This window comes from Clostridium frigidicarnis (genome assembly GCF_900111985.1).
Taxonomy (GTDB): Bacteria; Bacillota; Clostridia; order Clostridiales; family Clostridiaceae; genus Clostridium_Z; species Clostridium_Z frigidicarnis.
On sequence record NZ_FOKI01000007.1, the window covers coordinates 1 to 115,343 of the forward strand.

Sequence of the window (115,343 nt, forward strand, 5' to 3'; positions counted from 1 at the left end):
TAACAAAACATTTAAAGCGTGGTATAAAGCTAAAAAAGGCTTTAATTCTTTTGAAAAAGCAAATAATTTAATATACTTATTTGTATTTCACTATAACTTTATTAGACCACATGGTTCATTAAATAACTGTACTCCAGCAGAAGTTGCTGGCTTCGCTAGCGATAGCTCAGATAAAAACTCTTGGTTTTCAGCGGCTTAATATAAAATTAATATCTTTGATTAACCTGCAAAAATTACGTTTATTGCAGGTTTGTTTACCATACAATAAACTATCCAAACTTATATAATTTTCAAAGAACGAGCAATTCTATGAAATATTAAGCTATTTTTTCATATCAGCTTAACAGATTCTATAAATACTTAATATTGTCTTTTGTTAATCTTTTGATTTCTTCACTTATATGAATTATGCTCTTTTATTTAATATGCATTTATTTCCTTCTTCATCAACATAGCACTTTCCACAAGAAACACATCTTGGTTTATAGCTATTATCATTTTCATATTTCTTTATTAAATCATCCTCGCATATAATAGGCCTAGCCAATGACATATATTCAATATTGCTACTATTTAAGATATTAGTCATATTTTCAATTGTCCTATTCAATGCCACCAATGCTACTGAACACTTCACATTTTCTGAAATTTTACTAGCTTCTTCCTTATACACACTTTCTTTTCCTCTAAATTTAGACTCATAGAAATCTCCTCCGCTGATTTCAATAAAGTCTATCCCTAATTTATCAACAGCTATACAAGCATCATAACAATCTTGAAATTTTGCACCTTGCTCTTCTTTATCACAGCAATTTATCTTCATTCCAATTACATAGTCGTATCCTACAACTTTTCTTACACTTTCATAAACTTCTGTTATAAGTCTATATCTTTTTTCTCCATATTCATCAGTTCTCTTATTATACAAGGGACTTAATGTTCTACTTAAAAAATATCCATGAGCACAATGTAATTGCACCCCATCAAATCCAGCTTTTTTTACTCTTAAAGCTGCCCTAGTAAAAGAATCTATAATATCCTCTATATATTCTCTTTTATAATCATCTGTAAAGTCATAACTTGAAAATTTGTCTTTCTTATTTACATATTCTTTTCCTAAAACTATTTGACAGACAGCTTTGCTTCCATTTTTATGAATTATATCTGTAACTTTTTTATACTCTTCTATAAAAGAATCGTCATATATACCACTTATGTTATTTGATGGTTTATCATAAGAAAATATAGTGGAGTATCCAAGTATTATAAGCCCTATACCACCCCTTGATATTTTGTCATATAGCTCTAAATAGTTATTATGGATATGTCCTTCTGAATCTGCTATTCCTTCCCAAACAGCTGACCTTATAAACCTGTTTTTCAATTCAACATTTTTAATATTAGTTTTATTAAACAAACTTTTCATATATACCCTCCCATTTAAACCAGCTATAACTAAATAGCTTATTTTTAGATATAGTATCTATGCTTAATATAATACTAAACTCTTTCTTAAACTTATATAGAAATTTATAAAAGACTAAACTTCTTTACATTATTCATTAAATTTCCACTTAGTTTTTTGTTGATATAAAACTAATCCAGTAATTTGATTTAAAACATAAAAAATAGGTGACTTTACTTATCCACCTATTTCTTTAAATATATACTCAGTTTAATAACTACATAATATTCAGTTATGCTTTACATTTGAGCTTTATCCCTTATTACTCATTAAACCTCCATAAAAAATACTTCTAAACTCCAGATGGAATAATATATTTCTTCAAGAAAACTTAAAATAAATTTGATTACTCTTTACTTAATCTTATATAAACTAATTAAATAACAATATTATATATTGTTGTGGTTATAAAACATACAATAAAAGCCACTATAGTAGGCAATATAAACGCTACTGCTGTCCATTTTCTGCTTCCTGTCTCTCTCTTTATAGTCCAAAGGGTAGTTGAACATGGCCAATGTAATAAACTAAAAAGCATTGTGTTTAAAGCTGTTAGCATTGTCCAATTATTTTCAACAAGTATTGTTCTAAGAGATTCTATACTTGAAAAATCAGTTAGAGTTCCTGTTGCTAAATACCCCATTAATAATACTGGCAAAACAATTTCATTAGCCGGTAGTCCAACTATAAATGCCATTAATATAAAACCATCTAAACCTATAGCTGAAGCCAAAGGTTGTAAAAATGTAGCTATATGGGCTATTATACTAGCATCTCCAATATAGATATTGGCAAGAATCCATGTGACAGCACCTGCTGGAGCTGCTACAACAGCTGCTCTTTTTAATACAAATAGTGTTCTATCTATAATTGAAGTATAGATAACTCGTCCAATTTGAGGAATTCTATAGGGTGGAAGTTCTAATGTGAATGTTGAAGGTACACCTTTTAAAAGTGTTTTAGAAAGTATATATGAAACTAGTAGCGTTATTGCTATTCCTATAACAACCATTATGGATATTGATATTGCTGGTAGAATAGAATTGGCAGCTGAACTAGATGTTGTTGCAAAAAATACAGTTGAGATAGCTATTAATGTAGGAAATCTTCCATTACATGGAACAAAATTGTTAGTTACTATTGCTATTAATCTTTCTCTCGGTGATTCAATTATTCTGCATCCCACTATACCTGCAGCATTACACCCAAATCCCATACACATAGATAAACATTGCTTTCCATGTGCACATGCCTTTTTAAATAAATGATCTAAATTAAATGCAACCCTTGGTAAATATCCTAAGTCTTCAAGTAATGTGAATAGTGGGAAAAATATAGCCATTGGTGGTAACATTACAGCAACTACCCATGCTAGTGTTCTGTATAACCCTAAAACTAAAACTCCATGAAGCCAACTAGGCGCCCCTATTGCATTGAACCATTTAGTTAGAACATCTTGAAATCCAAATAAAACATTTGCTAAAAGTTCTGAAGGATAGTTTGCTCCTTCTATAGTAATCCAAAAAATCATTCCAAGTAACAATAGCATTAGTGGTATTCCCCATATTCTAGATGTTACAATATCGTCTATTTTACTATCCCTATTAAGTTTCTTCTTATCCTCAGTTATATATTTATCTTTTAAAGTTTTAGCCTTTTCATAATTTAATTCCAAAATTCTTTCTCTGATATAGTTGTTATCTATATTTTTTCCTATGTTTTCTTTAATTTTTTTAGCAACCTCTGTATTAAAGTCCTCACCTAAATCATCTAACTTTTTAAACACTTCATAGTTACTATCTATTAATCTTAATGAAACCCATCTCTTATTAAGAATATTATAACCCTCTAGTTTAGGGTAAATAGTGTTAGCCATATCTTCAATATCTTCATCATATTTAATAATTTTAGGGTTTACTTTTATTTTATTTAATGATACTTTTTCTATTAATTTCTTTAACTCCTCCATTCCAATGCCCTCTCTTGCTGCAGTTAAAGCTATTGGCACACCTAATTCTTCTTCTAATCCTTCTTTATCTATGATAATATTTTTCTTTTTTGCCTCATCTATGAGATTTACACATGTTATGACCTTATCTGTTAATTCCATGATCTGAAATACCAAATTTAAATTACGCTCTATACACGTAGCATCTGTAACAACTACTACAGCATCATAATTTCCATAACATATAAAATCTCTTGCCACTTCTTCATCTATTGATGACGACAATAAAGAATATGTTCCTGGTAAATCTACTACAACATATTCATTACCATTGAATTCAAATTCTCCTCTTGCATTTACAACTGTTTTTCCTGGCCAGTTCCCTGTGTGTTGATGAAGTTTAGTTAAATAATTAAAAACTGTACTTTTTCCTGTATTGGGATTTCCTGCAAGAGCAATTACAAACTGCCCATCTTTTCTTTCAATATTAAAAACATCTTTCATGGCATCTGTTGTTGTTGACTGTAATGTTAATCCCATAAATTTAAATACCTCCCCTTATTTTCTTTCATCTCATTTTTAACAAATACGATACCATCTTTTTTATAATATAGTTTCATAGTATTAAAAACTAATCCTATGTAATTACTTTACAAACCTAAGTAGCTTAATATATTTTACTTAAAATTCTATATAACACATTATTTTGCATTAAATTTTAAAAATTAAAGGAGGTAATTCTACTTACTCTCCTCTTTATATGCCCTTTAAATAACTAAGGATACATTAATTAAACTAGCTTCCTCACTTCTTAGAGCAATCATAGCTCCCCTAATTCTATATACTGTTAAATTATTCTTAGGACCTTTTCTCAAAACTTCTATATATGCTCCATTTGTAATTCCTAAGGATAATAGTCTTTCTTTTAATGGATTTTTAGCATTATTCTCTGAAACTACAACTAAATTTCCTATATTAACATCTGATAATATACTCATCACTTTCTCCTCCTGTAAGTTTTAAAATATCACTAATTTCTCATTGTTACCTTAGGCTAACTTTTATATACAATATATATTATTCATAAAACTAAATATTGTTTCTTATTACTTTTATTAAATTAATATTTATTAAATACAATCTGGTATGTGAAATTAAGTTTTAGTATAAAAAGAGGCTACTCCATTTTTTAAATTAACAATTAAGATTTGACAATTGACAATGATGGCTCACAAACCATAGGTTTTTTTATTAATAAAAGTTGAGAGTTGAAGGTGGAAAGTTGAAAGTTCAGGTTGAAAACCACCGGTTTTCTTTAATTATACTTTTTTAATCTTAAAATCTTCCTAAGAAGATTTATCCTTCACTCTCCACTTTCAACATTCAATTTTCAACTTAATATCATTCCATATGTTTCAATTACTCAATAAAGTTATCCACAGATTAAAAATCTATAATATCTTAGAGATTAAAAAAACAATAGCAGTAGTATTTTTATACTACTGCTATTACCTTAATGCCTTCTTGCAAAATCTACAAAAACAAATTTATCTGGTCTATGTCTTGATTCTGTATATTGAAATAAACTTGTATCATCTAAATACGTATAGCTTTTTACAACTACTATCATATCAAAGTTCTTCATATCCAAATATTTTTTATCCTCTTCTGTTGCCATCTGCACGGTTATTTCTTTTTTAGAATATGCTATCTTTAATCCTAATTCATTTTCTATATAATTATATAATGAATCCTTACATATTTCTTCGGTAAGATTTTCTACAAACTTTTGTGCTACATAATCCTTATCCAATATAATCTTTTCTTTATCCAAAGTTCTTGCTCTAATTACTTCCCATACCTTATCTTCTGGGTTTAATTCCAAACTTTTTGCCATAGATGTTCTTGGAAATATACATTTTAAACTTTCTACTTTAGTTTCTGAATCTTTTCCAATTTTATCAGTAAGTTCTTTAAAACTTACTACTCCTGATACTGGAAAGTTAAACTTATTTATATCTAGAACAAAGGAACCTTTTCCTTTTGTCTTTTGTATATATCCATTTTGTTCCAATATGTTCAATGCTTTTCTTATAGTATCTCTTGATACATTGTATTCTTTCATCAAAATATGTTCTGATGGCAACTTATCATTTATCTCATAAATTCCATTCTCAATCTTTCCTACTATATCATTATATATGCTTAAGTATTTAGTATTCATATTATCACCGTAAACATTTTAACATGTTTGTATTTATTTCTCAATATTATTTTATATAAATATCATAATTTAGAATAACATAATAATATTAAAAATAAAACTACTTATTAACATAAAAAAATTTATCTCTAACGGCTACCAACTGTAGCACCTCCATCCTCTTAGTTGCTACGAGATTAATTCATCTAACCTTCAGATGGTGGAAAAAAACACCATCCGAAGGAAGATTCGTTCTATAAATTAGTAAAACTCCAAAGTTTTATACAGTGGAGTTTTATTACTATTTAAAATTTACTTTTCAATATAATAAACTATTGATTCATATGGTCTAAGCACTATCTTTTCCTTTAAGTCATCACTAGATAAATAATTAGTTATTAATGTAACAACCTTTTTATGATTTTCTAATAAAAGTGCAGGTATTTCAATTTCTGTTTCCTTTTCATAAAAATTATTTAGTACTAATAACATTTGATTCTTGTATTCTCTTGTGTATCCAAACACTTCTTTACTTTCTTCTAATATCATTTTAAAGTCACCTTGAGAAATTATAGGATATTTTTTTCTTAATGCTATTAATTTTTTATAATGATAAAATACTGAATCATTATCCTTAAGTGCCTCTTCAGCATTTATTTTTTTATAAGATTTCCCTATAGATATCCATGGAGTACCACTTGTAAATCCTGCATTTTTTTCTTGATTCCATTGCATTGGAGTTCTTGAATTATCTCTTGATTTTGATTTTAATATCTCTAAAATTTTATCTTCATGTACACCTTTATTTTTTAAAATATTATAATAATTTATTGATTCTATATCTCTATAATCTTCTATTTTATCAAAATATGGATTTGGCATTCCAAATTCTTCTCCTTGATATATATAAGGTGTACCTCTCATCATGTGTATAGTTGTAGCTAACATTTTAGAGCTTTCTTTATGGTATTTTTTATCGTTTCCTATCCTAGATACAATTCTTGGCTGATCATGATTACACCAAAAAACAGCACTCCATCCATCACCTTTTTCCATGCCTTCTTGCCATTTTTCAAATAAATTTTTAAGCATCTTAAAGTCAAAGTCCATCAAAGTCCATTTATTACCATTTTCATAATCTACCTTTAAATGGTGAAAATTAAATACCATTGATAATTCGTTTTCTTGAGGATTTGAATAGTGTATACAATTGTCAACAGTTGTAGATGACATTTCTCCTACTGTAATTACTTCTTTAAACTTACCAAAAGTTTTTAAATTAAGTTCTTTTAAATATTCATGTATATTAGGTCCATCTGTATAAAATTTTCTTCCATCTCCATTTTCATCATCTTGAAAAACTTCTGGCTTAGAAATAAGATTTATTACATCAAATCTAAATCCCTTAACCCCTTTTTCTAACCAAAATTTAACTACTTTATATATTTCATTTCTTACCTCTTCATTATCCCAGTTCAAATCAGCCTGAGTTACATCAAATAAATGAAGGTAGTATTCATTAAACTCTTCTACATATTCCCAAGCTGACCCTCCAAATTTTGATTTCCAATTAGTAGGGGCTTTCTCTTTCTTTCCTTCTTTAAAAATATAAAAGTTTTTATACTTTTCCTCTCCTTTTAATGCATTTTTGAACCATTGATGTTTTGTCGATGTATGATTAAAAACCATATCTAGCATTATCCCAATGCTTCTCTTTTCTGCTTCTTTTATAAGGTTTTGAAAATCTTCCATTGTTCCAAACATTGGTTCTATATTATAGTAATCTGCTACATCATATCCATTATCTTTTTGAGGTGAAATATAGAAGGGAGTTAACCATATATAATCTATTCCTAATTCTTTTAGATAATCTAATTTTTCTATTACTCCATTTAAATCCCCTATACCATCTCCGTTTGAATCATTAAATGATTTAGGATATATCTGATAAACTACGCTACTTTTAAAATCCTTCATAATATTTCTCTCCTTATTTGGGTTCTATTACAAAATAAAGTGGCTACGCCACTTTCTAATTGACAATTATGATTGAAAGTCATAGACTTCCTGAATATAAAGTTGAGAATTGAGAGTGGAAAGTTGAAAGTTATGGTTGAAAAACACAGGTTTTCTTAAAAATATTTTTATTTTAGAAATCTTCATAAAAAGATTTCATCCTTCACTTTCAACTCTCACCTTTCAATTTTCAACTATAAAAGGTTCTCCATATTCCAAATCTATATGTTTCCAAGTTTCTTCTTTCCTAAAATTACAGTTAACACAAATGGCACTACTATTGCTACAACCATTGCCACTGTAAACATTAGCATACTACTAGGCTTGATTGATAATATTCCAGGGATTCCACCTATTCCTATAGAATTAGCCATTACATTGCTTGCAACTGATATTATGGCTGCAATTGATGAACCTATCATTCCTGATATGAATGGAAAACCATATTTTAAATTAATACCAAACAAAGCTGGCTCCGTAACCCCTAAATAGGCTGAAATACATGCTGGTATTGATACCTGCTTTTCTTCTTCATTTTTTCTGTTTAAATATACCATTGCTAATACTGCTGATCCTTGAGCTATATTTGATAATGCAATCATTGGCCATAAAGATGTTCCTCCAAATTCAGCCATAAGTTGAAGATCTATTGCATTTGTCATATGATGTAATCCAGTAATAACTAATGGTGCATATGCAAATCCAAATACTCCTGCAAATAGCCATCCAAAAGTTGATGTTAATCCCATATAAACTACTTTTGATATCCATGAACCTATTACCCAACCTACTGGCCCTAATACAACATGTGCTAAAATTACTGTTGGTATTAATGCAAAGAAGGGTACCATTATCATTGAAATTGATGGTGGTGATATTTTTCTTGCTAATCTTTCAAGATAAACTAGCACAAATCCTGCTAATATTGCTGGTATAACCTGTGCTTGATATCCAATCATATTAATCTTTGCAAAACCGAAATCCCATACAGGAGCAACATCTCCACCAGCTACTGAATAAGCATTTAATAATTGAGGTGAAACTAATGTAATACCTAAAACTATACCTAATATTTGAGTAGTCCCCATTTTTCTAGTCACAGCCCATGTAATTCCTACAGGTAAGAAGTGAAATATAGCTTCTCCTATTAACCATAGAAAACTGTGTGTACCTGCCCAAAACTGAGATACTTCTATTAAAGACTTTGTTCCATCTTCAAAAAACTTTATATCTCCAATAATATTTCTAAAACCTAATATTAATCCTCCAACTATTATAGCTGGTATAAGTGGTGCAAATATCTCTGCTAAGTTAGCCATAACTCTTTGAATAAATGTCATGTTAGATTTTGCTGCATCTTTTGCACTATCCTTACTCACTCCATCTACTCCTGTGACTTGTACAAAATCATTATAAAAATCCGAAACATTATTTCCCACAATTACTTGGAATTGTCCCGCTTGAGTAAACGTTCCCTTTACTATCTTTATTTTTTCTATGTTATCTTTATTAGCTAATAAATCATCTTTTAACACAAATCTCATACGAGTTGCACAGTGAGAAACTGCTTTTACATTTTCTTTTCCTCCTATGAACTCTAAAAGTTCTTTTGCTTCCTTAATATATTTCGCCACTTTATGTTCCTCCCTTTGTTTTATCTTGTACGTACAGCTTGTTCTATATTTACATATTAACCTGTACGTACATCATTGTCAAGAAGAAATGTTATGGTTTTCAAAAAAATAGCCATGTCTAAAATTTATATTATTTTGACATGGCTTAATAACTTATATATTTATCTTACTACTTTCCTAACTAAAGTTCCTATACCAATTCCCATCATAACAACGCCAACAACAACCTCTACATTTTCTAAAATATAACTCATTGATGTAGGTTCAGAACTACTCCATCCAACCCCACCAAATACTCCTACGCTCAAATTTATTCCATCTCCTAGATCCTTTATAAAATTACCAAATGGTATACTTTTAAATGTACCTAATGTATACTTAACTAGTTCTCCTTCAACATTAAGTCCTGTAAATAAATATGCTATCCCAAATAGCATTACAAACACCAATGAAGAAATAAGGGCATACCATGGGCGTTCACCATATCCACAAGTAAACCAATATAAATATGATTCTATTCTAGGAAGTAATTTTAAAGTTTTGCTTTGCACAGTTTTACATATGTAATAATATTCTCCAAAATTATTATTAAGATTATTCTCCTTAAATTTATCTGCCAAGTTTTCATAAATCGTATATATTCCTTCATATTCATCTCTAGTTTTCTTTCTTATTACTAATTTATCAAAAAAACTTTTTTCATCTAATTTACTTTTTTGTTTATCTCTAAATTCTAAATCTTCAATGTATGTATTTAAAACCTTTATTCCGCTTAAATTAGAATCAATAATTGTGGTCCTATTTAACTCACTATGTATTATTATTATGCTGCTCATATCACTTTGCTCAAATGAAGATGTATTAAATACACTCTCTTCAAAAATTATAAAACCTGCATTACATCCTAGTATTTTTACATAAAGATTACACTTAGTAAAATAACATGAAAAATTATCCTTCTTATTTAGGGATGGTTTTATGCTACTATCTTCCTTTAAAAAGCTACAATTTTCAAATAAAACTCCACCTCCGCCAAATTCACATTTATCAAATATACATCCTATAAACTTACAATCCTTAAATTTTACATTGTTAAACTTACATTGTATAAATCTACAACATACTATATCTTTATTTTTTATCTCTAAAAATTCATTTTCATTTTCAATTCCCTTTTTCCCCAAAAGTTCATTGCAAATAGTCTTATAACTATATTGGTTATCTGCATTAAACTCATTTGAACACTCCTTATTTTTTATCATATTTTTTGATATTTCATGATTATTTTCTTTTCTTTTTTTAAGTTGTTCCTTTGCAGCTGCTCTTTCTTCCTTAAAATTTATGTAACTCATATTTTTTTCCACCCTCACTTTCTAAAAAACACGTATATATATCTTGTGTAATATTTATAACTTTATCCTAATACTATCATCACTAGCACACATGCTTTTTAAGTGGAAGATAAACACTAATACACGCCTAGCTAAGCTTTTCTAATCTTTAATTGTGTGAATATTCCTTTTTACAAAACCCCATCTAAAAGTAAGAATCACTTGATTACCTTTACTATCATTTACTAAACTATTAGAAAATATTTTATTTTTACTTTTAATAATAAGCTTATACAGAACAAAAGTGGCTACGCCACGTTATAATTGAGAATTGACAATTGTAAATTCTCAATTCAAAAGCTCTTTAACCATAGGTTTTATCAGCATTTTAGGATTAAATTTTTCTATAATTTCATATACGTAAAAAAGAGCTGTATTAGAATAATTATTTAAATCATTCTGACATACAGCCCATTTTTATATTTATGTTATTTGCTTTCTTTTATTAAAAAACTTTCTAAAGCTTTTAGGAATTTATCCATATGTTCTTTCTTATGTTCTGTACTTAAGAACATACTTTCATATTGTGATGGTGGTAAATTAAATCCTTCTTTTAGCATGTGTACAAAATATCTCTTAAATAAGTCTTCATCACAAGTTCTAACATCTTTGTATTGTTCTACTTTTAAAGCTGAAGTAAAGAACATAGTCATCATTCCACCAACTCTATTTACTCTTATTGAAACATTATATTTTTCACTTAAAACTTCAATACCTTTTTGTAGATATGCTCCAACTTCTTCTATATGGTCATAGTATTTAGGATTTCCGTGCATTTCTTTTAATGTAGCTACACCTGCTGCCATAACAACTGGATTTCCTGACATGGTTCCTGCCTGGTATACTGGTCCTAAAGGTGAAAGTTTTTCCATTATTTCTTTCTTACCGCCATAAGCTCCACATGGTAATCCTCCACCCATAATTTTTGCATAAGTTACTAAATCAGGCTCTACTCCATATAAAGATGCTGCACCCTTATATGCTACTCTAAATCCACTCATAACCTCATCTAATATTAAAAGAGTACCATATTCAGTACATAACTCTCTAAGTCTTTGTAAAAACTCTTTATTAGATGGTACAACCCCCATATTACCTGCTATAGGTTCTATAATTACAGCTGCAATATCCTTACCATGAGCTTTAAATACTTCTTCTATACTTTCTATAGAATTATATACAGCTACTAAAGTATTCTCTATACTACTTTCTGGCACTCCTGCACTTCCTGGTATACCTGCAGTAAGAACCCCAGAACCTGCTTGAACTAAGAATCCATCAAAATGTCCATGGTAACATCCGCCGAACTTCACAATTTTATTTCTATTTGTATATCCTCTTGCAAGTTTTACAGCACTCATAGTAGCTTCTGTACCTGAGTTTACCATTCTTATCATATCTACATAATCTAATGTTTCACACATTATCTTACTTAATTCTAATTCCAATTTAGTCGGTGCACCAAAAGCTAATGCCTCTCTTGACACTTCTTCTATAGCTTTAACTACCTTGTCATTACAATGTCCAAGTATCATAGGACCCCAAGCTAATACGAAGTCTATGTATTCATTTCCTTCTTCATCCCATATAGAAACACCTTTACCTTTTTTTATTATAGGAGGATTAGCATCTATTCCATTAAAAACTCTAACTGGTGAATTTACACCACCTGGCATATATTTTTTAGATTCATTTAAAATGTCTAAGTTATTCATAAATTTACCCCTTTTCTAAATAATAAATATTATCTATTTAAATTTTTATAATTTAAGACTGTTGAAAATTCAAAAATACTTTTTCTAATATTCTCTCACATTGACCTATATCCCCTGTGAGTTTTTCTTCTTTTAGCACATCTATTGCTCTATTTATAAAATAGTCCGCTGTACTCTTTATCATTTTTTCACCTATTTGCTTGTAATTTTCTTCTGTACTTTTATTATTAAAACTAATTATTCTATCTTCACTTACATTATGTCCGCATTTTTTTAGCTTTTGTATAGTCGGAGATAACTCTTTAACACTCTTCCAAACCTCAAATTCTTCTAAATGTTTATCTATTACCCACTTATATTCATCCATTCTCTTTTTTCTCATTTTTTTATTTTCATCATCTAAAAGAGTCAAATCATCTATATTGTATAAATCTATACCTTGATAATGTGCTATGGTATCATCTACATCTCTAGGAATAGCTAAATCAAATATAAGACAATTGTAATCCTTATCTATATCATCAATTCTTATTACAGTATGAGGTGCTGATGTACAACTTATTATACATTCAACATCATTTAATTTTTTATTCTTCTCCTCAAAGGGTACAACTTCAACTCTTTTATCCTCAAAGTCATGAACTTTCAATGAATTTCTTACTACAATATATAGTTTATCTATATTATGAGATAAGATATATTTGGTTGCTAAACTCCCAACATCTCCATATCCGATAACCATAAATCTTTTTGCACCCTTACTTAATGCCTGATTTACAGAAATAGATGCTGACGATACTGGAATTTCATAAAGCTTAGCTAAAGTTCTAAATTCCTTTCCACAAGTTATTGCTACTTGAAAAATTCTTTGAAGAGGCCCCCTCTTAGTATTAACTTTTATTGATTCTTCGTAAGCATTTTTTATTTGTCCAAGTATTTGATCTTCTCCAAGTATTTTAGAATGAAAACCACTAGCAAGTTCTACAATATGCTCTTTAGCTCTTTTTCCACCAATGTGAAATACGTGTTTTTTCAAATCTAAATCCCATTCTAATGCTGCAAATACCTTATTTAAAGTACAATTATTTATTTCATTATTTGTAAAATAAATCTCTGTTCTGTTACATGTACTTATAATGACAGCCTCTTCAAAAAATTCTAAAAGCCCTTTTATTTTTCTCTCATAATCATTTTGTCTTATAGAGAAATTTTCTCTAATATCCAAACTGATATTCTTTGATATCCCCACTAATTGAATCATCATTTCACCTCTAGTTACTCTTTATCCACTGTAGAACTTTCCTATTTATTATAAACTTTCTCAAATTTTTTAACAAGTAAAATTCCTTATTATCGGTAAATTTATGACTTTTATTGACATAAATTTTAAGATTAACAAAGTATTTATATTTGTAATATTTTATATTTACGCATAATCATTTTTTAATAAGTATTTTTATATTAAAATACCAAACAACTATTTGTATATTTTCTGTATTTTAACATTAAATGGTTGAAAATAAAAGTAATACTTGTTATAGTATATATATAACAGTTTTAAAGGAAAGGTAAGGTATTTATATGAAACGAGTTAATATATTTCTTATTATTACATTTATAATAACTTGGAGTATGTGTTTTATACTAATGTATATTGGACCAGAATCTAGTCGATATACTCACTTAATATTTGTTGGGTGTATGTTTATACCTGCCACTTCTGTATTTGTTACACGTGGCATTACTAAGGAAGGATTTAAAGACTTAAGAATAAAACCAAACTTTAAAGGTAATATAAAATATTATTTAATAGCTTGGTTAGCTCCTATTATAGCTATATCTTTTGGTGTTGTTCTTTACTTTCTACTAAATCCATCTAATTTTGATAGTAATATGACATTCACTATTAATGCTACAAAAGAGCAATTAGCTTCTATGGGAAAAATTGTGCCAAATGATGCTCAGTTACGTAGTCTTTTATTAACTCAAATTGTTACAGCCATATTTCTCTCTCCAATATTAAATCTTATTCCTTGTCTTGGAGAAGAATTAGGGTGGAGAGGATATTTATTACCTAAACTATGTGAAAAGTATACACCTTTTGTATCAACTATAATAACAGGAGTAATATGGGGAATATGGCATGCTCCTATGATTGCCATGGGTCATAATTATGGTTTAGATTATAAGTTTGCACCTTTTGGTGGAATCTTTGCAATGATATTATTTTGCATAATCGTTTGTGCCTTTTTATCTTATATTTCTTTGAAAACCAAAAGTGCTTTACCTTCAGCAATTGGACATGGTGCACTAAATGGTTTTGCATCTGTAGGACTTTTCTTTATGAATAAAACTCCTAATGAATTTATAGGTCCTGCTCCTACAGGAATAATTGGTGGATTAGGCCTTCTAATATTAGGAATAATATTCCTTGTTATATTAAGAAAACAACCAAAAGTTACTGAAACTACTTCAATTCCTTCTAACTAATTAAAACCTTATATATTTCATTGTACCTAAAATGCTACATATTTATATTATGTAGCATTTTTTATATAAAATATTTATATTCATTTATTGTTATTCTCACATAATCTTATTTTAAAAATATTCATTATATATATTCTAAGGATTTACAACTTATTATTTTATTTAGGCACATTCCCAAAAATAACAAGTCAGTATGCTGGTATATTTGACTTGTTATTTTCTTTCATGTGCCTTATATATTAAACATGTAAAATATATGCAACTAAAAGACTTATAAGTAATTAATTGTAAATTACCTCCTATTATTTCTTATATTATACATAAAAGGATGACCATTTCCACTAAATATGTTATAATATTTACATAACACCTAAGGAGGTTGATGCATATGGGGGAGCTTCACCTTTAGCTCTATAGCAAGGTTGATTAGTCCTAATATGTAGCGTCTTAACTACTGTAGAGCTTAATAACTCTAATTTTAAAAATAAGTGAGGTATTTAGTATGACACAATTAGCATTTAAAATAAATAAACGTTCATTAAATAATAAAGCAAGGTTTTTAAGAAAAACTGGACAAGTTCCCGGTATTATTTATGGAGAGTTTCTTGACAAATCTATACCTGTTCAAATTGATAATGGAAAGTTAACAAAATTGTTAACATCTAATTCAAAAGGTTCAATAATTCCATTAAATGTTGATGATGAACTTAGAAACTGTGTAGTAAAAGATATTCAACAAAATCATTGTGGTGAAATAATACATATTGATTTTCAATATGTAAAAGACAATGAAGTAATAAAAATGAAAATTCCAGTAAAATATTTAGGTCAAGAAAATTTAGAACTTAAAAGATTAGTTTTAGAAAATTATACTCCAAGCCTTGAATTCCAAGGAGAAGTAGAAAAAATACCAGAATATATTGAAATTAACGTTTCTCAAATGAATTTTGAAGATAAAATATTAGCTAAAGATATCAGTATACCTGATGGTATAACTCTTATAACTGAACCTGAAACTCTTTTAGCTATTGTTAACGCTTAATAATAAGAAAATCATCACACTTAAAAGTGAGTGGGCATAAGCAACACAAACTAGCTAGCTGCACATATCATTCTAAGTTATAAAAAAACACTGATGGCTAAATTCCAATAACTCACCAAGCTCAAACAATTGGAATTCTTAACGCCATCAATGTTTTTTTATAACAAGAATGATTAATGTTCGCTATATAGTTTGTTAATGCTTATGCCCACTCACTTTTCTTTAGATAATTATTTTTAAAAGTTTACTAACACTTATCATTCCATCTTCATTAGAAAATTTTATACTTAATACATTTAAACATGCTATTTAGCACAATCCTATTAATATTTTTTCAAGAGTGTATTGTCTTACTTCATCATAAAGTTTAAACGTTTCTGTTGCTCTTTCTTGATTATTATATACTTTCCAGTACCCACACATTATACATTTTTTATTGCTACACTCCATAAAATCTATTACATCATCTAGTGGGTATCCTAAGAATACTCCTAATTCATGTGGACAATTATAAATATTATATCTTTCTTGCAGCTTATTTAATGCTTGTTCTAGACTACAATTAGTATTGTATCCTATCTTCTCCAAAAACATCAAGTTATCTATCTTATTTAAATATGTGGAAAGTACTTGTCTATTATATATAAGTACTACTATAGAATTTTCACTTTTTCTAAGCAAAACATAATCTAAATCTTCATTGTTAAGAAAATTTTCTCCGTAAACAAGCCATAATTTATATAGATTTCTGTTTTCCTTTGTTAAGTTAACAGTAGCTGATGGTTTAATTTTGGAAGTAACAAGTGATAAATTATATAACATAAAGTTCTCAAAATACTCCTTGTCCTCTAATTCATTCAATATATTAAAAAAGTATACACACTTGTCCTTCATCAGCTACTCCTCCTAAATCTAAATATTAATTGATGCTATTTCTTTTCCATAACTTATACATTTATCTACATCATCACCCTCTGGTGCATTATTAACTATTAATGGTTCTAAGATAACTTTTGCTCCATTATCACTCATTCTCTCTTCCCAATTTCTCATCCATTCACCATCGCCCCATCCATAAGAGCCAAATAAAGCTACTGTTTTACCTTTTAAACTTCCCTCAATTGACTCTATAAAAGGTTCAAATTCACATTCTTCTAGTACTTCACTTCCCATAGATGGGCAACCTAATATTAAAATTTTTTCATCCTTTAATGTTTCAACATTAGTATCCCCAACTTTAAGTATTTCTACTCCTTTTCCTACTTCTTTTATTCCCTTTTCTATAAGGTTTGCCATTTCCTCTGTGTTACCTGTACCACTCCAATAAATTAATTTCATTATTACTTCCCCCTTAATTGATATTGATTATCATTTATATTTGATTAGATATTATCATTTACCAAAACTAATGTCAATAGTTTTGAAAGATAAAATTTCTTTTTTATGTAATTATTCTTTTAAATTAGGTTCTATTGGATCTATAACCCAAAAACAGGTAGTTCACTTTAGAACTACCTGTTTATCTATACTATGTTAATTATGAAATCATTAATAAACCCTATTTTATAATATTTTCAATATATACTACCAAAGGTTCTATTGTTTTTATATCCGTAAAGTCAACCTTGTCTCCATATGTGGCTAACATCATTTTATCATCTTCAGACAATTCCTCTGTTTTTTTCTTGGACACCATTGTTTTAAGCATAGCCATCATTGCTTTATGCAAAAAGCTTAATCTTTTGTAATCAATTCCACCACGCATATGAAAAAATTGTATCTTTCTACGCATTTCTTCTGTACAATTTTTTTCAATAATTGTTTTAAAAACATCTTTGTCATCAGTTGAAGCAAGTCCTACTGTGAAAACAATAATATTTTTATTTTTTAGAATTTCAAAGTTTTTAGTAATAAACTCTATACCATTAATGCCACTTGCATAAAGCCCACCACCAAAAACTATGGTGTCATAATTTGATATTTTTTCAATTTCTGAACATTCAAACAAGTCTGCATTCACTTCATTTGCTATCCACTCTGCATACTTTTTTGTGCTACCATATTTTGATTTATATATAACCGATACTACTTTGTTCATAAATCCCCCTCCATAAAATACAGATAAATTCTTTATAAATCACATCATGTCATAAACTGATACAATTAAATAATTTACTTTATTTTCACATCAGCTACTAATGGATAATGATCTGATGGATATCTACCATCTATATTATAATTAACTATTTCTACATTTTCTATTTCTATATCTTCTGATACGAATATATAATCTATATGAGCTCCATTCTCATTTCCCTTAAAATTGCTCATTGTTGACTTACTATACAAATTTTTATTAAAACCCTGTACAGCCATAAATCTCTTATTATTTATTTTATTTGTTGAAAAATCTTTTATTAATTTAGTATTAGGTTGAGCATTAAAATCCCCCATTACTATAATTGGTATGTTTTCTTTTTCATCTTGTATTTTTATAAATTCTCCAATTTTCTTTAACTCATATTCTCTTGCTTTTGCAAAAAAACAATCCAAATGGGTATTATAAATTCTTATTTTTTTTTTATTTTCTAGTTCAACTAAAGCTGTAGTACATATTCTCGGAAAAATAGAGTACCATATTGACCTACCTTGTTTATCAGGATTTCCAGATAACCAAAATGTTTTATCTTCTATAATCTTATGCTTTTTATTTATAAGTATATCTGTTCTTTCCTCAAATAATTTTTTACTTCTTGATTTACCAATAATATTATATTGATCAAAATTCTCTGAAAGATCTTTAAACATGTCATTTGTAACTTCTTGGGTTCCTATTACATCACAGTTATAATCATTAATTATTTTGTACACAATATCTTTTCTTTTGTACCATCTATTGTTAAAATCTAAAATTAAATCACATCTTAAATTAAATGTCATAATTCTCATAATTAAACCAACCTCTAAACTATAAAATATTACTAGCTTCCATATTAAATCCTAAAACCAGCTTATTTGCTCTTTCTCATATCCTCTTTTGTAAGAATTGATAATATCACTCATCTTATATAAGATACCATATTTTTCACACTCTTTTTCAAACAACCCTCTAAGCTTTTTTGAATTTATAGAAGGATATTCATATCTTTCACCGTAAGTTTCAATATATTTTTTTACAAGTTTTTTTTCAGGGAATATTTTCATTATGTTTTCATAATAATATTCTCTTTGATTCTGTCTCAATGTAACCCCCATACCATATGAAAATATAAATTTTGCTCCACATTCATGTGCTTTTCTTACTATATTTCTTATATTATCTTCATTATCATTTATAAATGGTAATATTGGCATAAGTAGTATTCCTGTATATATTCCATTGTCGGTTAATTTCTTAATTGCTTTAAAGCGCTCACTTGAAGCAGCTACATTAGTCTCTATTTTTTTGCACAAATCATCATCAAATGTTGTAATAGTGATTTTAACTAATGTTGGTGAATGAGTATTTATTTTTTTTAATATATCTATATCTCTAGTTATTAAAGGGCTTTTTGTAGCGATAGAAATTCCAAAATTAAAAAGATTCACCTGTTCTAAAGCTTTTCTAGTCAATCTTAATTGTTTTTCTAGTGGATTATAAGGATCACTCATTGCTCCAGTACCTATAACCCCCTTTCTTCTTTTCTTTCTTAGTTCTTTAGCTATTATATCAATTGCATTATCCTTTGCCCTTACTCTATCAAAATCTATTATTCCATAACACTGGCTTCTTGAGTCACAATAAATACAACCATGGCAACAACCTTTATATATATTCATGTTATAGTTAAGCCCGAACCATGAGTTATTTTCAATATATTGTGAAACTATTGTTTTTGCCTGTATATATTCCATATTCTATCTAATCCTTCATATTTTTTTATTTTTATACAAGATGAATATAATAAAAATCTACTAATATACATAGTGAACTTCTACTATCTTTTGTCTATATATTTTTATTTTTTTTCCATTGAGCATATCTATTAAAATATATTTTTATTAACCCAGCTATTGGCATAGATAAAATCATACCTAAAGCTCCAAAATAACTTCCTCCAATCAATACCACTATCAATATCCATACTGGAGTAAGACCTATTTTATCTCCAACTATTTTAGGTTGAACAAAATTCCCATCAACTTGTTGATATAAAAGTAATAACACTGCTCCTGTTATTCCTAAACTCCAACTGCTAAACATGCCTAAACCCAATGCCAATGCTGCTCCAATTAATGGACCTATATATGGGATTATATTAGCAAAACCTGCTACACATCCTATTAAAATAGCAAATGGATGATTTATAAGTAAAAGCAATATTGTAGACACTATTCCTACTATGATAGAATCTAATATTTCTGCCACTAAAAATTTCCCTACAATTTCATCTAAATCTTTTAAAAATATAGTTATTGCTTTTCCAACTTTTCCTGGCATAACTACATCTCTAAAACCTCTAAAGTTATGAAAAAGACTTTCCTTATCTTTAAGAAAATAGAATGTTAGTATAACAGTTAAAACAAAATCTAGAACAAATGAGCTTATTTGAGATATGCTTGTTGCAATAAAGCTCAATACACTATTACTTATTAAAGATAGATTATTTATTATTGTTGAAGTTAAGTTCCCTGTATTTGATATATCAATATTGTTTTCATTTAATTTTTCTACTATATCTTCAACCCACGTGGATATCTGATTATTAAACTCTGGCAATCTACTAAGAAGGATTTCAATATTCTCAACTATTGGCGGTACAATAAAATTAATCGTTATTACTGCAACATATATTATTACTGCAAAGATTGATACTATACTAATTATTCTAAATCCGTTTTCTATATTTTCTGACGCCGCTCTTTTACTTATCTTAGTATAAATACTCCCCAACACACTTTGTATAAATACAACAGGTCTAAACAATAAGTAAGATACTATAAACCCATAAAACACTGGAGCTATTATTCTAAAAAATCTCCCTACATATTTACCAATAGAACTTAAAATTAATTCTCCATTATTTATAATCCTATAACCTAAAAATAACAATAACCCAACTATTACTACATATAATCCATATCTTATGTACTTTTTATCCAATTTTACTCTTTCTATCAATTTTTCACATCCTCTTTTGTTAACCTATATAATTATTTTTTATTATAACTAATTTAATAGTATTTTAAGCCTTTTGTTTATTTACACAAATACTAAATAAACTATACTCATGATATTTATCATTAATTTGCTTTTTGCTATGGTAAAAAGTTCTTCCTTTTATATTTATAAGCCCAACATCTTTCAATAAGTCTTGTAAGTCTTTAATTTCAAATCCATTATACCCATTAAAATCTTCATCTAAACTATGAAATGTTCCATCATCCTTTGATAATTCAACTATTATTAACTTACCATTAGGTTTTAATAATTTACTTAATTTATATAAAACATCTTTTAAATTTAATATGTGATGCAAAACCATAGATGTGTAAATAACATCGTATTTGTTTTCACCTTCTATATCTAGTACATCTTTTACTAATGTTTTCATATTTTTTATATTTTGGTTTTTTATCTTCTTTTTTGTTTCTTCAATCATACCTTTAGATAAATCTATCAATAGAATTTCTTCAAATTCCTCCTGTAAATTAAAGGATATTAATCCTGTTCCACACCCAAATTCCATTGCTCTACTTATATTATTTCCATCTAAATATGAACTTATTTCTTCCGCTATTTTTTTAGCTCTATTAATTCTATAATTAGTATCCCATTCAGCAGCTTCCTTATCAAAACACATATAAACTCCCCCTAAAGCTAGTAAAACCATACACTAAATTTTAGTGTATGGTTTTATTATTTTTATTTATTATATCATATCTTATATAGAACCAAAATAATGATTAAAACTAAGCTACCACAGTTTTTTCTTCCTCTTTATTATCAGTAGTACTACTTACAAGTAATGCTACTACTGATGATCCTGTAACGTTAGTCATTGTTCTAATCATATCTATTATTGCATCTACACCCAAAACCATTGCCATTCCTTCTATGGGTAGGCCTAGGCTAGTTAAAACTACTGTTGTTGATATTGTAGCTGCCCCTGGAACTCCTGCAATACCTATAGATCCTATTATTGTAGTTATTACTAGTAGTACATAATGAGCAAAAGTAAGTTCTATTCCAAAAATATTTGCTACAAATATTGATACAATTGCTGGATATATTCCCCCACATCCATTCATACCAATTGTTGATCCCATTGATGCAACAAATGTTGCTATGCTGTTAGGGATTTTTGCATTCTCAACTAGACTTTTAATTGTTACAGGTAATGCTCCATAACTACTTTGAGTTGTAAAAGCTACTACTTGTGCTGGGTAGATTTCTTTAAAGAACTTAATAGGATTTCTTTTACCTATTGTAGCTATTAGTGTAGTATAAACTCCTAATATTTGTATTAAACATGCTATATACACTGCTAATATAAATGTTCCAAGAGGTATTAAAGTACTTATTCCATTGTTTGCTGATACAGATGCCATTAATGCAAAAACACCATAAGGAGTAAATCTTAATATGATTTTTGTTACTCTAATAAGTACAGTATTTAATCCATTAACTAAATCTTTTATTGGTTTTATTCTCTCAGGATTTCTTTTCTCTTCTATTAACATTGCAACTGATATAAATAATGCAAAGATAGTAACTGGTATTACTTTACCTTCTGCCATTGCTGATATTGGATTTGTTGGCAGCATGTCCATAAACACCTTACTAAAGGTTGGTATTTCTCTTGCCTTAAATCCTTCACTAGCTACAAATGTCATTCCATTTCCAACATTAAATACATTTCCTATTATTATTCCTATTATCGCTGCTATTCCTGTAGTTATTAATAATAATGAAATTGCCTTTATTCCTATAGTTTTTAACTGTTTCGTATCTTGTAAATTTGTTATACTTGCAATTAATGATATCATAACTAGTGGTATAACAAGCATTTTAATGAAAGCTACATACGCTTTACCTAGAGGTTCTATTATTAACGCATCTTTTCCAAAAATTATTCCTAATAATATTCCTAGACCTAAACCTGCCAAAACTCTTAATGAAAAATTAAACTCTTTTTCTTCTAAAAAGTATATAACTCCTATAAAAAATATTGATATGACTATTGGTAAAATTATATTTAAACTTATATTCATTTTTATTCCTCCATTTTTGTTTAGTAAAATTTATAATATAGTAAAACTATGCTTGTATGATTACATCTATATATTTAATAGTTTGGATTTTTACAATAAGTTTTTATTCCCGGCCAGGAAAAACAAAAAAACCTTCTGCCTCTGAAATTTTTCAGAGGCAGAAGGTTAAACTTCCGCGGTTCCACTCTAATTAAGTATATGAATATACTCATCTTTTTTAGGTACAATATACCCTATCTCTATAACGGGAGATCCCGTAAAAACCTACTAAGATAGTTCGGCTTTTCCACTCATAGGAGCACTTCAATTATCTTTTTCACAGGCTCTCTCAGCAATGAACCTTTCTCTGTAATGAATACAATAATTTACTTTCCCTACTCAATGTGTTTTATTCTTATAATTCCTATCAACTTACTATGATATAAATGATTATATATATTTATAATACTTTTGTCAACTTTTTTATATTTTTTGAATTTGAATTTATTTTCTACGATAAATTACACATTTAAAAGTTTTTCTGTTTCGTCTGAATAAAGGTTTGTTCTATAATTATATCAAAATAATCTACTTTTAATAAGTAGAATATAGATGCTATTATTCCATTTTATTGAAACCAATCCTACCTTTATTCATAACTTAGGCACATGAAAGAAAATAAAAAGTCAAAGATGCCATGTATATTTTGTGTCAGACAAGGAAGTGATATTAGTTCATATCATAGACTATGGGCTTATATCCTATAATATCACACATTACATATATGTTTTATCCTAGGGAGTAATATTTATAATAATATATTGTTGCTATAAATGTTAAAATCCATAATCTTAAACATAGAAACTTATAATGGCTTTTAAATATCAATACTTATAATTAGTATTAATTGCAATAATATGATATTATTAATTGATTTTAAAAATAAACATGAATAACGAAAGGTAATAAACAATGAATTTTAAAGAATTAGGAATTAGCCAAGATATAGTAAATATATTAAAAAAATCTAGTATAACTAGCCCAACCCCTATACAAGAACAAAGTATTTTATCTATTAAACAAGGTAAAGATGTTATAGCTGAAGCACAAACTGGTACTGGAAAGACCCTTGCCTTTTTGCTTCCTATGTTTGAAAATATATCACCAAATATAAATTCAGTTCAAGGATTAATTATATCCCCTACAAGAGAACTTGCTATTCAAATAACTGAAGAAGCTATGAAACTTAAAGAAGCTAAGGATATAAATATATTAGCTGCATACGGTGGTAAAGATATAGGATCTCAGTTAAAAAAATTAAAAGGAAATATTCATTTAATAATTGCAACTCCTGGTAGACTTTTAGATCATATTGATAGAAAAACAATAGATCTTTCTAAGCTAAAAACTTTAGTATTAGATGAAGCAGATCAAATGTTATTAATGGGATTTAAAAATGAGGTTGAAACTATACTAAAATCAACATGCAAAAAACGACAGACCCTATGTTTTTCTGCAACTATGAATCCACAAGTAAAAAAATTAGCTTATAGATATATGGTTGATCCTTTAATGGTTACAGTAAAAAAACAAGAGGTTACCCTTGAAAATATTAGACAGGAAGTTGTAGAAACTACTGATAGACGTAAACAAGATTCTTTATGTGCTGTTTTAGATAAAGATAATCCATTTATGGCTATTATATTCTGTAGAACTAAAAGAAGAGCCGATAATCTTGAAGTTGCTCTACACCAGCGTGGATATAATTGTCAAAAACTTCATAGTGATGTTCTTCAATCAAAACGTGAAAGAATAATGAAGTCATTTAGAAATGCTGATATTCAGTATTTGATAGCTACAGATGTTGCCTCTAGAGGATTAGATGTAAGTGGCGTTGGTCATATATATAACTACGATATTCCCGAAAGTGTAGAAGCTTACATACATCGTATTGGTAGAACTGGTAGAGCTGGAGAAGAAGGATACACTTGTTTATTTGTAGATCCAAAAGATTCAAAACTTCTAGATGAAATAGAAAAAACTATAAAATTTAAAATACCTAGAAGAGATTTAAATTTATAAATAAATTCACCTAACCCGAAAAGAGAGGTCTAAGCACCACAAACTCACTGGCTACACATATCATTCTAAGTTATAAAAAATCATTGATGACTAAATTCCAATAACTTGCTTCGCTTCGAACAGATTGGAATTCTTTACGCCCTCAATGTTTTTTATAACAAGAATGATTAATGTTCGCCAGATAGTTTGTTAATGCTTAGACCTCTCTTTTCTTTAGGTAATCTCTTATATAAAAATATAAAATTTAATTTCAATCTTTTTTGAATAAAGTGAAGAAAACATCACTAACTTGTCACTTTTTACTTTCAACTTGTAACTAAATACTATCTAACGCTTATCATTTTATTTTCATTAGATAATTTTATTATTATAAGAATGTTCATCCAACAATAACAATTCATATAAAGTATAAAAAACTTTATATGACTAAATTCCAATAACTTGCTTCGCTTCGAACAGATTGGAATTCTTTACGCTCTCAATGTTTTTTATAACAAGAATGATTAATGTTCGCCAGATAGTTTGTTAATGCTTAGACCTCTCTTTTCTTTAGGTAATCCCTTATTATAAAAATATAAAATTTAATTTCAATCTTTTTTGAATAAAGTAAAGAAAACATCACTAACTTGTTACTAAATACTATCTAACGCTTATCATTACATTTTCATTAGATAATTTTATTATTATGAGAATGTTTATCTAATAATAGCAATTCATATAAAGTGAGGTTCCAACAACATAAATTAGCTAACTGTACAAAGTATTGTAAAGTATAAAAAACTTTATATGGTTAAATTCCAATATAAAAAGGATTCATCTTAAAAGTAATTTATTGCAATTTAAGATGAATCCTTTTATAACTTAAACGAATTTAATATTTATTTAAGCTTATTTTTTTATCTTTGATAAGATTAAATTTATATAACCAAGAATAATGTTGATACATATAGCTAGTAAAAAGAAATAATATGACTTTAAATTAAAATCATCAAATGTAAATACTGTACCAATAACGCCTAAAATCATTATCATTAATACACTTATCTTTTTATATTTTCTATTCTTATACAATAAAAGAATTAACCCTGTTACTATAGATGCAATAAATATAAGTTTTAAGAAATTTACATTTAACATTCCCTGGATCTTTATATTCTTAGCTATAACATATCTATGAACTCCCATCTTGGTTTTAGACAATTTTTCCAGGACTACTGGAGTCACTAATAATATTAAATTTAATATATAAATAATTATATTTAAAATTCTCTTCATTTTTTCCCCTACTTAGGCTCTCCCTTTTCTATAGGATTAGAAGGATCAGCTATCCATTCATACCATCCACCATCATATAATGAAACTTTTTTAAGTCCCATTGCCTCTGAATACCATAAAACTTCAGCTGCTCTCCAACCTGTTCCACAGTAGAAAGCTAGATTTTTATCTGGTGTTATACCCTGCTCTTTCCACATATTTAGTATATCATTAGCATTTTTCATAGTGTCATCTACATTTCTGTAGTCATCAAGATTTTGAGTGTTTGTACCTGCTTTTCCCCATAATGCTTTTGGTGGTCTTCCAGCTATATCTATATCTTTATAGCCTGGAGTTTCTCCTATATATTCTTCCCAAGTTCTTATATCTACTAATGTGTCTTTTGAATCATTTGCTAAATATTCCTTAGCCTTATCTATATCAATTATATAATCTTTATTAACTGGAACAGTTGCTTTAAATGATTCAACTGGTTGTTTTTCATTTTTTTTAGTTTCTGCTTTAAATCCAGCATTCTTCCAAGCATTATATCCACCATTAAGAACTCTTATATCCTTAACTCCCATATATTTCAATATAGCAGCTGCTCTATATGAAGCCATTGGATTTTCTCCATAAAGTATTATAGTTGTATTTACATCTATACCATAATCCATTGCCATTTTTTCTAAATCTGCATCAGATTTTCTATTCCATATAGGTGCTGATTCAAGATCATCCGTATTCATATGTACTGCACCCGGTATATGACCTTCATTATATGATGGTGAATCCTCACCCCAGCTTACTTCTATTACCTTAAAATTATTGTTAGTGTAAGTTTCTGGCTTTTTATCGTTTATAACATCATTTATCCACCAAGCTGGAACTATCATTTCATAATTTTCATAACTCTCCATTGGTAGGCTTTCATCCTTTGCCCAATCAGCTACATTGTAAGTATATAAATTTTTATATCCTTGCTTATCCAAATATGCTGCAACCTTTTTTGCATTTTCTTCATTAGAATCATATAAAACTATATTTTTGTCTTTTTCAAATCCTTTTTCCTTAAGGGCCTTTTCTAATCTTTCTTCTTTATTTTCAGCCTGAGCATTTAACCAATTATAAGAAAAATCTGTAGCTCCCTTTATGTGTCCACCTCTATATTCTTCTTTGGACCATCCATTATACTCATCATTACTTCTAGTATCTACAACCATCCAATCTGCTTTTCCAATATTATCACTTAATTCAGTTGTTGATATAGTTTTAGTCTCTATAGTGGGTAATTTTTCTGCTTCCTTTTCTGGTGATTTAGTCCCACAGCCTGCAAATATAACAGCTGATACTAGCACTAAACCCAAAATATGTTTTAGCTTCATAACTGGAGTTCCTCCTCTGTATATTTAATGTTATTTTTTAACTTAAAGTGTCCAAATATTTAGTTTTTTGTAAACATTTTTACTTTATTCATGTTATCATATAATGTTTTTAATGTCCATAATACCTTATTAATGCAAGCTATTGATTATTTATATATGTTTTGTGTTTACTATTTGATTTTCCAATGATAATGATTACATGATTTTTAGGATTTATTTAAAATATATTATTTAACTTCTAAACTTGCTCTTACATTAATTTAATCAAATTTATAATTATTATGCTGTCTAAAATATATTATTGACTTTTACAACATGATTTGATATAAATAATAATTATATCAAAAATTTTATATTTTAGAGTTTTATAGGGTTCCGTAATTATTTACTTAATTAGTCTGGTCCAAGATAAAGCCCACAGTTTTTACTGTGTACACGGAAGGACAAAAGCCTGGGAGATATTTCATTATATTTCTTAGGCTTTTTTTGCTTTCCTATCATTTAAAGCTCTTAAAGACCTAAAGTATTAAATTTTCTACTACAAACCATAATACTTATTAGACAAGATATAAAAAGGAGTGAAAAAATATGAAATGGTTATTTTTAGTTATTGCAGGCCTTTTAGAGGTATGTTGGGCAATTGGTATAAAGTTTTCAGAAGGATTCACTAAATTTATTCCAAGCATATTTACCATAATAGGTATGATTGCAAGTTTCTACTTCTTATCCTTATCTTTAAAGGAACTTCCTTTAGGAACTGCTTATGCAATTTGGACTGGCATTGGTACTGTAGGTACAGTTATTTTAGGGGTAATTCTTTTTAAAGAGCCAATAGATTTAATCAGATTAATTTGTATTGGATTTATAGTAATAGGCATTATCGGATTAAAACTGGTATCTCCTCACTAAAAACACTTTAAACTCTTTTGTAATTGCCAAAATTACAGCACTTGTTATTACTTGTTTTATAACAAGTGCTATAATTTCAATAATAGAAGCCTATAGTCCTCTATTAAGGCACATTCAAAAAAAAACAAGTCGGTATGCTAGTCTATTTTCTTTTATGTGCCTAAAATAATTTTTCATAACAATAAAATGGTGATTCTTTTCCTAGAAACTTAATTTCACCAACAAAGTTAAATCCACATTTTTTAAATAATGAGTTCATTTTTATATTTACGGAATTAGTATCAGTTTTTAAAAAGTTTATATTATTACTTTGTGATAGTCTTTCTGCAAATTCCATTAACTTTTTACCTATACCCTTATTTCTAACCTTTTTACTAACAGCCATCCTATGTATTACCATAAAGTTTTTCTCTGATGACCACTCTAAATCTTTGTATTCAACTGGTTCTATATAATTAACACATACAAAACCTTGTATTTCTCCCTTTGAGTCATGAACATACAACTCTTCATTTTCTATGTCTAGTATAAAATCTTCAACTTTAGGATAACTTTCATCCCATTGATTATTATTATAGGACTTCATTTCTTCTACTGTTTCCTTAATAATTTCCATTATATTATCTAAGTCACTATACGTTGCTTTTCTTATCATATAATTTTTTCCTCCTATAGATTTAAAGTATTTAAGTTTTATATACTATAAAATAATAAAAACTAATAAAACATGAAGTCTTATTAGTTTTTAAAAGTTATTAAATATTACTTAAGAGTTTCAAAAACTTTTTTCACCTTAGGAACAACATAGTGGCTACCACCTTTTTCTTTAGCATCCTCTACCATTGCTACTACCAATAAATTATTCTCATTTCTATTAGTTGTCATTGCTGTAAACCATCCTAATTCTGTACCCTTAGTATCATCTTGAGTAAGTTTTATTTCAGCTGTACCAGTTTTTCCTGCTATACTTAATCCATCAATATGTGCTCCATGTCCTGTCCCATTAGGATTATCTACAACTTGAATCAAATCATTTAAAACAATATCAGCTGATTTCTTTGAAATTACATTATTTTTCCAAATACTTGGTTCAACTTTTTCTTTATATTCAAGAGATGGTTTTAACATATTTCCATCGTTTAAAAACAATGTATACATAGATGCTAACTGAAGAGGATTAAGTAATATTTCTCCTTGTCCATATCCACTATCAGCCAATTGTATATCTGTTTTTATTTCTCCATCTATAGCAAATTGTGATTTTGACATACCATATTCAAATGGAATACTTTCTCCTAATCCTAATTTTTTTAAGTTATCTGCAAAAACATCTTTCCCTATATTAACAGCAGATTGAGCAAAATAAATATTATCAGAATAAATTAAAGCATTTAGTAAATTAGTATTTAAACCATAATCCTTTACTCTTGTTACAAAATATCCTCCCCAACTACTATCCTTTTGCCACTTAAGACCACTTATATTTTTATTCTCATCTGGATCAATTGAATTAACATCTAATCCTATAGCCGCTGTAAATGGTTTAAATACAGAACCCGGACATAAATTACTTTGAAATCTATTATATAAAGGTTTTTTACTATCCTCATTTAAACTTTTCCACTTATCTTCTGACATTCCCATAATAAAATCATTAGGATTATATGATGGACTACTGACAAGAGCTAATACTTCACCAGTGTTAGGATTCATCGCCACAGAGGCTCCTGCATCATTTAATAGTTCAGTATATACTAAACTCTGCATTTCACTATCTATTGTCAATTGTATATCCTTACCATTCTTAACTTCCTTTGATAATAAGGTAACCTTTTTCTTATCATTCTTATCAACTATATATATTTCAAATCCATCTATTCCTCTAAGTTGTTCTTCATATATTTTTTCTAGTCCTGATTTTCCAATAACGCTATCGCTACGATATTCATCATCTTTATATTTTTCTAGTTCTTCCATACTTATGTTTTGGACATAACCAGTTAAATGCCCTGCCCCTTCTCCTAATGGATATACCCTTGCAGCCTTGTCATTTATCATAACACCTTGCATTTTTAAAAGTCTATTTACTCTCTCATCCTTTTGAGCTATAACCTTTAGAGGTATAAACATATCATCTCTAACATAAGATGCGCTTAACTTCTTATTTATATCATCAATTGACATCTCCAGTATATCTGATATTTCCTTTAATATCTGATCTTTACCTTGTCCCAATTTACCAGGTATAACACCAACCTCAGAATTGTTTCCATCTATAGCTAATGCAACACCATTTCTATCTAATATATCTCCTCTTTTAGCCTTGTCTTTACTTACTTTTACTTTATCTTCTTCACCTAGTTCTGGAAAGATAGCTTGTGAATTCCATACTAGACTATATTTCTTTTCCCCCTCGTTTTTTCTCATATTTATACTATTAGAAAACTTTAATTCTCCGGATAACGTATCCATAGTTGTATCAAAGTTTAATATTTTCTCATCGCCTTCTTTTGATATGTTGTTAATTTCTACTTTAATGTTGCTGGCTTCAATTCCATTATAAATATTTTTATTTCTTAAAATAAAGTCATCCTTAGAATATTTTTCTTTGCTTTCATTACTAATCATTTCATACATAGCTTCATAATCTTTTTTATTTAATAACTCTATGTATTCATTGAGTCCATCTTTTGCCTGTGACGAGTTTTTATTAACATAAACTATTACCATCCATGCAATACCTATAATTAAAATTATAGACACACACATATATATAATTTTTTTATTCACAATATAATACCACCTTTTTAAATTTACTATATAATATTGAACTTATGCTATCTTATTTATATAATAAGTGCAATTTGCACCTGTAAATTAAATATTCATTATCCATATATTTTTTGAAGCATAAAAACATATGCTTATGCCTATATCTTTATGCCTCATACTAATTATAAATTTCTAAAAAAGTATACTCATAATAACTGTATTCAGGTATTCACCATTTACATAATTATCTTTTTTCAATATACAATCTACTTCAAATCCAAATTTTTTATACAATTCAATTGCTACAGTATTCTCTTCGTTAGTAACAAGACTTATTTTTTTAGTAACACCATTGGATTTTGACCAATCCATAAGGTAATCCATAAGTTTTACACCTAGTCCTAGCCCACAATATTTTTTAGATACAACAATACCAAAAGTTCCAACATGTTTAGTCCTAGCCTTTTGTCCTGAAGTAATTGATGCTATACTTATTATTTCATCATTAACTGTTGCTACAACTACTATTGAGTTGTCAACTTTTTTAGTAACTTCTAAAAACTTCTCATATTCATTTAATGACATGCTAAATTCATTTTTCCCAAAGGAAAGAAAATTTGTTTCTCCTCCCACAACATTATAGAAATCTATCATCTGTTGTGCATCTTCTTTTTGGGGTAATCTTATAATAACTTCTTGTCCATTTTTCAAACATGTTTTTATCATTTTTTCATCACCTTTAGTTAAATTTTTTTTAATATAAAATTAAATACTATGTTGCATAGTTTAATATTAACTTCATTTTATATTATTATATTAAAAATTCAAAGTATTTTTTTAGAATATTCTATATATTTTCTTTAATTACAAATATATACTTTATTAACTTGTGGTAAGTATTACTTATTTTACATTATATAAATATTGTATTACAAAATATGAAATACTAAAATATGAGGAGTGATATTATGTTTAAAGAATTTAAAGAGTTTGCTATAAAGGGTAACGTATTAGACTTAGCAGTTGGAGTTGTTATTGGTGGAGCATTTGGTAAAATTGTAACATCCTTAGTAAGTGATATTATAATGCCTATAACAGGAATTTTGACTGGAGGTATAAACTTCAAAGACTTAAAATTTGTGTTAAGGGAATCTAAAGGCACGCTTACTCCTATTACCTTAAATTATGGTCAGTTTATACAAAATATAGTTGACTTTTTAATAATAGCTTTTTCAATATTTCTTTTTATCAAAGGAATAAATAAACTTAAACAAGAAAAAGAGACAATTGAAGAAATTGATAACGAAATTAAATTAAATCATCAAGAGGAGTTGCTTACAGAAATCCGTGATCTACTCAAAGGTTTACCATCTGAAAAATAATTAAAGGTGTTGCAACCTAGCAACACCTTTAATTGTTTTTAATTGAATTCAATTTTTATTTTACTCTTTTTTAATTATATGATCATATATAATTTTAATAGTTATCTATAAAATTCTTGAGTTGCATAAACAGTGTTTCCTACTTTATACACTCCAACTCCAATACTTGAAAAGTTATTTGATAAAATGTTTTGTCTATGTCCTGGAGAGTTCATCCAGTTAGTCATAAATTGGTTTGCTAAAGCATTAGCATCAGATACTCCACCTATGTATGCTATATTTTCTCCCCATGAGTTATACTTTACTCCGTCTTTTTCCATTTTAACTGTTATAAGGTTTCCTTCTGGATCTTTATGGTCAAAATATTTTCTATCACCCATATCTTGAGATTTGATTCTAGCATAATTTTCCATAGTACTATTATATGTTAGTGCTGCTACTCCAGCTTTTGCTCTTTCCTCATTTACTTTTTGAAATATCATAGACTCTACTTGAGCCATAAACTTATCGTTATCACCTGGTTCTTGTACTGGAGGAGTTACCTCTTCTACAGGTGGAGTTTCCTCTACTACAGGAGGTGTCTCAACAGTTGGTGGTGTTTCCTCCACTACAGGTGGTGTCTCCACATCTTGATCATTATTTTCTGTTCCACAATTGTTTCCTTGATTGCAATCTGGTTTATTTTCATTTTCTCCAGCATTACATTGATTATTATTTGTGCAATCTCCCAAATTAGTGCCATTTACCATTCCTTCAACACATTGATTGAAGTTAAGTAATTGATCTTTAATATTCATATTGCAATTATTTTTAAATAATCCCAACTTTTGTAATGCTTCTTGCATTGATTGACATGTGTTTTGATTATTACTGTTTATACCTAAAGTTCCATAAGGCTTGTCCCCATTTATTTGAGAACATATGTTTTGTTTGTTAGTACAATTACTATTACTTGGGCTTTCTGCAGCAAATGCTGTAACACCTATGCCCCCTATTAATGTAGTCGTTAATACCATGGCAATAAATTTGTTTTTCATTTGTACCACTCCTTTTTATTTTTTTGAACTCATTTATTAAGTTCAATATCTTATTAGTTTTGATACCCAGTAAAAAATATTTGATTATGTACTGAAAATAAATACAAAAACAAATTACTTTTTTAGTTATCTAAGTACTTTTTTTAACTTTCTGACACTGCCAACTTATTTATAACATACTTCCCCCCCTATTATCATGTGGAATTCTTTCCATAGCTTCATATATAGTCATATAAAAGAATTATTATCCTAAGATAAAAAGCTTAATTTTTTAGCTCTTTTAAGTCTACGTCTTAATTTCAATAGGTTTTTCCATTAAATTCATTACCTATATTTACTAGGTATATTTTTAGATTAAACAGTTTTTCATACCACTTTTTATGTTTAAGCCCATCACTTTAACCATTAATTACAAAGCTTTCTACATAAAGCAAAAATCACAGTATAGATAAAAACTCTATACTGTGATTTATTACATAATGTATTAGTTTGTAATTCAACGTCTTTTTTTCTAAATGACTAAAATTCAAAAGTATATACTTAAGTTTAATATAGTTTTTTATATATTTTTATCATATCTTCCTTGTTCATCTCCACGTAATTATTGTTTAATAGCCTCTGTTGAGATTTAATAACCTTTTCGCTAAAACTATATATTTCTTCTTCTTTCATTCCATATTCCCTTAAAGGCTTAATATGTATTAAATTGTTTAATACATTATAAAGCTCATTATATACCTCTTCTTTTTTACACTCTAATATATTACTTAAAACTTCATTTAATCTATTAATCTTTCCATTTGGATTCTTTTCATTATAAAATTTAAATACTTCTATTAAAAACTCATAATTAGCCTCTCCATGAGGTACATGATAGCTTCCACCTAAAGGATAAGATAATGCATGAACTGCTCCAACACCTGCATTTCCAAAGGCTATTCCTGCATAATTACTTGCTATTAAAAATTGTTCCATTAGTTTTAGCCTATACTCTTTACCATTTTTAATAATATCTTTATATCCATTTAAAATCATCTTTATGGCTTCTATGCTAAATACTTCGGTATAATAATTTGCTTTTGGAGATACAAATGACTCTATTGCATGAATCAATGCATCTATTGAACTATATACAAAAAATTTATATGGTACACTATTACATAAATCTGGTATTAGCACTGCATGATCTGCATAAAGTTCATCTACTGCTAAGCCCATTTTAGTCTTTTTAGACTTTATCTCTGTTATTGATATATTAGTTACCTCACTCCCTGTTCCACAAGTTGTAGGTACTATTATTAATTCCTTATCTTTCTCTATTTTAATTTCTTTATTAAATAGTGCCTCAGTATTACTTACATCTTTTAATGCAAGTAATTTTCCAATATCTACTATAGATCCTCCTCCTATAGCAATGACTCTTTTAAAATTCATAAACTTTAAATCTTTTAACATTGAATCTATTACTTCATCATTGGGTTCATTAAAGTTATAATTGTCCTTAAATATATAATTACAATTTAAGTTTAAACCTTTTAAAAAGTCATTATATATTCTTTTATTGGTAAATATTAAATCTTCTTTTGTAATTCTAAATTCTTCTACGAACTCCAAACAGCTATTGAATTTATGTATTTCCGGTTTTATTTCTAATAATTTCATGTTTTTACTCCTTCTTTGGTAAATAAAATAATTAATTATTTTATTTTAAAATTAAATTTATATATTCTTCATGATTATCTTTATATAAAACTTCTAATGCTTCAGTTTCTTATATGTTTTATTATAACCTTCAGATATACATATTTAACATCACAAGAGAATTATTGTCAATGAATTCAAAAGTTCCTAGAAGTTTTTTATTTTAAATGATAACGTTTTTATATATTTTTCTTCATTATATGTTAATCTTAATATATTAATATGTATAAAAAATAGCTAAGCCATTTTTAAGTTACAAGTTGAGGTTGAAAATAGTCTTTATTTAAGAAGCTTTCCTAAGAAGATTTCATACTTAATTTGTAACTTACAACTTGCAATTTGTCAGTGATTAAAGATATATTTAATCCTAAGTTTTATTAGCATTTTAGGATTTAAAGACTCTATAAATCCTTATAAAAGAACAAAGGGATGTTACAAAATTATTTTTATAAACATCCCTGTATTATTTATATAATTAGTGGTTTCCTCCATTAACTTGTTCAACCCATGATGCTCCTGAAGGAGCTGGATTTACTGGTGTTGGTAAATGAGCCTTTGCAACTCTTAAAACTGTTAAAAAGTCATATCTATAGGATATAGTATTATCTCCCCAATGACTTGATAAAACATTAAATGCATTATGAACATCTTTTACCATTTCATCCCACTCTGCATCTGTAGGAGTTCCATTCTTATAGAACAATCTTAATTCTTTCAAATAATTATCTACCTCATCCAAAGTTAGTTTTTCATCATAAATATTTTCAGTTTCATTATCCATTTGTGTTATTATATTTCTAATAGTCTCAATATGATTTGCAAATCCTGAAAGTTCAAAGTCCTTATTTAAATCCGTTGAATTCATAGCTTTTTCCCTATTAGTAGTAAATAAATTTCTTTGAAGAAGTCCATATACTCCTCTATTATAAGCATTGTCTACTAAAACGTATTCAGCCCAAGGGTCTTTAGCTCCTTTTATAAAGTTATCAAAATCATTTTTAGGAATTGCATAAAGAAATTCTCTAGTTAAGGTTATTGAAATGGCTGATGATATAGCCGATGAAACATAACTAGAATCATCAGTCTCGCCAGTTTTTAATGTTACATATGATGAGTGCTCTGCATCACATGGTAAATAATCCATATATTGTTTTTTAACCTCATTAAAATTTCCTTTTTCCTGTTGAAACGGACCATCTGGATGTTTCTTTTGTATTGGCCAAGACCATTTTTGCCCATCAATAGTTACTATATTTTCCGTATATCCTGATTCTATAGGAGCTAGTCCACAAGTAAAGTTTTCCTTTATAGATAGCCCTACCATGAAATTAAGATTTATCCTGAACAACTCTTGTGAAGTTCCAATACCCATTGCTAAATATTTAGATGGCATCCAAATCCTTAATCCATTTACTCCATTTACAGGCATTGGCATCTTTTTAGGTAGTCCCATTATTAATTGTGTTTTACTATTTTGATTTAAAGCTATAAGTTTATTCCCAGTATTTGATTTGACTGTAGCATTATAATATTCCTTAGGATTATATATTAAATCAGAAGCATTTAAATCTTTTTTCCCTTTTATAAATGTACTAGGTAATCCTTCATATTCTGGATAATCTATGCTTCCTCTAAATTGATTTGGCATTATATTTTTAGGAGAAACTTCATTTCCTTGCTTTTCTACCTTAACTGTAAAAACTCTAGTAGTATTTAATCCAAGTAATTGTTCATCTTGCTTTAAATTTATAGTAACTTTCTGTCCATCTTGATTAAAAGAACCAGCATTTTCTACGGATAATATTTTAGCAGTTGTATCAAAGCTTACTCCCCAAGTTGAAAAGTCATTACCAGCCCATATATAGTTTTTGTTTGGATTGGCAACATACACTGCCCAGGTAACATTAGTATCATCCTCTGAAATAACTTTGTATCCTACTGCTGGTTTACCTATGGCCTTGTCTGGTAAATCTATATCTATTTTAGTTTCATTCTTAGTTACTTTATGAGTAACTGTTTCATCTATAACTGTTATACCAAATTTATTTATTAATTCTGCTCTATAAGTGTATTCACCATTAGGTTTATCCTTAAATATCTTCTCAGCTTTTTGTGGGTTAGGAGAATTGTTAACTAATTTCTCATCTACTATCAACTTATCATTTTCATAAAGTCTCCATCTATCTGCATTGTTACCATACCAGATATTCATAGAAATAGTATAATCTGTTTCACCACTCCACTTATCTTTTGTTAAAATTCCTTTAGCTGGCACTCCTGTAGCATTATCTACTACTTCAAATGTAGTATTTTTATTCATATCTTTTGTTTGTGCCATTGCTGGAACTGGTACTGAAAAAACTTGAAAAGTAATAATAGTAATAGTCACTAATTTTGCAATTATCCTAGCACTCTTACTCATGATTTTCCCCCTTAAAATATTTTTGGACCTATTACTATCTATTCATTGAAGTATATAAATATGTAATATACTAAACTTAATCAAAACTTAACTCCATTTTTATAAGTTTACCTTCAAATTTGATATCACTACTTTAAATAAATGAAGCTATCTCAAAATAACATTGAGATAGCTTCAAATTCAAATTGTATACTTGTTTTTATTACAACCCTTATAATACTCTGCTATAGAATTGGCGGCTTTCATTCCACTATTTACAGCTCCTTGTATCCATGCGTGTACTGGCGAAGCATGTTCACCAGCAAAGTACACCCTATTTTCATATTCTGGTTTTACTATTGCATGTGAGAAAAGCCTTTGCTGTTGAGGCATAAAATAGCAAAATCCTCCATAAAATCCTTGTTCTTTATCCCACTGAACAGTTTTAAAATCTTCAACTATGGGGTCAAGATATCCACGTGAAAGCCCTTGAACCTCTTCTACCTGTCTTTTTATTGTATTAATACGTGGTCTACTGTCTATATTTCCTAAACGTACAGCATCTTGACCTAAATTGTAAGATGCCAAAAGAACTCCATAATTATCATATGAATCCTTTTTATTTTTCATATTTGCATTATCACTATTTTTATATCCTGGATACCATATAGTTGAAATTGGTAAATCCGTGTATGAACCCCCCTCTACTATTTTACCTTTCGCTCCTTTTTCCCAGAAACGTTTATTACACATAAAAAGCGTCTTTTGAGATGAGGTATAGCTAACTTCTCTTATTGCTTGCATTTTTTCAGTACTAAACATAGGATCTACCTTCACATTACGAAGGCTAGAAAAAGGAATTGTACAAATTGCAAAATCAAAGGTTTCACATAAGGATTTTGAATGTTTTTTATCAGTATATTCAATTATAACTTTATCATTGTATCCTTTATATATACTAGTTACTGTTTTTCCATTTTTCCATTCTACTGTTCCTAAATACTTTTCAGGAATATTAGGATAGTCCTTTGGGTTTTTAGATGTTAAAGATTTATAAAAAGCTAGTGGTAAGTTAACTGATCCCCCCTCTATTTTATATCTATAATATGCATCTACAGTATATTCTTGCTGCAAAATTTCAAAATAACTATTGTAGTATAAAGCTCCTATAATAGGATAAACATTTGAAATTAGTTCTATTGCTCCATTGCTTAACCCCATATCTTCTAGTACTTTTCTTATACTTAAGCTATCTAAATACTCAATTTGTGGTGAATACTGCTCTTTTATTTGTAAAAGTTCTTTTCTTATATTTGGGTCTAGCTTTAATAAGGCAGGTCTTAATGCATATTCCATAAGATTTTGCCAAGATACATTTCTTTCCCACGGAGCTAAATTAAATTCTGGATAAATTTTTTCCATTACACTTTTTCCTTGGGCATCATTTTGTGCACGTTTATTCCTTACATACACAAATGTATCTTCACTTGTTTGAATAAATGGACTTGTTTTAATATCAAATAGATTAATATAATGCCATGTTGTTTCATGACTTACAGGTATACGCATAGCTCCAATCTCACCATAAAGTTTTTTATCTTTATCGAAATAATAAGTATAAATTCTCCCCCCAATACGTTTTTCCTGCATTTCAAATATAGTAGTATCAAAACCAAGTTTTCTAAGTTCAAAGGCTGAAGACATGCCTGCAAGTCCTCCTCCTATTATCCCTACTTTAACTCCTTTACCTTCTCCAAGGGAACCAATTGTTGTAATATCTTTTGGTGGTCCAAGCAACTCTATTATATTTTCAAAGTCTTCAACATGATTCGCTTCTTCTAATGCACGTCTTATCATTTCATGTCTTTCCTCATCAGTTGGATTGTTGGGCTGTATATGTTTAGTGTCTGTAGACAAATAATTTCAACTCCTTTTAATATTAAATAATTATACTTTGATTACTATTTAATTCTTTATAAATATATTTTTATAGTTATAAAAAAAGACCAGTATACTTCTCATCTTATTTGCCAAACACTTCCCAACTTCTATTAATTTTTGATACTGTTACTAAATGTGTGCAAAAATTCTTAATGTGATTAAGCTATTAGCTCTTTATCATACAATTTCAAAATTTTCATCTCATAATTAAGTGCTGTATTGCTCCCAAATTATAACCATAGTTTTTTCTAATAAAAGAACTATAAAAAAAGCATGAAACTATTAAATGTTTCATGCTTTTTTGTAAAATTCTCTTTTTTATACGTTGTGTCTATATTCATAAGGAAGCATCTTCATTTCCCCAAATTCCTTCATTTCTACTACTAACTGTAGGGAATCTTTTAGTATTGCTGTTTGCATTTCTATATTGTTTGGCTCTCCAGCATTTGATCCTATTGGAACGTGTGCTGCAGCTATACGAGGTGCTCCTTGTTGTTTAGCAATTGGAGGCAATGCAGCAACTATTATTGTGGACATTCCAGCTGCTTCTATTGATCTTTGAACTATTGTTGCAGATCTATGACAAGTTCCACAACCTCCCGTTAAAAGAACTATATCTACTCCTGCATCTTTGAATATTTTAGCAATGGTTGGTCCAGTTTCATTTTTAAACTTTTCAACATTTCCACCACCACCCATGAATCCAATAAGTACTGGAGATAGGCTTCCTATGAACCCTTCTTTAACTAGTTCATGTAGTCTGTCTATAGGGAGCATTGAGTTTACGTCTTTATTAATGTCGCTATTGTCAAATCCGCCATGTGTAACCATTAATTCTGAAGATGGCGTATTTATAGGAATTTCTCTAAATGTGTAGTCTCCAGCTGTATGGAAAGGTTTTTGTGTTTTTATATGAATTCCTCCAGCTGTTGCAAATCCAACTTTACAATCCTTTAGTTGTTTTGTAAGTGGTGTCCAAACTTCAGGTGGTGTTGTTGGAGCAAAAATTTCTGATTTCATACCTTCTGCAGTTGTTAATTTCATCTTATAATCTCCTCCTGTTAATATTCATTATAATACTTTCGCATAACTTACATATATTTCTACTTCATCATCAATTTCTAATTTCTTATCTGTGAAAACAGATCGAAGTGGTAAATGAAGAATCCCCATTTTGCCCTTAAGTTCTATCTTCGCACTCATTTCTGTTATTTCTACGATTTTACCAGTTAATAGCTTAGGTTCTATTTGTACATCCATTGTCGTTTACCTTTCTTCAGTAGCTATTTTTTGGTTTGCATCTATTACTTCTTGGCTCCATTTACGCTCTGCTGGCTCTATTTTAACTCCTGCTATTTTATTTTTAAGCATAAGCACTGCACGTTTCGCATCATTAGATGTTATTGTGTTTTCTCCAAGAATTTCTGATTCAAATCCACCTTTATCTTTGTTTACTTCAATCATTGCATCCATGTATTTATTTCCAACAACTAGTTGTCCTTGGTAAGCTGCATAAGTCATACCTACAACATTAATACCACGTTTTCCGATTTCTTCTATGTTATATGAGAAGTCTATATGATTGTTTCCAAATCCTTCTGTAGTTACTATAGCTCCGTCCAACTTCATAGTATCTGCTAATGCACCTAATCTCTTTGATACAAATGCTTTTTCATCATTTACTTGAGGACTTCCTATAAATACAACTCCTACTAAATCCAATTCTTCATCTGCTGCAAGTGCCTCTAGAACTGGCTCTCTAAAGTAATGCCTTGTATCTTCTTTTGATGCAGGTCCTATGCATGTAAGTGCATGTATTCCCCCATCTCTTACCTCATTTACAGAGAACGTAACTGGTACATTTCCAAGGTCAACGTTTTGTCTTCCACCAGGTACTCCTGCAGGCTCAGTAGGTAGCATTACATTATCATGCATTGCACCTTGTCCCATTATTTCTTTAACAAGAAGAACACGAGGTCTGCCATTTCTTTTCACTTGATCACAGATTTTTTCTTTTACTGCTTCTGAAGCTGGAATTTCTTTTAATATTTTTCTTATTTCTTGAATTATTACATCGCAAGCTTTATGTGCTGCATGAGGCCCTCTTCTTTCCATTCCTGTTTTTTCTTGAATTGTAGCGTGAACTCTTACTATAATATCATTTTCATCTGGACATCCTGGTTTTCCATAATCTATTTTTTCATCAAGGTATCCTTCACAAGAACCAAATTCATGTACCTGTACACCTGCTTCATCTACCCCTGTAAGCATGAATACCATGTCATTTAATATATGAGTAGTTCCTTCTCCTAGCTGTCCTTCTACCTTTGTAGCTACTGGAATAACATCCATTATTGTATTAGAATATACATGTCTATTATCAGGAGTTATTATATCCATTTCTATTTTTTTAACTAAAGGATCTGCCTTTAAAGCATCTTTACAAAGATCTTCTCTAATAACTAGAATTCCATCTTTAAATGAAGTTTCACTTCCAAGTTTTACTTCTTTAACCCCAAATTCTCTTTTCACAAGTGTTCCAACTACTTCATTTTCTATCTTTTCTACTTTTGTAGGTTGTACTGGCAATATATTTCCCAATGTTCCAAGTGGAAGTTTTAGACTGAGTCCACTCATTTGCTCTACTTCTATATGTAAAACTCCGTCATTTACATAAACTTCTTTATTCACTTTATTACCTCCATCATGATTTTTTTTAACGTCTTTGGTTTTTTTTAATGTTCCTTCTAATAAATCTGCTGTAAGAGAAGTTAATCCGTCAATATCTTTAACAAGCTTTGCCCCAAGTACTTCTCCTATTGTCAATGTATCTTCTGTTATACTTATAAGTCCAGATTCCTCCATATCTTTAAATATACTTGGATCCTCTAGGTCCCCTGGGCTTATAACTGTACCCTTTGTTGTTCGACAGCATACTATTGCTGGAGAGTCTTTAAATTCATGTGCAAGTTCTCTTGTAATAGACATAATTTTCCTCCTTTTAAATTTTAATATATTATAACCTTTAAACTATATATTAAGGTTTCTTTGATAAAAAACACCTTATATAACAAAATTATTTTAATCTTCTTATCAATGAATGATTAACTGTTCTCATCACATGGTCTGTACAATGATATACAGGCATTTTCAATTTTGGAGCTACACACATTACTGTATTTGTACAGTCACTGCAATTACTTATTAGAACTACTTCTGCACCCCTCTTTTTTAAAGATAAAATTTTTTCAGCCTGCCCTGGACAATTTCCTGGGTTTTTACACTTTAATGTTCCCTTTGACTCAATAGCTTGTTTACATTTTTCTACTCCAACTACCTTTGCATTCATTTTTCCTGCTATTTCTCTAAGTCTATCTTCATTTCCACCACAGGCACAAACAAGAAGTCCCATATTTCGTTTTTCATTCATAAACTCCATAGTCACTATTATTGCTCCACTAGTCTTTGTTATAACATCATCTAATTCGACACTATGTCCGGTAAAAGGTCCGCCCATTATTATTTCGCCATAATTTCCATCTATTCCACCGGCTCTTTCCAAAAGTTCTTTTACTGTTGTGCCTAAAGGCACATCCATGAAAACATGTGCTTGTTTTTCATCTTTTAACTTTCCAACCACAGTGATATTTTTTGATATTACTGGTTTTCCCAATTCAACTGCCTGTGTTATTCTGCCGAGTGTTTCTGCATTTAATACTACTGCTCCTGCCTCTAAAGGAAGCTGATCTGTTTCTAATAACACTCCCAGCGTTTCCCTTATAACAGCTCTCTCTTCTCCCATAGGATATATATCTTCTAGTTCTATTATTTTTATATTATGTTCACTTTCTATAACTTTTTTAAAAGCTTCTATTGCATCCTTATTTTTTTTCTTTATTGCAAGTATTCCTTTGTTTGCATTAGTTGCTTTCATTGCGTAAAGCATTCCTCTATATATAGACTGTGGATCTTTTATTATTTGTTTTATATTGTGTTCTAGGAGAGGCTCACATTCCACTGCATTTGCTATTACTGTTCCACCCTTTAAATCCGTATCTAGTTTTATATGTGTAGGAAATCCTGCTCCACCCATTCCTATGATTCCAGCTGATTTAACAATTTCTACTATGTTATCAAGCTCTTTAATAGTTTCAAAATCTCTGCCTTGTATTGCATCCGCATCTATTATAATAAAGCTATCTGTTATTTCTGTGATTTTTCCACTAACACTAGAGTGAAGATCCGCTCCAAGACCATTCGCCTTAGCTATTAAGGTTCCCTTTTTAACTCTCTGACCAACACTCACTATTGGATTGTCTACAATCCCTATATTTTGTTTCAGCAAAATCTTATAGATTTTTCTCAAAGTTATTCCTCCCAATAAGATTATAGTTTTGATAAACTTTTAACTTTTTCTTATACACTATATTAGCAATTTGAATGCCAAACTTTATAAAAATTATTTAAAGTAATTGAATTAGCTCCTAGATTCTTTATATATACACATTCTCATGAATAATTTTTTTATTTATTTCATAAACTTATAGTGAACGTACTTTTTTAAATTCAAAAAATGCTATTTTCAATAAGAAAACTGTCCATATTTATACACCTCTCTATAAAAACTCATAGCTATTGCATTGAATACCTTATTATTGGTTTTAATTTAGAGAACAAAGTGCCCAAAATAATACAATGTATTATTTTGGGCACTTTATTTTATATTCATCTATCTTATGATATAGAGTTCCTCTAGGTATATTCAATAGCTTAGCTGCTTTTGATTTATTATTTTTACTGATTTTTAAAGCCTTTTTTATATTCTCAGTTTCTAATTTCTTAATGGCTTTTGTTAAATCCAAAGGATATTCTTTAAAAGATTCGCTTTTTTTCGCTTGTGAAAGTATATACTCAGGTATAGAGTTTTTTTGTATCATTCCATTTTTGTTTGTAACAATAATGTGTTCTATAACATTCATTAGTTCTCTAATATTTCCTGGCCATTTATATTCATTTAAAATATTCAATACGTCTCTCTGGGTTCCTATTATTTTTTTGGAATTTCTCGTTGAAAATTCTTTAATAAAATAATCTATAAATATTGGAATATCCTCTTTTCGCTCTCGTAATGAAGGAAGATTAATCTCAACTACATTGAGTCTATAATATAAGTCCTCTCTAAATTTGCTTTCCCTCACCATTTCTTGCAAACATTTATTTGTTGCTGCCAACACTCTCAAATCTAATTTAATATTTTTTTCTCCACCTAATCTTACAATTTCTCTTTCCTGTAAAACTCTAAGTAATTTTGCTTGCATATGTAAGGGCATGTCTCCTATTTCATCAAGAAATATAGTTCCTTCATCAGCCAATTCAAATATACCCATTTTCCCCTTTTTATTGGCTCCAGTGAAAGCTCCTGCACAATATCCGAAAAACTCACTTTCAAAAAGTTCTGAAGGAATTGCACTACAATTCACCGGAACAAACAGACCTTTTCTTCCACTTAATTCATGAATTCCTCTTGCAAAAACTTCTTTTCCAGTTCCACTTTCCCCTGTGATCATGACGCTAGCATGTGTTGGTGCAATCTGCCTTGCCATGTCAATTTTTTTTACAATATTAGGACTCTTTCCAATTATGTTTCCGAAAACACCAGAAATCTTTTTAACTTCATTTTCCAGAAAAATTAGTTTTGAATTTGCATTTTCTAGTTCAAAGTAAAGTTTGATAAGCTCTGCAAAATCTCTATCTGTAGAAACTGCCCCTTTAAAAACCTTCTCTATGTATAAAGGCATTGAATTTGCCAAAATATAAGAGTTTTCCCTAGGAGAATGATATTTATTTTCAACGGATACACCTGTTTTTCTAACATTATTTACAATTGCATCTGGAAAAATATCCTCTATATTTTCACCTATAATATCTTTATAAGCTATATTATATAATTTTTCTGCACCTTTGTTCCAAACAATTACAATGCCATTTTCGTCTATAACACAAACAGCTTCATAGATACAATCAACAATAGATTTTAATATCCTATAGTCTATATTGTGAAATCCTTCTCCAATACATAATTGTTTTTGCCTCGCATCCATATTTTCCTCCTTATTCTTGTAAACATTGTTAAAAAAAAATACGTTCCTATATTTATTTATATTACTGTAAATGTAAATAAATTTCAATTAAAGTACTATTGTTTTTTCTTATACTCCAAAGGTTACCAATCAGTATGGTTTAATATAAGAATTTTTGTTGAATATAAAAAACAAACTTTAAACAAAAAAGATGACTAATGCTTCTCTGCAATAATCATCTTTTTCATATAAGTTATTCTGCACTTGTAAAAAACTTAATTCATTACGTATTTTGAATGACCTAACATACATGAAAAATAAATCTACTTACACTTTTATATCTCTAACTTATATTTAGAATAACAACTATAAAACTTTATAAAACTATTTCTTTACCGTTTTTCTTTCCACTAAATATGGAGTTAAATTGATTATTAAGTCCTCATCAATTTCATCTTTTATTGATTTCATTAATAACTCAAAAGCTTTTTCTCCCATATTATATATAGGCTGAGCTATTGTTGTTAATTCAGGTTCTATAAAAGAACTTATTCCTATATTGTCATATCCTAATATACTTATATCTTCTGGTATTTTGTATCCGTTTCTCAATAAGTATTTCATTCCACCAATAGCCATAACATCACTACTATAAAAAATTGCATCTATGTTTATTTTTTTATTAATCAAGCTATCTGTAGCTTCTATTCCGCCTTCCATAGAAAAATTCTCTGTTTCTATAAGATCTTTGTTGAAAATTTCATACTTTTTAGCTATTTCCTTAAAATATTCTAATCTTGTATTAGAGATACCCTTTTGGTTTCCAGCTACAAAAGCTATATTTTTATGTCCTTTTTTTATTAAGTACTCTACTCCTAGCTTAATTCCATTCTCATTATCACAAAATACTCCATTTATGCCATCTTTGCCATACACCATTCTATCTGCAAGAACAAATGGCACTTTATTACTTTTTAAAAGTTCTATTCCTTTATTATTTTCTCCACTTGGGACCATTATAACCCCGTCTACTAATTTACTTATCAATAAGGTTATATACTCTTGTTCCTTTTTACCACTATTAAAGCTATTACATAATATCATACTATATCCATACTTTTCTGCTTCTATTTCTATTGCTTTTGCCATTTCTGAAAAGAATGGATTTTGTATATCTGGGATTATAAAACCTATGGTATAACTTTTCTTAGTACTTAAGCTTCTTGCCAAAGAGTTTGGTATATAGTTTAAGTCTTGTGCTGCTTTGAATATTTTACTTTTTGTTTCATCTGAAACATTTATAGGTTTACTGTTTAAAACCATTGATACTGTTGTTTTTGATAAATTTACTGCTTTAGCTATATCTAATAATGTTACCTTACCCATTTAGTGCACCTCTCAATTAATACTACTAAAGTAATATTACCATAGATTACTACTATACTTAACCTTATCTACTTATTATCTTTAAGTCTGCAGCTATTTCTTTTTCTACTGTTTCACCATTATATATTTTCTCTGCTAATCCAACTCCTAATTCTCCAATTAAATCTGGTTGTTGTGCTACAGTTGCTTTCATCTCACCTTTTTCTACAGCTTCTATTGCATCAGCATTTCCATCAAAACCTATTACTATTGCGTTTATGTTGCTAGTTTTTATAGCTTTTGCTGCTCCAAGTGCCATTTCATCATTATGAGCAAATACCACCTGTATATCTGAATTACCTTGTATTATATTTTCTGTAACCTGTAAACCCTTTTGTCTATCAAAATCAGCTGCTTGACTTGATATAAATTTTATATTTTCTTTTCCATCTAATATGCTATGAAATCCTGCACCTCTATCTCTTGTAGCTGAAGCCCCTGGTATCCCTTGTAACTCAACTACATTTATTTTTCCTTCACCACTTAATTGTTCTAAAACAAATTCTCCTGCCATAGCTCCACCTTTTATATTATCTGAAGATATATGGCTTGTTATTTCTCCTCCATTAGCTTGTCTATCTAATGTGATTACTGGTACACTTTTCTTATTTGCTACTTCTATTGATTTAACCACCGCATCACTATCCGTTGGATTAATTAATAATGCTACAACCCCTAATTGTATCAAATCTTCTACATTCGCCCTCTCTTTTGCAGGATCATCTTGAGAATCTAAAACTATTAATTCATACCCTAATTGCTTTGCCTTCTCCTCTGCTCCATTTTTCATACTTACAAAGAATGGATTATTTAAAGTAGATACAACCATACCTATCTTTTTATCTTTATTTATTTTTGAGCACCCTACAAATGAACCCAGGGTAATAAGGGTTACCAAACCCATTGCTAATATCTTTTTACTAAATTTCATGATATTGCCTCCCTATAAGTAATTCTGTGAATTATCACGCTAATTTTTCATCTAAACTTACTGATTCTAAAACTCTTATTTCTTATTTCTTTTCTTATCTAATAATACTGCTATTAATATAACTAAACCCTTTACAATTGATTGATAGAATGGTGATACATTCATTAAGTTTAGTCCGTTATTTAACACTCCTATAATAAGAGCACCTATTATTGTTCCTGTTATTCTACCTTCTCCACCTGCTAATGAGGTTCCACCAATAACTACTGCTGCTATAGCATCTAGTTCAAATCCTGTTCCTGCATTTGGTGAAGCTGATCCTATTCTACTTGTAATAATAACTCCTGCCACTGATGCGGAAAAACCTGAAATTACATATGCTAGTGTTTTTATTTTAGTTGTATTTATACCTGATAATCTTGCTGAATCTTCATTTCCACCTAATGCATATAGATATCTTCCAAATCTAGTTTGAGATAATGCATATGCACCTATTAAGAAAACTATTATAGTTATTATAACTGGGATTGGCATAAATCCTATTTTTCCATTACCTATTTTTACAAATTCTTCTGGTAATTTTGATATGGGTGTTCCATTGGTAAATACTAATGTTACTCCTCTAAAGATTGTCATTGTGGCTAATGTTGCTATAAAAGCTTGTAATTTTCCCTTCGATATTAAAAGACCATTAATTAAACCTATTCCTATTCCAACAAGTGCTGATACTATAACTGCTAATGTTATATTTCCTGTTGACTTAACTATAGATGCTCCCAGAGCTCCACTTATTGCCAAAGTCGAACCTACTGATAAATCTATTCCACCAGTTAATATAACAAATGTCATTCCAACTGCAATTATTGCATTAACAGATACCTGTGTAAAAACATTTGTTATATTTGATAGTGTTAAAAACTTAGGTGCTACAATCGTTATCACTAGGCATAATAAAACCAATCCTATAAGAGATTTATATTTATCTAAGTTTTGATTAACTTTTACTTTCATTTTAAATTCCCTCCTATACTGATTATGCTAAAGCTAATTTCATAATATTTTCTTGAGATGCTTCTTTTCTTGATAATTCTCCTGATATCTTTCCTTCACTCATAACTAATATCCTATCACTAATTCCTAATACTTCTGGTAAATCTGAGGATATCATTACTATTGCTTTACCCATTGATTTAAGCTCATTTAATAAGTCATATATCTCTTTCTTAGCTCCTACATCTATACCTCTAGTGGGCTCATCTATTATTAAAACTTCTGGTGATAACATTAGCCATTTAGCTAATATTACTTTCTGTTGATTTCCGCCACTTAGATTCTTTATTAACTGTTCTCTATTTGGAGTTTTAATATTTATCTTATTAATATAATAATCTATATCCTGATTTTCCTTATTTCTATCTATCTTTCTTAAAGAATTTTGGTATTTTTTAAGATTACAAAGAGACATATTTTCTCCTACTGATAATCCTAATACACATCCTTCTTTTTTTCTGTCCTCTGATAAATAGCAAATTCCTTGACTTATAGCATCTTCGATATTTTTAATATTTACTTCTTTTCCATTAATCTTTATTGATCCTGAAGTTTTCTTATATTCTCCGAAGACTGTTTTTGCAAGTTCTGTTCTCCCTGCTCCCATAAGACCTGCAATTCCGAGAATTTCTCCTTTTCTTACTTCAAAGCTAGCATTATTAACCCCTTCATTACAGCTTAAATTTGAAACTTCTAAAAGCTTATCCCCTTTTTTAGCTTCTTTATAAGGGAATTGTTCTTCTATTTTTCTTCCCACCATCATAGAAATTAATTTATCATTATCTATATCCTTTATTAAGGCATTTCCTGCATACTTACCATCTCTTAAAACTTCAACCCTATCACATATTGTAAAAATTTCTTCCATTCTATGAGATATATATATTATTGCAATTCCCTTTTTCTTTAGGTTTTCTATAACTTTAAAAAGATTTGTTGTCTCTATATCTGTTAATGCTGTAGTAGGCTCATCCATTATTATGATTCTCGCATTCTTTGTTAATGCTTTTGCTATCTCGATCATTTGTTTTTCCCCAACATTTATGTTAGCTACTAACTCATTAGGATCAAGATTGCAACCTATTTGCTCTAAAAACATTTTACTTCTTTCTATCTGTTCCTTCTTATTTATCCTTCTGGAAAACTTACAGCATTTCTCATTTCCTAAAAACAAATTTTCTGCTACTGTAAGATTATTTAATGTACTTAACTCTTGATGAATTATTGTAACCCCATACTCTTCAGCTGATTTTATTCCTTTTATATGAGCTTCTTTTCCTTCTATAAATATTTTTCCCTCATCCTTTTGATAAACTCCACTAAGTATTTTCATTAAGGTTGATTTACCAGCTCCATTTTCTCCCATCAAAGCTGTTACTTCCCCACCATATGCTTCTATGTTAACTTTATCTAAAGCTTTAACTCCAGGGAAAATTTTCGATACATTCTCCATTTTAAGCATTGGTTTCTTACCATTCATTTTTAAAGCCTCCTTTTAATTAAAATACAACTCCTGCTTTTAAAATTATATTTGCATAAGGTGTTTGTTCACCTGTTCTTACTACGGCTTTACATTGCTTTAAATTTTTCTTTAATTCTTCATGAGAAATAAATGTTATCTTAACTTGTCCTATAATTTCTTTTATTTCTTCATATAATTTAGGACTTATATCCCTAGTTTCAGTTGCTATAAGCACCTCTTCTATTTGTAGTTCTTTAAGCGTTACCCTTAATGTGTCTATAAATGTTGGTACTCCCTTCATTAATGCTATATCTATTCTTTCTGTTTCATTTGGGATTGGCAATCCACAATCCCCTATTGCTAACATGTCAGTGTGGCCCATTTTTGAAATTACAGATCCTATATTGCTATTTAATAATGTAGTTTTTCTCATAACACTTATTCCTCTCCGTAAACATCTATTATTTCTTTTAAATATGGTATTGATGGTTGAGCGCCTTTTCTTTGAACTGATATTGATGATACCTTGTTTCCAAAAGTAACAGCATCTATTAGAGTATTCTTATTTATATTTTCAACATTTAATCTTGAGCTTAACCCTCCAATAAAACTATCTCCTGCTGCTGTAGTATCTATTGCATTTACCTTATAAGCCGAAACTAATTCACAGAAATCTTTTCCTATTATTGCTGCTCCTTTAGAACCTAAAGTTATTACTACAAATTTTACTCCTTTTTCTAAAAAGTCTCTTCCTGCTTTTTCAGCATCTTCAATGCTCTCTACCTTAATTCCTGTTAAAACCTCTGCTTCTGTTTCATTTGGAACTATTATATCTGTTACCCTTAAAAGATCTAAGCTTATCTTTTTAGCTGGTGCTGGGTTTAGAATTGTTATTTTTCCTAACTCCTTGGCTTTTTTAAAAGCTTTTAATGTCATTTCTTCAGGAGTCTCAAATTGTGATATTAATATGTCATTGTTTTTTATTGTCTCAACTGATTTATCTATATCTTCTTCATTAATTGTCATATTCGAGCCTGAAACAACAACTATTGAATTATTACCATTTTTGTTTACCATAATAATAGCCATTCCTGTTGCTTCTTTTTCATCCTCAAAAACAAATTTTACATCTATATCATCTTTAATTAATTCACTTTTTAATATTTTACCATTATCATCTTGTCCAATTTTAGATATCATAGATACCTCTGCACCACTTCTTTTAGCTGCTACCGCTTGATTAGCACCTTTTCCTCCTGGTATCTTTTCAAAGGATTTTGATAAAATTGTTTCCCCAACTTGAGGTAAATTATCAATCTTTAAAACTAAATCCATATTCATACTTCCAAGTATACAAACTTTATTCATAAACTCATCTCCTTGTAGTGAATCGGTTTACTAAACCGGTTAATTATATAATACACTGTCTGTAAACGTTATTCAAGTGTTTTTTATTTTTAATAATGATAATAAATAAGGAAAATCTATATGTTTCTTATTACATCAACTTTATTAGTTTTTTAGTTCATTAAATTATTTTTACACTGACAAAACTATATATCCTATATTTCTAAAATGTAATTTAATTTTTTGTTAGGTTCCTGAATAACTAATTTAATATAAATTTTTACAAGCTTCAATATAATTTATACTTCTTTAAAACAAACTAATATATTCGAAATAATTATTTATTTTAAAATACAATATATTCCAAAAATAATCTTGACTTTTACATTATGCTATTTTATAATTTACATATATTGGTAATTGCCTTTATATTTATTACAATTATGAAAGGGGGAATAACAATGAAATTATATGGTAAAAACAAAAAATCAAAAAAGGAATTAATTCCAACATACATCTATTATGCAGGAGATTGCCTATAAAACTTAAAATTTAATAACTGGAAAACACCTTAGTAATTATTACTTTGGTGTTTTCATTTATTAAAACACTATTAAAGAATATTATTTTGGAGGTTTACCTTTGTGACAAATTTAAGTGATACTAATATTGTTTTTTCAGAATATGTAAAGTTTATAAAAAATGATGACAATACAATTATTATTAATGGATTATCAGGTGTTTGGGGATTAATTGATGCTCCTATGTTAGATAAAGTTAATTATTGTATAGATAATAAACTTGCTCCTATCTCATACATAAATAGTCTTAAAGATGACTCTTCTAAAAAACAACTAACTGAAGTTTTTAAAGCATTGATAGATGAAGACATGCTAAAAAATTTAAATAATAAAGACTTTGAAATCTCTATTAAAAATGTTGAATTCAAATTAACAAACAAATGTAATTTAAATTGCATTCACTGTGCTGCTTCTTCAAAAATAAGTAATCCTGATATATTAAACACCCAACAAATACTATCAATTCTAGATAAAATATTTAAATTAAATATTGATGAATTACTTTTAACTGGTGGTGAACCTTTAATTAGAAAAGATATAAAAGAAATTCTTGGATATATCAAAAAAAATTTCAATGGCACAGTAAACTTAATAACAAATGGTACTTTACTTGATAAAGAAATGGCCCATATCTTAAAGGAAAGTGTGCAAAGTGTTTCAATCAGCATTGATGGTTATGATGAATCCTCTACTGAATTTGTAAGAGGTAAAGGGGTTTATACTAAAATACTTCAAGCAGTAAACAACCTTAAAGAAGCTGGGTTTCATAAAGATACCATTCTTCTTAGTATGACATGTACCGATCAAAATTTTAATCATAGAGATGATTTTGATAAACTATGTGAAAACTTGAATGTTACTGGCTTTGTGAGACAGTTTTCAGCGCTTGGTAGAGGCCTGGATAATTATAAAGATTTAGGATTAAAAGACTATCTTTTACTTACTCAAAATTCTAACACTGACTTGGAGACAATTAGAGAAAATATAGAATGTAAAATCTTTTGTAAAGCTGGGCTTGTTAAACTTATGATTGATGACTTAGGAGATTTATATCCTTGCCTTATCTTAGATGACAAAAAATATAGATTAGGAAATATTCTCACTGAAAACTTTAACGATATATTTAATTCAGAAAAATATGCTCACTTTATTAAATCCCAATTAAAGACAAGTGTTGTAGATAATTTATCCAAATGCAAAAACTGTAATGTGAGATATTTTTGTATGGATCGTTGTTTAGGCATGACTAACTCCTATTTTGACAATGATCACATCTGCGAAGAAAGATGCAAGCAAATAAAACCTTATTTAACTAAAGTTTTGTGGAGTTAATAAAATAGAGTTCATTTTATTGCAGCTAGGATTAATAGCCTAATTAATTTTAAAATCTAACTATATTAAAATTAATTTTTTCTTTTTAAATTAATTAAAGGTAATAGCATAGATACTGCTATTACCTTTAGTAATGTTTCTGAATTTAGACTTACATCAAAGACTATATAAAATTTTCTTCATAGCAATCTACATCTTCTCTAGTATTTATTGCTAAAATATCATCCTGCCGTGAGTTTTATTTATGGATACGATTCTATAAATCCCGTTCTATATTCCATAACTTCTAATTTACATCTATTTTTATTATTATAAAGTAAAAAAATAAGCTATCTTAAAAATCATTTTAAGATAGCTTATTTATGAAAATATTAATTATCTTCTATTGTTTTGCTCTTTTTTTGCTCTTCTACAAGCTGCACATCTAGTTGGCTCGTTATCGAATCCTTTTTCTTTGTAGAATTCTTGCTCACCTTCAGTGAATATGAATTCTTGACCACAATCTCTACATACTATTGTCTTATCTGCCATTATTATTTTCCTCCTTAAAATTAAAGACTCTATTTGATTAATGTATTCTCTAATTAGGAGAAATTACTCATCTATATCAAATCTTTATTTTATTTTTTATTTTGTGGTAAATATTTATTTACCTTACTCATTTATTATAACACATCCATACATTAATGCAAGTGTTTTTACTATTTTATTTTAAAACATTATTAAATAAACTTTTTATACCATTTAAATTCCACACTTCTCATAAATAACTATACCATCCTTATCAACTTGTTCTATAAAAAATCTATCTTGTATTGTATTCATATGTGAGTAATCATATTCTAATAGAGTTTTAGTTTTTGTCTCTACAGCCTCTATAAATTTTGCTAATGGTTTTTCTGAATATACTGCTAAATCAATATCACTTTTTAAGTTATTATCGCCTCTTGCTCTAGATCCAAAAAGAATTACTTTATCTATATATTCATGTTTTTCACATATTTCTATTATGTGTTTAATTATCTCTTTATCTAAATTCAAATCCATCATTCCTCTAAAATAACAATTTTTCAAATTAATGCATCTATTAGCAAACAACTACATCCATCACAACTTAAGATGTATTTATATCATATAGTAATGTATTCTAGTAATATTGTTCCAGTGCATTGGCTTACATATCTGTCTATATAATTATTATACCCTAAACTAACATTCTTTAACAGTTTAAAACAGCCCAATTATAGATGTACAAAAATATCTGTAATTATAGAAATAATAAAGGTAGATAGTAACCTATCTACCCCTAAATTATTACTTTATTGCCTTTGAAACTTCTGTAAAGATTACACCTAATCCATATGCTCCTGCATCTGGATGTCCTAAGCTTCTATCCCCAACTGTTCCTGCTCGTCCCATACGTGCTACGATTTCTTCAGTTTTCTTAGCACCCTCAACAGCTGCTTTAGCTCCTTTTTCAAAAGCTTCTTTAAAATTATCATTTGCTTTTGCACAATCTGTCCAGGTATCAGCACATGGCACTAATGCATCTATTAAGGTCTTATCTCCAACTACAGCTCCTCTGCCAAAAGAACGTTCTCCTGTAGCTTGGATTCCTCTAACTGCTGCTTGCATCATTTCTGCAAATTCTGAAACTGTTAACTCAACCTTTTCTCCCACTTGCTTTCCTGCTGTTCTAAAAGCCGATCCCCATATTGGACCTGACGCTCCTCCGCAGTATTCCATTATTACTAATGAACATGCATTTAAGAATTCACCAATGCTCATATGTTCTTCTAAAAGAATCTCTTTCCATTCTCTCTTTAACTGCTTAAATCCTTTAGCTATACTCATACCAAAGTCACCATCTCCAGCATGAGAGTCTAATTCACAGAATGGTACTTCGTTTTTAATAATAACCTGGCTCATATTATCAACAATATAAATCATATTATCTAAACTTAATTTTTCATTATTAATACATGAAAAACTTTCACATATTTCTACATCAAAAGACACATCCTCTTCTGTACAACAACAAGTTTCTAAGCTAACATATTCAACAGCTTCTACTGGACCTGAAACCTTAAATGCTGGAGTATCACTTTCTTCTGATAATAGCTCCTTAAGTTGTGCATCCAACTTCATTATAGATACAGAAGCACCTTCCATATCTATACTTGTCATATAATTTCCTACAAAAGTTCTACATATCTTAATATTTCTCTTTGCTAACTCTGCAGTAACAGAGTTATTGAATAAGTATAGTTCTTGTAGTGGAGTTCCTCCAAAGCCATTTATCAAAAGTGCAACCTCTTCATGATTTGTACCATCAATTTTCATATCCTTTAAAATAGAATCTACAATTCTTTCAGCTAATTCATCAGCTGTAGCCATTTTTTCTCTTTTAATCCCAGGTTCACCATGAATTCCAACTCCAAATTCCATTTCATCCTCTGCTATTTTAAAAGTTGGAGATCCCTTAGCTGGTACAGTACATGATGAAAATGCAAATCCTAAACTTCTAACATTTGAATTGGCCTTTTCAGCTATTTCTTTAACTTCTTCTAATGACAATCCTAACTCTGCTGCAGCACCTGCCATCTTGTGTACTAATACAGTTCCAGCAACTCCACGACGTCCTACAGTATATAGACTGTCTTTAACAGCAATATCATCATCTACCTTAACATAATCAACTTTAATTCCGTCTTCATTTGCTAGATAAGCCGCATTCTTAAAGTTCATCATATCTCCACTATAATTTTTTATAATTAATAATGTTCCTTTTTCACTAGCAGTTGCTTTTATGGCTTGATAAACTTGAATTTGAGATGGTGATGCAAATACATCTCCACATACAGCTGCATCTAACATACCTTTTCCTATAAATCCTGCATGAGCTGGTTCGTGTCCACTTCCACCACCACTTATTAAGCTAACTTTATTAGGATTGATATTTTTCTTTTTCATAACTTTATATTTTCTTACGAATTCTAATTCTGGATGTGCCATGGCTATACCATTGCACATCTCCATTACTACAGTTTCTGGTCTATTTATTATCTTTTTCATTAGTTATACTCCTCTATTTGCCTTGTAATCTTTCCCTATCTTATCTGCCGTAATAATTGCTGCTGCTACTGCTTCAATAGTTATTGGGAATGGCATAGAATGAACTGATTCTTCTTTAATACATGACTTTTTAGCAACTTCCATAAGTTCATCTTCTGTAATGGTGTCTACCCCAATGTCTGATAAACAAACTGGCAGTCCAACTTCTAAACAAAAATCTAATACTTGATTTAATTCTTCTTTAGGTGCATTTTCTAATACTAGTTGTGCAATAGTACCAAATGCAACTTTTTCACCATGGAAATACTTATGAGTTCCTTCTAATATAGTTAATCCATCGTGAATTGCATGAGCTCCAGCTAATCCACCACTTTCAAAACCAATACCTGATAAAAGGATATTTGCTTCTATAACATTTTCTAATGATTGTGTAACTAAGTTACAGTCTGAGGATACTTTTGCCGTTGCTCCATCATTAATAAGAGTTTCATAACATAACTTTGCAAGTGCTAATGCTGTATTAGTTCCCTTAGCTTCACCGCATAATCCTTCTCTATATCCACAAGGTAACCCTGCATTTACGTTGGAATATGAATTTGAAGTTGCTCTTGCTTCAAAGTATGTTGATAATGCATCTCCCATTCCTGAAACTAAAAAACGAGTTGGTGCTTTTGCAATTACTGTAGTATCTATTAAAACCACGCTTGGACTTTGCTTAAAGTAAGCATAATCATCAAATGCTCCTTCTGGTGTATAAAGTACAGCTGAATGGCTTGTTGGTGCATCTGTAGCAGCTATAGTTGGAACTATAATTACTGCTTCTCCTTCTGCAACACATTTAGCAGTATCAATTGCTTTACCTCCACCAAGACCTACTGTACAATCACATTTATTTTCTGCAGCAATTTTTTGTAATCTTTCCACTTCTTCTCTAGAACATTCTCCTGTGAATCCGCTTTCAACAAAAGTAATTCCAAATTTTTCACAAGTTTTATCTAATTTATCTTTAACACGTGCAACATCATCTTTATGTGCTATTAATAGAGCTGATTTCCCAAAACTCTTAACAAAATAGCCCAAATTTAATAGTTCATCCTCACCCTGTACATATTTAGTTGGGCAAATAAATGCTTTTCTCATAATAATCTCTCCTCCATATCTAAAAAATCTTTTTGTTTTTAACTTGTCTTTATTATAATATCGTTTACGAAGAAATACATTAGACTGAAATGACAAAAAATTACGATTCCAGACCGTAATTTCTTGTCATGAAACCGATTTATTGTAATTTTATTATTTTTCGAATATTCAACAAGTACTTTAAATAGATAAAAAAAGTTGTTTAAAAATGATATGACTCATTCTTAAACAACTTATTAATACTTACTTTCTTTTACAATACTTCCTATAAAGAAGTGGCGTTATCCCTTCATACCGTTTAAATATTTTTATAAAGTAACCTGATTCACTAAATCCAAGTTCATCACTAATTTCATTAATATGCATATCTGTTTCTTCTAATATGCTCTTTGCCCATTCAATCTTTAGCTTGGATACGTATGTTGAAAATTTTTCTCCAGCTTCCTTTATAAAAAGCCTACTAAAATAGCTTGAACTAATATGACAAATCTTAGCCGCCTTTTCCGCCGTAACGTTTTCACTTTTATGTTTATAAATATATTCTATTGCGGGTTTTAAAGTGTTACTTACTGTAATCATATCCTCATTACTAGAAGGTTTTTCTCCAATATACGCATTTATTATAGCATTAGACATTTCCTTTTTTGCATGTTCAATATTTTTTATTGTGTAACCTGTTAAGATATTTGAATCTATTTCAGATTGATTTTTTATGGTATTTCGATACATCTCTGAAATCAAGTTTTTATCTAGCGCCTCTTCTACTAGATAGTTACACAAAGAAAATAACATATTTGCTATTTCCTTTACTTCTTCATAAGATAAAATAGGCAATTCATCATAATAATTTTTAAAGTCCTCTAAAGCTTTTTTAACTATGAAGTTATTAGATGTACCTACTATTTGCTCTAGTATATCTGAAGCATTAGTATCTGATAATTTTACTTGCCCTGCCATAACCGCTCCAATATATTTGCCATCAATTATTATTGGAATAGCTATATCTACTATATTATAATGACATAAATATATGTATGGTTCATTTAAACGAACTGCCTCAAGCCCACCTCTTGAATCGCACTTTTGACAATACTTCACAAGCTCTGGATTAGCTCTTACTGCTTTACAAAATCTATGACATCCACTATGCTTAGTAACTGGATTACCCTTATAGTCAACAATTATTATTGCTACCTTTGTAACTACTGCAAGAGATTCTTGTAAATTGACCCATTTTTCTAAATCTATAACCTTGTTTAAATTTAAATTATCTTTTATCAATTTTTACTACTCCCTTACCCTTATTCATATGTATATATTTATGTCTTATTTTATCATATTATTTGAATTGTTATATATATTTTTGTAATAGAATCTAATTTTGTAGGTGCAATTTGGATTGTAGTATTAATTTTAATTTTGGGTAGTTTATTAAGCTACTTAATCAATAGGTTTGGTAAAAATAAATAATATATTAAATATATTAAAGGTTAAAGCAAAAAAATATTTTCACTTTAACCTTTTTTGCTATACTCTTATAATCTAAAACATGTTATTAATATTAATTATACGTATATAATAAATATCTCTTTATTTTCTACATATATTTTTTCATATTTATATTCTTTATTTTTATTGAAATTATATATCACTAGATACCCTTTATTCATAGAATGAATATTTAAATAATCACATAATTGCTTAATACCATCTTTGTGATATTCTTCTCCATGCCATATTTTAAGTTCTGATATATATTTATGTTTATTATAAGTTACAACTACATCTAATCTTTTTTCTTGAGATACCTGCACTTCTTTAAAATCAAATCCTATTCCATTTATGATTGGTTTTATAAATGCTAAAAATAATAATCTCCCATGATGCTCTATAAATTTTTCATCCTTATTACTATACTGTTCCTTCATAAATCTTTGATAATTCAAAAGAATTTTTTCAAAGTCTAATCCATTATCAGAAGTTAAAAACTTTTCTCTAAAGTTGTAACTAGAAATATTCTCACTTTCTCTTGCCTTTATAGCAGTTAGATGGTTGTATATATATTGTTCAAAAATTCTATTATGAATTTTACATCTATTATTTTTTTGTTTTATAAAACCATATAGTTCCCCTAGTGAAATTAATCTATCACTTGGAACATAAACTATTTCTTCTCCTGAAAGTACTATTTTTTCAATAAAGTTTCTAAACTCCTTATTATTGTCTAGATTTTTTATTAAAGAATCGAATAGAGTATTTCTTTCATTTAAGAGTATTTTTACAGCTTTGTCAATATTATTCAAATCCCAACTATTCTTAAAATTCCGATCCATTATTTGACTTAATTTGCTGACTAAAAAAGGATATCCGCTTGTATAAAAATATATTTTTTCAGATATATCTACCGTATCCATTTTTATATTTTCTTCCTTAGTATAATCTTTAAGCATAGTCTCTATTTCTAAAGGATTGAACGTCATATCCACATCAAAATTTACAGCAATATTCCAAGGGCTATTATATTTTTTTTCTTCATTTGGTCTAAGCTTTAACTTTAAATTCTTTATGTCATGTACTCCCGCTAAAATTACAGAATGAAAAGTATAATCCATATCATCATTTGCAAGTATATATTTATTTCTAAGCATACCTAAAAAGCTTAAAAACAATTGATTATTACTAGCCTTATCAACTTCATCAATTAACAAAACTACTGGCTTATCACTGTTTCTTATGAATTCCGTTATTACATTTGATAGCATTTGTAAATTCTCAACGCCATAACTTAATTTTTCAATTTCTTTAGCCTTTTCTGTATACGTAAAGTTTAACATGTCACTAATTAACTTTAAAAAACCACTACTAAAAACTTTCTCATTTTCAAATATACTATCTCCAATTCCCTCAAAACTAGTTCTTATAATTAAATATTTATCGTTACATTTCTTAGTTATCTGAGATAATAGTGTAGTTTTTCCATATTGCCTAGGTCTATTTATAACAAAATAATCTCCTTGATCTATAAGAGTCTCCACTTCTTTAAGCTTATTTTCAATACTGACCATGTAATGTTTTTTACTAATACAAGGACCTGTTGTATTAAATCTTTTTTTCATAAAATTCACACCCCTATAGCTTTTAAATCTTCATTATTTTTCTTATATATATTATATCTTAGTTATTAATTATTATATATGCTTTAGGAAGAAAGGTATATATATCCTAATTTATTCATAAAAATATAAAAACCATGCATAGCATGGCTCTATAACTAACTTCATATACTTTAAAAGGTGATAAAAAATATAAAGAAGTTCTAAATCTATTATGATTAATTTGTAAAAGTAACACTTAACATTGATGCTTTTCTAAAGGTTGATATATAATTGATAGATTTGGTAAAAATAAATAATATTGAAATATATTATAGGCTAGAATAAAAAAATAGAATCAAAATTTCACCCAAAGAAAACTATTCAAACAACAATTAATTATTCACTTTCTATACAATATAAGGCACATTCAAAAAATAACAAGTTAGTATGCTAGTCTATTTTGTGCCATACTGCGTCAGCGATATCAGCCCATAGTCTATGCTATGAACTAATATCACTTCCTTGTCTGACACAAAATATACATGGCATCTTGAACTTGTTATTTTCTTTCATGTGCCTAACTAAAAATACCTTATGTTAATTACTGGAATTAATTTTAATATTTCATAAAAGTTATAAAAAAACTAGTTCCTTCTCCCTTAGTACTTTTTACATCGATATATCCATTATGAGATTCAATAATAGATTTGGAAATCGCTAACCCTATGCCTACAGAATCTTTTTTATTTGGACTTTTATTCTTATTAAATCTTTTAAAAATATTAGCTACCTCTTCTAGTTCAATACCTTTTCCTGTATCTTGAATGATTACTCTAGAATATGCGGGATTGTCATATAAATAGATTTTAACTTTTCCATTTTTCGGTGTATGCTCAATACTGTTTTTGATAATATTAGAAAATGCCTCTTGTATCCAAAATTTATCATGTAAAAAACTAATGTGTTCATCATTATTTAAACTTAGCTCAATATTAGCATTATCAGCAAAATCCTTAAAAGTATATACAACTTCTTCTATAGTTTTGTTTAAATTATCTTCTTTTTTATAAAACTCAATTGCATTTGCATCTAATCTTGCTAATTTTAATATATTTTGTATCATCATGTTCATATTATCAAGCTGGATACGATTATCCTCTAAAAATTGTACTCTTTGTTCTTCTGTTAATTTTCTATTTAACAATATATCATTGTATAACATTATAGTAGCAAGCTTTGTCTTTAGCTGATGTGATATATTTTGTAATAACTCTACAAGATACTGCTTTTCCTTTTGTGTAGTGCTAATATTATTCCTGATAATACTTCGAACATTAGAAAATGCTACAGCTAATTTAGAAAAATCTCCTTCTTTATCCTCATTAATTAAAGCACTATAATCATCATCTAATATCTTATTAGCTGCTAACGATATATTCCTTACTTTCTTAAAAAAGTAATTATACTGTATATAATTTAGTATTAATAGTAGCGATGCAAGAACTACACTTACAATAAATATACCATAGTTATTTCTCAAATTTGGAAATAAATTGTTGTTAAGTGTGCTTGCTATGCCGTATTCTTTTAAAATAATATTTCCAGCTTCTTTATCTTTATTGCTAATATTTTGGGTTATTAATGGTATTAATTCTTTTTCTAATTCTGGATTAAGTGTTATTGTCTTTGATACCATACTTCCCACTATATCTATATAATCTTGTTTTTGATTATTGGTATAAACTACATACAGTAATCCTTGAATTATTATAAAAATAGTAAGAAGTGATGTTAATATAAGAGTACTTTTTTTAACTTCAGAATTAACAAAAAGCTTATTCATATTATATCGCTCCTACTTTAACATTCCATGTATAACCTAGTCCACGCTGGGTTATAATGTATTTTGGATTTTTAGGGTCATCCTCAACTTTTTCTCTAAGACGCTTTATATATACAGATAATGTATTTTCATCAAAAAAAGTGTCCTCTTCACCTGTAATGCTTCCAAGAATATAATCCCTTTTCAATGTTTTTTGGGGATTATGAATAAATAATATTAATAGCTTATATTCTAATGCTGTTAAATTCAAAACTTCTTCTTTCTTATATACTTGAGTTGTAGATGTGTTAATTGCTATATCTCCACTTACTAATTTATCTTTCGGCACATCTAATAGGTTTGAACGTAACTGCACTTTAATCCTTGCTAATAATTCTCTAACACCAAAAGGTTTAGTTAAGTAATCATTTGCCCCTATTTCTAATCCCAAAACAACATTCACCTCATCATCTAAAGCTGTAAGAAATATAATAGGTATATTGGATTTTTCTCTTACATATTTGCAAAAATCATAACCATTTCCGTCAGGCAAGTTTACATCTAATAGTATTAAATCAAACTTATCTTGGATAAATTGTTCCTTAGCATCATGTATAGTGCAAACTCTCACTATTTCATAACCTTCATCTATTAATGAAAATTCTAGTGCATATCCTAAGGAAGCATCATCTTCTACAAATAGTATTCTAGTCATAAAAACCCTCCTCTTTTTCTTACTCCTCTCTAATTACTTCAATTATATTATTTCTTTGAATTTTTCTCATAGGAAGTAACGTAGATAAATAGCTTATTATTATGGATGCTAAAATTGTAATTACACTTAACCCCAAAGGCACCTTCCACTGAATCCCAACAATCCCCAATATAGCTTTATATATAATATAAGAAAAACCGCAACCAATTAGCGCTCCGGATATACCTCCAAATAGCCCATAAAATAATCCTTCATACATTATCATCCTTTTCAAATCTTTTTGTGACATACCAATGGATTTTAGCATTGCTATCTCCTTACGTCTTACAGTAATATTCATTGATATTGTATTTATGATGTTTATACTACTAATTAATGTAATCACTGAGATAAAACCATATACTAGTACTTGAATCATAATCTTATTATTTTTATTTTGTTGATTAATATCTACAAAATTAGTTAAATTACTACGTGGATAATTTTGCAAAATGGTATTTACTTCTGATGCAGTTTTTAAATGAATGGAATCATCTTTTAAAGAAATACCAATTGAATTTATTTGAGTCTTTGTTCCTATTATTTTTTCTAATACCTGCTCTGTAGTAATAAGGGTTATTCTATTTTTTTGGACTTCCCTTTCTAAAACATCACTCTTCATAATGGCCATTACTTTTACTTTATATTCTTTATCCTCATTGTGTATAACAATTTCATCGCCTACCTTATAGTTAGTTAATTTACCTATATAATGTTGTTCATTTTCATAATCTCTATTTACTCCGTCAGATATTAAAATTACACCATTTTCTAAGTTCATATTATTAATATCTATACTTCCACTTGTTAGGTATTTCTCCGAAGTATCTAATGCCAATTTATCATATGCTTTAATATCAGTATCTATAACTTCTTTACTAACTTCCCCAAATTTTTCTTTTTTAGAAATATTTCCTGCCTCTTTTACTTTTTTATCTGATGAAATTTCTGACATACCATAAATACTTTGATATTTAATATAAACATTATCTACATTATCTACTTTGTTAATTTGCTCTATTAAATCATAATAAGCTTGCTCATCATAATTTTCATTATTTAGAGTAACTTCTAAATCCATATTTAGATTTTCTACATCAGTAAATGTTAATTTAAAAGCGTCTTCCATCAAAGAAGTAAAGGTAATAAACAACACCGAGCTTACAATAATCGACAATATCATAATTCGGCCTCTTCCTGGATTACGCCTTACATTTTTTACCGCAATTAATATTTTATACTTAAATAATTTTTTTAATAGTCTATTTTTCCTTCTTTTAATAACTTCTTTTTTAATAACCACTTGACTGTTTATTGCAATTAAAGGTGAAATATTACCTACATAATTTGCCGGTGCTAAGCTAGATATATAAACTGCTAATATAGTAATTAGAGTGCTTATGGCTAATACTCCTATATCAATACTTACTATTGATATAGTGTTTGCTCCCTTTAATAATAATTTTAAAATTACATCTATACTATAGATTACACTTATACTTAATAACATACCAATTGGTATTGCAATAATAAGTAAAATAGTGGCTTCTCTAAACACTATAGCTTTAATTTGCCTTTTTGTTGCACCTATGCTTCTAAGCAAACCAAATTGTTTCATTCTCTCTGCAACATTGATTTGGAAAGAGTTATATATAACAATAATTGTGGCACTTACTACAATAGCAATTACAATGCAAATAATAATCAAAATTGGTTTTTTCGAACCTCTTCGAATTGAATTTATAAGTTCGTTATTACGTATTAAATTATCTTCACTGGTTAGTGATGAAAGTGTTTCAATAGTTTCATCAAAATTTGCTTTAGAATTTATTTCAACTAATAATTCTCCATTTTGAGGATTTTCACTAAAGGTAATTAATCTAATAGTTTTTGATTCTTGTGAATAAGACTCATTTTTTAAAATACCTACAATTTTATATTGCTTTCCATCAATAACTATCTCTTTACCAATATCTAAATCACCTTTTATGTTTGGCTTTGCCCAATCTTCTATACATATTTCGTTATTATTTTCAGGCATCCTACCTTCTTTAAGACTATACTTTAATATTTCAGTAGCACCTTTATCAAGATAATATCTATCGATATATATATCTTCATAGTCTATTCGATTATCACGAGACATAATACCATAACGCTCTACATTTGGATTATTTGATACTTTTGTTAGTATTTCATCTGTATATGTTTTGTATCCTAAATGAAATGAATATCCTGTTGCTTCCTTAGTACTTTCAATCTGTGCTTTTTCAGTTCCCTTCATAAATAATAAAATAATTGATATAAGGGAAATTGATAAAATAATCCCTATTAGTATTAAAAGAGTACGTTTTTTATTTTGCTTTATATATAGTGTACTCATAGTTTTATAGTTATTTATCAAAATATCCCCCCCTTATTTTCCCTTTTTATTTAAATAGTTATCCCTTATTATTTTCCCATCTTCTATGGTAATCACACGATCGGACATAACGGCAATATCAGGATCATGAGTTATTAGTATTAGTGTTTGATTAAACTTACGAGCGGTAAGTTTAAGTAAATCAATAACATCTCTAGTATTTTTTGAATCTAAATTTCCTGTAGGTTCATCTGCGAGTATAATACTTGGTTTATTAATAAGAGCACGACCTATAGATACTCTCTGTTGCTGTCCACCTGATAATTCTGACGGTAAATGATTTCTTCTATCTTGCAGATTAAGAATAGTTATAATTTCATCTAAATAATCTTTTTCTATTTTTTCATTATCTAATATAACTGGTAATTCAATATTTTCTTCAGCATCAAGTACTGGTATTAGATTAAAAAATTGAAATATAAAACCTATCTTTCTTCTACGAAATATTGATAATTCATCATCGTTATAATCATATATGCTCTTTTCATCAATGATAACTTTACCTTCAGTTTGTCTATCTAGTCCTCCAAGTAAATGTAGTAGAGTGCTTTTACCAGAACCTGAAGCACCTACAATAGTTACAAATTCTCCTTTATTTATTGAAAGATTTATATTTTTCAATGCGTCTATTTTGTTTTCACCACTACCATAAGTCTTTGTTAAATTCTCTACTCTTAAAATTTCCACAATGTCCCTCCTCTAATCTTTTATAATTGCATAGTTTATATCTATATCTTCTATGTTTGATAATTTTTGCTCAACTTCTTTTTGATCTTTAATATTTCTGTAATCCTTAGTCCCTTTTTTAAATCTAATAAGAATCATACTTGTTTCTTCACCATCTATTTCTTTATAGGTATCATCATCTGTTATTATTACTTTACCTCCATTTGGTACATAACCTATACGCCAATTCCCCCCATATGTTAAAGATAACTCTTTTCCTTTAATATTTATTATTTTTTCTTTTTCTGCTTTTTCACCATTTTCATCAACATTATATTGCTCTTCAAATACAAGACTTTTCCCTTCCTCAATATCTGGTAAAGTTTTAAGTAAATCTGATTCTAGACCTTGCACACCTTTTCTTCTTTCACGAAATATTTGATCTTCTAACATAGATTTTGCTGTATCTTTAGTCATTACTAAATATTTATTAGTATATTTTACTTTTTTACCATTATCATCTATTACTTCTTTACCATTATCATCTACCACTTCTTTTTCTTCAGTAACAATTTTATATTTATAATCTTTTGTATATTTAGTATTATCTTTATAACTGTCCTTAGCCTTATCAACACTTTTATTATCTCCGCTTATTAAAATTGCATTAAAAGGCATTTTTTCTCCCTTTAAATAAACCTTTACTGCCTGTGCTACTAAAACGAAACATATAATAATAGATACAATAACAACCCCTGTTACAATCCATTTACTTGATTTTTTCATAAATCTGATCTCCTTTATTTTTTTATTTACTACGCTTTTTATTCTATTACACAAATTTATTTAAAACCATGACGTTAAGCTTACAATATAAAAATCAATCTTACTGGTTTGTAAGATTAATTTTTATGCTAATACCATCTATTTTTTACGTAATAAAAAAAACCATACTTACTATTTAGTCAATATGGTTAAACCTAAATTGGAAAATAAAATGTTAAAAAAATATTAGAAGAAGCTATAAAAATACACTCACAAATACGTCCAAACCATTCTTGCCCTTCTCAGCAGTTCCCACTGCCAAGCTTGCAATGTACTTTCGTCATCAAGTAGCAAGCAAAAATCTGGACAATACATTTCTGTATCCTCCAGACTTTACAATTCATATAATATATTTTTATATTATAGAAGATTCCTTCTATTAGACGTCTAAATCTTCAAAAAGCTTGTCTAGTTCACTGTCTTCATCTTTTTCTATTGGTGCTTTTTCTGAATATTCTTTATCTAATTGGCTTACACTCTTGGCATCCACTAAATAATCAACCTTTTTAATAAGATACCCTAATGCAACTAAACATATTCCATAAAATATATACGGAGTAACTGTAGTTAAATAATAATTAATAACTTCTGCTACTTCACTGCTAGGATCAAATCCCTTTTCAATTAAGCTAGATACATACATATGTGACTTATATATATTAAATATTGCAAATATACCCATAATCATTGCTATTGTATTTAATATAAGTGTAGCCTTTGGGGTTTTATTTCTTTTTTTTAATCTCATGATATCCTCCTATTTGTGTGATTTAAATCTAGTAAACATATATATTCATTTGATTAATGAATTACTAACTTCATTTAATCGCTTATTTTTTGAATGACAGAACCTAATCAGTTCCACCATTTTCCTTTATAAATAATAGTTTTCCAGATTTTAATCCCCATATTTCATCCAAATATGTACATACTTTTTTTGAATGAGTTACGATAATAACACATTTATTATGATTATGGGCTAATGATAATAAAATATCCATTATTTTTTCTTCTGTCTCATTATCTAAATTTCCTGTTGGTTCATCTGCAATTATTATATCTGGGTTATGTGCAATAGCTCTAGCTATTCCTATACGTTGCTGTTCACCACCAGATAAATTTAAGATTTTTCTATTAGCTGTATCTAAATCAATTCCAACATCTTTTAATAAATCATAAACATAATTATTTTTATTTTTTTCCTTTACATTACTTATATTCATGGATAATAGTATATTTTCTTTAGCTGTGGCATTTAAGAGTAAATTATATCCTTGAAATATAACTCCAATATCATTTGCTCTATATAGATCCTTATCTATTGACTTTAAACTTTTATCTTTGTATAAAACTTCTCCCTTAGTACAGGTATCAAGGCCTGATATTAGAGAAAGCAATGTGCTTTTTCCTGCTCCTGATTTTCCAACTATTCCATAAACTTTTCCTTTTTCAAAGTTTATATTTATATTTTCAAAAACATCTTTTTTTCCACTTTCATATCTATAACTTACATCTTTTAAACTCAATAAACTCATATCCTTTAATTCCTTTCCGATAATATTTTTCTTGGTTCAAATCTCATTATATATATAATTCCAATACCAATAGATATTGCTCCAAGTAACAGTGCTATTAATATTATGCCCATAATTGCTTCACTGCTAAGATGTACATTTAAATTAGTTATTGGCTCTACGTTTGGAGATGCTCCCCCCATTCTCATAGTCACCATGCCTCCAGATGCTGCACCCTGCTTTTGAGCCTCTATTTGGCTTTTTAAGAGAATATTTGAAATTGGTTGGGCAGATAAACTAGCAATAGACAATCCTACGACTAATGAAATAGCTATTGTAGATAATGTTTCGAAGATTAATCCAAGTGCAACCTTACTTTTTTTCATTCCCATTGCTCTAAGAACACCAATTTCATATTTTCTTTCACGAATTCCTAAGATAGATATTAAAATTAAAATACTACCGCCAAATACTAATACTAATATCATAAACATATTGGCTACTTTTTGTAATCCTTCAACAGGCTTAACAATTTCATCATAACTTTGAGAATCTGTTGATACATCATATAAATCATTTAATCCCAATTTATGTGCTTCTTCATTAAACTTACTTAGTAAATCTGGATCTTTTAAGAAGAATTTTGCATCTACAAATATTAAATCATTATCTTTTAATACTTCTTGGTTATATGTTTTTAAAGTGTCGAAAGTTGTTATAATATCATTCTTTCTATTCATCATAGGATGTTTAAAACCATAATCTTGAGATTTAGTTCCATCATAATAAATTCCAGAAACAGTTAGTTCTAATGGATCATATTTATCAGGATCATCTGGGTTTTGAACTTTAAAAGTATCTCCTACTTTTAGATTGTTTAATTTAGCAAAATCTTCACTAACTATAGCTTCCTCATCTTTCTCTGGCATTTTACCATCAGTGATTTTCCTATCACCTTTTTTAAATTCTTCAAGTCCTGCAGAATCAAGTCCTCCCTTAATATTTAGATTAGAATCTTTTGCATTTTCAGATCTTTCTTTTCCTCCTATAGTAGCCATTCTAGTACCACCAGAATTCTTATTATTTTTTTCATATTCATCTTGGTCTAGTGATTTTAACTTATCACTATAACCACCGTAACTTGCAGTAAATATCGAATCTTTTAGATATTCAGATTTAGATAATTTTTCTAGCAAATCATTGGTAGGCCTAATAGATTCCATTGAGTTGTTACCCTCTTTTTGTACCTTTTCCATCATTTTTTCTTGATCAGGCTGAATAAATACTTCTGATCCAAAGCGATTTTTATAATCTTTTATGATTTCACTTGAGGTAGTATTTATAATAACTGAAATAGCTACACATGAAAGTATTGCAATCATTATAACACCAAGTAAAATGTTTCGTTCTTTGTTTCTTGTTAAATTTTTTAATGCATTTTTTAAAATATACATGTTCTACTCTCCTTTTATTGTTTTATACTGTATAGCAAGTATAACAAATATATTGTTTACTCAATGTTAACTCATAATATAAAATTATTTTTAAAATTATCTATCTTTATATTCCGAAAAGGATAAATAAAAACAAGATCCTTTATTTATTTCACTATCTACAATTACAAAACCATCACACAAATCACATACATGGGACACTAAGCTTAATCCTATTCCATAACCATCCTTATTTAATTCATTAATTCTATATTTATTATCAAATATTTTTTCAATAGAATTTTTATCCATACCGATACCCTGGTCTTTAACGGTAATGATAACCGTATTATTTTTATTTTTAACCGATACTTCAATAGGTTTTTCTTCTCCATATTTTACTGCATTATCAACTAGATTACTTATAGCACGATAAATCCATCTTTCTTTGGCTAAAATTATAGTATTACTTTCATCATCAAAATCAAATTGAATATTCTTATGCGTTTTCCTATATCCATCACAAATAGATGCACAAATTAAGGACACATCTACTTCTGTCATACCTTTATCAACTTTTACATCACTTAAAGTTAAAACATCATCTATACTATCTGAAATATTATCTATGAATTTAAGATATTCTTGATTATTATCTATTTCTAAATTAGTCCTTAAGATTGCTATAGCATTTTTTTGTTCATGTGATAAATAGGAATTTAATCTCTTATATTCATCTAAAGTTTGATTAAATTTATCCTTTATATTTTCATAGGCAATACCAAAAGATCTACTTATCAATGCTGGATCAAAGTCGTCCTCCGGTATATTAAGTTTATTTACAATATTTTCAATCTCTTTATCATGAATCTTATTTAAACTTATCCACAACAAAATGGATGCTATTATAAAAATAGAAAAAAACATCAAAATAGTACTTGCTATATTTTCAAATCCACTCCTTAAATATACTCTTCCAATTTCGGTGGCATCAATTAATCTGTCGGATCTTACAATTATCCCATTAATCACTTCTGCATTTTCATATCTATTGTCTAATAAATTCTCTGCATAGGATATGCTATTAAGACTTTTTCTATTTTCTTCCACATTATAAGTAGCAGCAAAAAATTTAGTGCCCCTCATCGATGTACTTTCTTCTAAATTAGTAAATGAACTCTTAACCCCGTAAATTCCAAAAATCAAAACTAAAGTTAAAATTAAAGAATATATGGTTATAACTAATCCACTTTTTAAATTTACTCTACGCATAAAACATATCCCTTTCCTCTAATATTAACTAAAACATCATCTCCATACACATTACTTAATTTCTTCTTAAGCCTTGCAATATGCACTCTTAATACAGATGAAAATGGGTCAAAATTTTCATCATATATATGTTCTGCAATTTCCTCACTAGATACTACCGCCGGATGCTTATAACAAATATACTCTAAAATATCAAATTCTTTAGCAACCAGTGTTATTTGTTTATTTTCTATATGAACAGCACGGGTAATAGGATTTAGTTGTAACTTTCCTATATTTATACTTGGATTTGTACGACCATGAAATCTTCTTATTACAGCATGGATCCTTGCTCTTATCTCTAATAACTGAAATGGTTTTGTTATATAGTCATCAGCTCCCGTATCTAATCCTAAAGCCAATTCTGCTACTTTGTCCCTAGCTGTTATGATAATTACTGGAGTATGTATTGAAGCTTTACGTAAACACCTTAATACTTCTATTCCATCCATATCGGGAAGATTTAAATCTAAAAGAATAACATCATATTCATTCACACTTGCTTTTTCTTCCCCCTCTTCTCCTGTATTTGAAACATCTACTTTAAAATTCATCTTTTCTAAACCAATCTTCATTGAATTAGCTAATTCTATATTATCCTCTATAACTAATATACGCATTTTTGTTCCTCCTAATATATTATCTAAATATTAACTTAACTTTTTTAAAATTATAACCTAACCTTAATTATTCATCAAATAATTAAAGCTAATCTCAATAAAGCATAGCCACTTGATTTCAAATATTAAAATATTTCACTAAATAAGTAAAAATGTATAAAAAAAAGTCTCAAATTTGTTATTGTTAGTTTCCAATAAAAACACTAAACAAATGAGAAACTTTATATAATTATGATATTAAAGAACAATTTAAAATTCAATCCTAATATATAACTATATAGGTTGTCAACTAGAAAATTTTATTCTCTTTTCGATATATCTATCAGACCTCCACAGGTAAGAACACTTACTTTCACCTATATCTTACATATTTACTTTCTCTATTTCGAATAGTTCAGAGCTTTACTTTGTGTGGTAAGTTCACCCATAAGCACGTGCCCAGGCTAGGTACACCACAAAAAAATCCACGACATTTCTGTCGCAGATTTTTTAGTAAAAGTGATACGTTGCCATGAAATTAAAGTCATAATTTACTTTAGGTGAACATACCTTAAACAACATGTTTAGTATAACTATTTCATTGATTCTATAATACTTTCAACAAGTGAATCCATGTCTGTCACATTATTTTCATTCATAGAAGATACAAGAGACACTTTCTCTTCTATAACTGTCATTTCCTTCATTCCATATAGGAACTCACCCATTAAATCTCCAGATTTACATGCCCAGGATCCATTTTCAATAATTGCCAAAGTTCTCTTTTGAAGATTAAGTGCCTTCATATCCATAAGATAATTATGCATAGGTGGATAAATACCAAGGTTATACGTTACAGAAGCTAAAATCACATGACTAACTCTGAACGTCTCAGAAATTAGCTGAGACACATGAGTGCTTGAAACATCATACATAACTACATTTTTTATTCCCTTTTCCACAAATTTAGTAGCTAAAGAGGTAGCTGCACTCTCGGTATTACCATACATTGAAGCATAAACTATCATTACTGCTTTTTCTTCTGGTTCATATCTACTCCATTTATCATACTTATCAATAAAATATCCAAGATCTGTACGCCAAACTGGACCATGTAATGGACAAATCATTTTAATATCAAGTCCAATTGCCTTTTTTAACAATGCTTGAACATGGGTGCCATACTTTCCAACAATATTTGTATAATATCTTCTAGCGTCATCAATCCAGTCACGTTCAAAATTAACTTCATCATTAAATAACTTACCATCTAATGCTCCAAAAGATCCAAAGGCATCAGCTGAAAAAAGAACACCGTTTGTAGTATCAAATGTAACCATAGCTTCTGGCCAATGTACCATTGGTGCAGCTACAAATGTTACTTCATGTTTTCCAAAAGATTTTGTATCTCCATCAGCAACTTCTTCTATTCTTCCATCAATTTTAAATCCAAATTGTCTCATTAATAAAAAAGATTTCTCAGTACTTATAATCTTAACATCAGGATAACGTAATATTATTTCCTCAATAGAAGCTCCATGATCAGGTTCCATATGATTTATTACTAAATAATCAAGTGGTCTACCGTTAAGAACTGCTTGTACATTTTCTAAAAACTGTCTACATATTGACCAATCTATAGTATCAAATAGCACAGTTTTTTCATCTAATAATAAATATGAATTATATGAAACACCTCTTGGAATTGGATGAATATTTTCAAAAAGAGCTAGACGCCTGTCATTTCCGCCTACCCAATAAAGGTCTTCAGTCACCTTTCTAACACAATACATAATTTAATCCTCCCTTTTACTATAAAAAACTTAAAATTTCTGCTATAAAATTAGACCTCTATAAAATTAGCTTTTTCTTCACCACAATCTGGACAAATCCATTCTTCTGGAAGAACTTCAAATAGAGTTTCTGGCAATATATCATTTTCTATATCTCCCACAGCTGGGTCATATTCATAGCCACAGCCATTACAAACATATGTCTTCCAAGTAGGAGCAACCTTTTTAGGAATATACTTTTTCATTTTCTTCATAGGAGGTGCTTCTTTTTTAGGTTCACCATTATCTAAAGCTGCTGTCAATGGTGGCATTATTTCTAAAAGATCTCCAACAATACCATAGTCCGCATTCTTAAAAATTGGAGCATTAGCATCGTTATTAATAGCAACTATAGTAGTCGCATCCTTTATACCCTTTAAATGTTGACCAGCACCTGATATACCACATGCTATATAAAGATTTCCATTAAATTTTTGTCCTGACATTCCAACATAACGATTTAAAGGCAAGTATTTTAAAGTTTCAGCTACAGGACGAGATGAACCAATGGCTGCACCAGCTTGGATAGCTAAAGCTTTAGCAAATTCCATATTTTTTTCTTCACCAATTCCTCTACCTACACTAACAACACGGTCTGCCTTAGATATTGGAGTATTTATATCAATACCAACAGTAAAATCATAACCATCTGCTTTTAATGCTTCTACAAGCTTAGCAACTCTTTCTTCAGCATCTCCCTCTTTTATAATCATTTTCTTACGAGCACCAGTCATTCCTCCAGCGGGAGATTTTTTAGCTCTACTTTCGTTTTTAGGCATTTTACCAATTATATGAGATGCAATTACCATTCTTTGAATCTCATTTGTTCCTTCATAAATAGTACAAATTTTAGCATCACGATATGCTCTTTCTACATCCATTCCTTTAAGGTAACCAGATCCTCCAAAGATTTGTAATGCATCATTTACAACCTCTAAGCATATATCAGATGCATATTGTTTAGCCATAGCAGCTTCCATAGAATAAGGTTCATGATTTTCCTTAAGTTCAGCAGCGCTATATACTAAAAATCTAGCTGCTCTTAGCTTAGTTGCCATATCAGCTAATTTAAATGAAATTACTTGTTGTTGGCATATAGGCTTTCCAAATTGTATTCTTTCTTTTGAATATTCTAAAGCATTTTCATAAGCTCCCTGAGCTATACCTAAAGCTTGAGATGCAATACCTATACGCCCACCATCTAATGTTTTCATAGCTATTTTAAAGCCTTGTCCTTCTTCACCTAATAAGTTTTCCTTAGGCACTTTAACATTATTAAATACTAATTCAGCAGTTGCAGATGATCGAATTCCCAATTTATCGTAATGATCACCAAAAGTAAATCCTTCCCATCCTTTTTCAACTATAAAGGCACTTATACCTTTAACTCCTATACCTGGAGTAGTTACAGCAAATACAACATAAGTATCTGCCTTATCTGCATTAGTTATAAAAATCTTTCCACCATTTAAAATATAATAATCTCCTTCTAGTTCAGCAGTAGTTTCAGTTCCACCAGCATCACTACCAGCATTTAGCTCAGTTAAGCCAAATGCACCGATCTTTTCCCCCTTGGCTAGAGGAATCATATATTTTCGCTTTTGTTCTTCAGTTCCATATGCAAAAATTGGATATGTTCCTAGAGAAACATGGGCTGATAAAATTACACCTGTACCACCATCTACTCTAGAAAGTTCTTCTACAGCAATAGCATAACTAAGTATATCTAGACCTAACCCACCATATTTTTTAAGATACGGAGTACCTAATACCCCCATTTTACCTAACTTTTCTATAGCCTCGGTTGGAAATTTACTTTCCTTATCCAACATAAATGCTTGTGGCTTTACCTCTATTTCTGCAAATTCTCTTATTTTTGCACGAAAAGCTTCGTGTTGTTCTGTAGTATTAAAAAACATAAATTTGCCTCCCTTTTACTTGGTGTTTTATTTTAATTTTTATAAATTTTGTTAATAAAAAATTATAATCTTAAATAAAAAAACACTATATATCTCTAACACAAGTTAAAACTAAAGATGCTTATATAATTTAAATTTAAGAATTTATTAAATAATCCTTTTTATTTATTAATAATTATTATTATAAAACTAATAATAATTATTGTCAAATTTTTCTGTAAAATTATATAGTATCCTTAATTGTTATTTTCTATTAAATGAAATTGAATCAATAAAATAATCCATAATTACAAAATCACAACTATTGTTTTATTTCATAAAATGTATTGAGGTGAATTTGAATGATGAAAGATTTTGAAGTATATAGATATTATTGCCAGGCTTTAGACTTAAACTTTTCTAAAAATATCATGGAGAGATTAGGTCAATTTGGAGATGATGAAGCTACTGGAAACAGATCAGCAGGCTCAAAAGCCTCCTATGATGCTGCAAAATATTTATATAGTAAATTTAAGGAAGCTGGACTTACAAATGTATCAATGGATAAATTTCAGGTTAATGGCTGGACATACAAGGGTGCAAACTTATTGTACAAGGATGATAAAGGCTTATTACAGAAAATTGTTTTAGGAGGATATGCTTCCAATATTAAAGCTGTCAATGAAGAGGTAAGTATAGTTGATGGTGGAAGAGGTACTATAGATGAATTAAAAGCTTTAGGAGATATAAAAAATAAACTGGTTTTAGTGTCAGTAATTAATCCCATGACTGACTACTGGATCAACCTTCCAGCATACGAAGCTTATCTTCATGATGCAAAAGGTATATTAATTGCCTTAACCTATAGCATCGAGCATGATGATATCTTAATTTCTTTTGATCTTCAAGCTCCAGCCTACTGCTCTACTTTAGCTATAAGTATCAAAGATGTGAAAAGATTAAAAGACTTGATTTATGATAGTACTAATAAAGAAATCAAAGCTATTTTTAATGCAAATTCTACTGTTGAACCTTATGCAGATTCATATAATGTTGTAGGTGAAATCAATGGAAAAAGTTCAGAAATAATATATTTAATCGCACACTATGATGGTTATTATCATTCCTTTTTTGACGATGCTAATGGGATTTCAGTAATGCTTGGCATAAGCAAAGCCATAATAGACAGCGGCTATACTCCTATGAAAACCATAAGAATTTTAGCTCAGGGGGCTGAAGAATGGGGTCAAGGTTATAAGGATTACGACTGGGCATGTGGTTCTTATTATGAGATCGAAAAAATTCATCCTGAATTGAAAGAAAAAGCTTTCGCATTAATTAATTTTGATGGAAATTTTCCAATAGCTAAAGAAAGGAATTTTAGGATTTACAGTTCGTATGAATTATATAAGTATGTTAAAAATTTTATAAAATTGTTTATGTCTAAGAGTGACTATAATTATGAAGTAATTTGTCCAAGTCTTATTCTTGCAGATGATTTTTCGTATTATAAAAATGGAATTCCAACCCTTATGCCAGGTGAAGATTTTGAAAACTCCATATATTTTGAAAACTATTATCACAGTTCAATGGATAGTGAAAAAGCTGGATTTGACCTACGAACCTATGAAATGATTCATAAGCTATATGGTAGAATTATTTTCAACTTGGATTTTTTACCAATAAGACCTTTGAATTTCAATACAAGGTTTGAAATTATGAAAAAGGAGCTGTTAACTCCTATTATAAGTAATGATTTAGAAGAGACCATTAATGCTATTTGTTGCACTTCAGAAACTCTATCCCAGGCAATCCAATCTATAAATTCCTGTTATATTGATCATTTTAAAATCAGAAATTTTATATCCTGTAAGTCTATAAATAAAAACTCCTATAGTATTAATCTTATGTTATTTGAATTATTAAAAAAAATTCAGGATAGTTTTTTAGCATTTAACTGGGAACAGAGTATCCATACCCTTACATTCCCTCACTCTGTAGCTATGAAAAATATAGATTTATTGATCAGTGCTATATCAAGTTTAAAAACAAGAAGTGAATCTTTAAATGATATAGTAGAAAAATATATTAAGCCTATTGATAATAATAAATATGTTTTTGAATTTAGTAAGAAAACTTATGATTTCTTTTCTTATAGAATACCTTATGGAAATGGCGATTCATGGGGAAGTAATATGATAAAAAAGCCTAATGAAGATTTATATGATTTAGCACATTCACTAAAATCTAAATATTACGAATCCGATCCAAATGTAGATGATGAAATTAGAATTTTAGAAAATTCATTGAAAAAACAACGTGATTATTTAAAAGAAATTTCTGGTAAAGAGATTGAAGATATGAAAGTTGTAATAAAATTAATGAATAATATTATAGATGCAATAAATTAAGAGTACAAAATTATAGAAATTTATAACAAAGGACTTTCAAAAGTAATTGATGTTATTAAAACTCTCTCTAGTCAAATAAATAAAAACAGTAATAATAGTAGTTAACCGCCATCGTCAGATGGTTTTAAAAAGAAAACTAAAAGTCTAAGATTAAAATCAGATATTGAGTAGGTAAACCTCAGAAGTAATTTTCTGAGGTTTTTTCCTCTCACAGAACCGTGCATGCTGGCCTCGCGCACAGCTCTTGTTAATGCAAAGCATTGTAAGCTAAATCCACTATTTTTTATTTCAGCTGTCTAAAATGCAACTCACTAAAACTGATTAAATAGTAGTTAATATCACTAAATTAAAGCTCTCTAGCAACTTTATTTATTTTGTCTTGTAGATTTAATAAGTTTTTTCTAATCTCTGAAAAATTACCACTTAATAATTTCTTATTTTTGACAACAACCTTACCATCAACAACTACCAAATCTACATTTCCTGCATTAGCAGAATAAACTATAGCCTAATTTTATTATTTTCTAGAATGATGGAGGTGTTACTGCAAATATAACTTCACAATCTTCATCTGTATTATTCTCCCACTTATGATTTGAATGCGGTGGTATTTTCACACTATCTCCACAGTTTAACTCAATAACTGTGCTCATTAAATGGAAACTTACACAACCTTTCATAACATAAGCTACCTCTTCTCCCTTATGACTAAAAAGTTCTTTTGAAGATGACTCTCCTGGGGGTATCTTCATAATCATAAACTCTATGGTTCCTTGCGAGTTCGGAGTCAATAACTCATAAGCAAAGCTATCATTCTCAGCAAACATTATTTTTTTACGACTATCTTTTCTAACTACTAAATTCTCAGTTGAATTATCATTTATGAAAAAATTAAATAATGGTATATCCAATGCACTAGAAATTTGCTTTAGTGTATTTATAGATGGGTTTGCCTTCCCCTTTTCTATTTGACTAAGTAACGAAGGAGTTACACCTGTTAAGGTAGCTAATTCTTTTATAGTTAACTCTTTTCTTTTTCTATACTCAGTAATATTTCTTGATATGTCTACTTCATTCATATATTAATTACCTCGTTCATGTATTTAAAACTATTATTACATAATTATATCAATGTAACTCATTCTTAGCAATTTAATTAAATTCTATTTATTTTTCATAAAAATAATTAAATATTATTGACGTAAATAATAAAAAATGTTAGCATAAATTAAATAATGTTTAATTAAACTAAATTAAATTAAGTATTATTTAATTTAATTTAGTTAGCAAATAAATTTTAATATAAACTTCACTTCTCTTAAGTAAATGTATATAAAAATTCATCTTTAGGAATTAAAAATAAGAATATAAGGATGGTTATGATTATGTCTAATGCAAAAGTTTTAAACAAAGAAATATTAACTTGGATCGAAGAATATCCTTTATTACAAGAAATAATAGATTTAAAAGAATCAATGTGGATAAATCCACTTTATACTGCTTTTGATAAGGGTATGGAAAATGTTTCTCTTTCTGAGGCTGACGTACTAGATGCAGAGGCAAGATTAAATAGATTTGCTCCATATATAGCTCAAGTGTTCCCTGAAACTCAATCAGAAAATGGAATAATAGAATCTCCAATAGCTAAAATAGATAAGATGAAAGCTAAGTTAGAGGAAATCTGTGGTGAAAAACTTGCTGGAAACCTATTATTAAAATGTGACAGTCACCTTAAAGTATCAGGATCTATAAAAGCTAGAGGTGGAATATATGAAGTATTAAAACATGCTGAAGATTTGGCCTTAGCAAACAACATAATATCATTAGAAAACAGCTACGTTAAATTAGATAGTGATGAAGTTAGAGACTTCTTCTCTCAATACTCTGTAGTAGTTGGTTCTACTGGAAACTTAGGTTTAAGTATAGGTATAATGAGTGCTAAACTCGGTTTCAAAGTTACAGTTCACATGTCTATGGATGCTAGACAATGGAAAAAAGACTTATTAAGAAGCAGAGGTGTTGAAGTTATAGAATACGAATCTGACTACAGTAAAGCTGTTGAAGAAGGTAGAAAACAAGCTGAAGCAAATCCTAATAGCTACTTCGTAGATGATGAAAACTCTAAAAACTTATTCTTAGGATACTCTGTTGCTGCTAAAAGATTAGATAAGCAATTAAAGGATATGAACATAAAAGTAGATGCTAATCACCCACTATTTGTATACTTACCCTGTGGTGTTGGTGGAGGTCCTGGTGGAGTTGCTTTTGGGCTTAAGCTTTTATACAAAGATAACGTACACTTCTTCTTCGCTGAGCCAACACACTCTCCATGTATGATGATAGGATGTATGACTGGTAAGCATGATAATGTATCTGTTCAAGACTTTGGAATAGACAATATAACTGCTGCTGACGGATTAGCAGTTGGTAGAGCTTCTGGATTTGTTGGTAAAACATTAGAAAAATTAATGAGTGGATGCTACTCTGTTACTGATGAAAATATGTACATATTATTAACGAAGATGGCTGATAGCGAAAATATATTCTTAGAACCATCTGCTCTTGCTGGTGTTCCAGGTATTATAAACATACTTACTTCCGAAGAAGGCAAGAAATATTTAAGAGCTAACAATCTTCAAAATAAGATAGAACATATAATTCATATAGCTTGGGCAACTGGAGGAAGTATGGTTCCTAAGGATATTATGGATGAATACTATAACAAAGGTGTTTCACTACTTTAAGTAGTAAATAAAAGATATTATAGGGTATAGCCCGTGGTATTTGTTACACAAAAAAGCCACTACTTTTTTTAATACATATTATTCAAGTTAATAATATATATTTGATTTTCATTAATTATAAGTACAAAAAAACAACTTAAAATACTTCATGTATTAGAATAATGTAGATATTTGTTATTGCTTATATGAAATGATTGAACTTAGTCGAAAAAAATGTTATGCTATCAATATTAAACTTAGTAAAATGTCTTTATTACATAAGAATCAAATGTAAAATTTCAATTATTAATAGAATATATTAAAGTGCCTATTTTTATAGGCTCTTTTTTAGTTATAAAGAGAGGTATACTATGCTAAAAATTGATAACTTATCCTACTCATTTCCTGAAAAGGATCTATATACCAATATTTCATTTACATTAGAATATGGTCAACACTGTGCTTTTATAGGAACAAATGGCAGTGGAAAAAGTACGCTGATAGATATAATTATGGATCCTGAAAAATATATGTTCGATGGTACGTTAGAGATGTATCCAAATTGTAGAATTGGGCATGTAAGTCAATTCTCTCAACTAGATAAAACAAAAGAAATTACAGTTTTCGAATATATAGGAGAAGATTTTATTAAACTACAAAATGAAATAACATCTATTTGTACTGAAATGGAAACATCTTCGGATATTGATACTTTACTAGAAAAGTATCAACAAACTTTAGACGCATTTAATGCAATTAATGGGGATGATTTCGAAAATATTATTGATAAAAATTTAAATCTTGCAAATTTAATCAATTATAAAGATTTAATGATATCTGAACTTAGTGGTGGGGAATTCAAGCTTATCCAAATAATTAAGGCAATGCTAAATAGTCCAGACTTAATTATTATGGATGAACCAGATGTGTTTTTAGACTTCGAAAACCTTAATTCTCTTAAAAATCTAATTAATTCACACAAAGGAACAATGTTAATTATTACGCACAATAGATATCTACTGAATCATTGTTTCAACAAAATTCTTCACCTTGAAAATATGGAGCTACAAGAGTTTGATGGAAGCTATATTGATTATAACTTCTCATTACTTCAAACTAAAATTGAATTACAAGAACTGGCTGCTGCTGATAATGCAGAACTTGAGAGAAATGAAATCTTAATAAATAAACTAAGAGTTATTGCTACTGAGAATGCTGAATCTTTTAGAGGGAAAACTCTAAATGCTAGAGTTAAAATTCAAGAAAGATTAGAAAAACGTAGAATTAAAGCACCCTTTGTAGATATTAAAGAACCGAATATCAGTTTAGTTACAGATAACGAACCTGAAGAAGCCATTGCTTTAAAAGTTAATAATTACAGTGTTGCCTTTGATGATGTACTTCTAGAAAATGTTAACTTTGAGATTAAATCTAATGATAAAGTAGCCATTATTGGTTCAAATGGTACCGGAAAAACGACTTTACTCCAAGAAATCTTTGAAAATAATCATGATTCTATTGAGATAAATGAACACATTGAAGTAGCTTATTTATCTCAACTCCAAGGCAAAACACTAAATGATTCTAATACGATACTTGAAGAGTTCTTCGATGCTGGTTTTAAAACTTGTCAAGAGATTAAATCATATATTTCAAACTATGGTTTTGAAGAAGAAATAATTAATCAAAAGATAGGGGATTTATCTGGTGGCGAAAAAAATATGCTTCAATTGGCTAAACTTTCTTCTAGTAAAGCAAATATGTTGCTTCTTGATGAACCGACAAGTCATTTAGACACCTATTCACAAGTAGCCCTAGAAAAAGCCATAAAAAACTATAAAGGTTCGATTCTCATGATTTCTCATGATTTCTATTCTATAGTAAACTGTATGGATTTTGTTTTAATCATTGAAGATAAGACAATTAGAAAAATGAGTATGCGCAAATTTGTCAAAATGATTTATGCTAATCATTTTGACAAAGACTATTTAGAAATTGAACAAAATAAAAAATTAGTTGAAACTAAAATAGAATTAGCTTTAAAAGATAATGATTTTACGCTTGCAAAAGCTTTATCTGAAGAGTTAGAAGCGCTAATTAAGTTACTCCAAATTTAGTTAGGCCCTGTAAAAAATTTTGTGTAAACTGAATAAAATAGACTTCTTCTTGGCAATAATTAAAATAACAAATTATTACAAGAAGGAGTTTTTTTTATGGAAAATGTGTCGAAAGAATTATTGAGAGAATACATAAAGGACCAGAAGTTATTCAGATTTGGTAATCAATCAACTGAATATAGTTTTTAGTAATATTCTTGACAAAAATGCATAACAAAAGGACTTTAAAGTTAAGATATACTTAACAAATAAAGTCCTAATAAATATTTGCCTTGTTGCATATTATTGCCATACTCTGGTTATAATATACAATATGAGCAATAGAAAAATTATTGCATATTACTACAATTTCAGATGAAATTGTTTAATAAATTTAAATTAAAATTTTTGATTATTTCTAAGAAAAAGTTAGGAATACACAAAAAGATTTACGCCCTCCTATTAAACATAACTTTACACTCTTTCTAATCGATTCTTAATTTAAAAGAGCTTTCTTTCTTAAATTTTGAAACTCAATTTTAAGAGTTTCATCATTTGCCTGATCATTTAAGCTTTTTTGCCATGCGACATAATATTGCATAATTTTATCTTTGTACTTTGTCCAATCATTTTCATTGATTTTCAAAAGTACACACCCACCTACTTTTGCTTGCTGTTCTTGTGTAGCTTCCTCTACACTTGTCGTTTCAACAATTTGAATAACGTCTTTTGGTAAAGAAATTCCCTTTTCTACATTACTCCATTCACCTTGCACACCAACAACTACCCCACCAGCTACAAGAAGCAAAGAAGCAAATAAAAGTAAAAAACCTTTTTTCAAACTTCCTTTTTTGAAATAAAGATATCCAAATAAAATCCACATTGCCCCAATAAATCCCACAGTACCTATAACAGCTAATACATTCCCAATCATTTCCATTTCATACTCCTTAATTGATATTTTTACTCGCTACTAAATATTACATCATTGTCTAATAAATATTAACCCATTAGAAGCATCTATACATTTTTCTCGAATGTCATTTCTATACTTCAGACTATGTTTTTGCCTCTTTTAACGATAGGTCTATTGCACAATTATTAACCATTATTTCTTAAGAACACTACCATATCATAAATAATTTCTAAATAGGGAGGTATATCACTCTCTGAATTTAAGCTAAATAGTTCATGCATTTTACGTTCATTAATAAACAAGTCCATAGCATAACCCTTTACAGCTAAACTACTTTTATGTATTTCATTAAGTGGAGTATATATATACTTTTTATCTTCAGCTAAAAAGCTGATTATATGCTTATTAGTTAAAATCAATTGTATTTCAGCTGTCTAAGATACAACTGACTAAAACTGATTAAATGGTAGTTAATATCACTAAATTAAAGCTCTCTAGCAACTTTATTTATTTTGTCTTGTAGATTTAATAAGCTTTTTCTAATCTCTAAAAAATTACCACTTAATAATTTCTTATTTTTGACAACAACCTTACCATCAACAACTACCAAATCTACATTTCCTGCATTAGCAGAGTAAACTATAGCTGCATAATAATCATATATTGGTTGCATATTTACTGATTTTGTTTCTATCAAAGTTAAATCAGCCTTTTTACCTACTTCTATTGAACCAATCTCTTTATCTATACCTAATACTTTAGCCCCACCTATAGTTCCCATTTCTACTAACTCTATTGATGGTAATAATGTTCTATCATTATTAAATAATTTATGGACTTTTCCTACTTGTGACATTTGAGTTAATATGTCTAGAGTATTTCCACTCATAGGTCCATCTGTTCCAAGGCCTACATTTATTCCTTCTTTTTTCATTTTTATTATAGGTGCTACTCCTTTTGCTCCCTTAGCATTAGCACCTATATTGTGAGATACCCCTACACCGTTTTCTTTTAAAATCTTTATATCATCATCATTAACTAAAATTGTGTGAGCTGCTATAAAGTTAGAGTCTAAAACTCCAAGTTTATTTAAGTATTCAACAGGAGTAAGATTATATTTTTCCACATATTCTTTTAACTCATAATCCATTTCTGCTACATGCATAGTAATAGGAACATTATATTTTTTACTTATATTATAAGCTTCTTTTAAAGATTCATCAGTATTAGTATAAGGAGCATGAGGTGCTATTCCCGGAGTTATTAAAGCATCATTCCTCCACTTTTCTATAAAATCTACTGAATAATTTAAACCACCAAAGGCTTCCTTAGAATCTGGAGAAGGAAAGTTTACTATTGTTTCACATAGTATTCCTCTCATATTTAATTCTTTTGTTGCCTTAGCTACCTCATCTTCAAAATAGTACATATCACAAAAAGTAGTTACTCCACCTAATAACATTTCTGCTACAGCATATTTAGCTCCTATATAAGTTAACTTTTCATTTACTAACCTTTGCTCTAATGGAAACAAATATCTTTTTAATCTATCCTTACAATCATCAGCTAAGCTTCTAAAAGGAACCATGGACGCATGAGTATGACAATTTATCATACCAGGCATTAAAATTCCATCTTCTCCATCTATAACTTCAATCTCATATTTATTCTCCTTAAAAAGACTTTCCTTACAATCACTATTACCAACATAAATTATTTTATTTCCTTGAAAAGCAACTACACCATTTTCTATAATATCTTTATCTTTATTCATAGTAATAACCGTAACATTTTCAAATATAGTTACCTTATTATTCATTCCATATCCTCCAAACTTTAATTAAGGCACATGAAAGAAAATAATAGACAAGCATACTGGTCTATTATTTTTTTGAATGTGCCTTAAATAAAGGAATAATACTACAGTTCCTTACATCTATTAGTCCTTTATCTGTGATTTTTAATGCAGGACTTACTGGTAATGATAAAGTGCTAAAGGACATTATTTCATTCATATGATTATAACCTAATTCCTTCATAGCCTCTCTAACCTTCCCTAGTTTTTCTCCTATAACTTCAATAGGTTCATGGCTAACTATTCCACCTATGGGCAACTCTAGCTTTGCCATAATCTTATTGTTATTTGCAACTACATACCCACCATTACAAGATATAACTTCATTTGCTGCTAATACCATATCTTGGAGATTTCTTCCCATTACCATAAGATTATGATGATCATGAGCCCAAGTAGTAGCTACTGCTCCCTCTTTTATAATTTCACCTTCTACTAATCCAAAGGCTATATTATTATTTTTTCCGTACCTTTCAAATACAGCAATTAGTGCACAATTACTATGTTGCCACTCTAAACTATTATCAACAATATTTAAAGTAACTTCTCCTTCTTCTGTAAAAGTAGTGTTTTTCATTACTTTCATAGTTCTACAAGTAACCTTATTTTCATAATTCTTTGGTGCTTTAACTAATAAATTATCTTTAGTAATTGGTTTTAATTTTACACTATTATAAAATTTCTTATCAAATTTACTCTTCTCTGTAAAATATTCTTCCTTTAAACCTTTGTCTTTATTAAATATAACTTCTCCATTTTTATAAACTTCATAAATATTAAAGTTATCTATATCTTCTAATAAAATAAAATCTGCTATCTTTCCTGGTGCTATTATTCCTCTATCAAAAAGATTCATTCTTTTAGCTGGAGTATATGTAGATACATATATTGCATTTTCTATAGACATTCCAAGCTTTACAGCTTCTTTTACTAATTCATTAAGATGTCCTTTAGTTAATTTATCAGCCATTACATCATCTGTTACTAATGAAAAATGCTCGTATAAATTATTTTCTACTAAAAACTTTATATTTTCAGCAGTCATTGATTTATGTTGCATTTCTATAAACATACCGTTTCTTATTTTTTCCTCAATAGACACTACTGTTTGTTGCGTATGGTCTCCATTAACACCTCTATAAATATAAAGGGATAAATCTACACCCTCAATTTTAGGACAATGACCTTCTAAAGGTATTTTTTTATCTTTACAGATATTAATTATTTCATTTATACTTGAATTTTCATCTTCTATTAAATCCTTAAAATTCATTACTTCACCAAGACAAAGAATATTATCATAATCTAATAACTCCTTTACCTCATTAACAGTAATTTTACCTCCAGTAGTTTCTAAAATACTAGAAGTTGATGGTACTGAACTTGGTATACCATAAAATATATCTAACTTCTCCTTAGACTTAATAAATTCATTTATTCCTTGAATACCAAAAACATTTGCAATTTCATGAGGATCAGCTACAACTGTAGTGACCCCATGTTTTATTGTAGCTCTTGAAAATTCACTTGGAATAGTCATTGAGCTCTCTATATGCATATGTATATCTATTAATCCTGGAATCATATACCTATTATTACCATCCATGATATTTTTAGATGTTAACCTCTCTTCATAATCTTTACCTATATGAATAAACTTACCATGATTTATTACCACATCACCTTGTATAAACTTTTTAAAATAGCTGTTATATACTTTTAAGTTTTTAATAATTAATTGTACTTTCATTCTATTCTCCATATTCTAGTTCATTATTCTATTCCACTTGTTAATCCATTCATTCATTACTGAATTAACAAATTTAAAGTCTATTACCTTAGCCTTATTAACTACTGGTCCATATGTTAAGCTTGCTGCTTCCTCTTCTGTTAACTTAACATTTTTATTAACTGGTGATTCATTTAAAGCCTTAGCTGTTCTTTCTTGAACCTCTTCACTTAATGCATAATTAATAAATTCATAAGCTAAATCTTTATTCTTTGAGTTTTTGTTTATATTAATTGTATTAAAGTTTAAGTAAGTTCCTGACTTTGGTATTACATTTATAACTTCTGGTTTTGCTTTTGCAATTGTTCCATAAGCAAAATCTGATGCTACTGCTGCTACTATTTCACCACTTGAGAACATATTTGCTAAATCTGAAGATTTGCTATAAGTTTTAACAACATTGGGCTTTAAAGCTTCTAACTCTTTAAATGCAGCTTCTCCATTATCAGTTTTAACATCAACACCGGCTTTATCTGCTGCAATTTCTACAATTGCTGGTCCATTAGTAGTTGTAATATCCGGTATAGCTATTTTATTTTTTAGTTCTGGCTTCCATAAATCTTCCCATGAATTTATTTCTATTCCTGCTGATGGGTCTACTACTATTCCTATACTATTTAATGTATAAGCTGGTCCAAATCCGTTATCTACTGTATTTTTAGCTTTTTCATTCATATTATTAGCATTTTGAATTTTTGAATAATCTATTTTTTCAAATATTCCTGCTTCAATTCCTTGTTCTGCAAAAGATTCTGCTAAATAAGTTAAATCTATTTGTGAATTTGGATTGTTTTTCATTTTAGTTAATCTTTCTGAGTTATTACCTACCTCTAAAACTATTTCTACTCCATGCTCTTTAGCAAATGGATCAAATACTGTTTCCTTTAATACATCTTCACTTAATCCCCATGTTGAAATTACAAGTTTATTTCCTGATGCTGCATCTTCTGATTTTCCACATCCAACTAATGCTGTTGCAAATATTATTCCAACTAATAATGTTGTTAAAACTCTCTTCTTCATAAAAACTACTCCTTTATATAAACAAATTTTATCATAATAAAAATTACTATAGTATTACTATTTTATCCGCTGGCAATTGAAGTTTTACATTTTGACCCTTTTCGTATACAATGCTATTTTCACTATTTACAATTAAATTACCCATAGCTGTTTTAACATCATATTGATATGCCTTACCTAAGAAAGTTCTTATTTCTATAGTACCTTCTACAGTGTTTTCTAAAGCTTCATTAACTATCTTTATATCATCTGGTCTTATAGTTCCCATAGCTTCATTTTTCTCTTTTCCTTTATTAACCTTTAACTCAATTCCACTTTCACTTTTATAAGTACCTTCTGATACTTTAGTTAAGTCTATGAAATTTTCAAAACCTACGAATCTTGCAACAAATTCTGTTGCTGGATTTGAATAAATATTTTCTGGAGTATCAAATTGCTCTATTACCCCTTTATTAAGTACTGCTACTCTATCTGAAATTGAAAAACATTCTTCTTGGTCATGAGTTACAAATAATGTTGTTATTCCAAGCTTTTGTTGAAGCTTTCTTATTTCAACTCTCATTTTTAATCTTAATTTAGCATCTAGATTACTTAATGGTTCATCTAGAAGTAAAAGGCTTGGCTCTATAATCAAAGCTCTTGCTATAGCAACTCTTTGTCTTTGCCCTCCTGATAACTCCTTAGGATATCTTTTTGCTAAATGACTCATATCAACTATTTTTAATATTTCATCTACCTTTACCTTTATCTCATCCTTAGGCATCTTCTTCATATTTAATCCAAAGGCTACATTTTCTTCTACTGTTAAATGTGGAAATAATGCATAGCTTTGAAACACTAATCCAAAATTTCTATTGTGAACAGGTATATTAGTATAGTCTTCATCTCCTAATAAAAACTTTCCTGCTGTTGGTTCTATAAATCCAGCTACTACTCTTAATGTTGTAGTCTTTCCGCATCCACTTGGTCCTAAAAGAGATACTAGTTCTCCACTTTTAACCTTTAAGTTTAAATTTTCTAATATGTTATTTTTCTTATCATATGAAACATTTATATTCTGTAAGTTTATTAAATCCATCTTTTTGCCCTCCAAGTAATTTTTAGCTAGAACTTTATCCTGCAAAATTGTTTAGTCCTAATGTTTTTTCTAATATATACATAATTCCCATAGTTAATATCATTAATATTACTGACAATGCTGATACTGTTGGATCATAGTTATATTCAACGTAATTCATCATTGTTGTAGGTAATGTACTTACACCTGGACCAGTTAAAAATATAGATACTGGAACGTTATTAAATGAATTTATAAAAGCTAACATAAATGCTGCCATTACCCCTGATGTTATGTTTGGTAATACTACCTTAAAGAAAGTTTTTGACTTTTTGCACCCTAAACTTATAGCTGCTTCTTCTATTGAATAATCGAATCCCTCTAAGCTTGATCCTATAACTCTTATAATATAAGGAATAATTACTAGAGTATGTCCAATAAATAAACTAGCATATACTGAAAGTTTTAAGCTTACTAATAAAAATTGGAATAATGCAAATCCAACTACTATTCCTGGAACTATTAGTGGTGAAAAGAAGAAGCTTTTAATAATAGCTTTTCCTTTAAAGTTATATCTGCTTAAACCATAAGCTGCTGGCATACCTATAATTAAGGCAGCTACTGTAGCTACTCCTGATATGAAAAAGCTTGTACCCATACTTTTTATAAATGATTGTGATTTAAATACTGTAACAAACCACTGTAAGCTAAATCCCTTTGGAGGAAATGCTATATAGTTTTCTGTTCCTATACTTGTCATAGCTATAATAACTAATGGTGCAAATAGGAATATATACACTAAAACAACGAAAGCTGTTAAAACTTTATTCTTCTTCACCTTATGAAACCCCTCTCTTATCTAATCTTGACGCTAGGAAGTTAATCCCCTTTATTACCATTAAAGTAACTACAATCATTATAGTTGCTACAACTGCAGCTCCTTGCCAATCTCCTAAAGTCATAGTCTTTTGATATATTAAAGTTGCTAAAACTGTATTTTTGTTTCCACCTAATAATTGTGGTGTTGTATATGCTGTTAATGAACCTGTAAATACTAAAACTATTCCAACAATTAGCCCTGGTAAGCTAAGTGGAAATGCAACCTTAAAGAAAGCATTTAATTTATTAGCTCCTAAGCTTTCTGCTGCTTCTAACAAGTCATTATCTATATTTTCCATAACTCCAACTAATGAAATAATCATTAGTGGCAAGAAAATATAAACAGTACCAACTATAATAGCGCCCTCTGTGTATAGAAGGGATATGGGCTCTTGTATTAAATTGAATCTAATAAGTAAAGTATTTATTAGACCTGTCTTCCCTAAAATACTCATCCAAGCAAATGAACGTACAACTGAATTTGTTAGTATAGGAAATACTGTTAATACTATAAGTAATCCTCTTACTTTATTAGATACTCTTGATATATAGTAAGATACTGGTACCCCTATAAACATACAAACTATAGATGATACTAAAGATATCTTAATAGTTCTCCAAAATATTGACATCATATAAGAATCTGTAAAGAACTCCTTATACGCACTAAACATACCATCATTAGTGTTTGTAAAAGTAGGAATTATTGTCTCCAATAATGGAACTATCATAAAATACGCTACCAATACTATACAAGGTATAAATAATAAATAATGACCTTTTCTCTTCATGCCTTTCCTCCATCTCTAAGTAATATTCTTCAATCACTTTTCAACTTTTTTCAACTTATTTCTACATAATTTAATATTATTCTACTTGTATTTACGAACATTGTCAACCATGTTTATTTTATTTTTCGTGTTTTATTCGTTTAAATCCTTTGATTTTTATTTTTTATAAATTTTTGTTCTTAAATATTAGTTGTTGTCAAAATAGTATGAATTTTACAAAAGTGTTTATTCCAAAATAATTTAAATATAAAAACATACAAAAAGACAATAGTTAACTTTATCTATATACTTAACTATTGTCCTAATACTTTTTTATTTTAATTATTAAATAATCCAGCCCCTTCTATTATTTCCTGCTCTGCTAACAAACTTAAAACAGCTATATTATAATCACTTAACTTTTGTGCCTTTTTTATTTTTTTAGCATATTTTTTGTTATCTGAAAACATGTAAATCATATATCCCCATAGCTCTTTCATCTTAAATATTGCATTTTTATCTTCGTTAAATAATTCTATATATTTATTTAAAATTTCATTATGAAAATCTTTTAATACTTTTTTATCTATGTTAGCATTGTTTTTTATCAAACCCATTAACCATGGATTGGCTAATATACCTCTTCCCAGCATTACTGTTTTTAATTCTGGAAAAGCTTTTATCAATTCGTTATGATCATCAACATTAAAAATGTCACCATTATAACACACCGAATTACTACTTAAAGATAATGCATCTTTAAATACTTCTAAATTAGGTTTATTTCCATAAAAATCTTTTTGTGTTCTCGGATGGATAATTAATTCCTCTAAAGGATATTTATTGTAAATTTTTATTAGCTCATAAAATTCTTCTGGACTATCTTTTCCTATTCTGGTTTTTATAGAAATTTTCATATCATCTATTTTAAATATTTCATCTAAAAACCTGTCCAATTCTTCTCTTTTGGCTAAAAACCCTGATCCTTTATTTTTTGAAACAACCGTTCCAGCAGGACATCCTAAATTTAAATTAACCTCGTTATAACCTAATTGTTGTAATTTTCTAGAGGTAATAATAAAATCTTCTGAATCGTTAGTAAGTATTTGAGGAACTATATTCATCCCTTTATTATTTTCAGGCAAAACATCTCTTAATTCTTTAGTCTTAAGACTTCTACTTTTATTGGCAATAATAAAAGGTGTAAAGTACTTATCAATATTATTAAAAAATTTTTCATAAGAATTTCTATATATGTATCCAGTAATTCCTTCCATTGGTGCTAAATAATATCTCATTTAATAACTCCTTTATAAACATTCTAAAAAACATTATATCAGCCTTCTTTTTTCTTATCTACTTCATATTAATTATATTTTCTTTTCACTCACAACTTAACAATGAAAATATACTTTATCATATTTAATAATTAATATTAAAAAATGTCTCAGTTAATGTTTGATAAATATAAAACCCTTACCACTCTTAATGATAAATATATTGGAAATAATAAAACTTAAAGATAAATTTCTTAATAAATGAAAAACCCACAACAAAACTGTCGTAGGTTTTAATGGTGGAGGCGATCCTTGACCTTTGAAATCCACCATAAGTATATATTTTTCATTTACTCTTTGTTATCTTATAAATAGTGCTACATAAACTAATTATTTTTTTCAAGCCATTCAAAAATACGACTAATAATTTCAAATATTGGTTTAGGTACACTATATGATGCCTTCATAAGCTTACTACTTTCTTTACTTAAGGTTGCTATCCACTCTGTCTTTGCTTCTTTTCCACCTGATATTTTCTTTTCTTCTGGTCTAGTAACTATATTTTCAAATATTTCTTTCCAATTATGTGAATATATAACAATCTCTCTACACTCTGCAAAAGTCACACATTCCCATTCAGTAACAGATTCTATATCCTCACCTTTAGAAATATTTTCATAATTTCGTTCATCTGATTCACTCTTTGCACGTTTATATACTGACTTTGGAATTCCTTTTATAACCCAATTATCACCATAATATTCTGCTAATGCATTTGATAATTTTTCTTTTAAATTCATTTCAATTGATGTTAAATATTCTCTTGATTCTGCATTATATTGCTTTGTTTCATTTTCAATATATGTTTGTAACCCTTCTGGGATAAAGTCTGTACATTTATCTGCTATAACTTTCTGAAAAGCTCTCCAAAATTTATTATCTGCACCTCCACCCAAAAAGCCCTTTAAATCCTTTCTTTCTTCCTCTATAATCACATTAAAATAATTAGTCAAAGGTTCTAGATAGTATTCAACCTCGCTAATTATAAAATCAATACTATCTTTCTTTGCATTAATTTTATCTTGTGCAATTAAATGATTAACTATATCATTTATAACCCTAATAATTCCTTGTATTCCTCTATTAATTGCTAAAATTCCTGTTTCCCCAAAATTCCATTCAGAAGTTGAATGAGTTTTTACGTATTTCAAGCAACCTTCTAAAAATGGATAAAACAAATCACAAGTATTTTGATTATCTCCTAAATCAAAACTTCCATCTACAAGAATTGTATTATTTTTTGTATATGTTGTAAAAAAATCACTCTTTTTTAAAGCAGCCTGTATTGCCTGTATCGTAATACACTTTGTTTGATTTTTTTCATCTTCACCAATAACAATTCTTCCTAGCAAAGGTGATGTAGGCTCTTCACCACACATCTGTGCAATTTTTGAACGAAGTGCTTCCCTTTGTTCATTGCAATTAGGTGAATCCCATAACATATCGCTATTTAATGTTACTCTTAATGTTTTAGAAACTGCCTTCTGATTTTCATTAATATCCATAAACAGCTTTAACTGTTCTTTTCTTTCCAAATCAATAAAAGCAACAACTGGTATTGTATTTTTACTAGCATACTCTGTATCCGAATAACCATATAAACGATGCTGACCATCAATGATATAAGCAGAATGATATCTCTTAGGTAAATGTAAAATACCTAATTTCGATAATGATTCCTCCACTCTAGTTGATGAAATATCAAATTGTATCCCTTTTCCTCTTGTGTCAATACTTATTATAATAGAATTTGGAAAGTATCCTCCTACATTGATAAATGCTTGTACCTCTTTAAGCCTTTTCTTCTTAATAACTCTTTGGTAAGTTGGCATCATATTTTTATTAGCTTCATTTCTATGCAATACATAACCTATCTTTAAAAGTTTTTCTGGTTCAATTGAAAAAGAATAATAATCATATCCCCCCATTGTTCCTTTAATAGCTGGTATCTCTGCTTGCATATTTTTTATTTCAAGATTTGCTAACAAACTGCCCAACAATTGATATCGAGCACAAGTTCCCAAATGTTTCACTAATTCTGAGTAATATTGAATAATTGAATCGCTAAAATATATTATTCCCCATTCTTCCATCTTTTGCAAATCTGCTTTGCTCATTATATAGTTCTGAGTCGCCCAAATAAATTTAACCTTTCTTTTCGGGAAATGTTTTAATGCCTCTTTACGCAAGCCATCCATTTGCCCATGTAATGCTTCAATGTTCTTTTTAAACACACCATCTTTAAATTTTTCTGCTGACTTACATTCTACAATAAGTATTGTTTCATCATCAGCTGCAAATACATCAATTTGTTGGGTAAAATCAGGATTTTGAAAATCATATGTCATTTTAAAATTTCTATCAGTATTAAGATTAGTAAATCCCATTTGAGCAAAAAGCAACCATATTTTATCTTCAAATTGTTCATCATATGGCTTTTCTTTTCTAACTTTAATAAATTTCGGATCAGCATAATCTTTTACATATTCCCATCCCTCTGACTCAAGTTCTTGCAAGGCTACTTTTCTTTGCTTATTTTCAATAAATCGATTCTTTCTCAAATTTTTTGCCTTTACTAATTTTTCCCCTGTTACAATTTTATCCCAATTTGTCATATGCAAAACCTCACCAAAAATTTATTTGTTAATAATATTTAAACTATGTTAGCACTTACTATTAACTCTAAGTACTTTTTTCTTCCCTTTCTTGTTCCAGATATTGAGCAATATCTTTCTACTGTATCAAGCATAAACCCATCAACATCTTTATATAAAGCTCTAACAGCTGGATGGTCAACATTTGTCATAATAATTTTTACGCCTCTATCTTTTGCTCTTACTAGTGCATTTGATAACCTTATTTGATCATTCCAGCTAAACATGTCTGCTGTATAACTGACAAATCGCTTATCTTCATCAATGACTGCATAAGGAGGGTCACAAAATATAAAATCATCCCTTTCTGCCATTTCAATCGTAATTTGAAAATCTTGACACACTAGTTCTGCATTTTTTAATATTGTAGCTTTATTTTCGAAATCTTCTGCATCAAACACAATATTTTTAGATGTACCTATTGGAACATTAAATCCACCCTTACTATTTACACGATATATTCCATTATAACAAGCTCTATTTAAATAAATCATTCTTGCAGCTGCAGTTACTCTTTTTCGTGTTTTTAGTTTTCTGACCTTATAATAATAATCTGTATTATGTTTTTTAGCATGATTTTTTAAGTTTGTACATACTGCTTGGCATTCATCTCTAACTGCTATATATGTATTAATTAACTCTTCATTTGCATCACCTAGTAAAGCATCTCTAGGTTGCAAATAAAAAAATACCGCTCCGCCTCCCAAAAATGGTTCAATATATCTGTTATAATTTCCTGGAAATCTTTCACTTTCATTTTTTACAAACCAGTTTTTTCCTCCAGCCCATTTCAAAAAAGTATTATTCATTAATCTTTCTCACTTCATAAATATTCATAATTGTATTAACAAATATTGTAACAACATTTGTTAGTATTTTTGATAAAATTTCATCTTTATATAGTAGTTTCACTTGTTCCTATAAATAATTCCATCTTTTATAATTATCAACAAAAACAATTTCTACTTTTAATTAGAAAGCAGAAGTTAATTCTACCTTTCTGTATATATTTAGATTTTTTTCAACCTACGTTACATATCCAAATTCCCTTATATTATACCTCTTTTTGCCTATTTTGACAAATCATTATTGATATGACTTGCTTTCATCATACATAAGACCATTTATAAATTTTCTACATTTTAAATATTTATTTTCACAATAAGAATACAGACGATATTTTTTATAGATAAATTCTCCTTGTATCAGCTAGATAATATTCAATGTATTTTTTTCTGCATTTTATTTATAATCACATTTTTTAGCTAACCTTAATATAAAAACTATCACTCCCTTAATACTACTTATAACTTCAACTCCACTCCCCTTATTTTTAAGCAAATAAAAATCCACATTGAATGTGACTTCAATGTGGTCTTTATAAACAACTACTTTTTCTTTTAAATTTTTCTTGAACAAATACTTGTAATATATAATTTATCATATTACTTATATATAATATTTAATTAAAATTAAGTTTACTTTGAACTAACCCTTAACAATAAAAAAACACATCTATCTATAAGTAGCTATTTAAGCCACTTACAAATAGTCGTGGATTTATTTGGTGGAGGCGATACGTGACCTTTTAAATCCACTTCACATAACTATATAAGTAATTTAATTAATAGCGTACTACTAGATCATGAATTTATTATTTATAAATTTCTCTATCAATTAATGTCTCAATTTTATCATCGCATCCAATTACTTCATATCCAAAATCTTTAAATGACTTTATATTACCTTTTATAGTCTCATACTGTATTGCTATACAAGTTAATTTTTCAGCTCTACTCATAGCAACATATGCATTCATTAAAGCTTCTTTATCATCCTCATTTACTTCAGTATTTTTGTCAATCATATAGTCTAAAATTCTGCTAATATCACTTCTATCTTCTCCATTACCATATACTAATTTACTTTCTAAATATAATGTTGCCTTATGTGTTTCTCCCTTAGTACTCATTATGGTATTCACATTATCAATACTAATAATTCTATCTACTTCCCCTATCTCTTCATGTTCTACTGCTACTTCATCAGTATTACTTTTGAATTTACTTTTCAGTATGTCATTATCGTAATTAATCTCATTAACTTTATTAAATAATTCTCGAGTTATCTCCAATATATCTTCTATTACCAAATTAGTATTAATACTAAAATTCTTAATCCACTCTAATACCTTAGAACGATATATTATAAATTCATTAGCATATTTGTCTTCCATAAACTTAGTAAATTCATCTTTATTAATCTTCTTCCGATTAATATCAACAGATAGTAAAATTATAGAAATCAGATAATCATAAAAATCTTTCGCATTATTTATACTATTTAATTTATTAATAACTTTTTTATCTAAAGATATATGCTTATTTCCTTTTGCGTTATATCCTTTTACGTAAGATGCTATTGATTTATTTGGATTACTAACTGAAAGTGCTAATTTACCAATTACCTTTATTCTCTTACTTCCATCATCTTTAATATCATAATAATTCAATATTTCTAAATATTTGGGCACAACACTCTCTATATTAGAATCATCAAATATTATTATATGAGGATTTAAAGTTTCAATTTCTTCATTACCTTCCATTTCTCCAATTTTTTCAACCCTCAAAGGCTTTAAAAATTTAACCACTCCATTACCATATCTTTTACTAGAATTAATTACTCTAGTATTATCATTAAATATCCAAGTATTATTACTAGAATCAAAGTTACTTATACTTTGATTTTTATCTCCAAACCTTTGAATACAAACTATATCTTTATCAAAAATATCCGCTATTATTTTCATTTGTATTTTACTTACATCTTGCATTTCATCTATAAAGACATATTTAAACCTATTGGAAAAATAGTTTTTTATATTTGGAAATTCTTTAGTATATAGCCCAGCTAAAAAATATGCATCTTCATATCTCAATATTCCTTTATTCAACGTCTTGTTTACCATAACATCTTTTAATTCTCTATAGTAAAACTTATCTGATAATGACCTACCATAATTATCTCTTATATCATTATTATCAAAATCAAGATGCTTATTAGATATAAATGTTATAAAATTTTTTTCATGCGACTCACCTGTATAGTTACCAAATCTATTTTCAATACAATATTGTATTAAGCTATCTATTCTAGGATGTTTTGTTTTTGATAACTTTCTTATCTTATCAAAATATATGTCATCGTCTATGCTCTTAACATTCTCCCCCTTTTTGTGTTTAAAATATGGTATAGTTAAGTATTTATCTACAAAATTTTGAATGGTTCCAAAGTAGTTTGGATACTTAAACAATATATCACTCTTATCACCTAATTTGCCCTTAATTTCCTCTATCGCTACATTAGTATGGGTTAATACACATATTCCTTGACCATTATTTAATGGCATCTTTCTAGATAATATAATCAACTTAGCTAATAAGACTGTAGTCTTTCCGCTGCCCGGACATGCATTTACATCAAATGATTTATTGAAATCTTCTATTATTGGAACTCTCTCCTTCTCATCAAAAACATTTGTTTTACCAAAAAGTATCTCCTCTGCATACCTAATGTCTGCTTCTGTTATTTCAATATTATCAACTATTCTACTCATTACTCTGTAACCTCACTTCTACTATTAGTCACATGATATATAGAATCTAATATATACTTTATATGTTCATCTTCAAGAATCTTACTAACTAAATCATTATCCTCATTTGATTTATTTAATAAAATTTTTGATAAATATTGAGCGCAGACTGCTTTAGATGCATTTCCTTTTAGTAATGGTTTATATATTTTATATGCTATATCCATCTCATCTTTACCATCTCCAATAGATTCATCTATTCCTTCTTTAGCTTTATCAATATATTTATTTATATCAATACTATCAACAACACCTTCATCTAATTTTATATCTTTTGCTATCAAAACCGCTGCATATAAATATTCTTTTATACAGCTTAACGCTAAATCAAATTCCATAGTCCAGTTGTTTGTAAATGCTTTTATATCCTTAAAATTGTATTTTTCTTCTTTTTCCGCTTTTATGATTTCCTTGAACTTCTCGTAATCATTGTCAACAACTTCAATTTGAGCTTGATACTCTCCCTTTTTAAATCTCTCTGATTTTTCTTTACCTAAGATTTCTTTTACTCTTTGTTTTGCATCATCCTCTTTTGTAAAATATTCATCAAAATCATTTGTTTTATATATTTTATATCCTTTAAATTCACTATTATTATCATCATCTTGATAGTACTGTATAGGTCTTACATCTAGATCTGTAACAATTGAAGTTGGTATTCCTATTGTTTTATCTCCTTCCTTTGAAATAAATATATTTGAGTATCTTAAAAAAGCTACATTTCCTACATTAACAATAGAAACTCCATGCATATATAATGGCTTTTCTATAATTTTTGCAATAGTTGGTATTAATATATTCTCTGCATCACCTTCAACCATAATTACACCTTTTGCAAAAAATAAATTTGCTTTTGTAGAATCTAAAAATCTTTCTAAGAATTCATAATCCCCTGAAGATAACCGTGTATATTTATTATTTAATGAATATGCATTATTATTTCTGCAAAGAATTAAGCTATTTAAATTAGCTATTGATGCTAATGTTATACTGTGGGTTGTAAGTATAGTTTGTGATTTAATATTTTCTTCTAAATGTTTTATTATTCTTAACTGGGCTTGTGGATGTATGTGGGCTTCAATTTCTTCAATCAAGGCTAGTCCGAATTCATTGCTCTTTTCTTTTATATCCAATAATAGCATTTCCATTGCCATGTATAATTGATTTAATGTTCCTAGCCCTACCTTATCTTCATCAATCTTTAACATAAGTCTAGATAATATTTTATTTAATTCCATTTCGGATATATTAATATTCACGTCATATTTATCTTTATCAGTCCCTAAGAAGTTACTTAACGTATCTGATATTGAACTTATAATACTTGATGGATTATCTTTATAATCAAGCTGTACCTTAATCTCTTCTGTTGTATCACTATCCATATCATGATTGTTATCTTGAGATATACTTTCTTTAAAATATTCCTCAATGTTCCTATTTGCACTTTTCATAATTTCTTCTATTTTATGTGTACCATCTTTATTTTTAAATATAGGATGACTTTTTAATACTTGTGCAAACCTAGATCTATAGCCTGGATTTAGTTCATGTTCTGCATCTCTTAAAGGCTTTAAATATGTAACTCTCAAATTTTCCGATGCTTCAAAGTTAACATCCAGATCTTCTTTACCTCCAGTTTTTCTTATTGTTATCTTATTATCCTTTATTCTTGCTGTTAATCTTACCTCTAATTTAGCGTTTCCTTCGTCATCTATATATATCCATTCTAAAAACCTTCCTGCCTCTATATTAGATAAGCTTTCAAATGTACATTCTATTTTTAAATAATTAGTTCTTATACCATTTTTTCCTCTATAAAAATCATTTTCTTCTAATCTAACACTATCGTAGCTTTGAGTACCTAGAACTAATTTTATTGCATCTATAATCGCTGTTTTACCACTATCATTTTCCCCAACAATTAGATTCAGCCTATCACTAAATAATACTGTAATTCCAGCATCTTCATTTTCTTTTGTCCCATATTTTCTAAAATTCCATATTTTTAATTTAGATAAAAACATACTATATCCCCCTTTATTTCTTTTAAATATATTTCAAGTAAAGTTATTCAACTTATATTCTACACCACATGGTATTATTTTCAAATGCATAACCACCCCCATAGTTTAACTATATTTCCTATATTTACAATATTTAAATACTATAATAATTAATTTATAAAAATAAAAATCCACGACATCTCTGTCGTGGATTTCATGGTGGAGGCGATGGGAATTGAACCCCTGTCCGAAAATAGTGACCCTAAGGCATCTCCGAATGCAGCCCAGTGATTTAGAATTTCCTTCATAAATTCCGTTCCTAGGTCAAAACTTTCCTAAGCTAAGGTTTCACTAATTGGTCCCCTATCCCAAGTCGTGGGGCTCTTAGGTAGGACGAATAGCTATATTAAGTAAATTCTTTATTATATTTTTAATTTTAAAAGTCTTAATATATACTTCTATTAATCTTTATCAACAATATTATTTTTTAACTAATATAGACCTTAGTTTCTATAGGAATATTATCATATATCCATTTAGCATTTTCTTTCGCAAGTCTTATACAACCATCTGATATTGACATACCAAGTCTTCCATCTCGTATACTTCCATCAAGATTATAAAGAATTGAATGAAATAAATAATTTCCCTTGAATTGTGTATAGTAAAAACATTTATATCCCTTATTTACACCAAAGTATAAACCTTTAATACCTATAACATGCGTTCCTTTTTGGTGTAGGTGTTGATGGCTTACCAATACTATAAAAGTTACCACTATTAGCAAAGTTTATTACATCTTCAGTATATTTATCACTTCTCTTATAATTATTTAAAACTCTTTCAATAAATTTCACATTAATAACCTCACAAAAATTGATTTATAAATTACTAAATTTAAAACTTTACGACAAATTATCCTAGAGTTTATTCATAGAGACTAAACATAGTTATCTCTCTTAAGGTACATTCAAAAAATAACAAGTCAGTATAATAGTCTTATTTTAAACTCCAATTAATTTCCTCACAAAATTTGTTTTAGGATTTTCTATTATATCAGTAGAAGCACCAAGTTGTATTATTTTCCCCTTATCCATTACAAGCACTCTAGTTCCAAGCTTTAATGCTTCCTTAATATCATGAGTAATAAATACTATTGTCACATTAAGCTCCTTATATATACGGGATATTTCTTCCTGTAATAGCTTTCTAGTTATTTCATCCACTGCTCCAAATGGCTCATCCATAAGTAAAATATTAGGCGAAGCTGCTAATGCTCTTGCAATACCAATCCTTTGACGTTGTCCTCCTGAAAGCTCACTTGGATAACGATTAAGCATATCCTCACTTAATCCAACTACCTTAATTAACTTCTCTACCTTTAATGATATTTCTCTTTTACTCTCCTTTTTTATTAAATTAGGCACATAGGATATGTTTTTTCTTATATTCATATGTGGGAATAATCCAACTCCCTGAATTACATACCCAATACTTCTCCTAAGTTCAATTTGATTCACCTTTGAAATATCCTCACCATTAATATAAACCTTTCCTTTATCTGGTGTAATTAATCCATTTATAATCTTTAATATTGTTGTTTTACCACACCCTGAGCTCCCTATTATGGTTAAAAACTCTCCTTTCTCTATATCTAAATTGAAATCATTTAAAATTTTATTATCTCCATAGGTTTTGAAAACACTCTGTAGCTGTATAACATTTTCTTCTTTCATAAGCTTTTTCTCCATTTCAAATCTTTATTTTAACAATCCCTTAGCTTTTAAGAATTCTTTCGCTACTGTCTTTTCATCTTGTCCTTCTGATTCCACCTTATTATTTAATGATATCATTTCCTTCTCAGTTATAATATTTTCCATCTTCATTAAAGCTTTTTTAAGCTCTGGATGGTCTTTAATCACATCATTACGCACAACTGTTCCACAAGAATAGGTTTGATAAAAATTTTTATCATCCTCTAAAACCACAACATCAGAGGTTTCAATTTTTCCATCTGTTGTGAATATATTCATTACATCTATTTCCTTAGCATTTATTGCTTTATATTTAAGTCCAATATCTAAATCCACTGATTTCTTAAAGCTTAACCCATATTTATTACATAAATCCTTAAAGCCATCATCTCTTTCATAAAAATCATATTCCGCTCCAAATGTAAGATCTTTAGAATAGGCCGCAAGGTCTGAATACGTCTTAATATTATATTTTTCTGCAATATCTTTTCTTACTACCAATCCATAAGTGTTGTTAAATCCATAAAGTCCAACCCAACTTAAATTATACTCTTTTTCGTATTTCTCATTAAGTTTCTTATATAAGGTTTTATCATCTGGAATTTCCTTTTCTTTTAATACAAAACTCCATGCTGTCCCTGTATATTCTGGATATAGGTCAAAATCCCCCTTTATAATGGCAGGATGAATATTACTTGTTCCTCCTCCTACCCCTTTTGTTATTTCAACCTTTAAATCAGTATTGTCCTCAATAAGTAATTTTAGCATTTCTCCTAAAATAAACTGTTCACTCATTGGTTTTGTTGCTATTTTAATAGTTTTACTTTTTTTTGAGCATCCTACTAAAGTAGTAAATAAAACTATCACCATTAATGTTGCCAAAAATTTAATATGCTTTTCAACTAATTTCATTACTTAATCCTCCACCTTCTTTTAATTATTTTTTCACCATATCCAATAAGGAAATCAGCTATTAAAGCTATTAAAGCTATTAATAAACTTCCTGCAATTGTCATGGCAGTGTTATTTGTGGTTATACCTCTATAAATTGCAACACCAAGACCTCCCGCACCAATAAAGGATGCAATTCCTGCAAGGGCAATTGTCATAACAACCATATTTCTAATACCTGCTAAAATAACTGTGATAGCTAAAGGAAGCTTTACCTTATATAAAATTTCAAAGGATGTACTACCCATTCCCTTAGCTGCTTCTATTATTGATGTATCTATATTCTCTATTCCTGTATATGTATTTCTAATCATTGGTAATAGTGCGTATATTGTAAGTGCAATTATTGCTGTTGTATTTCCAATTCCTGAAAAAGGAATTAAAAATCCAAGTAGTGATATTGCTGGAATTGTATAAACAAAATTTGTTATACCAAGAATAATTGGAGAAGTTTTTTTAAACTCACTAATTAAAACTCCGAGTATTCCCCCTATTATTGTTGCAATTATTATGGATATTCCTGAGATTTCTAGGTGTTCTAATATTAACTGGTGAAAAAAATCTCCTCTTTCCATATAAATCTTTAAAACTTCTTTAATCATTTATCCCTCCTAAATTTCTTTTTATTAATCATCAATCTTAAATTAGACAAAAGAAATCATTCGTTATTATATTATTCAGCATAAAAAAAAAAAGTTCTCTGAAAATATTTTTAGAGAACTTTTTCTTTAAAAAGCTTTTTTCCTTAATATTAGATAAATAAAAAATACTAAAAGGGAAGCAACTAATAATCCAATAAATAGCCATTCTTTATTTAAATTATATATAAAGGATGAAACTATAGGACCTAGTACATATCCTGTAGACTCAGACGCTCCTACAAAACCAAATACAACTCCTTTTATGTTTTCATTTTCTCCAAACTCCAAAAGTGAATTTTGAAGGGCTGAATTTAAAAAAGTTGCTCCTAAAAAATACACTACAATTATTATAGAAAATAGAACAGCCCCTCTAATAAACGATAATGCTAATAATGCCCCACTCATAACCATAAATGAAAAAAAGAATTGTTTTTCAACTCCTATTTTATCGCTAGTCCATCCTCCCAAAGGAGCAAAAACACCAAATATAAATAAATAAATTGATATAATTGCGGAACTAAAAAAAGATGATCCACCTAGAACTTCTTGCGCATAGAATGGAAAGATAGAAACTATACATCCATATATAAAATCTCCTAATAAAGCAATTACTCCTAGCATAATAATTTTAGGGGCAAGCTTATACTTTTTTATATCCTCAATTATTACTTTAACCCTACATCTAAGCTTTTTCTTTGATTTTTTACATTTTTTCATTGTAACTTCTGGTTTCTTAATTTTTAGCCCAAGAAATATTAAACATACTAATATTCCAATAGAAGATATGTAAAACACCATTTTATAATTATTTAATTTTGATACAATAAAGCCACCAATAATTGCCCCTATGCTTCCACCAAGGGTAAATACTGCTGAGGCATATCCTGTGCATTCTCCTCTTTTCTCTGGTGCTAGAGACCTAGATAATATTAAAAATGTAGCTGGTGCTGCTATTCCAAGTACTGTTCCCTGTATTATATAAATACCGCTAGCTAAAATTTGAGAATTTACTAAGGTGTATGCAAAAGGAACACAAGCCATTAATCCTAAAGAAATCATGAGTAAAAGTTTATCTCCTATAGTATTAGCTACCATACCAAAAGGCATTTGTGCTAGTGCTTTTCCCACACCATATAAAGACATTACTATGCCTATCATAAGAGTATTTATTCCTATAAAATCAAAATATAGAGGAATTATAGGTATCATAAAGCTGTAACTAATTCCAAAGATAAAACGTAAAATACAAAAATGTAGAAGTTCTTTTTTCTCAAATAAAATATTGTTTTTAATATTCATATCAAACTCCTATAATAATGACATTTTTCTTTAGTATCTTAATCTATTTAGTTTATTATGCACTCTCTATTATATTTTAGACTTATTATAAAAAAGCACATATAAAGCTGTAATTAAAAGTGAAACTATTAATAGCCCCAAAAACAGCCATTCTTTATTTATTTCATATACATATGATGAAATTAATGGACCAAGTGCATACCCAAATGACTCAGATGAACCCACAAATCCAAATACAAAGCCTTTTATCCTAGGATTACTCCCAAATTCTGAAAGTGAGCCTTGAAGTGCTGCATTTAAAAAAGTAGCTCCTAAAAAATATATTATTATTGTTATTGTAAAAACTGATACATTCCTTATTATTACTAAACCAAGTAAGCTTAAATTCATTACACTAAATGAGAGGACTAATTGTGCTTTGTTTCCTATCCTATCACTTACCCACCCAGCTATTGGTGCCCCTAGTCCAAAAACTATTAAATATACTGATATTATGGAGGAGGTGTATAGAGTTGATACTCCTAATACAGATTGTCCATAAAAATGAATTAATGCTACAACACAAGAATATATATAATCCCCTAAAAATGCCATAGCTCCGAGCATTATAATTTTATGTTTTAGTTTGTATATATTTATTTCTTTTAGTATTTCTTTTAAGGATACTTTACTTTTATTTACTTGTCTTGCAGGTTTTTCTTTTGGTATTTTGAAAATTACATATATTAATGTTAGTAGTATACCAAATGAGGATATGTAAAAGACCCTATTAAAATCATTTAATTTTGTTACAATAATTCCAGCTATAATAGCTCCAACTCCACCACCAAATGTAAAAACTGCTGAGGCTAAGCCTGTACTCTCTCCCCTTTTTCTTTTGTCTATGGACCTAGCTAATATTGAATAGGTTGAAGGAGCGGCCATTCCAAGTATTGCTCCCTGTATTACATATATACTTCCTGATAATATATTATTTTTTACTAGTGTATAACCTATTGGTACAAGTGCCATTAACCCCAGAGCTAAGGTTAGAGCTAACTTGTCCCCTATTTTATCTGCAAATATCCCAAATGGAATTTGAGTTATAGTTTTGCTTAATCCATAAAGAGAAATTATTATTCCTATTATTACTGTTGAAAGTCCTATAGATTTATAAAATAGTGGTATTATAGGAATCATAAGACTGTAGCTTATTCCAAAGAGTAATCTATAGGTACAAAATCTTCTTAATTCCTTCTTTGTAAATAATACACTTTCTTTAAATTTCATAAAAATCTCCTAGAATGCAATAAAATTTATTTTTATTTATTGTATTCTAGGAGATTTAATGTTATTACTATTCTCCGCATCCATCTACATATAAAACACTAACCAATATGCTTTTCTTTCAGCATCTATTTTTCTTAATTTTCAATAAGACTATTAGATATTTTACCTTAATAGTTTTAATATTCTTTTTAATTGTAATTGCTCTATAAATAATATTACTTGAAAACTCTAAGTAATTTATATACTTTATTCCTTATAACACTTGCTTAACTAAACTAGAATAATATTTAACAAGGTCATTATTCTTCTAGTTATATCAACCACAAATAACTTTAAACTCTGTTTTTTCTTTAGAACTGTTAATTAATATGTTCCCATCATGCATTTCTATTATTGTTTTTGCAATAGCTAATCCTAATCCTGTTCCTTCTTTTTTATTAGATTTCTTTTCTATTCTATATAACCGCTCAAATAATTTCTTTAAATCCTCTTCTTCTATCATATCTCCATAATTTATAAAACTTATTGAAGCCTTATTATTTTCCTTTTTAATATTCACATCTAAATATTTCCCACTACTCCCATATTTAATAGCATTAGATATTATATTTTCAAATACCCTTGCTAATAAAATAGGATCTCCATGAATCCATATTTTAGGTTCTTCTGATGATATTCTATATTTCATATTATTCTGTTGAAACAAAGGAATGAAACCTATAGTTACTTGTTCAATTAATTCATTTATATACACTTTAGTTTTGTTTAATTTAATATCTCCATTGCTTATTTTGGTAAATTCAAATAACTGATCTACAGCACTTTTTAATTCATTAGCTTTACTAAATGAAACTTCACAATAATGATTTAACTCATCCTCACTATTAAATTTTTTATTTTTTATTAACTCTAAAAACCCAATGACAGAGGTGAGAGGAGTTCTTAAATCATGAGATATATTTGTTATTAAATTATTTTTATGCTTTTCCCATTGTCTTTCCTTTTCCATAAGAGCTTTTATACTAAGGACCATTTCATTAACATCTTCAGCTAAATTACCTAATTCATTCTTTGATTTTATAGGAATATTAATCTCCATATTTCCCTTTGCCACTTTATTTACACTAGATGATATTTCTTTTATGTAATTAGTTATTTTATCCATTTTCTTTATAAAGATTAAGCTCATAATTGCTATAAAGATAATAAATATTGCTGCAATAAATTTAACCATAAACCCAGTATCCGTATTATATAAATTAATAAAATTCGTGTAAAGTTTTGAGTTAGATATATGTAATATCAGAATTATTCCAAATAACATTAAAAGAGTAATACCCATAGAAGATAATATTGCTATAAAAAAGTTTATAAAAATGTCTAATTTAATGCTTCTACTCTTCAATTTTATAACCAACTCCCCATACTGTTTCTACTATTTTAGGTTCCTTTGGATTTTCTTCAATTTTTTCTCTTAGCCTCCATATATGAACCATCACTGTATTATTTCCTTCAAAGTATTTTTCTTTCCAAATAGCCTTAAATATTTCCTCAGAATTAAATATTTTCCCTTTTTCACTAGCAAGCAATAGCAATATTTCATATTCAATAGGCGTTAGCTTTATCTCATTGCCGTACAAGTGTACCTTATGGTTTCTTTTATTAATACTTACACCTTTTATTTCAACTGTATCATTTTCTTCATGCTGTTTAATATTTTCATTAAGATAAATATATCTTCTAATTTGAGCCTTAACCCTTGCAAGGAGTTCCATTGGATTAAATGGCTTTATCATATAGTCATCTGCACCCATAGATAATCCGTTTATCTTGTCCATATCTTGAGATTTAGCACTTAACATTATAATTGGAATATTGTATTTTTTTCTTATTTCCATACAAACCTGTAACCCATCTATCCCAGGCATCATTATATCTAGAACCGCAACATGTATTTTTTCTCTATGGATTATATTCAGTGCCTCAGTACCATTATTTGCTTTAAATACTTTATAGCCATCATTTCTAAGGTATACTTCCATAAGCTCAAGTATTTCTTCTTCATCATCAACAATCATTATATTAAACATTTCAATCTCTCCCCCATCTTTTGATTATGTTTATTTTACCACAATAGACAATAATCTACACTTTTACCCCTAAGAAATTAAAATAATAAATTAACCAAATGAAAGCTATGTTTGCAATAGTCACTACAGTAAAATATATTTTATCTCTTTTACCACATACCCTTTTTATCCAAAGCCTTATTATATTTATCAAGCCTACTACACTTAAAATTGTTGAAAACATTAAAAATGATAATAATATATATAATAAATATATAAATGAAGAATCATTCGTAACTATTATAGAAATTGCTAATACCAAAGCTCCTATAAAGCCAGTTATGTTAAGTAATGATATTATAAAGTTTAATGAACTGTTTCTCTTTATTTCTTTACTTTTTTCTTTTACATTTCTTTTAAACAATCTTTTTATTCCCTTTAAGATATTGATTGATATATTTACAATGAACACTACAATAACTAATATAAATAAAATTATATTAAATATTCTTCCATCATAAAAATTTATCTTTTCAAAGGAGTTATGACTAACATCATTAAAAGCATAAGTAATCCTTTCATTACTATCTAATTTAAAAGCAAAATCTCCCTTTCCATCTTCCCTTGCAAACACTCCATGTTTTATTTCAATTAGCTTTGTTATGTTTTCTTCCTTTGCACTTGTGTATTCCTTAAGAGTTAATGTACCATCCTTGTTATCTGTTATTCTTAAATCCATAGTTGTATCCAATAAGAACCCTATTTTCATTATATTGCTTTTGGAAATTCCATCATAACTTCTATAGGTTCCTTCATATTTACTATAATCTTTATTAGATTTTGCCTTAAGCTCGCTATATTTAGTACTCTCTTGTGGGTAAAATTGATTTAAGAATTCATCCTCTATATTAAAAGGAAGTGGATTTAGGGAGTTTGTTGCTACGTATATCCCTAGCTTTTCCTTTGGCATTAAAAACACAGTGGTAGTAAACCCGGGTAATCCCCCTTCATGCTTTAATATTTCTTGTCCATTCCTATTACTTCTAATAAATCCATAACCCATACCTGGTAGAGCTTCATTGTTAGCAAATTGCTTCTCTTTCATTTCCTTTGCTGTCTCTTCTTTTAATATTCTACTTCCCTCAAACTCCCCATTGTTTAAATGCATCAACATAAAATTTTCCATATCCATTGGAGTTGCATTTATTCCTGATGATCCTGATGTATATTGATAAGCTAAAGGTACTTCATTAAATGAGCCATTGTCATACTCATACCCTGTAGCTGTACTATGATTTTTCACTCTTACTAATGTATTATTCATTTTTAAAGGTTCTATTATATTTTTCTTTATATATTCTTCATAGCTAATACCTGATACTTTTTCAATAACATAGCCTAAAATATTATATCCTTGATTTGAATATCTACTAACTGTATTTGGTTCTCTCACTACCTTTGGCTTATGATTATCAAAATAGTATTCTTGGGATTTTATATTCTTTTCATTTCTTGTATTCCCATTAATTTCACTGGCTTCATCTACTCCACTTGAATGAGTTAATAAATTTGCACAGGTTATTACTTCATTATAATTATTGTCAATTTTATATGGTGCAATATACTTTTCTACATTTTCGTTTATATCTATTTTTCCTTGCTCATATAATTGCATTATGGCTGTAGCCGTAAATAATTTACTTACTGATGCAGCAGGGAAAAGAGTTTCATCTGGATTAACCTCTATCTTTTTATCTAGGTTACTATATCCATATCCTTTTTTGAAAACTTCCTTTCCATCTTTAACAACTACCACAGCTGATCCTGGTATTTTATATTTTTGCATATTTGATGTAAAAAACTTGTCCATAAACTCTTGTACATCTTTGCTATTACTTATATCTTTACTTTTCATATCTTGCTCAGTTAATGCTAAAGCAACATTTCCTTTTGTACATACCAAAACAATACAACATAATATTACTGTTAAAATTTTATTTATCTTTTTCTTCACAATTAACCACCCCTTAAACTCTTTAGTTACATTCTATATGAAGAAAAATCTTTAATTTTAACTTTTTTCTTACGGAAATTTAAAGATTTTATAATTATTATTTTTTAAATACACTCCATATCCATTTTCCTTATTAGGATTAGGTGATTATAACATTGTATTTTAAAAACAAAAAAATCCACGACAAAACTGTCGTGGATTCTAATGATTCAGGCGATACGTAACCTTTGAAATCAACCATTTTATCTAATCATTCATTTATACTTACAATTCTAAAAAAGCTTCAATATTATCTATATTTTCTTTAATACTATTTTCTCTCATACTTAAAACCCGAAATCTCAGTATATTTTATTACTTTCCTATAACTTTTCTCATATATAGCATACCTTCGTTTTTAGGTCCATAAACATCTGGTAAAATACCAACTGGAACGAATCCGTTCTTACCATAAAAAGCAATTACGTTATAATCACCAGCATAAGTATGCATATACATACAATAAACATTTTTCTCTTTTGGATATTTTTCAGCATACTTTAACAATTTTGAACCATATCCAATATTCCTTGTACCCTTAATTACACCCATTTTAATAACTTCACAGCTATTAAAACCTTCATTTATTCCATCCGGTGCTTCATCTATTAAAATTGTAATAATACCTAAAGCACTGCCCTCTTCATCAAATCCACAAAAAAACTTTGCACCATTGTAATATAATCTATCTATTCTTCTTTTCAACCATTCTAAATGTTTCTTATTTCCCACATTAAAAAGGCTATATTCAACTTCTCCCATCAATTCATAAAATATTGATATTTCATCTTGTAATATTTCTCTAATCTCCATATTTCACATTTCCCTTTCAAATACAATATATGAATATGTTACCTTATATTGTTTATTATGTAAATGTGTACATTAACACAACAACTGTCCAGCAAACTTACTATTATTGGTTATATAGCAAAAAAATCCACAACATTTCTGTCATGGATTTTTGGGTATAGGCAAAGCACGATATTCGTATCCTTGATTTTTTTATAAACCCTTATAGTGTTGTTGTAGAAGGTGGAGAAGTTGTTAAATAGAGTTTTAATATAAACTTTTGACACATCCACATTTTATTATTTATTAAGACACATTCCAAAAATAACAAGTCAGTATGCTAGTCTATTTTGTGTCATTTTTGACTTGTTATTTTCTTTCACGTGCCTAATAATCTAGATACCCATGTATAACTATAAATCTATTCAACTTTATATTTTAAATTCAAGTCTATTTAAGAGCTTTTTTTATATCTGATATTATTAACTCATCAGTTAAATGATAGCGTCTATATAATTCTTCTATTGATACACTATCAGTAAATTCTTTTGAAGCCCCAAAGTTTAATACTTTCATATCTTTATCTCCGTAAAATCTTGAAATCTTTTCACCAAATCCACCATCAAGTATTCCATCTTCTAATGTTATTACTAACTTATGATTATCTAATAACTCAGTTAGTAAATTTTTATCTATTCCACTTATAAATCTAGGGTTTATTAATGTAGCATTTATACCTGTTGTTTCTTTTAATTTTCCTTGTACTTTTTCTCCAAGATGATAAAAACTTCCTAGACCAATTATTGCTACTTCACTTCCATCTTTTACTTTTTTATAAGTGTTTAAGTTGTCAAAGCTAAGCTCAACTTCAACGGTAGCTGATACTACACCCATGTTCGGAACACGTATTGCTACTGGATATTTATCTTGTTCTATTCCCCACTCCATCATAGCAATGTATTCTTCCTTATTAGTTGGCGCAAGATAGACTATGTTTGGTATATTAGATATTAAAGGAATATCAAATATTCCATGATGTGTTACATCACTTCCGGTTATTCCTCCACCATAAACCATGATAAGTGCAGGATTATTATTTATAGCAAGATCTTGAGATAATTGATCATAAGTTCTTTGTATAAATGAACTAAAAAATGATGCAACAGGTTTACCTCCTTGTGATGCTATACCTGATGCAAGTGCTATTGCATGTTCTTCAGCTATTCCAACATCTATAAATTGATCTTTAAATTCATGTCTAAATGAGCCTAACCCAACTGGACCAGGAGTAGCAGCTGTTATTGCTACTATGCTACTATCTTTTCTAGCTTTTTGTGATAAAAATTCACCTGCTATACCTCCATAAGTTTCACCATTATTTTTAACTAGCGGCTCTTTAGTTTTTAAGTCAAATGGCATTACCCAGTGGAAGGCTTCTTTATTTTCCTCTGAATCTTTATACCCTTTTCCTTTTACTGAGTGTATATGAACTACAACTGGATGATCTATATCCTTAACTTTTGAAAATGTTTCAATTAATGATTCAATATTATTTCCATCTTTAACATAATAATAATCAAATCCTAAAGATTTAAAAAAGTTATTTTCTGATTTTCCGTAAGTTTCATGAAGTAGTGCTAAGTTTTTATAAAGACCTCCGTAGTTTTCTGCTATAGACATATCATTATCATTTACTAGTATTATTATATTTTTTCCTGATGCAGCTGCATTATTTAGTCCTTCAAAAGCTTCTCCACCACTTAAGGAACCATCTCCTATAACAGCTATAATATTTTCATTGCCGCCCTTTACGTCGCGAGCCTTTGCTAATCCACACGCTAAACTAACTGAAGTTGATGTATGCCCTATTGTAAAAAAATCATGTTCACTTTCATCAGGTGAAGTGTATCCTGTAACACTTTTATATTCAGCTGGATTTATAAATGCATGCTTTCTTCCAGTTAAAATTTTATGTGTATATGATTGATGAGAGACATCATAAACTATCTTATCTATGGGTGAATTAAATACACAGTGTAGTGCTATAGTTGCTTCAACCATACCTAAATTTGGTCCAAAGTGCCCACCTATTGTGCTTACTTTTGTTATTATACTCTCTCTTATCTCACTAGATAATATTTTTAGTTCATCACTAGTAAGTTCTTTTAAATCTTTTGGTCCATTAATTTTATTTAAAATATTTAGTAACATATTAATTTCTCCTTTATTTGTAATTTAAATTGCTTGTGCTTGCTATATTGATTAGTATACATCTTAGAGTAAACTCTAAGTCAATAGATAATTTAAAATAATTTTACTTTACTTAGAGTTCACTTTAAAGGTTATAATATGATATCATTTATGTAAAGAAATCTAGTGTAAGTAATTAGATATTCTAAGGAGGTAATACTATGCATTATACTATTAAAGAGGTATCTAAAAAATATAATTTATCTACTCATTCTCTTCGCTATTATGAAAAAGAAGGTTTACTTCCTTTTGTCGAGCGTAATGAACAAGGTAATAGAATCTTTAAAGATAAAGACTTTGAATGGCTTGATATAATATGTTGTCTAAGAAATACTAATATGCCTATATCTAAGATTAAAGAGTATGTTGATTTGTGCCTAGAAGGTCCTGAGACTATATGTAAGCGTGAAGATATACTTTTAAAACATAAGGAATATATAGAAAATGAGATAAAAAACTTTAATTCTTATCTTGGAATTGTAGATAATAAGATAAA

91 protein-coding genes, 1 pseudogene, 1 riboswitch and 1 other annotated feature (1 of these 94 running past the window's edge) are annotated in these 115,343 nt (G+C 28.6%); of the genes and pseudogenes, 11 read left to right on the top strand and 81 right to left on the bottom strand.

What is annotated here, in order from left to right; translation table 11 throughout:
* Nucleotides 1–199: integrase core domain-containing protein (locus BM119_RS05600; RefSeq protein ID WP_143087298.1), on the top strand; the 199-nt coding region annotated here is incomplete at its 5' end.
* Nucleotides 200–406: 207 nt separating this feature from the next.
* Here the strand turns inward: BM119_RS05600 and BM119_RS05605 are convergent.
* The 9 genes from BM119_RS05605 to hemA all read right to left on the bottom strand — a co-directional run bounded on the left by BM119_RS05605 (nt 407) and on the right by hemA (nt 13,633).
* Entirely contained in the window at nt 407–1,426 is a 1,020-nt protein-coding gene (locus tag BM119_RS05605) for an NADH:flavin oxidoreductase (RefSeq protein ID WP_090039650.1), read from the bottom strand.
* A gap of 415 nt (nt 1,427–1,841) precedes the next feature.
* Nucleotides 1,842–3,953 carry a ferrous iron transport protein B gene (feoB, locus tag BM119_RS05610; protein WP_090039652.1) on the bottom strand — a complete coding sequence of 704 codons (2,112 nt, stop codon included), beginning with the start codon at nt 3,951–3,953 and terminating at the stop codon, nt 1,842–1,844.
* Nucleotides 3,954–4,180: 227 nt separating this feature from the next.
* Nucleotides 4,181–4,411, bottom strand: coding sequence for a FeoA family protein (locus BM119_RS05615; RefSeq protein WP_090039654.1), 231 nt, complete (start codon nt 4,409–4,411; stop codon nt 4,181–4,183).
* 515 nt (nt 4,412–4,926) lie between these two features.
* Nucleotides 4,927–5,637, bottom strand: coding sequence for a trehalose operon repressor (gene treR, locus BM119_RS05620; RefSeq protein WP_090039655.1), 711 nt, complete (start codon nt 5,635–5,637; stop codon nt 4,927–4,929).
* 291 nt (nt 5,638–5,928) lie between these two features.
* Entirely contained in the window at nt 5,929–7,593 is a 1,665-nt protein-coding gene (treC, locus tag BM119_RS05625; protein ID WP_090039657.1) for an alpha,alpha-phosphotrehalase, read from the bottom strand.
* 260 nt (nt 7,594–7,853) lie between these two features.
* On the bottom strand, nt 7,854–9,266 hold the full coding sequence (gene treP / locus BM119_RS05630) for a PTS system trehalose-specific EIIBC component (protein WP_090039659.1): 1,413 nt from the start codon (nt 9,264–9,266) through the stop codon (nt 7,854–7,856).
* Between the two features lie 161 nt (nt 9,267–9,427).
* Nucleotides 9,428–10,618, bottom strand: coding sequence for a pentapeptide repeat-containing protein (locus tag BM119_RS05635; RefSeq protein WP_090039660.1), 1,191 nt, complete (start codon nt 10,616–10,618; stop codon nt 9,428–9,430).
* A gap of 467 nt (nt 10,619–11,085) precedes the next feature.
* Nucleotides 11,086–12,372 (bottom strand): glutamate-1-semialdehyde 2,1-aminomutase, encoded by a 1,287-nt coding sequence (gene hemL, locus BM119_RS05640; RefSeq protein ID WP_090039662.1) that lies wholly within the window; start codon nt 12,370–12,372, stop codon nt 11,086–11,088.
* A gap of 52 nt (nt 12,373–12,424) precedes the next feature.
* Entirely contained in the window at nt 12,425–13,633 is a 1,209-nt protein-coding gene (gene hemA, locus BM119_RS05645) for a glutamyl-tRNA reductase (RefSeq protein ID WP_177199322.1), read from the bottom strand.
* Between the two features lie 320 nt (nt 13,634–13,953).
* On the opposite strand from hemA, the gene BM119_RS05650 reads away from it, so the two are divergent.
* Complete coding sequence (locus BM119_RS05650; RefSeq protein WP_090039665.1) at nt 13,954–14,862, top strand: CPBP family intramembrane glutamic endopeptidase; 909 nt, start codon at nt 13,954–13,956, stop codon at nt 14,860–14,862.
* 502 nt (nt 14,863–15,364) lie between these two features.
* Nucleotides 15,365–15,904 carry a 50S ribosomal protein L25 gene (locus BM119_RS05655; protein WP_090039667.1) on the top strand — a complete coding sequence of 180 codons (540 nt, stop codon included), beginning with the start codon at nt 15,365–15,367 and terminating at the stop codon, nt 15,902–15,904.
* Nucleotides 15,905–16,213: 309 nt separating this feature from the next.
* On the opposite strand, the gene BM119_RS05660 is transcribed toward BM119_RS05655, so the two are convergent.
* From BM119_RS05660 to BM119_RS05695, 8 genes are all read right to left on the bottom strand, one after another.
* A complete protein-coding gene (locus BM119_RS05660) occupies nt 16,214–16,798 on the bottom strand; it encodes a DUF3793 family protein (protein ID WP_090039669.1) in 585 nt (194 codons plus the stop codon).
* An 18-nt stretch (nt 16,799–16,816) separates the two neighbouring features.
* A complete protein-coding gene (locus BM119_RS05665) occupies nt 16,817–17,242 on the bottom strand; it encodes a flavodoxin (RefSeq protein WP_090039670.1) in 426 nt (141 codons plus the stop codon).
* Nucleotides 17,243–17,462: 220 nt separating this feature from the next.
* On the bottom strand, nt 17,463–18,002 hold the full coding sequence (locus BM119_RS05670) for a flavodoxin domain-containing protein (RefSeq protein WP_090039672.1): 540 nt from the start codon (nt 18,000–18,002) through the stop codon (nt 17,463–17,465).
* Between the two features lie 74 nt (nt 18,003–18,076).
* On the bottom strand, nt 18,077–18,853 hold the full coding sequence (locus BM119_RS05675) for an endonuclease/exonuclease/phosphatase family protein (RefSeq protein ID WP_090039673.1): 777 nt from the start codon (nt 18,851–18,853) through the stop codon (nt 18,077–18,079).
* A 51-nt stretch (nt 18,854–18,904) separates the two neighbouring features.
* Nucleotides 18,905–19,798, bottom strand: coding sequence for an SPL family radical SAM protein (locus BM119_RS05680; protein WP_090039675.1), 894 nt, complete (start codon nt 19,796–19,798; stop codon nt 18,905–18,907).
* 94 nt (nt 19,799–19,892) lie between these two features.
* Nucleotides 19,893–21,065 (bottom strand): AI-2E family transporter, encoded by a 1,173-nt coding sequence (locus BM119_RS05685; protein ID WP_090039676.1) that lies wholly within the window; start codon nt 21,063–21,065, stop codon nt 19,893–19,895.
* A 64-nt stretch (nt 21,066–21,129) separates the two neighbouring features.
* Nucleotides 21,130–21,747: a class I SAM-dependent DNA methyltransferase gene (locus tag BM119_RS05690; RefSeq protein ID WP_090039678.1), complete on the bottom strand. Its 618-nt coding sequence runs from the start codon at nt 21,745–21,747 to the stop codon at nt 21,130–21,132.
* A gap of 109 nt (nt 21,748–21,856) precedes the next feature.
* Entirely contained in the window at nt 21,857–23,158 is a 1,302-nt protein-coding gene (locus BM119_RS05695) for a dicarboxylate/amino acid:cation symporter (RefSeq protein WP_090039679.1), read from the bottom strand.
* Between the two features lie 150 nt (nt 23,159–23,308).
* Nucleotides 23,309–23,549: a binding site (T-box leader), on the bottom strand.
* 560 nt (nt 23,550–24,109) lie between these two features.
* Here BM119_RS05695 and BM119_RS05700 point away from each other — a divergent pair.
* A complete protein-coding gene (locus tag BM119_RS05700) occupies nt 24,110–25,219 on the top strand; it encodes a DEAD/DEAH box helicase (protein ID WP_090039681.1) in 1,110 nt (369 codons plus the stop codon).
* Between the two features lie 888 nt (nt 25,220–26,107).
* Here BM119_RS05700 and BM119_RS05705 read toward each other — a convergent pair.
* Nucleotides 26,108–26,494: a hypothetical protein gene (locus BM119_RS05705; RefSeq protein WP_090039682.1), complete on the bottom strand. Its 387-nt coding sequence runs from the start codon at nt 26,492–26,494 to the stop codon at nt 26,108–26,110.
* An 8-nt stretch (nt 26,495–26,502) separates the two neighbouring features.
* Complete coding sequence (locus tag BM119_RS05710) at nt 26,503–27,858, bottom strand: rhodanese-like domain-containing protein (RefSeq protein ID WP_090039683.1); 1,356 nt, start codon at nt 27,856–27,858, stop codon at nt 26,503–26,505.
* Between the two features lie 356 nt (nt 27,859–28,214).
* A riboswitch (guanidine-I (ykkC/yxkD leader) is annotated at nt 28,215–28,318 on the top strand.
* A 128-nt stretch (nt 28,319–28,446) separates the two neighbouring features.
* Between BM119_RS05710 and sugE the strand changes: the two genes are divergently transcribed.
* Nucleotides 28,447–28,767 carry a quaternary ammonium compound efflux SMR transporter SugE gene (gene sugE, locus BM119_RS05715; protein ID WP_090039684.1) on the top strand — a complete coding sequence of 107 codons (321 nt, stop codon included), beginning with the start codon at nt 28,447–28,449 and terminating at the stop codon, nt 28,765–28,767.
* Nucleotides 28,768–28,927: 160 nt separating this feature from the next.
* On the opposite strand, the gene BM119_RS05720 is transcribed toward sugE, so the two are convergent.
* The 3 genes from BM119_RS05720 to BM119_RS05730 form a co-directional block, all read right to left on the bottom strand.
* Nucleotides 28,928–29,422 carry a GNAT family N-acetyltransferase gene (locus tag BM119_RS05720; RefSeq protein ID WP_090039686.1) on the bottom strand — a complete coding sequence of 165 codons (495 nt, stop codon included), beginning with the start codon at nt 29,420–29,422 and terminating at the stop codon, nt 28,928–28,930.
* 107 nt (nt 29,423–29,529) lie between these two features.
* Nucleotides 29,530–31,560 carry a penicillin-binding transpeptidase domain-containing protein gene (locus tag BM119_RS05725; protein WP_090039687.1) on the bottom strand — a complete coding sequence of 677 codons (2,031 nt, stop codon included), beginning with the start codon at nt 31,558–31,560 and terminating at the stop codon, nt 29,530–29,532.
* A gap of 171 nt (nt 31,561–31,731) precedes the next feature.
* On the bottom strand, nt 31,732–32,265 hold the full coding sequence (locus tag BM119_RS05730; RefSeq protein ID WP_090039688.1) for a GNAT family N-acetyltransferase: 534 nt from the start codon (nt 32,263–32,265) through the stop codon (nt 31,732–31,734).
* A 242-nt stretch (nt 32,266–32,507) separates the two neighbouring features.
* Between BM119_RS05730 and mscL the strand changes: the two genes are divergently transcribed.
* Entirely contained in the window at nt 32,508–32,921 is a 414-nt protein-coding gene (gene mscL / locus BM119_RS05735) for a large-conductance mechanosensitive channel protein MscL (RefSeq protein WP_090039690.1), read from the top strand.
* Between the two features lie 101 nt (nt 32,922–33,022).
* Here mscL and BM119_RS05740 read toward each other — a convergent pair whose 3' ends face one another.
* The 15 genes from BM119_RS05740 to rbsK form a co-directional block, all read right to left on the bottom strand.
* Nucleotides 33,023–33,958 carry a CAP domain-containing protein gene (locus tag BM119_RS05740; RefSeq protein WP_090039691.1) on the bottom strand — a complete coding sequence of 312 codons (936 nt, stop codon included), beginning with the start codon at nt 33,956–33,958 and terminating at the stop codon, nt 33,023–33,025.
* Nucleotides 33,959–34,504: 546 nt separating this feature from the next.
* Complete coding sequence (locus tag BM119_RS05745) at nt 34,505–35,620, bottom strand: 4-hydroxybutyrate dehydrogenase (RefSeq protein ID WP_090039693.1); 1,116 nt, start codon at nt 35,618–35,620, stop codon at nt 34,505–34,507.
* 514 nt (nt 35,621–36,134) lie between these two features.
* Nucleotides 36,135–38,081: a hypothetical protein gene (locus tag BM119_RS05750; protein ID WP_090039695.1), complete on the bottom strand. Its 1,947-nt coding sequence runs from the start codon at nt 38,079–38,081 to the stop codon at nt 36,135–36,137.
* Nucleotides 38,082–38,261: 180 nt separating this feature from the next.
* Nucleotides 38,262–39,977 carry a flavin monoamine oxidase family protein gene (locus tag BM119_RS05755; protein WP_090039697.1) on the bottom strand — a complete coding sequence of 572 codons (1,716 nt, stop codon included), beginning with the start codon at nt 39,975–39,977 and terminating at the stop codon, nt 38,262–38,264.
* 342 nt (nt 39,978–40,319) lie between these two features.
* Nucleotides 40,320–41,045 (bottom strand): D-proline reductase (dithiol) protein PrdB, encoded by a 726-nt coding sequence (prdB, locus tag BM119_RS05760; RefSeq protein ID WP_090039699.1) that lies wholly within the window; start codon nt 41,043–41,045, stop codon nt 40,320–40,322.
* Between the two features lie 27 nt (nt 41,046–41,072).
* Nucleotides 41,073–41,261 carry a CBO2463/CBO2479 domain-containing protein gene (locus tag BM119_RS05765; RefSeq protein WP_090039700.1) on the bottom strand — a complete coding sequence of 63 codons (189 nt, stop codon included), beginning with the start codon at nt 41,259–41,261 and terminating at the stop codon, nt 41,073–41,075.
* A gap of 6 nt (nt 41,262–41,267) precedes the next feature.
* Nucleotides 41,268–42,989 (bottom strand): D-proline reductase (dithiol) proprotein PrdA, encoded by a 1,722-nt coding sequence (gene prdA / locus BM119_RS05770; RefSeq protein ID WP_090039702.1) that lies wholly within the window; start codon nt 42,987–42,989, stop codon nt 41,268–41,270.
* Between the two features lie 88 nt (nt 42,990–43,077).
* Nucleotides 43,078–44,367: a proline reductase-associated electron transfer protein PrdC gene (prdC, locus tag BM119_RS05775; RefSeq protein ID WP_090039704.1), complete on the bottom strand. Its 1,290-nt coding sequence runs from the start codon at nt 44,365–44,367 to the stop codon at nt 43,078–43,080.
* Nucleotides 44,368–44,701: 334 nt separating this feature from the next.
* Nucleotides 44,702–46,189, bottom strand: coding sequence for a sigma 54-interacting transcriptional regulator (locus BM119_RS05780; RefSeq protein WP_143087299.1), 1,488 nt, complete (start codon nt 46,187–46,189; stop codon nt 44,702–44,704).
* 276 nt (nt 46,190–46,465) lie between these two features.
* The gene (locus BM119_RS05785; RefSeq protein WP_090039707.1) at nt 46,466–47,467 is read right to left on the bottom strand and encodes a LacI family DNA-binding transcriptional regulator; all 1,002 of its coding nucleotides are present in this window, start codon (nt 47,465–47,467) and stop codon (nt 46,466–46,468) included.
* A 64-nt stretch (nt 47,468–47,531) separates the two neighbouring features.
* The gene (rbsB, locus tag BM119_RS05790) at nt 47,532–48,437 is read right to left on the bottom strand and encodes a ribose ABC transporter substrate-binding protein RbsB (protein ID WP_090039709.1); all 906 of its coding nucleotides are present in this window, start codon (nt 48,435–48,437) and stop codon (nt 47,532–47,534) included.
* 75 nt (nt 48,438–48,512) lie between these two features.
* A complete protein-coding gene (locus tag BM119_RS05795) occupies nt 48,513–49,448 on the bottom strand; it encodes an ABC transporter permease (protein WP_090039711.1) in 936 nt (311 codons plus the stop codon).
* A 22-nt stretch (nt 49,449–49,470) separates the two neighbouring features.
* Nucleotides 49,471–50,967, bottom strand: coding sequence for a sugar ABC transporter ATP-binding protein (locus tag BM119_RS05800; protein ID WP_090039713.1), 1,497 nt, complete (start codon nt 50,965–50,967; stop codon nt 49,471–49,473).
* A gap of 19 nt (nt 50,968–50,986) precedes the next feature.
* Entirely contained in the window at nt 50,987–51,382 is a 396-nt protein-coding gene (gene rbsD, locus BM119_RS05805) for a D-ribose pyranase (RefSeq protein ID WP_090039715.1), read from the bottom strand.
* A 5-nt stretch (nt 51,383–51,387) separates the two neighbouring features.
* The gene (gene rbsK / locus BM119_RS05810; protein WP_090039716.1) at nt 51,388–52,317 is read right to left on the bottom strand and encodes a ribokinase; all 930 of its coding nucleotides are present in this window, start codon (nt 52,315–52,317) and stop codon (nt 51,388–51,390) included.
* Between the two features lie 623 nt (nt 52,318–52,940).
* Here rbsK and BM119_RS05815 point away from each other — a divergent pair.
* A complete protein-coding gene (locus BM119_RS05815; RefSeq protein ID WP_090039718.1) occupies nt 52,941–54,209 on the top strand; it encodes a radical SAM/SPASM domain-containing protein in 1,269 nt (422 codons plus the stop codon).
* Nucleotides 54,210–54,584: 375 nt separating this feature from the next.
* Here the strand turns inward: BM119_RS05815 and BM119_RS05820 are convergent, their stop codons facing one another.
* The 18 genes from BM119_RS05820 to BM119_RS05905 all read right to left on the bottom strand — a co-directional run bounded on the left by BM119_RS05820 (nt 54,585) and on the right by BM119_RS05905 (nt 76,616).
* The gene (locus BM119_RS05820; protein WP_090039720.1) at nt 54,585–54,740 is read right to left on the bottom strand and encodes a zinc-ribbon domain-containing protein; all 156 of its coding nucleotides are present in this window, start codon (nt 54,738–54,740) and stop codon (nt 54,585–54,587) included.
* Between the two features lie 213 nt (nt 54,741–54,953).
* Nucleotides 54,954–55,283 carry a nucleotidyltransferase domain-containing protein gene (locus tag BM119_RS05825; protein WP_242948329.1) on the bottom strand — a complete coding sequence of 110 codons (330 nt, stop codon included), beginning with the start codon at nt 55,281–55,283 and terminating at the stop codon, nt 54,954–54,956.
* Between the two features lie 240 nt (nt 55,284–55,523).
* On the bottom strand, nt 55,524–57,284 hold the full coding sequence (gene dhaK / locus BM119_RS05830) for a dihydroxyacetone kinase subunit DhaK (RefSeq protein ID WP_090039722.1): 1,761 nt from the start codon (nt 57,282–57,284) through the stop codon (nt 55,524–55,526).
* Between the two features lie 3 nt (nt 57,285–57,287).
* On the bottom strand, nt 57,288–58,424 hold the full coding sequence (locus BM119_RS05835) for a glycerol dehydrogenase (protein ID WP_090039723.1): 1,137 nt from the start codon (nt 58,422–58,424) through the stop codon (nt 57,288–57,290).
* Nucleotides 58,425–58,667: 243 nt separating this feature from the next.
* Nucleotides 58,668–59,705, bottom strand: coding sequence for a PocR ligand-binding domain-containing protein (locus BM119_RS05840; protein WP_090039724.1), 1,038 nt, complete (start codon nt 59,703–59,705; stop codon nt 58,668–58,670).
* Nucleotides 59,706–59,989: 284 nt separating this feature from the next.
* A complete protein-coding gene (locus tag BM119_RS05845; RefSeq protein ID WP_090039726.1) occupies nt 59,990–61,540 on the bottom strand; it encodes an AAA-like domain-containing protein in 1,551 nt (516 codons plus the stop codon).
* Nucleotides 61,541–62,135: 595 nt separating this feature from the next.
* On the bottom strand, nt 62,136–63,362 hold the full coding sequence (locus BM119_RS05850; RefSeq protein ID WP_090039728.1) for a sensor histidine kinase: 1,227 nt from the start codon (nt 63,360–63,362) through the stop codon (nt 62,136–62,138).
* Nucleotide 63,363: 1 nt separating this feature from the next.
* Nucleotides 63,364–64,056 (bottom strand): response regulator transcription factor, encoded by a 693-nt coding sequence (locus tag BM119_RS05855; protein WP_090039729.1) that lies wholly within the window; start codon nt 64,054–64,056, stop codon nt 63,364–63,366.
* 19 nt (nt 64,057–64,075) lie between these two features.
* On the bottom strand, nt 64,076–66,478 hold the full coding sequence (locus BM119_RS05860; RefSeq protein WP_177199323.1) for an ABC transporter permease: 2,403 nt from the start codon (nt 66,476–66,478) through the stop codon (nt 64,076–64,078).
* Between the two features lie 33 nt (nt 66,479–66,511).
* Entirely contained in the window at nt 66,512–67,204 is a 693-nt protein-coding gene (locus tag BM119_RS05865; protein WP_090039733.1) for an ABC transporter ATP-binding protein, read from the bottom strand.
* Nucleotides 67,205–67,216: 12 nt separating this feature from the next.
* Nucleotides 67,217–67,969: a lipoprotein BA_5634 family protein gene (locus BM119_RS05870; RefSeq protein ID WP_090039734.1), complete on the bottom strand. Its 753-nt coding sequence runs from the start codon at nt 67,967–67,969 to the stop codon at nt 67,217–67,219.
* 418 nt (nt 67,970–68,387) lie between these two features.
* Nucleotides 68,388–68,756: a hypothetical protein gene (locus BM119_RS05875; RefSeq protein WP_090039736.1), complete on the bottom strand. Its 369-nt coding sequence runs from the start codon at nt 68,754–68,756 to the stop codon at nt 68,388–68,390.
* Nucleotides 68,757–68,859: 103 nt separating this feature from the next.
* Entirely contained in the window at nt 68,860–69,543 is a 684-nt protein-coding gene (locus BM119_RS05880; protein WP_090039738.1) for an ABC transporter ATP-binding protein, read from the bottom strand.
* A 5-nt stretch (nt 69,544–69,548) separates the two neighbouring features.
* Complete coding sequence (locus BM119_RS05885; protein WP_090039740.1) at nt 69,549–70,976, bottom strand: FtsX-like permease family protein; 1,428 nt, start codon at nt 70,974–70,976, stop codon at nt 69,549–69,551.
* Nucleotides 70,977–71,072: 96 nt separating this feature from the next.
* The gene (locus tag BM119_RS05890) at nt 71,073–72,227 is read right to left on the bottom strand and encodes a sensor histidine kinase (RefSeq protein ID WP_090039741.1); all 1,155 of its coding nucleotides are present in this window, start codon (nt 72,225–72,227) and stop codon (nt 71,073–71,075) included.
* Nucleotides 72,215–72,886, bottom strand: coding sequence for a response regulator transcription factor (locus BM119_RS05895; RefSeq protein WP_090039743.1), 672 nt, complete (start codon nt 72,884–72,886; stop codon nt 72,215–72,217). Before BM119_RS05895 ends, BM119_RS05890 begins: the two co-directional genes overlap by 13 nt.
* 572 nt (nt 72,887–73,458) lie before the next feature.
* Nucleotides 73,459–74,658 (bottom strand): FprA family A-type flavoprotein, encoded by a 1,200-nt coding sequence (locus BM119_RS05900; protein WP_090039745.1) that lies wholly within the window; start codon nt 74,656–74,658, stop codon nt 73,459–73,461.
* A gap of 50 nt (nt 74,659–74,708) precedes the next feature.
* Entirely contained in the window at nt 74,709–76,616 is a 1,908-nt protein-coding gene (locus BM119_RS05905) for an acyl-CoA dehydrogenase family protein (protein ID WP_090039746.1), read from the bottom strand.
* Between the two features lie 341 nt (nt 76,617–76,957).
* Between BM119_RS05905 and BM119_RS05910 the strand changes: the two genes are divergently transcribed.
* Nucleotides 76,958–79,006, top strand: a complete 2,049-nt coding sequence (locus BM119_RS05910; RefSeq protein ID WP_090039747.1) for a M28 family metallopeptidase — start codon at nt 76,958–76,960, stop codon at nt 79,004–79,006.
* Between the two features lie 346 nt (nt 79,007–79,352).
* Here BM119_RS05910 and BM119_RS20375 read toward each other — a convergent pair whose 3' ends face one another.
* The gene (locus BM119_RS20375; protein ID WP_278336782.1) at nt 79,353–79,478 is read right to left on the bottom strand and encodes a hypothetical protein; all 126 of its coding nucleotides are present in this window, start codon (nt 79,476–79,478) and stop codon (nt 79,353–79,355) included.
* 52 nt (nt 79,479–79,530) lie between these two features.
* Nucleotides 79,531–80,085 (bottom strand): helix-turn-helix domain-containing protein, encoded by a 555-nt coding sequence (locus tag BM119_RS05915; RefSeq protein WP_090039749.1) that lies wholly within the window; start codon nt 80,083–80,085, stop codon nt 79,531–79,533.
* Nucleotides 80,086–80,391: 306 nt separating this feature from the next.
* Between BM119_RS05915 and BM119_RS05920 the strand changes: the two genes are divergently transcribed.
* Complete coding sequence (locus tag BM119_RS05920; protein ID WP_090039750.1) at nt 80,392–81,750, top strand: D-serine ammonia-lyase; 1,359 nt, start codon at nt 80,392–80,394, stop codon at nt 81,748–81,750.
* Between the two features lie 350 nt (nt 81,751–82,100).
* Nucleotides 82,101–83,846 carry an ABC-F family ATP-binding cassette domain-containing protein gene (locus BM119_RS05925; RefSeq protein ID WP_090039752.1) on the top strand — a complete coding sequence of 582 codons (1,746 nt, stop codon included), beginning with the start codon at nt 82,101–82,103 and terminating at the stop codon, nt 83,844–83,846.
* A 475-nt stretch (nt 83,847–84,321) separates the two neighbouring features.
* Here BM119_RS05925 and BM119_RS05930 read toward each other — a convergent pair whose 3' ends face one another.
* From BM119_RS05930 to BM119_RS06045, 24 genes and pseudogenes are all read right to left on the bottom strand, one after another.
* Nucleotides 84,322–84,765 carry a hypothetical protein gene (locus BM119_RS05930; RefSeq protein ID WP_090039754.1) on the bottom strand — a complete coding sequence of 148 codons (444 nt, stop codon included), beginning with the start codon at nt 84,763–84,765 and terminating at the stop codon, nt 84,322–84,324.
* Nucleotides 84,766–84,926: 161 nt separating this feature from the next.
* On the bottom strand, nt 84,927–85,160 hold the full coding sequence (locus BM119_RS05935; RefSeq protein WP_090039756.1) for a hypothetical protein: 234 nt from the start codon (nt 85,158–85,160) through the stop codon (nt 84,927–84,929).
* A 65-nt stretch (nt 85,161–85,225) separates the two neighbouring features.
* Nucleotides 85,226–86,560 carry an amidohydrolase gene (locus BM119_RS05940; protein ID WP_090039758.1) on the bottom strand — a complete coding sequence of 445 codons (1,335 nt, stop codon included), beginning with the start codon at nt 86,558–86,560 and terminating at the stop codon, nt 85,226–85,228.
* Nucleotides 86,561–86,624: 64 nt separating this feature from the next.
* The gene (locus BM119_RS05945; protein ID WP_090039760.1) at nt 86,625–88,346 is read right to left on the bottom strand and encodes an adenine deaminase C-terminal domain-containing protein; all 1,722 of its coding nucleotides are present in this window, start codon (nt 88,344–88,346) and stop codon (nt 86,625–86,627) included.
* Between the two features lie 15 nt (nt 88,347–88,361).
* A complete protein-coding gene (locus tag BM119_RS05950) occupies nt 88,362–89,408 on the bottom strand; it encodes an ABC transporter substrate-binding protein (protein WP_090039762.1) in 1,047 nt (348 codons plus the stop codon).
* A 46-nt stretch (nt 89,409–89,454) separates the two neighbouring features.
* A complete protein-coding gene (locus tag BM119_RS05955; protein WP_090039764.1) occupies nt 89,455–90,486 on the bottom strand; it encodes an ABC transporter ATP-binding protein in 1,032 nt (343 codons plus the stop codon).
* Nucleotides 90,487–90,520: 34 nt separating this feature from the next.
* On the bottom strand, nt 90,521–91,303 hold the full coding sequence (locus tag BM119_RS05960) for an ABC transporter permease (protein WP_090039766.1): 783 nt from the start codon (nt 91,301–91,303) through the stop codon (nt 90,521–90,523).
* Nucleotide 91,304: 1 nt separating this feature from the next.
* On the bottom strand, nt 91,305–92,135 hold the full coding sequence (locus BM119_RS05965) for an ABC transporter permease (RefSeq protein WP_090039768.1): 831 nt from the start codon (nt 92,133–92,135) through the stop codon (nt 91,305–91,307).
* Between the two features lie 317 nt (nt 92,136–92,452).
* Nucleotides 92,453–93,412 carry a tRNA dihydrouridine synthase gene (locus BM119_RS05970; protein ID WP_090039769.1) on the bottom strand — a complete coding sequence of 320 codons (960 nt, stop codon included), beginning with the start codon at nt 93,410–93,412 and terminating at the stop codon, nt 92,453–92,455.
* A gap of 365 nt (nt 93,413–93,777) precedes the next feature.
* Entirely contained in the window at nt 93,778–96,066 is a 2,289-nt protein-coding gene (locus BM119_RS05975) for a DGQHR domain-containing protein (protein WP_090039771.1), read from the bottom strand.
* Nucleotides 96,067–96,104: 38 nt separating this feature from the next.
* Nucleotides 96,105–96,914, bottom strand: coding sequence for a DNA adenine methylase (locus BM119_RS05980; RefSeq protein ID WP_090039772.1), 810 nt, complete (start codon nt 96,912–96,914; stop codon nt 96,105–96,107).
* Between the two features lie 845 nt (nt 96,915–97,759).
* Nucleotides 97,760–99,724, bottom strand: coding sequence for a UvrD-helicase domain-containing protein (locus BM119_RS05985; RefSeq protein WP_090039774.1), 1,965 nt, complete (start codon nt 99,722–99,724; stop codon nt 97,760–97,762).
* Nucleotides 99,724–101,790 carry an ATP-dependent nuclease gene (locus BM119_RS05990; RefSeq protein ID WP_090039776.1) on the bottom strand — a complete coding sequence of 689 codons (2,067 nt, stop codon included), beginning with the start codon at nt 101,788–101,790 and terminating at the stop codon, nt 99,724–99,726. The genes BM119_RS05985 and BM119_RS05990 overlap by 1 nt, the downstream gene beginning before the upstream one ends.
* 466 nt (nt 101,791–102,256) lie before the next feature.
* A pseudogene (locus BM119_RS05995) lies at nt 102,257–102,533 on the bottom strand (L,D-transpeptidase); the annotation flags it as partial.
* 240 nt (nt 102,534–102,773) lie between these two features.
* Nucleotides 102,774–103,505, bottom strand: coding sequence for an ATP-binding cassette domain-containing protein (locus BM119_RS06000; protein WP_090039778.1), 732 nt, complete (start codon nt 103,503–103,505; stop codon nt 102,774–102,776).
* A gap of 24 nt (nt 103,506–103,529) precedes the next feature.
* Nucleotides 103,530–104,435, bottom strand: coding sequence for a glycine betaine ABC transporter substrate-binding protein (locus BM119_RS06005; protein ID WP_090039779.1), 906 nt, complete (start codon nt 104,433–104,435; stop codon nt 103,530–103,532).
* Nucleotides 104,435–105,076, bottom strand: a complete 642-nt coding sequence (locus BM119_RS06010; protein WP_090039781.1) for an ABC transporter permease — start codon at nt 105,074–105,076, stop codon at nt 104,435–104,437. The genes BM119_RS06005 and BM119_RS06010 overlap by 1 nt, the downstream gene beginning before the upstream one ends.
* Before the next feature lie 126 nt (nt 105,077–105,202).
* Nucleotides 105,203–106,414, bottom strand: a complete 1,212-nt coding sequence (locus BM119_RS06015; protein ID WP_090039782.1) for an MFS transporter — start codon at nt 106,412–106,414, stop codon at nt 105,203–105,205.
* 69 nt (nt 106,415–106,483) lie between these two features.
* Complete coding sequence (locus BM119_RS06020) at nt 106,484–107,683, bottom strand: MFS transporter (RefSeq protein ID WP_090039784.1); 1,200 nt, start codon at nt 107,681–107,683, stop codon at nt 106,484–106,486.
* A 316-nt stretch (nt 107,684–107,999) separates the two neighbouring features.
* On the bottom strand, nt 108,000–108,917 hold the full coding sequence (locus BM119_RS06025; protein WP_479723132.1) for a HAMP domain-containing sensor histidine kinase: 918 nt from the start codon (nt 108,915–108,917) through the stop codon (nt 108,000–108,002).
* Nucleotides 108,918–109,077: 160 nt separating this feature from the next.
* Nucleotides 109,078–109,773 carry a response regulator transcription factor gene (locus tag BM119_RS06030; protein WP_090039788.1) on the bottom strand — a complete coding sequence of 232 codons (696 nt, stop codon included), beginning with the start codon at nt 109,771–109,773 and terminating at the stop codon, nt 109,078–109,080.
* A gap of 55 nt (nt 109,774–109,828) precedes the next feature.
* The gene (locus BM119_RS06035; protein ID WP_242948331.1) at nt 109,829–111,766 is read right to left on the bottom strand and encodes a serine hydrolase; all 1,938 of its coding nucleotides are present in this window, start codon (nt 111,764–111,766) and stop codon (nt 109,829–109,831) included.
* A gap of 354 nt (nt 111,767–112,120) precedes the next feature.
* Complete coding sequence (locus BM119_RS06040) at nt 112,121–112,618, bottom strand: GNAT family N-acetyltransferase (RefSeq protein WP_090039790.1); 498 nt, start codon at nt 112,616–112,618, stop codon at nt 112,121–112,123.
* Between the two features lie 429 nt (nt 112,619–113,047).
* Nucleotides 113,048–114,808 carry a 1-deoxy-D-xylulose-5-phosphate synthase gene (locus BM119_RS06045; protein WP_090039791.1) on the bottom strand — a complete coding sequence of 587 codons (1,761 nt, stop codon included), beginning with the start codon at nt 114,806–114,808 and terminating at the stop codon, nt 113,048–113,050.
* Nucleotides 114,809–115,008: 200 nt separating this feature from the next.
* On the opposite strand from BM119_RS06045, the gene BM119_RS06050 reads away from it, so the two are divergent.
* Nucleotides 115,009–115,343, top strand: partial view of a MerR family transcriptional regulator gene (locus tag BM119_RS06050; protein ID WP_090039793.1) — the 5' portion only. Its footprint extends 40 nt past the window's final position; 335 of the gene's 375 nt are visible here — the first part of the coding sequence; it begins with the start codon at nt 115,009–115,011; the stop codon falls past the right edge of the window.

Coding starts and splice junctions, on each gene's coding strand:
- BM119_RS05605 (WP_090039650.1), bottom strand. CDS start 1,426: ATGAAAAGTTTGTTTAATAAAACTAATATTAAAAATGTTGAATTGAAA.
- feoB (WP_090039652.1), bottom strand. CDS start 3,953: ATGGGATTAACATTACAGTCAACAACAACAGATGCCATGAAAGATGTT.
- BM119_RS05615 (WP_090039654.1), bottom strand. CDS start 4,411: ATGAGTATATTATCAGATGTTAATATAGGAAATTTAGTTGTAGTTTCA.
- treR (WP_090039655.1), bottom strand. CDS start 5,637: ATGAATACTAAATACTTAAGCATATATAATGATATAGTAGGAAAGATT.
- treC (WP_090039657.1), bottom strand. CDS start 7,593: ATGAAGGATTTTAAAAGTAGCGTAGTTTATCAGATATATCCTAAATCA.
- BM119_RS05635 (WP_090039660.1), bottom strand. CDS start 10,618: ATGAGTTACATAAATTTTAAGGAAGAAAGAGCAGCTGCAAAGGAACAA.
- hemL (WP_090039662.1), bottom strand. CDS start 12,372: ATGAATAACTTAGACATTTTAAATGAATCTAAAAAATATATGCCAGGT.
- hemA (WP_177199322.1), bottom strand. CDS start 13,633: ATGATTCAATTAGTGGGGATATCAAAGAATATCAGTTTGGATATTAGA.
- BM119_RS05650 (WP_090039665.1), top strand. CDS start 13,954: ATGAAACGAGTTAATATATTTCTTATTATTACATTTATAATAACTTGG.
- BM119_RS05655 (WP_090039667.1), top strand. CDS start 15,365: ATGACACAATTAGCATTTAAAATAAATAAACGTTCATTAAATAATAAA.
- BM119_RS05660 (WP_090039669.1), bottom strand. CDS start 16,798: ATGAAGGACAAGTGTGTATACTTTTTTAATATATTGAATGAATTAGAG.
- BM119_RS05665 (WP_090039670.1), bottom strand. CDS start 17,242: ATGAAATTAATTTATTGGAGTGGTACAGGTAACACAGAGGAAATGGCA.
- BM119_RS05670 (WP_090039672.1), bottom strand. CDS start 18,002: ATGAACAAAGTAGTATCGGTTATATATAAATCAAAATATGGTAGCACA.
- BM119_RS05675 (WP_090039673.1), bottom strand. CDS start 18,853: ATGAGAATTATGACATTTAATTTAAGATGTGATTTAATTTTAGATTTT.
- BM119_RS05680 (WP_090039675.1), bottom strand. CDS start 19,798: ATGGAATATATACAGGCAAAAACAATAGTTTCACAATATATTGAAAAT.
- BM119_RS05690 (WP_090039678.1), bottom strand. CDS start 21,747: ATGTGTTTTGATAAGGAAGCTGCTGAATGGGATACTAATTATAGAATT.
- BM119_RS05695 (WP_090039679.1), bottom strand. CDS start 23,158: ATGAATATAAGTTTAAATATAATTTTACCAATAGTCATATCAATATTT.
- BM119_RS05700 (WP_090039681.1), top strand. CDS start 24,110: ATGAATTTTAAAGAATTAGGAATTAGCCAAGATATAGTAAATATATTA.
- BM119_RS05705 (WP_090039682.1), bottom strand. CDS start 26,494: ATGAAGAGAATTTTAAATATAATTATTTATATATTAAATTTAATATTA.
- BM119_RS05710 (WP_090039683.1), bottom strand. CDS start 27,858: ATGAAGCTAAAACATATTTTGGGTTTAGTGCTAGTATCAGCTGTTATA.
- sugE (WP_090039684.1), top strand. CDS start 28,447: ATGAAATGGTTATTTTTAGTTATTGCAGGCCTTTTAGAGGTATGTTGG.
- BM119_RS05720 (WP_090039686.1), bottom strand. CDS start 29,422: ATGATAAGAAAAGCAACGTATAGTGACTTAGATAATATAATGGAAATT.
- BM119_RS05730 (WP_090039688.1), bottom strand. CDS start 32,265: ATGATAAAAACATGTTTGAAAAATGGACAAGAAGTTATTATAAGATTA.
- mscL (WP_090039690.1), top strand. CDS start 32,508: ATGTTTAAAGAATTTAAAGAGTTTGCTATAAAGGGTAACGTATTAGAC.
- BM119_RS05740 (WP_090039691.1), bottom strand. CDS start 33,958: ATGAAAAACAAATTTATTGCCATGGTATTAACGACTACATTAATAGGG.
- BM119_RS05745 (WP_090039693.1), bottom strand. CDS start 35,620: ATGAAATTATTAGAAATAAAACCGGAAATACATAAATTCAATAGCTGT.
- BM119_RS05750 (WP_090039695.1), bottom strand. CDS start 38,081: ATGAGTAAGAGTGCTAGGATAATTGCAAAATTAGTGACTATTACTATT.
- prdB (WP_090039699.1), bottom strand. CDS start 41,045: ATGAAATTAACAACTGCAGAAGGTATGAAATCAGAAATTTTTGCTCCA.
- BM119_RS05765 (WP_090039700.1), bottom strand. CDS start 41,261: ATGGATGTACAAATAGAACCTAAGCTATTAACTGGTAAAATCGTAGAA.
- prdA (WP_090039702.1), bottom strand. CDS start 42,989: ATGTCTATTACAAGAGAACTTGCACATGAATTTAAAGACTCTCCAGCA.
- BM119_RS05785 (WP_090039707.1), bottom strand. CDS start 47,467: ATGGGTAAGGTAACATTATTAGATATAGCTAAAGCAGTAAATTTATCA.
- rbsB (WP_090039709.1), bottom strand. CDS start 48,437: ATGAAATTTAGTAAAAAGATATTAGCAATGGGTTTGGTAACCCTTATT.
- BM119_RS05795 (WP_090039711.1), bottom strand. CDS start 49,448: ATGAAAGTAAAAGTTAATCAAAACTTAGATAAATATAAATCTCTTATA.
- BM119_RS05800 (WP_090039713.1), bottom strand. CDS start 50,967: ATGAATGGTAAGAAACCAATGCTTAAAATGGAGAATGTATCGAAAATT.
- rbsD (WP_090039715.1), bottom strand. CDS start 51,382: ATGAGAAAAACTACATTATTAAATAGCAATATAGGATCTGTAATTTCA.
- rbsK (WP_090039716.1), bottom strand. CDS start 52,317: ATGAATAAAGTTTGTATACTTGGAAGTATGAATATGGATTTAGTTTTA.
- BM119_RS05820 (WP_090039720.1), bottom strand. CDS start 54,740: ATGGCAGATAAGACAATAGTATGTAGAGATTGTGGTCAAGAATTCATA.
- dhaK (WP_090039722.1), bottom strand. CDS start 57,284: ATGAAAAAGATAATAAATAGACCAGAAACTGTAGTAATGGAGATGTGC.
- BM119_RS05835 (WP_090039723.1), bottom strand. CDS start 58,424: ATGAGAAAAGCATTTATTTGCCCAACTAAATATGTACAGGGTGAGGAT.
- BM119_RS05845 (WP_090039726.1), bottom strand. CDS start 61,540: ATGAAAAAAAGATTTAATACAACAGGTCCTTGTATTAGTAAAAAACAT.
- BM119_RS05850 (WP_090039728.1), bottom strand. CDS start 63,362: ATGAATAAGCTTTTTGTTAATTCTGAAGTTAAAAAAAGTACTCTTATA.
- BM119_RS05855 (WP_090039729.1), bottom strand. CDS start 64,056: ATGACTAGAATACTATTTGTAGAAGATGATGCTTCCTTAGGATATGCA.
- BM119_RS05860 (WP_177199323.1), bottom strand. CDS start 66,478: ATGAGTACACTATATATAAAGCAAAATAAAAAACGTACTCTTTTAATA.
- BM119_RS05870 (WP_090039734.1), bottom strand. CDS start 67,969: ATGAAAAAATCAAGTAAATGGATTGTAACAGGGGTTGTTATTGTATCT.
- BM119_RS05875 (WP_090039736.1), bottom strand. CDS start 68,756: ATGAGATTAAAAAAAAGAAATAAAACCCCAAAGGCTACACTTATATTA.
- BM119_RS05880 (WP_090039738.1), bottom strand. CDS start 69,543: ATGAGTTTATTGAGTTTAAAAGATGTAAGTTATAGATATGAAAGTGGA.
- BM119_RS05885 (WP_090039740.1), bottom strand. CDS start 70,976: ATGTATATTTTAAAAAATGCATTAAAAAATTTAACAAGAAACAAAGAA.
- BM119_RS05890 (WP_090039741.1), bottom strand. CDS start 72,227: ATGCGTAGAGTAAATTTAAAAAGTGGATTAGTTATAACCATATATTCT.
- BM119_RS05895 (WP_090039743.1), bottom strand. CDS start 72,886: ATGCGTATATTAGTTATAGAGGATAATATAGAATTAGCTAATTCAATG.
- BM119_RS05900 (WP_090039745.1), bottom strand. CDS start 74,658: ATGTATTGTGTTAGAAAGGTGACTGAAGACCTTTATTGGGTAGGCGGA.
- BM119_RS05905 (WP_090039746.1), bottom strand. CDS start 76,616: ATGTTTTTTAATACTACAGAACAACACGAAGCTTTTCGTGCAAAAATA.
- BM119_RS05910 (WP_090039747.1), top strand. CDS start 76,958: ATGATGAAAGATTTTGAAGTATATAGATATTATTGCCAGGCTTTAGAC.
- BM119_RS05915 (WP_090039749.1), bottom strand. CDS start 80,085: ATGAATGAAGTAGACATATCAAGAAATATTACTGAGTATAGAAAAAGA.
- BM119_RS05920 (WP_090039750.1), top strand. CDS start 80,392: ATGTCTAATGCAAAAGTTTTAAACAAAGAAATATTAACTTGGATCGAA.
- BM119_RS05925 (WP_090039752.1), top strand. CDS start 82,101: ATGCTAAAAATTGATAACTTATCCTACTCATTTCCTGAAAAGGATCTA.
- BM119_RS05930 (WP_090039754.1), bottom strand. CDS start 84,765: ATGGAAATGATTGGGAATGTATTAGCTGTTATAGGTACTGTGGGATTT.
- BM119_RS05940 (WP_090039758.1), bottom strand. CDS start 86,560: ATGAATAATAAGGTAACTATATTTGAAAATGTTACGGTTATTACTATG.
- BM119_RS05945 (WP_090039760.1), bottom strand. CDS start 88,346: ATGAAAGTACAATTAATTATTAAAAACTTAAAAGTATATAACAGCTAT.
- BM119_RS05950 (WP_090039762.1), bottom strand. CDS start 89,408: ATGAAGAAGAGAGTTTTAACAACATTATTAGTTGGAATAATATTTGCA.
- BM119_RS05955 (WP_090039764.1), bottom strand. CDS start 90,486: ATGGATTTAATAAACTTACAGAATATAAATGTTTCATATGATAAGAAA.
- BM119_RS05965 (WP_090039768.1), bottom strand. CDS start 92,135: ATGAAGAGAAAAGGTCATTATTTATTATTTATACCTTGTATAGTATTG.
- BM119_RS05970 (WP_090039769.1), bottom strand. CDS start 93,412: ATGAGATATTATTTAGCACCAATGGAAGGAATTACTGGATACATATAT.
- BM119_RS05975 (WP_090039771.1), bottom strand. CDS start 96,066: ATGACAAATTGGGATAAAATTGTAACAGGGGAAAAATTAGTAAAGGCA.
- BM119_RS05980 (WP_090039772.1), bottom strand. CDS start 96,914: ATGAATAATACTTTTTTGAAATGGGCTGGAGGAAAAAACTGGTTTGTA.
- BM119_RS05985 (WP_090039774.1), bottom strand. CDS start 99,724: ATGAGTAGAATAGTTGATAATATTGAAATAACAGAAGCAGACATTAGG.
- BM119_RS05990 (WP_090039776.1), bottom strand. CDS start 101,790: ATGTTTTTATCTAAATTAAAAATATGGAATTTTAGAAAATATGGGACA.
- BM119_RS06000 (WP_090039778.1), bottom strand. CDS start 103,505: ATGAAAGAAGAAAATGTTATACAGCTACAGAGTGTTTTCAAAACCTAT.
- BM119_RS06005 (WP_090039779.1), bottom strand. CDS start 104,435: ATGAAATTAGTTGAAAAGCATATTAAATTTTTGGCAACATTAATGGTG.
- BM119_RS06010 (WP_090039781.1), bottom strand. CDS start 105,076: ATGATTAAAGAAGTTTTAAAGATTTATATGGAAAGAGGAGATTTTTTT.
- BM119_RS06015 (WP_090039782.1), bottom strand. CDS start 106,414: ATGAATATTAAAAACAATATTTTATTTGAGAAAAAAGAACTTCTACAT.
- BM119_RS06020 (WP_090039784.1), bottom strand. CDS start 107,683: ATGAAATTTAAAGAAAGTGTATTATTTACAAAGAAGGAATTAAGAAGA.
- BM119_RS06025 (WP_479723132.1), bottom strand. CDS start 108,917: ATGGTTAAATTTATTGCAGCAATATTTATTATCTTTATAGCAATTATG.
- BM119_RS06030 (WP_090039788.1), bottom strand. CDS start 109,773: ATGTTTAATATAATGATTGTTGATGATGAAGAAGAAATACTTGAGCTT.
- BM119_RS06040 (WP_090039790.1), bottom strand. CDS start 112,618: ATGGAGATTAGAGAAATATTACAAGATGAAATATCAATATTTTATGAA.
- BM119_RS06045 (WP_090039791.1), bottom strand. CDS start 114,808: ATGTTACTAAATATTTTAAATAAAATTAATGGACCAAAAGATTTAAAA.